Origin of the sequence: Burkholderia sp. SJZ089, assembly GCF_007828315.1 — a bacterium.
Taxonomy (GTDB): Bacteria; Pseudomonadota; Gammaproteobacteria; order Burkholderiales; family Burkholderiaceae; genus Burkholderia; species Burkholderia gladioli.
The window spans coordinates 228,402-341,072 of the sequence record NZ_VIUM01000004.1; the positions used below are offsets into that span (position 1 = coordinate 228,402).

At 68.3% G+C, this 112,671-nt stretch carries 104 protein-coding genes and 1 pseudogene (2 of these 105 running past the window's edge); 36 read left to right on the forward strand and 69 right to left on the reverse strand.

Going from position 1 to position 112,671, the window contains the following annotated elements; all coding sequences use genetic code 11:
• Positions 1-903: the 3' portion of a hypothetical protein gene (locus FB600_RS09305; protein WP_145756611.1), read on the forward strand. The gene continues 747 nt to the left of window position 1, outside the view; the window shows 903 of its 1,650 coding nt (coding positions 748-1,650); its start codon lies off the left edge, out of view; its stop codon occupies positions 901-903.
• 45 nt (positions 904-948) lie between these two features.
• On the opposite strand, the gene FB600_RS09310 is transcribed toward FB600_RS09305, so the two are convergent.
• The 33 genes from FB600_RS09310 to FB600_RS09465 all read right to left on the reverse strand — a co-directional run bounded on the left by FB600_RS09310 (position 949) and on the right by FB600_RS09465 (position 41,061).
• Complete coding sequence (locus FB600_RS09310; protein ID WP_105820974.1) at positions 949-2,556, reverse strand: ABC transporter substrate-binding protein; 1,608 nt, start codon at positions 2,554-2,556, stop codon at positions 949-951.
• A gap of 213 nt (positions 2,557-2,769) precedes the next feature.
• On the reverse strand, positions 2,770-4,362 hold the full coding sequence (locus tag FB600_RS09315; protein WP_145756613.1) for an ABC transporter substrate-binding protein: 1,593 nt from the start codon (positions 4,360-4,362) through the stop codon (positions 2,770-2,772).
• Positions 4,363-4,483: 121 nt separating this feature from the next.
• The gene (locus FB600_RS09320) at positions 4,484-9,370 is read right to left on the reverse strand and encodes a DUF4157 domain-containing protein (protein ID WP_145756615.1); all 4,887 of its coding nucleotides are present in this window, start codon (positions 9,368-9,370) and stop codon (positions 4,484-4,486) included.
• Positions 9,371-9,397: 27 nt separating this feature from the next.
• Entirely contained in the window at positions 9,398-11,953 is a 2,556-nt protein-coding gene (locus tag FB600_RS09325) for an ATP-binding protein (protein WP_145756617.1), read from the reverse strand.
• Complete coding sequence (locus FB600_RS09330) at positions 11,940-12,449, reverse strand: aspartyl/asparaginyl beta-hydroxylase domain-containing protein (protein ID WP_096750874.1); 510 nt, start codon at positions 12,447-12,449, stop codon at positions 11,940-11,942. The genes FB600_RS09325 and FB600_RS09330 overlap by 14 nt, the downstream gene beginning before the upstream one ends.
• 29 nt (positions 12,450-12,478) lie before the next feature.
• Positions 12,479-13,300: a hypothetical protein gene (locus tag FB600_RS09335; RefSeq protein ID WP_145756619.1), complete on the reverse strand. Its 822-nt coding sequence runs from the start codon at positions 13,298-13,300 to the stop codon at positions 12,479-12,481.
• A gap of 20 nt (positions 13,301-13,320) precedes the next feature.
• Positions 13,321-14,007 (reverse strand): hypothetical protein, encoded by a 687-nt coding sequence (locus FB600_RS09340; RefSeq protein ID WP_096750876.1) that lies wholly within the window; start codon positions 14,005-14,007, stop codon positions 13,321-13,323.
• A gap of 34 nt (positions 14,008-14,041) precedes the next feature.
• The gene (locus tag FB600_RS09345; protein WP_145756620.1) at positions 14,042-14,998 is read right to left on the reverse strand and encodes a hypothetical protein; all 957 of its coding nucleotides are present in this window, start codon (positions 14,996-14,998) and stop codon (positions 14,042-14,044) included.
• A 96-nt stretch (positions 14,999-15,094) separates the two neighbouring features.
• Positions 15,095-18,715 carry a hypothetical protein gene (locus FB600_RS09350; protein WP_098152063.1) on the reverse strand — a complete coding sequence of 1,207 codons (3,621 nt, stop codon included), beginning with the start codon at positions 18,713-18,715 and terminating at the stop codon, positions 15,095-15,097.
• A 10-nt stretch (positions 18,716-18,725) separates the two neighbouring features.
• A complete protein-coding gene (locus FB600_RS09355; protein WP_096750879.1) occupies positions 18,726-19,580 on the reverse strand; it encodes a hypothetical protein in 855 nt (284 codons plus the stop codon).
• A gap of 43 nt (positions 19,581-19,623) precedes the next feature.
• Entirely contained in the window at positions 19,624-20,679 is a 1,056-nt protein-coding gene (locus FB600_RS09360) for a phage tail protein (RefSeq protein ID WP_145756622.1), read from the reverse strand.
• The gene (locus FB600_RS09365) at positions 20,676-21,821 is read right to left on the reverse strand and encodes a hypothetical protein (RefSeq protein WP_096750881.1); all 1,146 of its coding nucleotides are present in this window, start codon (positions 21,819-21,821) and stop codon (positions 20,676-20,678) included. Before FB600_RS09365 ends, FB600_RS09360 begins: the two co-directional genes overlap by 4 nt.
• Positions 21,818-25,066 carry a hypothetical protein gene (locus FB600_RS09370; RefSeq protein WP_145756624.1) on the reverse strand — a complete coding sequence of 1,083 codons (3,249 nt, stop codon included), beginning with the start codon at positions 25,064-25,066 and terminating at the stop codon, positions 21,818-21,820. Before FB600_RS09370 ends, FB600_RS09365 begins: the two co-directional genes overlap by 4 nt.
• A 29-nt stretch (positions 25,067-25,095) precedes the next feature.
• Positions 25,096-25,296 carry a hypothetical protein gene (locus tag FB600_RS09375; RefSeq protein ID WP_096750883.1) on the reverse strand — a complete coding sequence of 67 codons (201 nt, stop codon included), beginning with the start codon at positions 25,294-25,296 and terminating at the stop codon, positions 25,096-25,098.
• Between the two features lie 13 nt (positions 25,297-25,309).
• Positions 25,310-25,699: a GPW/gp25 family protein gene (locus tag FB600_RS09380; protein ID WP_096750884.1), complete on the reverse strand. Its 390-nt coding sequence runs from the start codon at positions 25,697-25,699 to the stop codon at positions 25,310-25,312.
• Between the two features lies 1 nt (position 25,700).
• Positions 25,701-26,114, reverse strand: a complete 414-nt coding sequence (locus FB600_RS09385) for a PAAR domain-containing protein (RefSeq protein WP_098152069.1) — start codon at positions 26,112-26,114, stop codon at positions 25,701-25,703.
• Positions 26,115-26,127: 13 nt separating this feature from the next.
• On the reverse strand, positions 26,128-26,751 hold the full coding sequence (locus tag FB600_RS09390; RefSeq protein WP_096750886.1) for a phage baseplate assembly protein V: 624 nt from the start codon (positions 26,749-26,751) through the stop codon (positions 26,128-26,130).
• Positions 26,748-27,791: a phage late control D family protein gene (locus tag FB600_RS09395; protein WP_096750887.1), complete on the reverse strand. Its 1,044-nt coding sequence runs from the start codon at positions 27,789-27,791 to the stop codon at positions 26,748-26,750. Before FB600_RS09395 ends, FB600_RS09390 begins: the two co-directional genes overlap by 4 nt.
• A complete protein-coding gene (locus FB600_RS09400) occupies positions 27,784-28,428 on the reverse strand; it encodes a peptidoglycan-binding protein LysM (RefSeq protein WP_096750888.1) in 645 nt (214 codons plus the stop codon). Before FB600_RS09400 ends, FB600_RS09395 begins: the two co-directional genes overlap by 8 nt.
• Complete coding sequence (locus FB600_RS09405) at positions 28,428-30,335, reverse strand: hypothetical protein (protein WP_145756626.1); 1,908 nt, start codon at positions 30,333-30,335, stop codon at positions 28,428-28,430. The genes FB600_RS09400 and FB600_RS09405 overlap by 1 nt, the downstream gene beginning before the upstream one ends.
• Positions 30,336-30,340: 5 nt before the next feature.
• Positions 30,341-30,811, reverse strand: a complete 471-nt coding sequence (locus FB600_RS09410; RefSeq protein WP_096750890.1) for a phage tail protein — start codon at positions 30,809-30,811, stop codon at positions 30,341-30,343.
• Position 30,812: 1 nt separating this feature from the next.
• Positions 30,813-30,989 (reverse strand): DUF6760 family protein, encoded by a 177-nt coding sequence (locus FB600_RS37140; RefSeq protein WP_013690021.1) that lies wholly within the window; start codon positions 30,987-30,989, stop codon positions 30,813-30,815.
• Positions 30,989-31,345 carry a hypothetical protein gene (locus FB600_RS09415; RefSeq protein ID WP_096750891.1) on the reverse strand — a complete coding sequence of 119 codons (357 nt, stop codon included), beginning with the start codon at positions 31,343-31,345 and terminating at the stop codon, positions 30,989-30,991. Before FB600_RS09415 ends, FB600_RS37140 begins: the two co-directional genes overlap by 1 nt.
• Before the next feature lie 13 nt (positions 31,346-31,358).
• The gene (locus tag FB600_RS09420) at positions 31,359-31,805 is read right to left on the reverse strand and encodes a phage tail protein (protein WP_096750892.1); all 447 of its coding nucleotides are present in this window, start codon (positions 31,803-31,805) and stop codon (positions 31,359-31,361) included.
• 29 nt (positions 31,806-31,834) lie between these two features.
• Positions 31,835-33,433: a phage tail sheath C-terminal domain-containing protein gene (locus FB600_RS09425; RefSeq protein WP_098182808.1), complete on the reverse strand. Its 1,599-nt coding sequence runs from the start codon at positions 33,431-33,433 to the stop codon at positions 31,835-31,837.
• A 28-nt stretch (positions 33,434-33,461) separates the two neighbouring features.
• Positions 33,462-34,043: a hypothetical protein gene (locus FB600_RS09430; protein ID WP_096750894.1), complete on the reverse strand. Its 582-nt coding sequence runs from the start codon at positions 34,041-34,043 to the stop codon at positions 33,462-33,464.
• Positions 34,034-34,651, reverse strand: a complete 618-nt coding sequence (locus FB600_RS09435) for a DUF4255 domain-containing protein (protein ID WP_096750895.1) — start codon at positions 34,649-34,651, stop codon at positions 34,034-34,036. Before FB600_RS09435 ends, FB600_RS09430 begins: the two co-directional genes overlap by 10 nt.
• A 2-nt stretch (positions 34,652-34,653) precedes the next feature.
• Positions 34,654-35,574, reverse strand: a complete 921-nt coding sequence (locus tag FB600_RS09440) for a hypothetical protein (protein WP_096750896.1) — start codon at positions 35,572-35,574, stop codon at positions 34,654-34,656.
• 29 nt (positions 35,575-35,603) lie between these two features.
• Positions 35,604-36,224 carry a hypothetical protein gene (locus FB600_RS09445; RefSeq protein ID WP_096750897.1) on the reverse strand — a complete coding sequence of 207 codons (621 nt, stop codon included), beginning with the start codon at positions 36,222-36,224 and terminating at the stop codon, positions 35,604-35,606.
• A gap of 13 nt (positions 36,225-36,237) precedes the next feature.
• Complete coding sequence (locus tag FB600_RS09450; protein WP_098152082.1) at positions 36,238-36,612, reverse strand: hypothetical protein; 375 nt, start codon at positions 36,610-36,612, stop codon at positions 36,238-36,240.
• 126 nt (positions 36,613-36,738) lie between these two features.
• Positions 36,739-37,152, reverse strand: coding sequence for a hypothetical protein (locus FB600_RS09455; protein ID WP_096750899.1), 414 nt, complete (start codon positions 37,150-37,152; stop codon positions 36,739-36,741).
• Positions 37,153-37,638: 486 nt separating this feature from the next.
• Positions 37,639-38,547: a bestrophin family protein gene (locus FB600_RS09460; RefSeq protein WP_098152084.1), complete on the reverse strand. Its 909-nt coding sequence runs from the start codon at positions 38,545-38,547 to the stop codon at positions 37,639-37,641.
• A gap of 183 nt (positions 38,548-38,730) precedes the next feature.
• The gene (locus tag FB600_RS09465; RefSeq protein ID WP_105820902.1) at positions 38,731-41,061 is read right to left on the reverse strand and encodes an FdhF/YdeP family oxidoreductase; all 2,331 of its coding nucleotides are present in this window, start codon (positions 41,059-41,061) and stop codon (positions 38,731-38,733) included.
• A gap of 166 nt (positions 41,062-41,227) precedes the next feature.
• On the opposite strand from FB600_RS09465, the gene FB600_RS09470 reads away from it, so the two are divergent.
• Together FB600_RS09470 and FB600_RS09475 are read left to right on the forward strand one after the other, a co-directional pair.
• Positions 41,228-42,703, forward strand: a complete 1,476-nt coding sequence (locus FB600_RS09470; RefSeq protein WP_145756628.1) for a PLP-dependent aminotransferase family protein — start codon at positions 41,228-41,230, stop codon at positions 42,701-42,703.
• Positions 42,700-43,020, forward strand: a complete 321-nt coding sequence (locus tag FB600_RS09475) for an ArsR family transcriptional regulator (RefSeq protein WP_145756630.1) — start codon at positions 42,700-42,702, stop codon at positions 43,018-43,020. The genes FB600_RS09470 and FB600_RS09475 overlap by 4 nt, the downstream gene beginning before the upstream one ends.
• Positions 43,021-43,131: 111 nt before the next feature.
• Here FB600_RS09475 and FB600_RS09480 read toward each other — a convergent pair whose 3' ends face one another.
• From FB600_RS09480 to FB600_RS09495, 4 genes are all read right to left on the reverse strand, one after another.
• Positions 43,132-43,569: a VOC family protein gene (locus FB600_RS09480; RefSeq protein ID WP_145756631.1), complete on the reverse strand. Its 438-nt coding sequence runs from the start codon at positions 43,567-43,569 to the stop codon at positions 43,132-43,134.
• A 65-nt stretch (positions 43,570-43,634) separates the two neighbouring features.
• The gene (locus tag FB600_RS09485; RefSeq protein WP_145756633.1) at positions 43,635-44,276 is read right to left on the reverse strand and encodes a glutathione binding-like protein; all 642 of its coding nucleotides are present in this window, start codon (positions 44,274-44,276) and stop codon (positions 43,635-43,637) included.
• Between the two features lie 4 nt (positions 44,277-44,280).
• Positions 44,281-44,907, reverse strand: coding sequence for a glutathione S-transferase family protein (locus FB600_RS09490; protein ID WP_096752832.1), 627 nt, complete (start codon positions 44,905-44,907; stop codon positions 44,281-44,283).
• A gap of 174 nt (positions 44,908-45,081) precedes the next feature.
• On the reverse strand, positions 45,082-46,005 hold the full coding sequence (locus tag FB600_RS09495) for a LysR substrate-binding domain-containing protein (protein WP_046574446.1): 924 nt from the start codon (positions 46,003-46,005) through the stop codon (positions 45,082-45,084).
• A 166-nt stretch (positions 46,006-46,171) separates the two neighbouring features.
• On the opposite strand from FB600_RS09495, the gene FB600_RS09500 reads away from it, so the two are divergent.
• From FB600_RS09500 to FB600_RS09520, 5 genes and pseudogenes are all read left to right on the forward strand, one after another.
• Positions 46,172-46,717, forward strand: coding sequence for a sugar ABC transporter (locus tag FB600_RS09500; protein ID WP_098152090.1), 546 nt, complete (start codon positions 46,172-46,174; stop codon positions 46,715-46,717).
• Between the two features lie 21 nt (positions 46,718-46,738).
• The gene (locus tag FB600_RS09505) at positions 46,739-47,065 is read left to right on the forward strand and encodes a hypothetical protein (RefSeq protein WP_145756635.1); all 327 of its coding nucleotides are present in this window, start codon (positions 46,739-46,741) and stop codon (positions 47,063-47,065) included.
• A gap of 19 nt (positions 47,066-47,084) precedes the next feature.
• Positions 47,085-47,931: pseudogene (locus FB600_RS09510) on the forward strand (MBL fold metallo-hydrolase).
• Positions 47,932-47,983: 52 nt separating this feature from the next.
• A complete protein-coding gene (locus FB600_RS09515) occupies positions 47,984-48,547 on the forward strand; it encodes an isochorismatase family protein (RefSeq protein WP_145756637.1) in 564 nt (187 codons plus the stop codon).
• 114 nt (positions 48,548-48,661) lie between these two features.
• Positions 48,662-49,345 (forward strand): DUF4336 domain-containing protein, encoded by a 684-nt coding sequence (locus tag FB600_RS09520; RefSeq protein WP_227744010.1) that lies wholly within the window; start codon positions 48,662-48,664, stop codon positions 49,343-49,345.
• 37 nt (positions 49,346-49,382) lie between these two features.
• Here FB600_RS09520 and FB600_RS09525 read toward each other — a convergent pair whose 3' ends face one another.
• Positions 49,383-50,105 (reverse strand): nitroreductase, encoded by a 723-nt coding sequence (locus FB600_RS09525; protein ID WP_105820906.1) that lies wholly within the window; start codon positions 50,103-50,105, stop codon positions 49,383-49,385.
• 142 nt (positions 50,106-50,247) lie between these two features.
• Entirely contained in the window at positions 50,248-50,631 is a 384-nt protein-coding gene (locus FB600_RS09530) for a VOC family protein (protein WP_098182815.1), read from the reverse strand.
• Positions 50,632-50,913: 282 nt separating this feature from the next.
• Between FB600_RS09530 and FB600_RS09535 the strand changes: the two genes are divergently transcribed.
• Positions 50,914-51,744 carry a hypothetical protein gene (locus FB600_RS09535; RefSeq protein ID WP_098152102.1) on the forward strand — a complete coding sequence of 277 codons (831 nt, stop codon included), beginning with the start codon at positions 50,914-50,916 and terminating at the stop codon, positions 51,742-51,744.
• Between the two features lie 63 nt (positions 51,745-51,807).
• On the opposite strand, the gene FB600_RS09540 is transcribed toward FB600_RS09535, so the two are convergent.
• Entirely contained in the window at positions 51,808-52,776 is a 969-nt protein-coding gene (locus FB600_RS09540) for a LysR family transcriptional regulator (protein ID WP_145756641.1), read from the reverse strand.
• Between the two features lie 188 nt (positions 52,777-52,964).
• On the opposite strand from FB600_RS09540, the gene FB600_RS09545 reads away from it, so the two are divergent.
• The 7 genes from FB600_RS09545 to FB600_RS09575 all read left to right on the forward strand — a co-directional run bounded on the left by FB600_RS09545 (position 52,965) and on the right by FB600_RS09575 (position 61,789).
• A complete protein-coding gene (locus tag FB600_RS09545) occupies positions 52,965-54,086 on the forward strand; it encodes a porin (protein ID WP_145756643.1) in 1,122 nt (373 codons plus the stop codon).
• 59 nt (positions 54,087-54,145) lie between these two features.
• Positions 54,146-55,264, forward strand: a complete 1,119-nt coding sequence (locus tag FB600_RS09550) for an alpha/beta hydrolase (RefSeq protein WP_096750914.1) — start codon at positions 54,146-54,148, stop codon at positions 55,262-55,264.
• 104 nt (positions 55,265-55,368) lie between these two features.
• Complete coding sequence (locus FB600_RS09555) at positions 55,369-56,664, forward strand: MFS transporter (RefSeq protein ID WP_227742841.1); 1,296 nt, start codon at positions 55,369-55,371, stop codon at positions 56,662-56,664.
• Positions 56,661-57,674 (forward strand): alpha/beta fold hydrolase, encoded by a 1,014-nt coding sequence (locus FB600_RS09560; protein WP_145756645.1) that lies wholly within the window; start codon positions 56,661-56,663, stop codon positions 57,672-57,674. Before FB600_RS09555 ends, FB600_RS09560 begins: the two co-directional genes overlap by 4 nt.
• 107 nt (positions 57,675-57,781) lie before the next feature.
• Positions 57,782-60,019, forward strand: coding sequence for an autotransporter outer membrane beta-barrel domain-containing protein (locus FB600_RS09565; RefSeq protein ID WP_145756647.1), 2,238 nt, complete (start codon positions 57,782-57,784; stop codon positions 60,017-60,019).
• Positions 60,009-61,529, forward strand: coding sequence for an autotransporter strand-loop-strand O-heptosyltransferase (locus FB600_RS09570; RefSeq protein WP_145756649.1), 1,521 nt, complete (start codon positions 60,009-60,011; stop codon positions 61,527-61,529). The genes FB600_RS09565 and FB600_RS09570 overlap by 11 nt, the downstream gene beginning before the upstream one ends.
• A 53-nt stretch (positions 61,530-61,582) precedes the next feature.
• Positions 61,583-61,789, forward strand: a complete 207-nt coding sequence (locus FB600_RS09575) for an oxidoreductase-like domain-containing protein (RefSeq protein WP_036032167.1) — start codon at positions 61,583-61,585, stop codon at positions 61,787-61,789.
• A gap of 24 nt (positions 61,790-61,813) precedes the next feature.
• On the opposite strand, the gene mgtA is transcribed toward FB600_RS09575, so the two are convergent.
• From mgtA to FB600_RS09590, 3 genes are all read right to left on the reverse strand, one after another.
• Positions 61,814-64,618: a magnesium-translocating P-type ATPase gene (gene mgtA / locus FB600_RS09580; RefSeq protein ID WP_145756651.1), complete on the reverse strand. Its 2,805-nt coding sequence runs from the start codon at positions 64,616-64,618 to the stop codon at positions 61,814-61,816.
• A gap of 736 nt (positions 64,619-65,354) precedes the next feature.
• Entirely contained in the window at positions 65,355-66,023 is a 669-nt protein-coding gene (locus FB600_RS09585; RefSeq protein ID WP_096750920.1) for a cation transporter, read from the reverse strand.
• 311 nt (positions 66,024-66,334) lie between these two features.
• Complete coding sequence (locus tag FB600_RS09590) at positions 66,335-68,110, reverse strand: S8 family peptidase (protein ID WP_145756653.1); 1,776 nt, start codon at positions 68,108-68,110, stop codon at positions 66,335-66,337.
• Positions 68,111-68,713: 603 nt separating this feature from the next.
• Here FB600_RS09590 and hpaI point away from each other — a divergent pair.
• The gene (hpaI, locus tag FB600_RS09595; protein WP_036031495.1) at positions 68,714-69,511 is read left to right on the forward strand and encodes a 4-hydroxy-2-oxoheptanedioate aldolase; all 798 of its coding nucleotides are present in this window, start codon (positions 68,714-68,716) and stop codon (positions 69,509-69,511) included.
• Positions 69,512-69,568: 57 nt separating this feature from the next.
• Here the strand turns inward: hpaI and FB600_RS09600 are convergent, their stop codons facing one another.
• From FB600_RS09600 to FB600_RS09610, 3 genes are all read right to left on the reverse strand, one after another.
• Positions 69,569-70,690, reverse strand: coding sequence for a porin (locus tag FB600_RS09600; RefSeq protein WP_098152114.1), 1,122 nt, complete (start codon positions 70,688-70,690; stop codon positions 69,569-69,571).
• A 55-nt stretch (positions 70,691-70,745) separates the two neighbouring features.
• Positions 70,746-72,095 (reverse strand): MFS transporter, encoded by a 1,350-nt coding sequence (locus FB600_RS09605; protein WP_105820915.1) that lies wholly within the window; start codon positions 72,093-72,095, stop codon positions 70,746-70,748.
• Positions 72,096-72,182: 87 nt separating this feature from the next.
• Positions 72,183-73,163, reverse strand: a complete 981-nt coding sequence (locus FB600_RS09610) for an amidohydrolase family protein (protein WP_096750924.1) — start codon at positions 73,161-73,163, stop codon at positions 72,183-72,185.
• A gap of 160 nt (positions 73,164-73,323) precedes the next feature.
• Between FB600_RS09610 and FB600_RS09615 the strand changes: the two genes are divergently transcribed.
• From FB600_RS09615 to FB600_RS09635, 6 genes are all read left to right on the forward strand, one after another.
• Complete coding sequence (locus FB600_RS09615) at positions 73,324-74,277, forward strand: LysR family transcriptional regulator (RefSeq protein WP_096750925.1); 954 nt, start codon at positions 73,324-73,326, stop codon at positions 74,275-74,277.
• Between the two features lie 646 nt (positions 74,278-74,923).
• Positions 74,924-75,064 (forward strand): hypothetical protein, encoded by a 141-nt coding sequence (locus tag FB600_RS37145; RefSeq protein ID WP_017919173.1) that lies wholly within the window; start codon positions 74,924-74,926, stop codon positions 75,062-75,064.
• 109 nt (positions 75,065-75,173) lie between these two features.
• Entirely contained in the window at positions 75,174-75,845 is a 672-nt protein-coding gene (locus FB600_RS09620; RefSeq protein ID WP_098182823.1) for an alanyl-tRNA editing protein, read from the forward strand.
• Positions 75,846-76,380: 535 nt separating this feature from the next.
• Positions 76,381-77,373 carry a TRAP transporter substrate-binding protein gene (locus FB600_RS09625; RefSeq protein ID WP_096750927.1) on the forward strand — a complete coding sequence of 331 codons (993 nt, stop codon included), beginning with the start codon at positions 76,381-76,383 and terminating at the stop codon, positions 77,371-77,373.
• Positions 77,374-77,467: 94 nt separating this feature from the next.
• A complete protein-coding gene (locus FB600_RS09630) occupies positions 77,468-77,947 on the forward strand; it encodes a TRAP transporter small permease (RefSeq protein ID WP_013690060.1) in 480 nt (159 codons plus the stop codon).
• Between the two features lie 7 nt (positions 77,948-77,954).
• The gene (locus tag FB600_RS09635) at positions 77,955-79,307 is read left to right on the forward strand and encodes a TRAP transporter large permease (RefSeq protein WP_017919171.1); all 1,353 of its coding nucleotides are present in this window, start codon (positions 77,955-77,957) and stop codon (positions 79,305-79,307) included.
• A gap of 147 nt (positions 79,308-79,454) precedes the next feature.
• On the opposite strand, the gene FB600_RS09640 is transcribed toward FB600_RS09635, so the two are convergent.
• The 3 genes from FB600_RS09640 to FB600_RS09650 form a co-directional block, all read right to left on the reverse strand.
• Positions 79,455-79,763: a hypothetical protein gene (locus tag FB600_RS09640; RefSeq protein WP_124076781.1), complete on the reverse strand. Its 309-nt coding sequence runs from the start codon at positions 79,761-79,763 to the stop codon at positions 79,455-79,457.
• Positions 79,764-80,058: 295 nt separating this feature from the next.
• Positions 80,059-81,102: an AraC family transcriptional regulator gene (locus FB600_RS09645; RefSeq protein ID WP_145756655.1), complete on the reverse strand. Its 1,044-nt coding sequence runs from the start codon at positions 81,100-81,102 to the stop codon at positions 80,059-80,061.
• Positions 81,103-81,200: 98 nt separating this feature from the next.
• Positions 81,201-81,893, reverse strand: a complete 693-nt coding sequence (locus FB600_RS09650; protein ID WP_244123698.1) for a hypothetical protein — start codon at positions 81,891-81,893, stop codon at positions 81,201-81,203.
• Between the two features lie 112 nt (positions 81,894-82,005).
• Here FB600_RS09650 and FB600_RS09655 point away from each other — a divergent pair, with 112 nt between their 5' ends.
• Positions 82,006-82,389 (forward strand): hypothetical protein, encoded by a 384-nt coding sequence (locus FB600_RS09655; RefSeq protein ID WP_044274916.1) that lies wholly within the window; start codon positions 82,006-82,008, stop codon positions 82,387-82,389.
• Positions 82,390-82,476: 87 nt separating this feature from the next.
• On the opposite strand, the gene FB600_RS09660 is transcribed toward FB600_RS09655, so the two are convergent.
• The 6 genes from FB600_RS09660 to FB600_RS09680 all read right to left on the reverse strand — a co-directional run bounded on the left by FB600_RS09660 (position 82,477) and on the right by FB600_RS09680 (position 86,484).
• On the reverse strand, positions 82,477-82,797 hold the full coding sequence (locus FB600_RS09660; RefSeq protein ID WP_096750929.1) for an AzlD domain-containing protein: 321 nt from the start codon (positions 82,795-82,797) through the stop codon (positions 82,477-82,479).
• Positions 82,798-82,809: 12 nt separating this feature from the next.
• Positions 82,810-83,496 carry an AzlC family ABC transporter permease gene (locus tag FB600_RS09665; protein WP_244118180.1) on the reverse strand — a complete coding sequence of 229 codons (687 nt, stop codon included), beginning with the start codon at positions 83,494-83,496 and terminating at the stop codon, positions 82,810-82,812.
• Positions 83,493-83,954 carry a DUF2000 family protein gene (locus FB600_RS09670; protein WP_145756657.1) on the reverse strand — a complete coding sequence of 154 codons (462 nt, stop codon included), beginning with the start codon at positions 83,952-83,954 and terminating at the stop codon, positions 83,493-83,495. Before FB600_RS09670 ends, FB600_RS09665 begins: the two co-directional genes overlap by 4 nt.
• Positions 83,885-85,150, reverse strand: a complete 1,266-nt coding sequence (locus FB600_RS09675) for a stearoyl-CoA 9-desaturase (protein WP_127840923.1) — start codon at positions 85,148-85,150, stop codon at positions 83,885-83,887. Before FB600_RS09675 ends, FB600_RS09670 begins: the two co-directional genes overlap by 70 nt.
• Positions 85,151-85,556: 406 nt before the next feature.
• Positions 85,557-85,685, reverse strand: a complete 129-nt coding sequence (locus tag FB600_RS37695) for an HHHH-motif protein (protein WP_013690065.1) — start codon at positions 85,683-85,685, stop codon at positions 85,557-85,559.
• Positions 85,686-85,965: 280 nt separating this feature from the next.
• Complete coding sequence (locus FB600_RS09680) at positions 85,966-86,484, reverse strand: Lrp/AsnC family transcriptional regulator (RefSeq protein WP_145756660.1); 519 nt, start codon at positions 86,482-86,484, stop codon at positions 85,966-85,968.
• 192 nt (positions 86,485-86,676) lie between these two features.
• Here FB600_RS09680 and FB600_RS09685 point away from each other — a divergent pair, with 192 nt between their 5' ends.
• The 3 genes from FB600_RS09685 to FB600_RS09695 all read left to right on the forward strand — a co-directional run bounded on the left by FB600_RS09685 (position 86,677) and on the right by FB600_RS09695 (position 89,741).
• Entirely contained in the window at positions 86,677-87,693 is a 1,017-nt protein-coding gene (locus FB600_RS09685) for a 1-aminocyclopropane-1-carboxylate deaminase (protein WP_036031554.1), read from the forward strand.
• Positions 87,694-87,848: 155 nt separating this feature from the next.
• On the forward strand, positions 87,849-88,622 hold the full coding sequence (locus tag FB600_RS09690; RefSeq protein WP_017919165.1) for an SDR family NAD(P)-dependent oxidoreductase: 774 nt from the start codon (positions 87,849-87,851) through the stop codon (positions 88,620-88,622).
• Between the two features lie 54 nt (positions 88,623-88,676).
• Positions 88,677-89,741, forward strand: coding sequence for an L-idonate 5-dehydrogenase (locus FB600_RS09695; RefSeq protein ID WP_145756662.1), 1,065 nt, complete (start codon positions 88,677-88,679; stop codon positions 89,739-89,741).
• Positions 89,742-89,845: 104 nt separating this feature from the next.
• Here the strand turns inward: FB600_RS09695 and FB600_RS09700 are convergent, their stop codons facing one another.
• From FB600_RS09700 to FB600_RS09725, 6 genes are all read right to left on the reverse strand, one after another.
• Positions 89,846-90,703, reverse strand: a complete 858-nt coding sequence (locus FB600_RS09700; protein ID WP_145756664.1) for an ABC transporter permease — start codon at positions 90,701-90,703, stop codon at positions 89,846-89,848.
• Entirely contained in the window at positions 90,696-91,886 is a 1,191-nt protein-coding gene (locus FB600_RS09705) for an ABC transporter substrate-binding protein (RefSeq protein ID WP_096750934.1), read from the reverse strand. Before FB600_RS09705 ends, FB600_RS09700 begins: the two co-directional genes overlap by 8 nt.
• A 2-nt stretch (positions 91,887-91,888) precedes the next feature.
• Positions 91,889-92,677, reverse strand: a complete 789-nt coding sequence (locus tag FB600_RS09710) for an ABC transporter ATP-binding protein (protein WP_145756667.1) — start codon at positions 92,675-92,677, stop codon at positions 91,889-91,891.
• A complete protein-coding gene (locus FB600_RS09715) occupies positions 92,674-93,780 on the reverse strand; it encodes an acyl-CoA dehydrogenase family protein (protein WP_145756669.1) in 1,107 nt (368 codons plus the stop codon). Before FB600_RS09715 ends, FB600_RS09710 begins: the two co-directional genes overlap by 4 nt.
• The gene (locus FB600_RS09720; RefSeq protein ID WP_098182831.1) at positions 93,777-94,343 is read right to left on the reverse strand and encodes a carboxymuconolactone decarboxylase family protein; all 567 of its coding nucleotides are present in this window, start codon (positions 94,341-94,343) and stop codon (positions 93,777-93,779) included. The genes FB600_RS09715 and FB600_RS09720 overlap by 4 nt, the downstream gene beginning before the upstream one ends.
• A gap of 128 nt (positions 94,344-94,471) precedes the next feature.
• Positions 94,472-95,434, reverse strand: a complete 963-nt coding sequence (locus FB600_RS09725; RefSeq protein ID WP_145756671.1) for an AraC family transcriptional regulator — start codon at positions 95,432-95,434, stop codon at positions 94,472-94,474.
• Between the two features lie 247 nt (positions 95,435-95,681).
• On the opposite strand from FB600_RS09725, the gene FB600_RS09730 reads away from it, so the two are divergent.
• Positions 95,682-96,053 (forward strand): MAPEG family protein, encoded by a 372-nt coding sequence (locus FB600_RS09730; RefSeq protein ID WP_036056566.1) that lies wholly within the window; start codon positions 95,682-95,684, stop codon positions 96,051-96,053.
• Positions 96,054-96,132: 79 nt separating this feature from the next.
• Here the strand turns inward: FB600_RS09730 and FB600_RS09735 are convergent, their stop codons facing one another.
• Positions 96,133-97,050, reverse strand: a complete 918-nt coding sequence (locus tag FB600_RS09735) for a LysR family transcriptional regulator (protein WP_145756673.1) — start codon at positions 97,048-97,050, stop codon at positions 96,133-96,135.
• Between the two features lie 273 nt (positions 97,051-97,323).
• Here FB600_RS09735 and FB600_RS09740 point away from each other — a divergent pair, with 273 nt between their 5' ends.
• On the forward strand, positions 97,324-97,722 hold the full coding sequence (locus FB600_RS09740) for a hypothetical protein (RefSeq protein WP_124076774.1): 399 nt from the start codon (positions 97,324-97,326) through the stop codon (positions 97,720-97,722).
• Between the two features lie 416 nt (positions 97,723-98,138).
• Here the strand turns inward: FB600_RS09740 and ahpF are convergent, their stop codons facing one another.
• Together ahpF and ahpC are read right to left on the reverse strand one after the other, a co-directional pair.
• Complete coding sequence (gene ahpF, locus FB600_RS09745) at positions 98,139-99,725, reverse strand: alkyl hydroperoxide reductase subunit F (RefSeq protein ID WP_098152141.1); 1,587 nt, start codon at positions 99,723-99,725, stop codon at positions 98,139-98,141.
• A gap of 120 nt (positions 99,726-99,845) precedes the next feature.
• Entirely contained in the window at positions 99,846-100,409 is a 564-nt protein-coding gene (ahpC, locus tag FB600_RS09750) for an alkyl hydroperoxide reductase subunit C (protein ID WP_013690079.1), read from the reverse strand.
• Between the two features lie 584 nt (positions 100,410-100,993).
• On the opposite strand from ahpC, the gene FB600_RS09755 reads away from it, so the two are divergent.
• Together FB600_RS09755 and FB600_RS09760 are read left to right on the forward strand one after the other, a co-directional pair.
• Positions 100,994-101,878, forward strand: a complete 885-nt coding sequence (locus FB600_RS09755) for a DUF817 domain-containing protein (RefSeq protein WP_409995215.1) — start codon at positions 100,994-100,996, stop codon at positions 101,876-101,878.
• Between the two features lie 222 nt (positions 101,879-102,100).
• A complete protein-coding gene (locus FB600_RS09760) occupies positions 102,101-102,823 on the forward strand; it encodes a YecA family protein (protein ID WP_096750943.1) in 723 nt (240 codons plus the stop codon).
• Between the two features lie 110 nt (positions 102,824-102,933).
• On the opposite strand, the gene FB600_RS09765 is transcribed toward FB600_RS09760, so the two are convergent.
• From FB600_RS09765 to FB600_RS09785, 5 genes are all read right to left on the reverse strand, one after another.
• On the reverse strand, positions 102,934-103,800 hold the full coding sequence (locus tag FB600_RS09765; RefSeq protein WP_036056561.1) for an NADPH-dependent oxidoreductase: 867 nt from the start codon (positions 103,798-103,800) through the stop codon (positions 102,934-102,936).
• A gap of 118 nt (positions 103,801-103,918) precedes the next feature.
• Positions 103,919-104,182, reverse strand: a complete 264-nt coding sequence (locus FB600_RS09770) for a hypothetical protein (protein ID WP_096750944.1) — start codon at positions 104,180-104,182, stop codon at positions 103,919-103,921.
• Positions 104,179-105,597 (reverse strand): YeiH family protein, encoded by a 1,419-nt coding sequence (locus tag FB600_RS09775; RefSeq protein ID WP_145756676.1) that lies wholly within the window; start codon positions 105,595-105,597, stop codon positions 104,179-104,181. Before FB600_RS09775 ends, FB600_RS09770 begins: the two co-directional genes overlap by 4 nt.
• Positions 105,598-105,864: 267 nt before the next feature.
• Positions 105,865-106,359, reverse strand: coding sequence for a hypothetical protein (locus FB600_RS09780; protein WP_098152149.1), 495 nt, complete (start codon positions 106,357-106,359; stop codon positions 105,865-105,867).
• A gap of 110 nt (positions 106,360-106,469) precedes the next feature.
• The gene (locus FB600_RS09785; RefSeq protein ID WP_145756678.1) at positions 106,470-107,132 is read right to left on the reverse strand and encodes a nitroreductase; all 663 of its coding nucleotides are present in this window, start codon (positions 107,130-107,132) and stop codon (positions 106,470-106,472) included.
• 373 nt (positions 107,133-107,505) lie between these two features.
• On the opposite strand from FB600_RS09785, the gene FB600_RS09790 reads away from it, so the two are divergent.
• The 5 genes from FB600_RS09790 to FB600_RS09810 form a co-directional block, all read left to right on the forward strand.
• Positions 107,506-107,808: a hypothetical protein gene (locus FB600_RS09790; protein ID WP_124076772.1), complete on the forward strand. Its 303-nt coding sequence runs from the start codon at positions 107,506-107,508 to the stop codon at positions 107,806-107,808.
• Positions 107,792-109,207 (forward strand): circularly permuted type 2 ATP-grasp protein, encoded by a 1,416-nt coding sequence (locus FB600_RS09795; RefSeq protein ID WP_013690087.1) that lies wholly within the window; start codon positions 107,792-107,794, stop codon positions 109,205-109,207. Before FB600_RS09790 ends, FB600_RS09795 begins: the two co-directional genes overlap by 17 nt.
• Before the next feature lie 69 nt (positions 109,208-109,276).
• On the forward strand, positions 109,277-110,218 hold the full coding sequence (locus tag FB600_RS09800) for an alpha-E domain-containing protein (protein WP_036031595.1): 942 nt from the start codon (positions 109,277-109,279) through the stop codon (positions 110,216-110,218).
• Between the two features lie 10 nt (positions 110,219-110,228).
• The gene (locus FB600_RS09805) at positions 110,229-111,179 is read left to right on the forward strand and encodes a transglutaminase domain-containing protein (RefSeq protein ID WP_096750948.1); all 951 of its coding nucleotides are present in this window, start codon (positions 110,229-110,231) and stop codon (positions 111,177-111,179) included.
• Positions 111,180-111,476: 297 nt separating this feature from the next.
• Positions 111,477-112,671, forward strand: partial view of a DUF2126 domain-containing protein gene (locus tag FB600_RS09810; protein WP_145756679.1) — the 5' portion only. 2,291 nt of this gene lie beyond the right edge of the window; the window shows 1,195 of its 3,486 coding nt (coding positions 1-1,195); it begins with the start codon at positions 111,477-111,479; its stop codon lies beyond the right edge, outside the window.

Below are 112,671 nucleotides of genomic sequence, written 5' to 3' on the forward strand. Positions count from 1 at the left end.
GCCGGCTTTTACAAGGCGGCCAACGGCGACGTGTATTCGCTGGTGCACAACGAGTACTACGGCGGCCGGTACCCCGATGCGAATTTCCTGATCCCGTCCTCGGCCGGATGCAGCCTCGGCCAGCCGGCCGGCACGCCGATCAACGCGCTCGGCTGTACCTACGCCTCGCTGAGCATCGCCAGGATGCCGGCGGGCAGCGCCAGCTTTTCGCTGATCGGTGCAGCCCCCCAGCATGTCGCGGCTCGTCCGCAGGCAGCATATGTGCCGAACCTCGGCCGGCCGGCCGGCTATTTCACCAACACCAATATCGTGTCGGGTGGCGATGGCTACTACTACGCGCTGACCGTCGACAATCTCGCCTCGGGTGGCGATCGACGCTGCCCGATCCGAACCCAGGACATCGGCAATCCGGCCGGGTGGAAAGGTTGGGATGGCAGCGCCTACACGATCGATACACCGCACGGCGCGGATTGCGTTGATGCGAACGGGCTGGGCGGCATTTTTCCGTTCTATCTCGGTTACAGCACGACCTTCCAGGCCTATATCGTGGTCGGCGCGGCGCCGTCGAGCAGCGCCGCCAACGCGCCCGCGATGATCGCCTACGCGCTGTCGAAGGATTTCGTGCATTGGTCGCAGCCGGTCAGCTTCGGCGTGCCGATCTTCAACAGCGCGCCGGCGACGGGGTGGACGGCGAATAATTACGCATCCTTGCTGGATGTCGGCCAGATCCAGAATAGCCAGGACGACAGGGCCTCGACCGGCGCGCTGGTGGGACAGACGCCGTGGCTGGTGTTCCAGCAGCGATATGTGTGTACTCCCGGTCAGGACCCGGATTGCCCGCCGGCCGGTCGACCGCCGCGCACGCGCTATACGGCGGTGCCGCTGTCCTTCTCGATCCAATGAGATGGCGATGCGCGCCGGCGGCCGGCTGTCCCGCCGCCGCGCGCCTTACTTTTTCAACTGCCGATACGAAACCAGGTCGTTGATCGGTCCCACCGCCAGCCCGCTCACGCCCGGCGCGGTCGCCACCTGGGCCACCTTCTCGAACAGGATCACGAAGGGCGAATTCGCCAGTACCGCCTTCTGCATCGCCTGGTACTGCTGCGCGCGCCGGGTGGGCGAGGGTTCGGCCAGCGCCGCGTCGGTCTGCCTGGTTAGCTCGGGAATGTTCCAGGCATTGCGCCAGGCCAGCATCTTGAAGCTCGAGTTGTCCGAATTGTCGGGATTCCAGGCGAAACCCTGCGCGTTGCTGTGCGGGTCGATGTAGTCGGCCGACCAGTCGCCGATGTAGATGTCGTGCTGGCGCGCGCGGTACTTGGCCAGCGTCTGCTTGTTGTCGCCGGGGATCAGCGTGAGCTTGATGCCCGCCTGCGCGAAATTGGCCTGGATCGCCTGGGCGATCTCGGTGTACGGGTAGTCGTTGCGCACGTCCATCGTCACCGCGAAGCCGTTCGGCACGCCGGCCTTGGCCAGCAGCGCCTTGGCGCGCGCCACGTCGAGATGATAGGGATTGCTGTCGAGCGTGCCGAGGAAGCCGTCGGGCAGGAAGCTCTGGTGCACGCGGTAGGTGGTCTTCACCACGTTGCGCTGGATGCCCTGGTAGTCGACCAGCCATTTGAGCGCTTCCTGCACCTGCGGCCTGGCCAGCGTCGGATTCCTGGTGTTCAGGCCGAGATAGAGCAGGGTGGCCTGCGGCGAGGCCGCCACCCTGGCCTTGCCGCTCTTGACCACGGCGGCCAGGTCGTCGGGGCTCAGGTCGCGCGCCGCGTCGATGTCGCCGCTCTCCAGCATCAGCCGCTGGGTGGCCGCCTCGGGCACGTGTCGCAGCACGATGCGCTTCATCGCCAGCGGCAGGCGGTAGCCGTCGAAGCGCTGCAGCACCAGGCTGTCGCCGGCCGTCCACTTCACCAGCCGGTAGCCGCCCGAGCCGGCCTCGTGGGTCTTGAGCCAGCCGTTGCCGTAGTCGCCGTTCTGCTGCTGCGCGAGCAGCAGCGTGCGATCGACCACCGAGGCCGGCCAGGAGCCCAGCACGTTCAGCACGAAGGTCGGCGCGTACTTGCGATCGGTGCGGATCATCACGGTGTGATCGTCGAGCTTGCTCACGTTCTGCATCACGTTGGCCTTGTTCAGGCCGATGCCGGCCAGCACCGCGGCCGGGCCCTTGTCGAGCAGCACCGCGCGCTGGATCGACCAGGCCACGTCCTCGGCCGTCAGCGCATTGCCGGAATGGAAGCGCAGGCCGTCGCGCAGCCGGAACGTGAAGCCGGTGCCCTCGGCGTCGACGCTCCACGATTGCGCGATGTCGCCGTCGAACTTCGAGGGATCGGCGAGATTGACGCGCACCAGCCGGTCGTAGACGTTCGCGATGTATTCCTCCGGCACCAGCTCGTAGACCTCGGCCGGGTCGAGCGTCGAGAACTCGTCGAGCAGGGTGGCCATCACGAACATGTCCTTCGGCGTGGCGGCCTGCGCCTCGCCGGCGGGCACGGCGGCCAGCGCGAAGCAGGTCGAGGAGGCGGCGAGCAACGCGGCAAGCGAGGACATGCGGGGCTTCATACACACTCCATGGTTCGGAACCTGAGGCTGGCGGGATGACGAGCGGAACGCGGCCTGCCCGGCGACGGCACGGGCCTGCCGTATTAAAGCAGAGAGCGGGGGGCGACCGGAACCGGCCAAAATTCGACGGGAGGGGAGCGACGGGCGCGGGGCGGCGCCGGCACGGGCCGCCCGCGTGAGTGCCGGGCCCGGCGCGGCCGGGCCCGGGCACGCTTATTTCTTCAGCGTGCGATACGAGGTGAGGTCGTTGATCGGGCCGATCTCGGGGCCGGTCACGCCGGGGCGCGTGGCCACCTGCACCACCTTCTCGAACAGGATCACGAAGGGCGAATTCGTGAGCACCGACTGCTGCAACTGCTGGTACAGCTTCGCGCGCCGGGTGGCCGACGGTTCGGCCAGCGCCGCATCGGTCTGCCGCGTCAGCTCGGGAATGTTCCAGGCATTGCGCCAGGCCAGCATGCGGGTGGGCGCGTTGTCGGAGTTGTCGGGGTTCCAGGCGAAGCCGCGCGCGTTGCTGTTCGGGTCCATGTAGTCGGGCGACCACTCGCCGATGAAGATGTCGTGCTGGCGCGCGCGGTACTTGCCGATCGCCTGCTTGGCGTCGCCCGGGATCAGCTTGACGCGGATCCCGCCGGCCGCGAAGTTGGCCTGCAGGGCCTGCGCGATCTCGACGAAGGGGTAGTCGTTCGGCATGTCCATGCTCACGTCGAAGCCGTTCGGCAGGCCGGCCTTGGCCAGCAGCGCCTTGGCGCGGGCCACGTCGCGATGGTAAGGGTTGCTGTCGAGCGCGCCGAGGAAGCCGTCGGGCAGGAAGGTCTGGTGGACCTTGTAGGTGCTGGCGAGGATGTTGCGCTGGATGCCCTGGTAGTCCACCAGCCACTTCATCGCCTGCTGCACTTCCGGCTTGGCGAGGTTCGGGTTCTTGGTGTTCAGGCTCAGGTACATCAGCGCGGCCACCGGGGTGGCGCTGACCTGAATCTTGCCGGCCTTGGCCAGGCTGGCGAGGCTGTCCGGGCTCAGGTTGCGCGCCGCGTCGACATCGCCGTTCTCGAGCAGCAGCCGCTGCGCCGAGGCCTCGGGCACATGGCGCAGCACCACGCGCTTCATCGGATAGGGCGAGGGGTAGCCGTCGAAGCGCTGCAGCACGATGCTTTCGTTGGGCGACCACTTCACCAGCCGGTACGGGCCCGAGCCGGCGTCGTTGGTCTTGAGCCAGGCATTGCCGTAGTCGCCGCCGCTCGCGTGCGATTCGAGCAGCTTGCGCTCGACGATCGAGGCGGGGCCCGCGCTCAGCACGTTGAGCACGAAGCTCGGCGCGGTCTTGCGATCGGTCTGCAGGCTCACGGTGGCGCCGTCGACCGCGCGCACCTTCTGCATCACGTTGTCCTTGGTGAGGCCGAGGTCGGCCAGCACGCCGGCCGGGCCCTTGCCGAGCAGCACCGTGCGCTGGATCGACCAGGCCACGTCGTCGGCCGTCACCGGGTTGCCCGAATGGAACTTGAGGCCCGGTTTCAGCTTGAAGGTGTAGGTGGTGCCGTCGGCGCCCACGCTCCACGACTGCGCGATGCGGCCTTCGAATTTGGTCGGGTCGCGCAGGTCGACGCGCACCAGCCGCTCGTAGGTGTTGGCGACGTATTCGGACGGCACCAGCTCGTAGATCTCGGCCGGATCGAGCGTGGTGAACTCGCCGATCTGGGTGGCGATCACGAAGATGCCGGGCGGCGTCGCGGCGGCGGCCGGGGCGGCAGGCGAGAGCGCCGTCGCGAGCGCGGCGGTGATGGCGAGCGTGGACAGCAGACGCTTCATGCGGGCTCCGTCGGAGAAGGGGAAAGCGCGATTCTCTCATTGAATGGAGGTGGGGCCGGCGAAGCGGGGCCACGACGCCGCGCATGCGATCGCGCCTGCCTCGGCGCGAGGCTGGCGCCGTTCAGGATCTGTCCTCTCCCGGCTTGCCGTCGGGGTCGGGCGGCCGGCGCTTGAACGGTCGTTCGGATTCCTGCTCCGTATCGCTCGGCGCCGGCTTCCGGGCTGGCTGGCGGCTGGACGTCGGCCGCCGGCCGAGCGTCGAGTCGAAGGGCCGCTTTCGGCCGCGCCCGTCATTGTCCGATCGTGTCGTGGTGGTGGTCACCGCCGGCAAGGGCGCAGGGGCGAGCGGCGGCTGCTGTTGCGCGTCCTGTACGGCGACGGGCGGCGGCGCAAGCGGCCCGGGCGGCGGCCACGGCCCCGGGTTCGCGAGGTCGAGCAGGTTGGCGTCGGCCAGGGTAAGCGGCCCCTCGTCGACATAGGTATAGACATAACCGTATTGAATCCGCTGCACGTGATAGTAGTCGGGCGAGACGCGGCTGTCGTCGCGGTAGCTCCAGTAGCCCGCGTCGTCGCGCGTGCTGGTCGTGTAGTGGCCGACATAAGGTTGCGCGCCGACGTGGTAGACGACCGTCTGGATGCGGTAGCGGCGCCCGTTGAGCGCGAAGCGTCGCGGCATGTCGATGGGCCGGCTGTCCTTGCGGATCCGCTGCCGCGCCTGGACCCAGCGCATGAGCTGGATCGTGATCGCGCGCGGCGCCTCGTTGCCGAGGCTGATCTGGCTGTCGCCCGTCGAGGTAAACACGAGATTGCGCTGCGCGCCGCCATGGTTGACCGGCGTCACGCCGCTGATCTGCGCGATCGGCTCCCTGCTCTGATAGCGGCGCAGCGCGTCCCGCAGGCTGTCGACGCCGGTGATCTGCAGCTTGATCAGCCAGTCAGCCGTGCGCACGTCGGCGAAATTGCCGAATCCGGTGCCCAGTGCCGGCGTGAAGGGCGAGAAGCCGGCCGGGGCCACACCGTCGCGCAGCTCGAGATCCCGGCCGAGGGAGATGCGCTTGCTGTAGACCTGGGTGAGCCGGTAATTGGCACCGCCCGCATTGGCGGTGCCGAAGTGGTCGATCAGATTGCCCAGCAGTTCGGTCGGATCGCGTTGGGCGTTCAGCGCCAGCGCGCCGTCGCCGAGCAGGCCCGCTGCGTCGAGCGTGATGAGCAGGTGGCCCACGGTGGCGGAGTCGACGGGCAGTCCGTGGCGTATCGTGGCCAGCGTGGCCTCGATCTGCGCGCGCGGCTCGGCGAGCGGATCGACGGCGGGGGGCGGCAGCGCCGCGAACAGGCTCCGATACGGCGACAGCGCCAGCAGGTTCAGCGCGGCCGCGAGATAGCAGGTGTTGCCGACATTGGCGATGCCGGTCGATTGCCACGAGTCGGGCGACAGGCGCAGGAACGCGCGCGTGTGGGGATCGTCGGCCTCCTTGGCCTTCAGCGTGGCGCCGAAGCGTCGCTCGATGCGCTGCGTCACATCGCGTCGGTCGGCATCGGGCAGTGCCCGGAGCGCGGCATCGAGGTCGTGCTTGCTTTGTGCCGGCGCGAGCACCTCGTCGACATAAACAGCGAGCACGTCGTCGAGCACAATGCGCATGGCCCGCTGGCGCTCGCGCAGCGTCGCGGCGTCCCCGTCCGGCCGCTTGTCGATCGCATTCCACATCGTCTCGCGCCCCATCAGCGCCATGAACCGGTCGTATTGACCGGCGTCCTTCAGTTGCGCGGCCAGCGAGGCGGTGTTGGCGCTGTCCCTGCCGCCGTAGAAGATGCGATCCGCGCGCAGGCGGTAGGTGGCCGTCAGCCGATGGAACGCGGCTTCCTCGATCGGCTTGACCAGGGCGTTCGCGGCGCGCATGAACTCGGGCGTGCCGATCGCGCTGAGCCGGCCCATGGTGAACTTGTCGGCACTCAGCTGCTGATGCTTCGACAGGCTTTCGACGATGATGAAATTCTCGTAGCCAGCCGCGAGATCGAGCTTGGCGGCATCCGACAGCGGCGCGTTCGTCACGTCGACGATCGGCACGGTGGTGTCGTTGAGCGGGTCGGGGCCGGTGCTCGGTCCTGCCCCGCTCGCGGTCTGGTTCGCGAAGCGGCGGAACACCTCGCCGTAGGGCACGCGGTTGCGGCTTGCCTGGATCGAGGTCAGCACCGGGTTCAGGTCGGCGGCGATGATCGCGGGCGGTGCCGTGCCCTGCCGGTCCCGCTCGTCGAGCGCCTCGTCCAGGGCGGCGCTGTCGAGATAGCCCTGCGCGCCGCGATTGATCGGCCGGATGTAGAGGTTTTCCTTGTCGACCGACGAGTATTCGAAATAGCTGTACAGGTCGATCGACTCGAGCGGTTCGTCAGCGCCGATGCGTTTGTGGTCGATCGCCCAGGTGCGCGCGAGCAGGTTGGCGGTCACGATCGCCTGCATGCCGCTGTCCAGGTAGAACGTCGCGGTGTCGTGCCGCGTGGGGTCGAGCGAGAGCGAGTCACGCAGATACTGCGGATACGGGTCGTTTCGCACGGCGTCTGGCGAGTCGGGGCCATGCGCGTTGAAGGCTTCGAGCAGATAGCTGTACTCCATCAGGTTCTCGATCACCGAGGCCGCCTTCACATAGGCGGCCTCGTGGTCGGTGGATTTCCTCGCCACCGGGCGCGCGAGCAGGAACTGCGCGCGCTTGAGGTTGCGTTGCAGGCGCACCATGATCCATCGCGCGAAGGCCCGGGGGCCGTCGATCGACACCACGCCGTGCAAGCTGTCCTGTGCATAGCGGACCGCCGTCTTCAGGGCCTCGCGATAGAGCGGCACGTCGCGCCATTGCGTCGTGGATGCGGCAGGCCTGGGCCGCGTGCTCCGGGTAAGGTCCGGTTTCTGGAAGCGCGAGTCGTTCCCGTGCAGGATCTCGAGGGCCTTGACGACCAAGCCCTTGAAGACATTGGGCGGTGTCAGGCCGGGCCAGAGCCGCACCGGGCCGCCCACCGACGACACGCTCGGATACAGGAAACCGAAGCTGCCGCGATGGGTCGCGCGCGTTTGCAGGCCCAATGTCCCGGCGGCCTCGTTGAATGCCGCGATAAAGGTATTGCGCCAGACCGATTCGGCGAGCGGGTTGCCGCCGGCCCGATCGACCAGCTCCAGGATCAGGCTCGCGTGGGTGGGCGACTGGATCGGCACGGCCCGCCAGCCGCGCCGGCCGGCGCTCAGTATCTTCCCGACTTCCTTCGCGGTCTGCGCGATCAGCGTGCCGCGATCGAGGAGCAGCAGATCGTGATAGTTGAGCTCGGTGTCGGGCGCGAGTTGCGCGTCCGGGATCAAGGGCTGGAGCAATGGATCGACGGTCGCCTCGGACGGTTCCCGCCACGAGCGTCGCGACGACGGCGCACTCGCCGGCGCGAGCTGCGTGCCGATCTGCACGGTGCGATAGACGTTCTGGATCAGGCCGAGCGAGCCCGTATGGGTGCCGGCGACGCTCTGGTAGACCGAGATGCTGCTGGCGGGATCCTGACTCGATCCGACGAACTGCGTCGCCTGGATCTGCGGTTTCACGTAACCGCGTTCGACCAGCGCGTCATGCAGCGCGCGATTCGTGATCTGGGCCGTGAATTTTTCCGGCAGGTCGATGCCGTCCCGTTTCGCGTTTTTTCGTACCGCTGACTTCAGCAGGGCGGTATTGTCCCGGCGCACCGGGTCGTTGCTCGATCGGTAGTACTGACCGTGCTCGACCGAGCGGAAATCGCGGCCGAGATTGTTGACCGGCACGAAATTCGCCGTGTGGGCGAAGTAGAGCTTCAGGGCCGTGGTGACGCGCTCGGGGAAATCCTGTTCCGTCAGCAGCGTCGGAATGGCCTTCGCGAGCTTGCTGTCGGGATTCGACAATTTCGCCCACGACGGCTTGCTGAACCATGCCGCCAGGGCTTCGTCCGTCGCTTTCGCGCCTGCCACGAACGGCTCGTGGGGGCGGGGGGCATAGGTAGGCAGGTTCCTTGGCTGGCTGCGGACGTAGGCGAGGTCGTGAGCATCGAGCCCGTCGTTCCAGGTCCTGATGAAGACGTGATAGAGGGGGGCGTAGTTCGCGGCCTCGCGCACCTGCCTGACCAGGGCCGACTTGATCGACTTGTAGGTTTCCTGATTGCTGCGCAGCAGCGGAAAGGTCTCGTGGATCCAGCGTGCGTTCCTCAGCGCCAGGGCCAGGCGCGCTTCGATATTCGAGCAATTGCGCAACTGGCTCAGTGCTTCGTCCGGCATGCGCTGCACCACGCCGTGCGACGGCGAGGCTCGCCAGCGGCCGATGCGCCGCGAACTGCCTGCCGCGCTCGCCCGGGACACGCCGCCCGTGCCGCCTGCATGGCTCGCTCCGTTCGTTTCGTTCGCCTCGGTCGTCCGGCCGGCTCGCAGCGCCGCTTCGCCCATCCGGTCCGCCTCGCGTTCCAGCGCGGCGTTCTCGCTGCCGGGCAGGTCGCGCTTCCATTGCACGGTGGGCGCGACGCGGCCCTGTGCCTGCTGCGCGATGTGCCAGGTTTCGTGAGGCAGATGACGTTCCTGCCCCGGCGCGAGATGGATCTCGGCGCCAAGCGCATAGGCGAGCGCGCCGAGGCGGGCGGGTTGCGGCGAACCATAGTGGACGCGCACGGCACCGAGATCGACGCCGGCGAGGTGTTCGACGCCGCGTTTCAGATCGTCGGGCAGCCCGGTGCGGTTCGGCGGCGTAGCGGGGGCGACGGGCGTGGGCGCGCTCACGGGAGGGGGCGGTACGGCGGGCGGGGGCGAAACCGCGTGCGCCGTCGCCGAGGGCGAGCCGGGCGCGCCCTTCTCGCGGACCGCGGCCGGCCAGCCCAGCGCACTGCCGCCATAGTGATACGCGGCCATCGGCACGAGCCCGGCATCGCCGCCATCGCCGGCCGCGGGCGCCGCCATCCGCCCGGGGCTGCCGGGCTCGGCCGCCTTCACGGCCGGTTTGACGACGCTCGCGCCGAGCTTGCCCATCACATCGCCTGCGCCGGTCCGCCAGGCCTAATCATCCTCGCCCCACTCGAATTCATGCGGCACGAACACCTTCCCGAGCTTGCGATACTCGCGCTCGGTGGCCTGCAGCAGATGCCGCCAGCCCACCGCCGTGCCTTCCGCGGCGGCCAGGAAGGCCGCGCCGATCGCGATGTTGTTGATGTTGCCCCCCGACAGCGGCGCGCGCTCGGCCAGCAGGGCGAAGTCGAGATCGTCGCCGAGCGGCGCGGCCGCCGGGAACGCGTTGCGCCACAGCGCGAGCCGTTGCGCCTCGCTCGGGAACGGGTATTCGACGATGAAGCGGAAGCGTCGCAGGAAGGCCTTGTCGATGTTCTGCAACAGGTTGGTCGAGAGGATCACGATGCCCTGGTAGGTCTCGATGCGCTGCAGCAGGTAGCCGGTCTGCAGGTTGGCGTAGCGGTCGTGCGCATCGCGCGTGTCGGTGCGCTTCGCGAACAGTCCCTCGGCCTCGTCGAAGAACAGCACCACGTTCATCGCCTCGGCCTGGTCGAACAGTTGCGCGAGCTGCTTCTCGGTCTCGCCGATGTACTTGCTGACGATGCTGGCCAGGTCGATGCGGAACAGGCCCAGGTTCAGCTCGTTGGCGATGATCGAGGCGGCCATGGTCTTGCCGGTGCCCGAGGGCCCGTGGAACAGCACGCTGAGGTTGCGGCTGGCCGGGTGCTTGGCGTAGAAGCCCCAGCCCTCGACCACCTGGTGCCGGTTGCGCGCGTAGTGCAGCACCTCGAGCAGCCAGTCGCGCGTCTCGTCGGGCAACACGATGTCGTCGAAGCGGTAGCGCGTGCGTACCTCCTGCGCGACCGCCAACTGGGTGCGCTGGCTCTGCTCGCGGCAGGCGTCGAACAGCCGCTGCGTGTCGGGATCCACCGCGCGGCCGGGCGCGGAGCTTGCCGGCACGGCGAGCCGGGCCGAATCGGCCCGCGCATCGCGCGCGAGCACGGCCGGCGGCGCGCCGGTTTTCGACAGGGCGCGCAGCGGCGGCGGCGGTCTCGTGGCCGGCTTGACGGCAGCCATGCGCGACACGGGCGACACCGCCTGCAAGGCCGGCGCCGCAACCGCAGGCGGCGCGGCGCCGGGCGGCGGGTTGTCAACGCGAGGGTCCGGCCCGTCGATCAGCCGGCGGCTCGCGGCATCCTTCAGCGCCATCACGATCTGCGATTCGGTGAAGGGATACTGGTTGACGAGCTGGGCCAGCACCGCCTCGTCCACCTCGAACGCGAAGGCCGGCAGGTGACGCCGCCAGATTCGCGCGCGCAGGGCCGAGTCGGGCGCGCCGATGCGGATCAGCGCGGGAATCGCGCGATGCGCCTGATGGCCGTGCGCGAGATCGGCCAGGCGCCGCGCCGGGCCGTTCAGCACCACCAGCAGGCGCTGGCTGTCGAGCGCGAGCCGCAGCAGCTCGTCGAGCAGGTCGTCGGCGCCGTCCTGGCTGCCGGCCAGCCACTGGCAATGGCTCAGCACCAGCACCCGGTTGCAGAGCAGCGCGTCGCGGCACAGCCGCTTCATCTGCGTCGCGAGCGCCGCGCGGCTGCGCTGCCGCTCGGCATGCGCGCGGGCGACCGCCCGACCGTCGAGCAGCGCGCCGTGCATGCCGAGCCGCGCGATGGTGGCCGCCGCGACCTGCGGCAGGCGTTCGAGGTCGGCGCCCTGCAGATGCAGCAGGTAGCTGCCCGGCTCGGCGTCGGCATCGACCACCGCCGCGAAGCGCGCGAGCTGCCGCAAGGGCTCGGCGTCGATCAGCAAGGCGTCGAGCGGCGGCTCGCCGGCCAGGCTCGCGAGCGGTTCGTCGAGCCGCAGTTGCGGCGCCGCGCGCGCCAGCAGGTAGGCGGCGATCGGCGCGCTCAGCCGGTAGCCGCCCGCGAGCGAGCCGAGGCGCGTGCCCGGCGCCAGCTCGACCAGCTCCCATTCGCCCAGCGCGGCGTCACGGCCCAGCCGCTGCAGCAGGCTCTCGGGCGGCATCGAGGCGTCGCCGGCGAGCAGCACGGCGCTGCCCAGAGGCACCTGCGGCACCTGCGGCACCTGCGGCACCTGCGGGCCTTCGTGCGCGAGCGTGCCGCCGCCGGCAGCGGCGCCATCCCCGGGGCCCGCCAGCGCATGCAGGATCGCCTCGTACCGGCGATCGAGCTCGGGCAGCAGCGCGCAGAGCAGCAGCGCCTCGTCGCGCGCGTCGAGGTGGAACAGCATGCACAGATGCATCCACGGCAGGAAGATCCAGGCATGCACGCTGGCGGCCGCGCGCGCCGCGTGGCGCTGCCGGCGCTGCGCGATCGCCGCGTCGAGTTCGGCCAGCTGCCTTGCCAACTGGCCGGACGAGGGCGCCGCGTGACGGGCCCGCCGCGCCAGTTCGTCGAGCCGGTCGGGGGCCGTCCCCTCGGCATCGGCCGCGTCGGGCGCCGGCGCCGGCGCCGCGGCACCCTCGCGCGATGCCGTCTCGTCGAGCTGGCGGCGCAGCAGCGCGCGCTCGATCAGGCTGTCGCCGAGCTCGCGCAGGGCATCGAGCAGCGCGACGTTGTCGGCATAGGGGGCTGCCTCAGCGAGCTGCATGGCGTTCGCTCCCGGCGGGCCGGAGGAAGTCGGCCAGCAGCACGATGCGCGGCGCGTCGCTGCGGTTCCAGGCGGCGTGCTCGACGGTATCGTCGAACACGAAGGCCCGGCCGGGCGTCCAGCGCCGCGTCTCGCCGCCCACCCGCAGCGCGCAGTCGCCCTCGGCGCGCAGGGCCAGGTGCAGCCGCAGCACCGCGCCGCTGTAGCCGACGTGCGGGGCGATCTCGGTGCCCGGCGCGAGCCGCGAGAAGCCGGCGTGGCGCAGCCCCGGCACCGCGCCGAGCAGGGCCGCGGTGCCGGGGCAGAACACGCAGTTCTCGAGGATCGGCCGTCCTTCCAGGTGCAGCCCGTAGACGTCCCAGCCGCGGTTGTAGAGCGCGCGCTCGGGCCAGGCGTCGAATTCGTCGGGCAGCAGCGCGTCGCATTCGTCGCGCACGACCTGCCAATCGCGTTCGAGGGCCGCGAGGAACGGAAATGCCGTCGAGGGCTGGAACATGGCTGCCTCCACTGGGTTCGAGGGATGCGTCACCAGAACAGGCGCCAGGCGCCGTCGAGCCAGGCGCCGTGACCCTGCAGCGTGATCCGGTATTGGCCCGGCCGCACCGGGAAGCCGCGCGCCTGGTGATAGCGCGTGCCCGAATGCAGGAACAGCGTGCCGGGCCGATAGGCCAGCTCGCGCGTCGGGCCGCGGCGCAGGCGCGCCTGCTGCGCCGCGCGATCGTCGAGGCGGGTCGCCTCGTGGCCGAAGTCCCACAGGCGCATGCCGGCGCCGCCGTCGGGCAGCGCCAGCGGCAGCGTGAACGAGAGCGTGGCGAGCGGCGTCGCGTCGCCGGCCTGGCGCGCCTGCGCGTCGAGGCCGAGCGCGAGATGTGCGGTGTCGACATGGATCGGATTGCCGGGGAAGGCCTCGCCGTCGCGTTGCCGGAACCAGTCGCCGTGCAGCACGTCGTGCTCCTCGCGCGCGGCGAAGGCCGGATCGGCGCCGAAGATGTGGAAGCCGGGCAGCGCGGTGGCGGGCTGCGTGTCGGCCAGCCAGGCCACCGGCCGGCCGAGCCGCTCGCGCAGCGCGGCCGCCAGGGCCGCGTAGAGCGGGCCGAACTCGGCCAGCAGGAACGGGTTGTAGCGCGCGGCCAGCCGCGCGTAGGGCCGCGCCGGGTTGGCGGTGATGTCGTAGTAGTTGGTGGCGCCCAGCGTGTGGAAGGGCAGGCGCGCGTGCCGCGCGATCCAGAACCCTTCCACGTCGAGCAGGCGCTCGACCAGTTCGGCGGCGGCGGCCTCGTCGAGCAGCGGGTGCTCGAACTCGGCATCGTCTGCCCTTGCCGGGCCCGGGTGGTTCGGATCGCTCATCGCCGCCTCCTCGTGATGCGCTACCAGTACAGGACGAAGCGCCCGTCGTCGCGCCGGATCCCGTGCCCCTGCAGCGTGATGCGCTCGACCGTGCCGTTGCACGCGAGCACCGCCTGGTGGGTCACGAGCCCGTCGTGGACGATCAGCATGCCGTCGCGATACGGGAAGAATTCGGGCTGCCCGGCTTCGTCGGCCCATTGGTTCAGGCCGCTGCCGGGCGGCGTCGACAGCGACAGCGTGAAGCTGACGAGGTCGCCCGCCGCCGGCCGCGACGCCGGATAGACGTCCTGGAACTGCAGGTCGCGGTGCACCTTGGCCACCGGCTCGCCGAACACCGGGTTCGGCAGGTAGATGTGGAAACCGGGCAGGGCGGCGTCCTCGGCCAGCATGGTCGGCGCGGCGAGGCTTTCGGCCAGCGCGGCGGCCACGCTATCGAGCAGCGGCTGGAACTGCCCGGCCAGCAGCGCGTTGCTGGCGCGGCGCGCGAGCGCGTCGCGATAGAGGCCGGTGCCGCTGCCCGGGCTGTCGAGGTAGGCCGCCAGGCCGAGCGTGTAGAACGGCACCAGCGGGTGGCGCTGGCGCCAGTGGCGGCGCGCCAGCATCACCCGCATCACCCAGTCCTCGCAGGCGGGCGCGTCGAGCAGCGCGAGATGGCGCGGCGCGAGCGACGAATCGAGGGACGGGGCGAGGGCGGGGCTACCGTTCATGGCTGCGGTTTCCTTGCGGTTCAGGCGCGCCTGATCAGGGCTGGCCCTGCGAGCCGTCGCCGACGATGCGCGTCAGCGCGCGGGTCAGCAGGCGCCGTTCGCTGTGGCTCAGCGTCTGGCCGAGCGCGGCCTGCAGGTTGTCGAGGAACAGGTCGACGTTGCGCTTGATCAGCACCAGATCGTGACGATTGGCTTCGTTGTCGTTGATCCGCACCAGCGCGCGCACGCCGTCGGCGAACAGGGCCCGCTGCTCGCTCGTGTAGCCGCGGCCGGTCAGTTCGGCGAACGCGGCGATCACGGCGTGCAGATCGGCGTCCGCCACGCGATTATCGGCAGCTTCGCCCGGCGGCGTGGCCGAACACACGATCCGGCGTAGCGCGGATGCGAACTGACGGCGCTCGATCTCGCCGCTGGCCGGGTTGACGGTGTCGCCCAGCACCTGGATCAGGTCGTCGACGCGGCCGTCGATGGCGCGCTGGGTGGAGGCCAGCATCGAGGCGCGCAGCACGCCCGAGTGCAGGTCGGCGCGCAGCCGCGCGAGCGCGTCGGCCATCGCGCTGGCCGAGCCCGCGCCGCCCGCGCCGCCGCCCGCGCCGCCGTGCTCGATCGGGATCCAGTAGAACTCGACCTGCGGCGCCTGCACCATGTCCGGCAGGGCGGTCAGCCGGACCGTCCAGGTCTCGCCGGCGCGCACCGGCAGCGTGAACGAGCCGGGCACCGGCACGTAGACGTTCTGCGGCCCCTTTTTCGATTGCTGGGCCGGCAGGTGGTAGGCGAGGCCGGTCGCGTAGGCGAAGCTGGTGATCGCGCCGCCGGCGGTGGTGACGCCCTCGAAGGTGCCGAAGTAATTGGTGCCGGCGGCCGGCTGGCCGACCGTGGCCATCACGAAGCCGTCGGTCTCGGCGATCTGGCTGAACTCGCCTTGCGGGTCGAGGTTGCCCTGGTTGTAGGCGCTGCGTGTTCCAAACGTGGTGGCTGCGGGAGTCGACATCGTAATCTCCGGGTTGGCTGGCTCGAATGGCCCGGCGCATCGCCTCGGCGGGCGCCGTCAAGGGTCGGAAAGCGCGCGGCGCGCGGCCACCCGCGCTCACACACGATCGGCGCCCGACCCGTCGCCGACCAGGCGCACCAGCGCACGCGTGAGCATGCGCAGTTGTCCGTTGTCGAATTGCGTGTTCAGGACCTTCTGCACGTTCTCCAGGAACAGGCCGATGTTCTGGCGGATCAGTTGCAGGTCGCCGCGGTTGCCGGCGGTGTCGTTGATCCGCACCAGCGCGGCCACGCCGTCGGCCAGCAGGTTGCGCTCGCCGCCCGTGAAGCTGCGCGCCAGGGCCTGCTCGAAGGCATCGATCAGGGTGCCGACATGCTCCTGGAAGGCGTCGGAGGTGGAGTGCACGGGCGCCGTGTCGGGCGCGCAGACGATCTTCGCGAGCTCGTCGGTGAAGCGCTGCCGCGCCTGCGCGTCGGGGCTCATGCGGGTGGCGTCGCCGAACACCTGTGTGAGGTCGCCCATGCGCTGCGCCACATCCCGACGTGAGGTGGCGACCATGCCGGGCAGCCCGCCGCCGCGCATGCGCTGAAGCAGCTTTTCGACCTGCGCGCCGAGGCTGTTTCCCGACAGGGCGGCCGTGTCGGCGGACGGCGGCTGGCCCGGTGCGTTCATGGCGGCGTGCCCGGCCTGCGCGCCGCCCGTGCCGAGCGGAATCCAGTAGAACTCGACCTGCGGCCTGGTGCCGTCGTCGGGGGTGGAGCTGAGCTCCACCTGCCATTTCTCCTGCTGCCTGACCGGCATCGTGAACGAGCCGGGCACCGGCAGATACATCTTGTCCTTGCCCGGTGTCTCGAAGGTCTGGGCAAACGCCATCGCATAGGTGAAGCTGGTCTGCGTGGGGCCCTCGTAGGTCGAACCGGTCAACACGCCGAGGAATTCCGGCCCGCCAGGGTTCGGCTGGCCGACGGTTGCCATCACGTAGCCGTCGGTGGCGGCGGTTTCCCAGTAGATGCGGTACTTGTCGTCGCCCTGCATGCTGGCCCAGGTGTAGACCTTGCGCGCACCGAGCATCTGAACGCTGCCGTTGGCGGCAAAGCTCACGCCCCCGGCGCTGAGCGCATCGCCGTCGAGTCGCGCGGCCTTGACCGTGGCCAGGCTCGTGATGTCGCCGCTGGCCGTCACGCTGTCGGCCGCCAGCGCGGTGACGGTGACGGCCGACCCGCCGACCGTCAGGGTCGGTTTGGCGCCGGACGGCGCGGCTTCCCCCGCGTGGAACAGGACGCGCTTGTCGGCGCCCAGCACCTCGGCGCTGACCGTCGCGGTCAGTGTCTTCACCGTCAGGTCGTCCGCGTCGATGCTGCCGGTGGTGAAGTTCACGTCGCCGTCCACTTGCAGCGCATAACGGCTCTGCACCTGGCCGAGCGGCACGTTGATCGCCACCGTGTTGTGCTGGTCGGCGCTGTTGGCGTCGCTGATCTCGTTGGTCACCACCAGCATGGCGGGCGGCTTGGTGCCGTCCGGGTTCGGGTCCACGCCGAAGTGCGCGAGCAGCGAGGGCGTGATCTGGTAGACCGAGGTGATCGCGAACAACTGCGCGTCGGGCTGGATCGGGGTGCCGTCGGGCAGGATCATGGTCAGCTGCGTGTCGGAGTCCACCGACTTCACGCGCATCTTCTCGGGCAGGGCGCTGGTGCTGTCGATGCGGATCGTCGCGTCGGCCGGCAGCTTGGTGAAGTCGGTGCCGGTGCCCGTTACCGTGGTGCCGCTGCTGCTGATGGTGCCCGGCGACGGGTCCTCGGCATCGCCGAGGTAGTACTTGCTGTCTTTCAGGTCGAGGGCGAACGCCGTGTCGATGCTCAGTTCGGTTGCCGTGTCGACCTTCTTCACGCTGCGCGTCTGCGCCACCGAGGTGCTCGGCTGGAAGCTGTCGATCACCAGCCTGCCGCCCACCTGGCACTTGCTCGTGAAGCTGGTGCCGGCGCCCCTGACGGTGCGCCCCTCGCTGCTGATGGTGCCGGCCGCCGATTGCGGCGCGCTGCCGTCGGCCGCGCCGTATCGATAGGCCGAGTTGGTGAGGATCACCGGGAACTGCTGCTGCAGCACCAGCTCGGTGTCGCTGACGATCTCGCTGATCACGCCCTTGAGCTGCACGATCGAGCCGATCGAGATCAGGTCGCCCACCGACACCTGCTGCGTGAAGGTGCTCTGGTAGCCCTGGATCACGCTGTTGCTCAGCGAGGTGATGTTGCCGTTGCCGACCACCGACTGCCCGCCGCCCACCGACAGCGAGCCGGCCGGCGTGCTGTTGCGGATCCCGACATTGCCCTCGTTGTAGTAGAGGTTGCTGGTGGGCGTGCCGATGGTCTCGCGGGTCCAGTAGCTCAAGGTCTGCAGCCCCTCGAGCTGCGAGCCGTTGCCGACGAAGCTCTGCGCCTGCACCACGCCCTGCGCGACCAGCGACTGGGTGGCGATCGAGGCGGCCGAGATCTGGCCGCCGACGTCGAGCGCGCAGCTCGGATCGCGATCGTTCAGGCCGATGCCGACCTGGCCGCCCGGCACGATGCTCAGCGCATGGCGCCCGGGCGTGCCGTCGCCGGACTTGAGCGAGGCCTGCGGGCCTAGGCCGACCGAGCCGTCGATGCCCACTTCCAGCAGGCTGGCATTCGCGTCGAGGCCGAAGCGCGCCAGCAGCGCGCGCTGGTAGGTGTAGCCGATCGAGGCGAGCGGCGGGTCGAAGGCCAGGTCGACCGTCACCATCTGCTTGTCGGGCTCGGCCTTGACGATGGTGCGCTGCTGGGCCAGGCCGAAGCGCATCGAGCCGTCGGGCAGCAGGGTGACGGGCGGGGCCGAGCGCAGCACGTCGCCGGGCTGGAAGAACGGCGAGACCGGCGCCGAGAACGACACCAGCTGGCCGTCCGAGCTGATCGCGCCGGGCCCGTCGAAGGCGAGCGGCAGGATCTCGAGGTTGGCATGGGGCTGGCTGGTGCCGATGCCGAGGTTGTCGAGCGTGTTGAGCACGCCGTCGAACTGGGTGCGCGAGGCCGCGATCTCGAGCGTGACCTGCTGCGCGGCGGCGTCGAGCCTGGCGAGCAGGCGCGGGTAGATGGTCGCGTCGTTCGGGTCGAGCGCGGCGGGCTGCGAGCTCGACACCGGATTGCCGCTGAGCCCGGCGCCCTCGGCGATCAGGGTCAGGCCGCCGAGCGTGGAGCTGACGTAGCGGCGCGCGGCGGTGCTGGCGCGGTAGTTGATCGCGTTGATGGTGCCCAGGCTCGAGAAGCTGACCACCGCCAGCACGATGTTGAGCCCCGGCTCCTTGAGGTTGAGCACCGGCTGGATCAGCGGCTGCGAGACGATGCGCTTGTAGCCCGCCACGCCGGACGGCTGCACCGTGTAGTCGGCATAGGCCTCGGCATAGCTGATGGTCAGGTAGTAGCTGGCGCCGGGCTGGATGTCGGTGAAGCGCACCACCTGCTGCGCGCCGAGGATGATCTGCCGGCCCAGGCTGTCGATCGCCATGCCGGGCAGCACGTCCACCTGGTCGTGCACCTGGGCGGAATCCCAGTGCACCTCCAGCCCCGAGGCGATGCCGTAGGTGTAGAGGCTGCTGTTGTTGATGCTCTGCACCGCCATGTGGTACTGCTGCTCGCAGATGAAATCGTCGGTCAGCAGCGCTTCGCCGGCGAAGTAGTTGGGACGCTCGATGGGGGGCGTGCTCATCGCGGCTCCCTCAGCCCGCGCGGGCCGGCGCGGCCGGCAGCGCGAACCAGGCGATCTGCACGCTCGGCGTGGTGTTGCTGCGCGTGAGGATGGCGGTGAGCGTCATCTGGAACGACGAGGTGCCGATCGCGGTGACGTTGACGGCATAGGGCACCTCGCCCAGCACGTTGGTGTTCACGGCGGTGGGCGGCACGCTGAAGGCCTGCGAGCCGTCGGGCAGGTAGTTGACGCTCACCGCCACCTTGTCGCCCGGCGCGGACAGCGTGCGCGTGTCGACCGTCTGCGCGCCGTGGCGCAGGCCGTCCAGGTTGGGCGGCGGCGTCACGGCGAGCATCGCGCCCTGCTGGTTGGTCCCCAGCGTGACGGGCAGCCGGCTGCTCACGCCGCTGCGCGCGTCCGCGATCTTGTCGATGGTGGTGGTGCCGGCCACCAGCGTGACCTCGGCGAGCTTGATGGCGTTGTCGGGCGCGTTGGTGCTGCTGGCGTTCTTCAGCACGGCCGCCTCGTTGGCGTAGTCGGGATTGTTCTTGTCGATCGCGGTGGACGCGTCGGGATAGCAGAGGTAGACGGCGTAGCTGTCGCCGAAGTCCCGGGTGGCGGCCAGCACGTTGCCGGTGTCGCCGGGGAACACCAGGAAGTTGCCGTTCGCGTCGAAGCCCGCGCCCGGATCCACCTTGACGGTATTGCCCTGCTGCGTCGGCAGCAGCCCGGACAGCACGCCGGGGGTGTAGAGGTAGCGGTTCTGCAGCCGGATCCAGTTCGAGAAATAGTTCTGCTCGATCGCCATGCTGGAGGCGGTCAGGAACATGCCGTCGGTGTAGTTCAGGCAGGTGGCGACGTCCGAGGGGATCTTGTCGGTGCTCATGAAAGGGGTCTCGTGTGATGGGGGCCCGGGCGCGGCCGGATCGTCATGGATGGGCCTTGTCGCCGCCGCTGCCGAGCAGCGTGTTGACGCCGAGCGTCGCGCAGCTTGCCGCCTGGTTCCTCGCGGGCGGCTTGTCGAGCAGGTGCAGGGTCGGCACGATGCCGATCCGGAAGCGCGTCGCGGCGGGCCGGATCCGCTCCAGCAACTGGCCGAGCTGCCGCACCAGTTGCTGGATCTGCGCCACGTTGCCGGCGGTCAGCAGGAAATCGGGCTGCGCGTAGTTCGGCAGCGTGATCAGCACGTCGAACACCCAGGGCGCGTAGCCCGACACCACCGGCCAGGGCGGGCTGTCGTTCTCCCGCAGGACGAACACGTCGCGGCTGGCGGGGTCGTCCTCCACGGTGATGCAGGCGGCCGGCGCGCCGAGCGCGGGCGCCGGGTTCGAGATGCCGACCGTGATGTTGCCGGGCGGCGTCTTGTGGGTTTCGCTCGGATCGGGCGGGGTCTCGCCGTCGACCGAGCCCAGCGAGACGCCGACGATCTGCATCGGCAGGTCGAGCAGCAGGTTGACCAGCAGCGAGAGGCCCTGCGGGGTGCCGCGCATGCGGTACAGCGCGAGGCTCTGCGCGATCACGTTGCGCTTCTTGTCGAGGCTCCAGTTGCCGTCGGGGATCAGGTCGACCCAGCCGCCCAGCCAGTCCAGGAAGCCGCCGAGCCAGGCCTCGATGGCGGCCTCGGGCGGCGGCCGGCTGCCCTGGCCGGCGAACTTCAGGGCCGGGTCGGGCGGCGTGGGCACGCCGATATAGCGGTCCAGGTCGGCGAGGATCTGCTGTTCCTGGGCGGTCGTCGCGCCCGAGATCGGCGGCATGAACTGCGTGTCCGACGGCGGGAACAGGAAGGACAGGCGCGGGTAGAACAGGTTGCCGATCACCTGCGCCGCCAGCAGCTCCTGGATGCCGCGCCGGCCGTCGAGCGCGCCGTCGTCGATGCCGGTCAGCAGCTTCTCGAAGATCTTCAGGTAGTCGCCGACGAAGGGCGCCGCGGCGTCCTGGTAGATCGCCGGCAGGTAGCGCAGGTAGGCCGAGGGCAGGCTGCTCATCCGTTCGCTCCGGTGGCGGTGATGTCGAGGCAGCGCAACTGCGGCAGCCCCGCGTAGCGCTGCGCCGAGCGGCCCGGCGGCAGCGCGGCCAGCAGCGTGTTGGCGCCGAGCTGGGCCATCTCGCCGAGCACGATGGTCGGCAGGTAGGTGTAGACGAAGCTGTCGATGGCTTCCACGCCCGGCACGCCGAGCACCAGGTGGCGCAGGTCGTCGGCGGTGGGCGCCTGGCCGTAGCGCCAGCCGCCCGCCGGGCCGCCGGTGGGCAGCAGGTAGTCGTAGAGCAGCGAGACCAGCGCGTCGAGGATCGGCGAGAGCTTCGCGCCCGCCACGCAGCGGATCGCGAGCGTCAGGTCGATCGAGGTGAATTGCGCGGCCTGCACCAGCAGCGTGCTGCCGGCCAGCACGCGCGGGGCGAGGTAGCCGTTGACGTTGTAGAGCAGGGTGCTGGTCTGGTCCTGCCGGTCCTGCTGGTTTTGCGGCGCGAGCAGCAGCAGGCGGCGCGCGATGCTGGTGGAGCCCGGGTATTCGCCCGTGTTCGGCCAGGGCGGGTACTGGTAGCCGAGCGGCGCGTTGCCGAGCAGGTAGAGCTGGATCGCCTGGTCGTGCGTGAGCGCGTAGGCGGCCACCAGCAGCAGCATCGGCGCCAGCGGCGGATTGGCCTTGGCGCGCTGCGCGTTCTGCGCGGCGATCACCGGGTTGGCCTGCATCGCGAGCGTGCGCGTGTCGTCCAGCGTCAGCGCCATGTAGGGCTGCTGGCGGTAGAGCAGCACCTCGCGCTGCAAGGCCGCGCGCGAGGTGGGCTGACCCGTCTCCAGGCGCGCGAGCGCGGCGCGCAGCGCGAGGAAGTCGGCGTCGTGCTGCTTGTCGGCCAGCGCGGCATAGGGCGGATCGCTCGGCGTGGGCGAGCCCGAGTACAGGCCGAGCACCCAGCGCAGGAAGTTCTCGTCGGTGACGAGCGGGATCCGGTCGGCCTGGTAGAGCAGCGATTCGCCGATCCAGGTCAGCAATTGCAGCAGGGTGATGCCCGGGTCGCTGTCGTTGTAGTCGGTCCACTGGTCGGTGTATTGCGGGATCCGCCGCACCAGCTCGGTGAGCAACTGCGCGTAGGTCTGCGTGTCGAGTTGCGGCAGCTCGAAGCTCATCGCGCGGCTCCGCTGCCGCCCGTGGCGGCGGTGACCCGCACCGTCATGGCGCCGGCGATCGGCAACTGGTCGGGGGCGAGCGCCACGTCGCCGTTGGCGCGGCCGTTCAGGCTCAGCGCCTGCACCGCCGTCACGCCCGGCAACTGGCGCAGGAAGCGGTTCACCACCATGGCCCGCACCGGCTCGCCGAAGGCCCAGCCCTGCCCGGCCGGGCCGCCGAACACCGGCTGCAGGAAGGCCGCGAGCTGCGCGGCGAGCGTCAGCTGCAGCGCGTTGCGCTGGTCGGGCGCGCAGTTCGCGGTAACCTGCGCGAGCACCGCGACCGCCACGAAGGACGGCGCGACGAAATCGATGCGCGGCGCGAGCGTGGCCAGCACCTGCGCGCGCACCGCGGCGGCGACCGTCTCGATGGTCTGCGGCGTGGTGTAGGGCATCGGGTCGAGCGAGCGGGCCAGCAGCGGGATGCGGATCCGCTGCTCCGGCGTCTCGATCGCGCGCGAGCGCGCGACCTGCTGGCTGGCCTGCGCGGCCAGCGCGGCCAGGTCGTCGAGGTCGACCGCGTAGCCGTCGGCCTTGACCAGGGCCGGGCCGCTCGCCGCGATGTCGTCGGCGCCGTCGCCGTCCACGCCGCCGCGCGCGGCCGACGGATTGGACACCGCGTCGATGCCGCTGATGCCGGGGCGCAGCAGGCTCAGGGTATTGACGCCGACGTTGCCGTGCAGGCCCTGGGTGGTGTCGTAGCGGGCGGCCACCACGTTGTTGTAGCCGGCCGGCGGGATCATGCCGTTGTAGCCGTCGCCGAAGCTCACCAGCCCGTTCCGGCAGTCGAGCGTGTAGACGCGGTCGCTCGGCCCGCACAGCGCGAAGTTGTCGACCTGGGTCCAGATCCGGCCGATCGTGTCCGGGCTGGCGTCGCCGGCCGCGCTGGTGCCGCCGCCGCGCGTGCCGCCGGCGCGTTCGCCGTAGCCGCGCGCGCCGGCCGCGCCCGAGGCGTCGCTGCCCGGTGTGGCGGCGGTGCCCGCCGAGCCGGCCGCGGCCGTGCCGCCGAGGCTGTCCGACAGCGAGCCCGCGCCGGACATGTCGTCGATGCCGCGCGGCTCGTCCACGCGCAGTTGCAGCTCGGGCAGCACCGGCGGATAGGCGATCTGGAAGCGCTGGCCGGGCTGCTGGTTGCTGGAGCCGAGCACCTCCTCGACGATGGTGGTGACGTTGCCGGCCATCACCGCGTTCGGATAGAGGCCGAGCACGCGGATGGTCCGCTCGACGTGGGCGTTCTCGACGCGGAACCAGAAGGCCAGTTGCGAATAGAGCGGGCTGGCCGGCATGTCCGCCGGCACCTGGATCGCGACGATGCCCGAGCGGCTCAGGCCGTAGGTGCCGTCGTCCACCGGCAGCGGCTGCCAGGCCGCGCCGTCGAAGTACTGCCAGTCGAGCGGCCGGCCCGGCTCGGCGCGCTCGCCCTCGATCGACAGGTAGAGCTGCAGCCGGCGCCCGACGCTGTCGGTCTCGAAGCCGGCGGGCTCGAAGGCGAAGTAGAAGCCGCTCAGCTCGGCGTCGACCGGCACGTAGGGCGCGGCCAGGAAGCGGCTGGCCGCGAAGGCGTTGTAGGTCCAGAAGCGCGAGGGCGCGGCCGAGTAGGTATAGCCGAGCTGGAGGCTGCGGATGAAGGGCGGCGCGAACTGCGCCTCACTGAACTGGTAGGAGAAGTTCACGCCCTCCACGTCGTTGAGCCAGGCGATCAGCGCGGCCTTCTGCTCGGGCGGCAGGATGCTGTCGGGCACCTGGTCGATGGTGCTGGAAATGCTCGAGGTGCTGAAGCCGCCGGGCGCGCCGTAGCCGCCCGCGGCGATCACCGCGCGGATCCACAGCCCCTCGCTGCCGGTCACGGTGACCGGCTTCATCGCCGGGCAGAGGAAGGCGATCGAGGTCGGCCGCCCGCTGGTATTGCCCTGCAGGTTGCTGGTGGTGTCGACCCACTGGTACAGGTTGCGTTGCGCGGCGGTGGCGTTGAAGGGACGCCAGGCGCTGCCGTCCCAGAACTGCCAGACGATCTGCACCGGGTAGGTCTGCGCGACCGGCGCGAGATCGAAATCGAGGCTCACGCGCGCGCCGGTGCGCGCGAATACCGCGTCGCTGCGCACGTAGAAGGCGTCGTTGGCCTGCGGGGTCTCGCCGAACGGGTAGGCGCCGTTGGCGATGTCGAGCGCGACCACGTTGCAGGCGGCCTGCTGAGGCTGGATCTGGCCGCCCTCGAGCGTGCACTGGCAGCCGTCAATGATCGGCAACTGCCCGGCCAGCGTCGACAGGATCGGCATGCCCGGCGCCGGGCAGGTCAGCAGCCAGTTCTCGGTGGAGGGGTCGGCCAGCGCCGCGCACGGATCGGAAAACCCCGCGCCGGGGTCCTCGCGCGCATAGAGCGATTCCACCAGCGTCTCGATCGAGACGGCCGGCGCGAGCGGCTGGCCGGGCAGGGTGATGTCGAGCCGGCGCGCGTCGTCCGAGCCGGCCAGCACCACCGCCAGCGGGCTCAGCGCGGCGTCGAACCATTGCCCGAAGTAGTCGGGATGGAGACGCTCGCCGACCAGCGTGATGGTGATCCGCTGCGGCGTCGGATCGGGCTTGAACAGATTGGCGTCGCCGATCATGAACCAGTGGCCGAGCGGCGTCGCGATGATGTCCTGGTCGTCGGGCCCGAGGAACAGCGCCGCGCCCGGCGGATCGTCGGCGCCGGCCAGCGCGGTCTCGAAGGCCGGCATCGCGTCCAGGTAGCTGTCCTGCGAGGGCATGATGGTCATCGCCGCCGTCAGCCGGGCCGGCACCGCGGTGAAGTCCTGCTCGGTCTGGAAGCGGATCTGTTGCGCGTCGGGCGGGATCACTGCGGTCTGCGCCGGCACCAGGCGCGCGCCCTGGCCGGGCTTGAGCGTGAAGGCCAGCGGCGCGCGCGCCGGCTGCGGCGGGCGCGGCGAGAGGCCGAGGAACTGGAAGAACGACTGGCGGCGCTGGTAGGGGATCCGGTTCTCGATCAGCGCGGTATAGCCGCCCAGTTGCGCGAACAGGTTCAGCAGCACCAGGCCCGGGTCCTGGTTGACGGCGGCGGCGGTCGCCGCGGGATCGAGCCAACTGCCGGGGTCCTGCAGCGGCGGCGGCCAGTTGCCGCTCCACTGTTGGGTGTAGACGGTCGCCAGCGTCAGCGCCTGCCGATAGAAATCGTCGGGGCTGCGAAAGTCGAGGATCGGCTCGGCCATCGTGGCGGGCTCCGGGGGCGCGCGTCGGCTCAGGCCTGCCCGTCGCCGGGGGCCGCCTGCTGGCGCAGCTCGTCGCGCAGCTCGGTGAGCGCCTGGATCGCGCCGCCGATGCGCAGCAGGGTCTGCTGCAGTTCGCGCTGCTTGGTCTCGAGCGCGCGCAGTTGCTGCTCGCCGGCGCGGCGGTTGTCCTCGAGTTCCTGGATACGGGCGGTGAGCATGGCTTCGTTCATGGTGCGGGTCGGCTTACTTGAGATAGAAGGGGTACACGAGGTTCTGCGGCTGGTTGCGCTCGCGGATCAGGTAGTCCACCGAGATGCGCAGGCATTGCGGCGTGTCGGGCGCGATCGTCACCTGCACCGCCAGCGTCTGGATGCGCGGCTCCCAGCGGTTGAGCGCCTGGGTCACGTAGAGCTGGGCCAGGCTCACGGCGGTGGCGTTGCCGGCCGCGAACACCAGCTCGTTGATGCGGCAGCCGAACTCGGGCAGCATCACGCGCTCGCCCGGCGCGGTGCGCAGGATGATCAGGATTGCCTGGCGGATGTCGTCGGCGCCGGCCGCGAGCATCACGGCGCCGCCGTGCACGGCCACGGGGAAGGCCCAGCCCTGGCCGAGGAAGTCGCTTGGCGTGCTCATCTCAGCCGATCATCACGTTGGACAGCCCCAGTACCTGGAGCGTCGGCGGCGGCGCCTGCGGGCCGCCGGGCGGGATGTCGTGGCAGGTCTCGCAGAAGTCGCCCATGCGCGCGGCGCCCCGGCCGTTGATGCGCACCGTCATGCTGCCCAGCACCACCCGGCCGAGGTTGGTGGGCGGCACCTGGAAGGTGCCCGAGCTCGGGATGTGGGGCGGCAGGTTCTGCCCCATCGAGCCGACCGTGGCGGCCGGGCGGCCGTTGATGCGCACGTTCAGGCTGGTATTCATCGAGATCTTGCCGTTGAACGGAAACGGCTGCGGGGTCGGCACCGGGCCGCCCGGGCTCGGCACCAGCACCACGTGGATGTCGGCGGCGTTGACGATGCTGTCGCCCATCTTGGCTGCGGCTTGTCCCATCGCGGCGCTCCGTCTAGTTCAGGTCGATCATGGTGGCCGACAGCTTCAGGTTCTGGCCGCCCTGCACATCCAGCGTGGCCTGGCCCAGCGTGGCCTTGACGCTGCCGGCGGTGTTGCGCAGCGTCACCTGCGCGCCGGTGATGGTCAGCTTGCCCTTGGCGGTGATCGACAGGTCGCCCTCGCTGGCGAGTTCGATCGCGTTGGTCGCGCTGTCGATCCGGATGCGGTTCTGCCTGGCATCGACGATGGTCACGCCGCCGCCGTTGGGCGAATCGTCGAGCGTGATGGTCTTGCCGCCCTTGGTGCGGATCACGCGCAGGTCCTGCTGCTGGTCGACGGGCACCGGCGGTTTCTGCGCGCCGTTCCAGAGGAAGCCGATCACGTAGGGCTTACTGGCGTCGCCGTCGGCGAAGGCGATCAGCGCGGCGTCGCCGGGCTGCGGCAGGAAGAACGCGCCGCTGTTCGGGCCGGCGAAGAAGCTGGCGATCTGCGCCCAGTCCGATTCGATCTCCGCGCCCTTCAGCAGGAAGCTCAGTTTCACGCGGCCGTAGCCTTCGGGGTCGCGCGTGTCGGCCACCTTGCCGAGCGTGACGCCGAGCGCCAGCGATTCGGGCGACAGGCTGGGCGAAGGACTCATATTCCGGTTCTCCTCAGGGTGAATTCGGTCTGGTAGCCGTCCTCGACATCGTAGGTATGGGTGCTCGAGGTGACGTAGTAGATGCCGTTGAAGCGCTGGCTCAGGCCGGTCAGCCGCACGTTGATGCCGGCCACCAGGCTGGCGTCGCCCAGCACGCTGGTGCGCCCCTCGATGAAGCCGGCCAGGTTGCGCTGGTATTGCGCGGCCGCCACCGCCTGCAGCGCCTCGGGCGAGTTGATGTTGGGGCGCTCGTAGCGCACCGCGGAATCGGGGAAGCCGTCGGCGGCCTGGTAGCCGGTCTCGGTGCCGCCCATCCGGTCCTTCGCGGTGCCGCTCGCGGCGGTGGCCGAGAGCGGCTGGTTCGAGACGATGTCGTAGCTGCTGACGGTCACCTGCTTGCCCAGCGTCGGCAGGCGCAGCGCGAGCTCGAGGTCGTCGACGTCGGCCGGGAAGTTCAGCGTGCGCACCGGGCTGCCGCCCTCGGCCGACGGCCGGAACACCAGGGTGGTGTCGTCCATCAGCAGCTCGTGGTTGATCTGCGCGCAGCGGCTCATCAGGAAGTCGTAGTCGCTCTGGTTGTTCTGCAGCACGTAGTCGTTGACGATGCCGGCGCGGCCCTGGGCGCGGATCGTCAGGCCCGCGGCGCTGGCCACCTGGGCGGCGATGTCGTTGTCGCTGGCCTGCTGGTAGGTGCGCGTGCGGGTGCCGAAGCGCAGCCGGTACATGCGGTCGAAGCCGCGGATGGTGGCGCTCGAATACTGGCTGAAGTGCGGCTCGATGGCGGTGATCTCGCCGTTGACGAGCTGGGTCGGCTGGTCGATGCCGAGCCAGATCGAGATCGCGTCGCCGGGGGCGAAGGCGTCGAGGTTGACGTCCTGCCAGGCGCCGGTGGGCGAGACGATGTTGAGCGTGAAGCTGAACATGGTCGGCAGGTTGATCTCGTGCTGCACGCTCACGCTGCTGATCGCCGCGGCCACCGCGCCCGACAGCGCCTGGCGGTTCTTCAGGATCCGGAAGCCGCCGGTCTGGACGTCAGACATGGGCCGCCCCGTTGAAGGATTCGCCATGCACGTCGATGATCACCAGGGTGCGGCCGATGTCCTGGCGGGTCGGGAAGTTCAGCGGATCGTCGATGCCGTTGGTCTCGGCGATCAGGCGCCACTGGCCCGGGTCGCCGAGCGTGCGCTGGGCGATCAGGTAGAGCCGGTCGTTCTCGCTCACCTGCCAGAGCCGCCGGCAGTTGAAATAACCTTGCGCGCGCAGGTCCTCGTCGGGCGTGAGCACCGATTTGAGCGTGACGCTCAGTTCGGCACGCACCGGCACGCCGGAGGACAGGAACATCGTGAACTTCTGGTCGAGCTTGCTGATCATGCCGACGAACAGCGGGCCGGCCCAGGTGAACACCACCACCGGCGGCTCGCGGCGCTGGGCGGTGCCGATGGTCGGCTGGGTCAGGGCGGCGATGCGGTTGGTCAGGCTGCGCACGTCGGTCTGCTTCTCGTAGGTGTCGAAGAACAGCGAGACCGTCAGGTCGTCGTCGTCCACGCGCTGGAACTGCACGTTCGAGCCCTGGCCCTGCAGTTGCACGGTCTTGTTCAGCGACAGCTCGGTGGGGTTGTACATGACCGGGATCTCCTCGCCGGTCTTCTGCACCACGATCTTGGCCATCTCCAGCATCAGCGGGCTCCCAGGCGATAGCGTTCGGCGCTGGCGCGGCCGGCCAGCGCGGCCTCCACGCCGCGCACCAGCGAGCGCATCAGCGCGGGCGAGCGCAGCGTGTCGGCGACGGTCGCGCGGATCTGCTCCAGGTGTTCGCGGCGATGCAGGATCTCGCGCACCACCTGGGTCTGCACGGTCCGCTCGATATGGCGGATCTCGCGCTCGACCTCGGCCGCGCTGCGCCCCGGGGCGCGGCGGTAGGCGTGGGCGATGGCGCGGGATCGGGCTTGGTTGTCGCCGTAGCGGTACAGGGCGGGCTCGGCGGCGGCAAGGCGTGGTGCGAGAGGCGCGGCCGAGGCCAGGACAGGCGCGGCGGCGATGCTCGCGGCGCGAGGCCCGGCTGGCGGCGAAGCGATGATCCGCGTGGACGCGGATGGCGAGGCGATGGCCCGGGAGACGGGCGCGGGCGAGGTGACGGCCAGCGACGCGGCGGCCCGGGCGAGCGCGGCGGCCGGGGGCAGCGCCTTGCCTTCGCGCGTCAGGATGCGCACGCGGCGGGGCGCGGGGGCGGTGTGCGCGGAGGAGGTCGGGCGACGCGCGGCCGTGCCGCTGCGCGATTCGACGTGCCTGGCGAGCCGTGTCGATGCGGGCAGCGTCGAAGGCTCGGGCGTCGCGATCGATGCGGCGGCTGTCGGCGCGGCCGACGCGGGACCGCCGTGCGCGAGCAGCGACAGGCGGGCGGCCATGAAGACCCGGTCCGGGTGCGGCGCGAATCCGGCGGCGCGTTCCGACGCGCTCGAAACCACGGCGAGCTGGACCAGGCGATGCATGGCGACCTGCCGCGTCGCGCGCGAAGCCGCCGTGCCGGGCAGGCGCGCCGCACGAACCGGGGCGAGGGCGGGTGCCGGTGCGATTCGCTGCGTCAAGGCCGCGAGGATGTCGGTTTGCCGTGCCCGATCGATCGGCGCTTCGCGGTCGATGGAGCGTGCCGGCGCGCGCAGCGTCATCACCGTGGCGGGGAGGGGCGACGACACATGAATCGATGCGCCGGCACGCTGCTTGTCGTTGCTGCCGCGAGCTTGGCCGATCATGCGCAGGGACGGCGCCGTGTCGGCGGTTCGCGGGCTCGGTTCGGCGGCTCGCGAGGGGTCGGCGATGCGCATGGCCGGCATGTGCGAAGCCGGAACCAGCCGTGCCGGCGCTCGCCGCTCGCGACCATCGTGGTTCGCCTGCGCGGCGGCGGACGCGGGCCGTGCATGATCGCGCCGGGCCGCCGCTGTCGATGTGGGTACCTCGCTGCGCGCCGTCGAGCGCATCACGAGACGCAAGCCGCCGGGCGTGTCTCCAGCGCGGGCCGGCCCGCTTTCCGCCGGGATCGAGCGTGCCGCCCGATAGACGATCTCGCGCGCGAGGGTGGCGACCACGAAACGCGTCGCCGGCAGGTGCATGCCGGCCGGCGCGGACAGCCGCGCTTTCAATCGGCGATCCACCGCGGCGTCGATCACCTGCGCCCGTGCCGCGGCGACTTCACGCGCGACCGACCTCCACCCGATCTCGCGCGCCTTGGCGCGGCCGAGCGCCAAGGCGCGAGCAATCTCTCCACGAGCGCCGCGTTCACCACGCTCACCACGCTCACCACGCTCACCACGCTCACCACGCTCACCACCGGCGCGCGCCAGCACCTGCCGGAACAGGCGCTGCACCAGCGTCACCTGCCGCAGATGCAGCGCGAAGGCCTGGCTCAGCGCGATCGACACGCTGCCCGCGGCCGAGCGCAGCAGCACCATGGGCGCGGCCGGCTGCGCGGCGCCGTGCAGCCGCGCGCCGACCCGGGCGATCCGCGCGCCGCGCGCGGCAAGATGCCGAGCCCGCCGCGCCGCCGGCGCCCCGGCGGCCGCGCCGGCCCGCATCGCGGCCAGCCGCATGCGCCTCATGCGCCGCCCCCGCGCTTGCTGATTCCCTCGTGCGCGAGCGTGAAGCTCTGGGTGGCGACCAGCGTCTGCCCGGCGTCGATCTGCGGCCCCTGCCACTCGATCGGCCAGGCGTTCAGGAAATTCCAGGCGATGGTGGTATTGCCGAGGTTGTCGAGCAGGTAGATGGTGCCGTTCTTGCGCACCACCTGGCCCGACGAGGCCGCCATGAACCAGTTCCACAGCGGATCGACCGAGCTCACGCCGCCCTTGAACACCAGGTCGCTGCCGATCACCTGGCCGGGCAGCTTGTATTCCACGTCGTTGACGCCGCCCTGGCGGATCGTCTTGACCTCGTTGCGGATCTGCAGCCCGTCCACCGAGCTGAAGCCGCCCACCAGGATCCCGCCCATCTCGATGCAGAAGTTGTACGCCATGAACGGATTGGCGCTGGCGGCCGGCTGCCGCGCGGGGCTCGATCCCAAAGCCATCTCATATCCCCAGTCGAAGACTCTTCTCGCGCTCGTCGCTGTTCATGGTGTCGTTGATGCGGCTGATCCGTTCGCACCAGCGGCGGCGCTCCGCGTGCTCCATCGCCAGGATGTCCCTGTACGACCAGTGGAAGTGATACGCGATGAACGCGATCTCCTCGTAGATCTGGTCGGGCACTACAGGGAGGCGAGTTTTCCCGCGCTGTCCATCCCCGGCATCGCCACCACGTTGTCCTCGGCCTGCACCTGGTTGATGCGGTTGTAGAGATCCTGCAGATAGGCGAAATCGGCCGAGAACAGGTCCTCGACCACCTTGGTGCTGACCATGTCGAGGCTGCCCAGGCGCACGATCACGCGCGACAGCACGATGATCGCCAGGTAGGCCGGATTGGCCTGCACGCGATGGTCCTTGAGCGGCAGGATCTCGTCGCCGGCGGTGGCCAGCCGCATCACGCCGTTGCGGTGCAGGTTGCCGTCCCCGTCGCGATAGCCGATCGGGAGCGTGAATTCGATTTCGGTGCTGATGACATTCATGGCAAGGCTCCGGTCAGGAAACGCGGGTCATGTACTGGATGGTCAGCTCGAAGGTCTCGACCATGATCTCGGTGCTGCTGGCATTGAAGCCGGTGCTCTCGTACTTGCTCGGCCAGGCGTTGATCACGTTCCAGCGCGCGCGGGCGGTGCCGGCCGAGTCCAGCAGGATCAGCGAGACGTTCTTCTGCACCGTGTCGCCGGTCGAGCCCTGCGCGACCGCCAGCTGGTGCCAGTTGTAGAGATCGAGCGTGTCGGTGAGGCCCTTCTTGAGCGTGAGCTTGCCGTAGGTGGTCAGGCCCGAGAACGAGCGCTTGTAGGTCGGGTCGGTGCCCTCGCGATACTCGGTGGTCTCGATCGTGCTGTCGGGGATCGTCGCTTCGGAAAACGAAGCGATCTGGATGCCGGAGATTTCCACCTGGAAGCGAAATCCGCGGTACGGATTGGTCAGTTGTGTCGCCATCGTGCGGCTCCGTGGTCAGGGCTGGGGCATCAGGATCCGGAATCCGGGCCGGCGGTCTTCTGCGCGATCCGGATGATCACGAATTCGGCCGGGTAGACCGGCGCGAGGCCGATGTCGATGTACATCTGGCCGAGCGCGCGCGTCTCGGGCGGATTGTTCGAGGCGTCGCAGACCACGAAGAAGGCTTCCGAGGCCTTGGCGCCGAACAGCCCGCCGGCCTGCCAGAGGGTGGTCAGGAAGGCGTCGATGTCGCGCGTGACGGCCGACCAGGTGGTCTGGTCGTTCGGCTCGAACACCACCCACTGCAGGCTCTGCTTGAGGCTCTGCTCGACATAGATGAACAGGCGCCGCACGCTGACGTAGGTCCATTCGCTGCCGGCCGCGGCCAGCGTGCGCGCGCCGTAGATCACGTTGCCGTAGCCGATCAGGTTGCGGATCGCGTTGATGCCGTCGGGATTCAGCACGTCCTGGTCGGCGTCGGTGAGGGGCAGGTCGGTCATCACCACCGTCTTCAGCGCGCCGTCGTTGACGCCGGCCGGCGACTTCCACACCCCGACGCTGGAATCGGTGTTGGCGTAGCGGCCCAGCGCCGGGCCCGAGGGCGGGATCGGTACCGAGGCGCCCGATACCGGGTTGGCGATCCACACCCAGGGGTAGTAGATCGCGCCGTAGGTCGAGTTGAGCGCGGCCGTCTTGGTGCTGCCGGAGCGGAACGCGACCATGTTCTGCACGTCCAGCCCGTAGGGCGGGTCGGTCACGTAGAACAGGCTGGCCTGCTGCTCGCAGTAGTTGAGCCCGAGATTGATGGTGGTGACCTGCTGGGTGAGGCTGGGCGTGCCGCTCTGGTCGCTCATGTTGACGGTGTCGGGCATCGCCAGCAGGCTGATGTCCTGCACCGTCTGCAGCGGCGCGAAGCTCGAGGAGAAGTCCCAGGTCGGCGCGGCGCCGGCCGTGAAGGGCGTGGCGGCCTTGCTGTTGCCGGGGCGCCCGGTGCCGGTGATGGTCGCGCGCGCGAAGATCGAGTTGGCGTTGATGGCGGCGGCCAGCGCGGTGCTGGCGGTCTCGGCGGTATAGCCGTTGTAGGTTTCCAGCACGTAGTAGGACTTGCCGTTGAGCGGCTGCGGCGTGAGCTTGTTCTGCAGCACGTAGGCGCCCAGCGTCGCCGAGGCGGAGGTCGCGGTGATGCCCGGCAGCACGGCCGGATCGATCACGATGCTGAGGTTGAAGACCGGCGAGACCGCCGTGTCGGGGCCGTTGGCATTGCTGATCACGAAGCCAAGCACATTGTTCGGCCAGGTGCCGGGCGTCACCGCGGTCAGCTTCAGGGTGCCGGCGCTGGCGGTGGCCTGCTTGCCGGTGCCGGCCGTGTCGGGCACGCGGCTCACGTAGCAGAGCGCGCCGCCCAGCGCGAAGAACTGGTACACCGCCCACGACACCATGCCGTTCCAGACCATGTTGCCGAACACGCGCTGGTAGGCGTTCCAGCTGGTGATCAGGGTCGGGGTGTTGATCGGCCCGGTCTCGGTCACGCCGATGAAGGCCGGCGTGGAGGTGGAGGCGCCCTGGATGGTGCGCGCGCTGGGCACCTCCTGGATATAGATGCCCGGATGATAGTAGTTGGTGGCCAAGATCGTGTCTCTCTGCGGTAAGGGTCAATCACGCCTGGCGCATGGCGATGTCCAGGTACTGCATGGCGCCGGGATCCAGTTTCAGCTCGGCTTGCGCGCTGGCGTAGCCGGCCTTGCTGAAATTCAGCACGACGGCGGTGCCGGGTGCCAGCCGGCCGCGCGGCGCGAGCGCGTAGCGGCCGTCGTAGCGGCCCAGGCCGGCGGTCCGGGTGGCGGCCTGGCGCGCCTCGCCGCGCGCGCTTGCGTAGCGCGCCTCGACCTGCACCCCGGCCAGCGGCTGGCGGGTGGCGGCCGCCAGCACCTGGCCGCGAACCAGGGTGGTGCCGGGCGGGAACGGGTAGAGCGGGCCCGGCTCCAGCACGCAGGAGACGATCGCCTCGGCCAGCGGCAGCGCGAGCGGCACCTCGAAGGCCACCTGCTGCGCGAAGAACGGCGGCGCGGCCGCGACCAGCCGGTAGGCGCCGTGCGGCAGGCCGCCGAAGGCGTAGAAGCCGTCGCGCTTGTCGAGCGGCCGGCAGGGCTGGCCGTTGAGCGTGAAGGCCGGGCGCAGGCCCTCGAGCGGCGCCAGGCTGAAACCGTCGATCACCTGCACCACCGCGCTCAGTTCCATGGCGGCTCCCCGGCTGCCAGCTCGCCGTTCACCACGAAGTCGGATTGCAGCGTCAGCGCCGAGGGGATCCGCACCGGCGTGAGCGTGTACATCTTGGTCAGCTTGTAGGTCTTGTTCGGGAACACCGCCCAGATATTGCGCAACTGCTCGCTCGAGTCGTGTTCCGGCACGATGTCGATCGGATCGTTGCCGGTGGCGCGCAGCAGCGGCTGCAGCAGGGCGCCGCTCAACTGCCCGACGTCGTGGAACAACTGGATCAGCCGGTCGATCAGCACCAGCTCGATCTCGGCCGACTTGCCGTAAGGCACGATCAGGTAGGTCAGGTCGACCACCAGCGGCGCCGGCGTGACGGTCAGCGCGGCCGGTTGCGGGCTCGCGCCGGGGCGCCGCGTCAGCGAGGGCGGCAGGTTGCGCAGCGCCGCATTGATCTCGGTCTGGTACAGGTAGAGCGACAGGCGCGTCTCGTCGGGCGCGTCGATCTCGCCGGGCGAGTCGAACACGATCGCCGATTCGGCCGCGAGCTCGGGCACCCGCGCGCGGATCAGCCGGCGCAGCGATTCGCTGACCGCCCTCAGGACCTGGCCGCTGTCGATCGACGTCGGCGCCATGGTCACAGCGTGAACACGGTGTCGGTCTGGCTGACCACCTGCGGCTGGCGGTTGTGCACCTGGGCGAGCACGGTGATCGAACTGTCCGAGGTGGTGCGCAGGTAGACGTGGTTCAGGTCGTCGGGCGTCCAGGTGATGAAGGCGTTCAGGTAGAACTCCAGCGCGGTGCCGGCACCGCCGCCGTCCTTGCCCGCGGCCGTCACGAAGGACAGCGCGTGGTTGCCGAACGACAGCGACTGCAGCGGCAACTGGCCGTTCTGGCTCGCGAACAGCACGCCGCCGGCCTCGCTGAAGTCGGGGCCGAGCGACCAGCTGACCTTGCCCAGGCCCTTCTTGGTGCTCACCAGCACGTCGATCCGGTTGCCGGGCAGGGCGCCGCGCACGGTCAGGCAGATCGGCCGGTAGCAGCCGCCGTAGCCCGACAGCGTGGCGCTGACGCGGCCGTTGTGCCATTGCATCGGCGCCTGCGCGCCGAAGCTGGCCTGGATCACCGCTTCCTCGTTGAGCGTGCAGTAACCCTGCAGGTAGTCGACTTCCGGGTGGACCGCCAGGAACAGGGTCAGCGTGAAGCGCGCCAGGCCGCCGGCGATGTCGCCGGTGCGCAGCGTCAGCATCGCGTCGTTGAACTCGATGCCGCTCAGGCAGGGCTCGCCGCTCGCGCTCGATACCGCCAGGTTGTAGGAGAAGCCGATGCTGTCGCCGGCGCGGTCGCCCAGCGACCAGGCCACGCCCGCCGTGGTGAAGTGGATGCCGAGGTTGCTGTTCGGCGCGACGTCGAGGAATTCGAGCTGCACCGGCATCAGCCGCCAGTTCTCGTCCGGGCCGGCGGGCGGCCGCGCGGCGCCGCCGGGCGCGTCGTCGGGGTGGCCGCTGCTGGCCGGCAGCTCGGCGGTGGTCGGGGCGGCGGTCGTGTCGGGCGTCATGGCGGAAGATCCGGGCGGGTCGATGGACGTCAATCGAGGGCGAGGGCGAACGAACTGATGCCGATCAGGGTGCTGCGGTCGTCGCGGGCCTGCAGCGTCACGCTCGCGCCGGGCGGCAGGATCACGCGCCCGAGCACGGCCTCCTGCTCGGTGCGCAGGTACAGCGAGACGCGGATCTCGCGCACGTCCTGGCTGGTCTGCAGCATGATCTCGCGCGCGTTGACCAGGAACTGGCTCAGGTACATCACCGGGTCGCTGACGCAGGACAGCGACAGGCCGACCTGCTGGCGGCCGGCACCGTCGCTCCAGATCGCCTGCTGGTCGGCGCGCAGGCTCAGGAAGGCATTGCTGTTGGCGCGCAGGTTCGCGAAGCTCAGCGTGACCGGCTTGAAGACGGCGACGTCGCGATAGATCCGCGCGTTCAGCGCATGCGACGGATTCGCGACGCGATGCCCCTCGACGGTGCGCCGCGCGCGCGGCGGCAGCGAATCGCGCTCGCTGGCGATCGCCGCGCGCAGCGCCTCGGGGCTGGGCGCGCGTGACGGGGCCGCCGCGGCTTCCGGCGCGGCGGCGCGGGCTGCTTCGACGGGCAAAGCGCTGGCCTTGCCGCCGGCGGTATCCCGGCCGGCGGTTTTGTCTTTCCTGTCCATGAGGCAGGTTCCGTCAGTTGGGTAGCGGGATCGTGAAGTTGCCCGGTTGGATGCTGCCCGCATTCGCGTAGCCGACGAATTGATAATGGACGCTCGCCGACGCATTGCCGAGCAATTTCATGGTGCCGGCAATCGCGCTGCCGCTGGTCGAGAAAGAGACATTGACCGAAACGGTATTGCCGCCGGTCGCGCCATGGGATTGCACCGCGATTTTCGATTGCTGGACGATCAGGTATTCGAGCGGAGGGAGCGAATCCGTCGAGGAGGAAAGCTGGACCGCTTCATTGCCGGTAAGGGTAATCGCGCTGGGCGAATTGAAACCCAGTTGCGCGGACAATGGGTCCTGCGAGGAATCGGTCCGGAACGTAAATGAAATCGTATAGTTCATTTTCAAGGTCTCCGCATATATTGCCCGTGCCGGGATGCCATTGGCCGATGAAAACGAATGGCCGCCCCCGAATATCCCCGACCGGTTCCGGCAGGCCGGAACCGGTATCGCGCCGCGCGGGCCGGCTCAGCCGTTGATCCGGAAATCCGAATAGGTGGAGTTGACGACCTGGGAGACCTGTTCGTTGATCGATACCTTAACCACGATGCCCGAATCGGACGAGGACTTCAGCGTGAGGTCCTTGGTGCCCTGCAGATAGGCGGCGAACAGCTTGAGGTTGAAGCCGATCTGGCCGCCCGAGCCCGCGCCGGAGGTCTCGACGCGGATCTCCGAGGCGGTGATGCGAAAGCCCGTGAGCGGCAGCTCCTCGCCCGAGGTCATGTCGATGCTGATGCCCGGCGAGCCGCTGAAGTCGGCACCGGTGCTCCACGCCACGTCGTGGTCCGAGGTGTCCATGTCGATGATGATGGTCTGGGAAGGCTGCGCGTTGGTGATGGAGAAAGTCACGTTCGCGTAGTTCGGCGTATCGGTCGTGCTCATGGTCTTCAACCCTCTCTATATATTCGACCCAGCTGGTCTATGGCCCTCGGTATCCATTTCTCCACGCGTGTCGCGAAGCAGATCGAATCGCCGTTGCCGCCCCGGAATAGCGTTAGTTTGATTACTGAAAAACGAGGGTGTGTCGTGGTGCAGCTAGACAATAGCGGTTAACAAACACCGATGCAAATTGTTTTTGATTCGGGTTTTTGCTTAAAAAAGTTTGATGTTTTCGGGGATTTGACGGGATCTTTAATATAACTGCCTATCCAATTTTTTCGAAGAAAGTGACAGGTTGAAATTTATTCTGGCTGTAAGCGGATTGACGCGAATTGCGATTAGGAAGGGTTTATTTCGAATTGAAAGCTTGATATCAAAATGAAGTGGGAAAAGGCGTGGGCATGCGCGGCGCGCGCCGGTCGGCGGCACCGCGATTCATTCGTACTGCAGAGTGTCGTGGCCGGCAGGCCCGCATCCGCGGGCCGGTGCCTAGGATGCGTGGTAGCGCGAGTCGGTGGGAATCTCGTCGGGCAGCGGCTCGCCGGCGATCTCGAGCAGCGAGCGCTCGATCTGGCGCGTCAGCGTGTCGAGCGCGAGATGATGCGGGCCGGTGCCGAAGGGCTCGGCGATATGCCCGGCGATGGTGTCGAGCGCGATCAGCGTGTATGAGACGAACACCGACACGAAGGGCGTGGCGAAGCCGATCGAATCGACCAGCCCGAACGGCAGCATCACGCAGTACGAATAGATGGTCCGGTGCAGCAGCACGTGATAGGGGAAGGGGATCGGCGTGGAGGCGATGCGCTCGCAGCCGGCCAGCTTCGCGCCCAGCTCGTCGAGCTGCGCGTCGAGCATCCACAGCTGCGTGTCGCCGAGCTTGCCGGCGCGCTGGCGCTCGGCAAGCTGCCGGCGCAGCGCGTGCAGGATCGCCACCGGCTTGAAATGGGCCGCCTCGATGCGCGCGAGGCAGTCCGCGTCGAGATAGCGCGCGAGATCCTCGGCCGGATCGGTATGGCGCAACTGGTGCTTCATCGCGTAGACGAAGGCGATGGTGGTGCGCGTGAAGGCGGCGCCGTCGTCGGTGCCGCCGTAGGAGAGCGCCTGTGAGACCAGCGCGCGCGTCGAGGTCAGCACGCCGCCCCACAGCTTGCGCGCTTCCCAGTAGCGGTCGTAGCTGACGTTGTTGCGGAACGCGGCGAAGATCGCCAGCGCCAGGCCGGCCAGCGTGAACGGGGTGGGATTGAGCGGCACCTTGGTGCCGAGGATGCGGCCGTCGGTGAGCAGGGCCAGCAGGCTGATCACGGTCATCACCGCGAGCTGCGGCAGGATCGATTGCAGCACCGAGCCATTCCAGACGAACAGCATCCGGAACCAGTGTTCGCGTGGGCGAATGATCATGACGGCAACTCCGGTGCGACGGGTGAGGCAGGCAACACGACCAGAAACGGGACCTCGCGCCGACGAATCGCGGTGGGGGGGGCGTGGGGTTCCCGGGTTCGGGACCGGCGAAGCGGGACCGACTAAGCGCGGGCGGCGTCGCCTCGGCCGTTAGGCCGGCGCGACGACGCCCGCGCTCGTGCCTCAGGCCGCCGCGCGCGTGGCGGCCGTCACCGAGCGATGCATCAGCACCGGGATCGACTTCGAGGTGGGCGTGTTCGCGATGTCGGCCGTGCTGTCGAGCGGCACCAGCGGATTGGTTTCCGGGTAGTAGGCACCCAGGCAGCCGCGCGGGATGTCGTATTCGACCAGCAGGAAACCGTCGGCGCGCCGTTCGATGCCGTCGTGCCAGACCGTTTCCAGGTCCACCCAATCGCCGGCCTCGAAGCCCAGCATCGCCAGATCGTCCTTGTTGGCGAACACCACGCGGCGCTGGCCGAACACGCCGCGATAGCGGTCGTCGAGCGCGTAGATGGTGGTGTTGTACTGGTCGTGCGAGCGCGTGGTCATCAGCGTCAGCAGCTTCTCGCCGTGCAGGGCGCGGGCGCGCTGGATCGGGGTGTCGGTCGGCATCGGGTGCGCCACGAAGTTCGCCTTCCTGTTCGGCGTGATCCAGTCGCGCTCGCGCGAGGCCACGCGCAGGTGGAAGCCGCGCGGCTGCGCGATGCGCTCGTTGTAGTTCTCGAAGCCCGGCAGCACCGCCTCGATCGCGTCGCGCACGCGCGCGTAATCGTCGATGTAGGCTTGCCAGTCGACGCTGTCGTGCGGGCCGAACAGGGCCATCGCCATGCGCGCGACGATCGCCGTTTCCGACAGCAGGTTCGGCGAGGCCGGCTTGTTCATGCCGTAGGAGACATGCACCATGCTCATCGAGTCCTCCACCGTCACGCCTTGCGAGACGCCGTTCTGCAGGTCGATCTCGGTGCGGCCGAGGGTGGGCAGGATCAGCGCGTCGCGGCCGTGGATCAGGTGGCTGCGGTTCAGCTTGGTGGTGATGTGGACCGTCAGCGCGCAACGGCGCAGGCCGTCCCAGGTGCGCGGCGTGTCGGGCGTGGCCATCGCGAAGTTGCCGCCCAGGCCGATGAACACGTTCAGCTTGTCCTCCAGCATCGCCTCGATGGTTTCCACCACGTCGTAGCCGTGATGGCGCGGCGGCTCGAAATCGTAGACCTGGCCGAGCCGGTCGAGGAAGTCCATGGTCGGCTTTTCCTCGATGCCGACCGTGCGGTTGCCCTGCACGTTCGAATGGCCGCGCACGGGGCAGAGGCCCGCGCCCTCGCGGCCGATATTGCCGCGCATCAGCATCAGGTTCGACAGCATGTGGATGGTCTGCACCGAATGCTTGTGCTGGGTGATGCCCATGCCCCAGGTCGCGATCACGCGTTCGCTGTTCGCATACAGTTCGGCCAGCGAATCGATCTGCTCGTAGGACACGCCGCTCTCGGCGGTCAGCGCGGCCCAGCTCTCGGCGCGCAGGTCGTCGGCGAAGGCCTCGAAGCCGGCGGTGTGCTCGTCGATGAAGGCGGTGTCGAGCACGCGCGGCCGGCCGGCCAGCACGGCCGCGTCGTCGAACTCCAGCACGCGCTTGGCGAGGCCCTTGAGCAGGGCGAAATCGCCGCCGATCACCGGCTGCACGAAGCGCGAGGAGATCTTCGTGCTGCCCATGGTGAGCATCTCGATCGGGCTTTGCGGATCGGAGAAGCGTTCCAGGCCGCGTTCCTTGAGCGGGTTGATCGAGACGATGGTGGCGCCGCGCCTGGCCGCCTCGCGCAGCTCGCCGAGCATGCGCGGGTGGTTGGTGGCCGGGTTCTGGCCGAAGATCATCAGCAGGTCGGCGTGCTCGAAATCCTCCAGCGTGACGGTGCCCTTGCCAACCCCGACGGTGGCCGGCAGCCCGCGGCTGGTGGCCTCGTGGCACATGTTCGAGCAGTCGGGGAAGTTGTTGGTGCCGAAGCGGCGCACCAGCAACTGGTAGAGGAAGGCGGCTTCGTTGCTGGCGCGGCCCGAGGTGTAGAAGGCGGCGCGGTTCGGATCGTCGAGCGCCTTCAGGTGGCGCGCGATCAGGGCGAAGGCCGCGTCCCAGGCGATCGGCAGGTAGCGGTCGCTGGCCGCGTCGTAGACCATCGGGTCGGTCAGGCGGCCGTGCTGCTCGAGTTCGTAGTCGGATTGCTCGAGCAGGGCCGTGACGGTGTGCGCGGCGAAGAAGTCCGGGCCCACGCGCTTCGAGGTGGCCTCGGCGGCTACCGCCTTCACGCCGTTCTCGCAGAATTCGAAGGTCGAGGCATGCTGGCGATCCGGCCAGGCGCAGCCGGGACAGTCGAAGCCGTCGGGCTGGTTCTGGCGGAACAGGGTGCGGTAGTTGCCGCCCGCCACGCGTTCCTTGATCAGGTTGATCGCCACCTGCTTGACCGCGCCCCAACCGGCGGCCGCATGGTGGTAGGGCTCGATGCGCGGGACGGGGGCTTTCTTCTTCATGGCTGCTCGGGTGTCGGAAGCCGCTTCCAGCGGCGATGGAAGCAGATTAGACGCAGTGCAACATAAGATGGGTGCACACCTGATCCATCGCAAAAAGAGTACAGTTCCGTTTTCTGGATAACAGATGGCGAGCACTGTGCTTGCGTTTGCTCACAAAAGGGGCGGCATGAAGCGTTACGAGAAGCTGGCCGACGAGATCGACGAGATGATCCGGCGCGGCGTCTACCTGCCGGGCGAGCGGATTCCCTCGGTGCGCCAGGCGAGCCGCCAGCACGACCTGAGCATCACCACCGTGGTGCGGGCCTACCTGGTGCTGGAGAGCCGCGGCGCGATCGAGAGCCGGCCGCAATCGGGCTACTTCGTGCGGGAGCGCGAGCAGGCCGCCGACCGGCCGGCGCTGCATGCCAGCACGCCGATCGCGGTGTCCTCGACGGTCGACGTGAGCCGGCTGGTGCTCTCCACGCTGCGCTCGATCGCGCGTGACGACGCGGTGCCGCTCGGCTCGCCGTATCCGGACCCGGCGCTGTTCCCCTCGCAGCGGATCGCGCGCCACATGCACGGCATCGCGCGGCGGCGCACGCGCTGGGGCGTGATGGACGACCTGCCGCCCGGCAACCCGGAGCTGATCCGGCAGATCGCGCGGCGCTACGGCGAGCGCGGGATCGCCGTCGATCCGAACGAGATCGTGGTGACGATCGGCGCGACCGAGGCGATCAACCTGTGCCTGCAGGCGGTGGCGCGGCCCGGCGACACCATCGCGGTGGAATCGCCCACCTTCTACGCGATGCTGCACGCGATCGAGCGGCTGGGCATGCGCGCCATCGAGGTGGCCACCCATCCCGTCGACGGCATCGATCTCGATGCGCTGGCGCGCATCCTCGAGCGCGAGAAGATCGCCGCCTGCATGGTGATGCCGAACTTCCAGAACCCGCTCGGCTTTCGCATGAGCGACGAGCGCAAGGCGGCGCTGGTCGAGCTGCTGGCGCGCCACGACGTGCCGGCCATCGAGAACGACGTCTACCACGAGCTGTATTACGGCGAGGCCCGGCCCAGCGCGCTGAAGTCCTTCGACCGGCGCGGGCTGGTGCTGCATTGCGCATCGTTCTCGAAGAGCCTGTCGCCGGCCTACCGGATCGGCTGGGCGATGCCGGGGCGCTACCGCGACCAGGTCGAGAAGCTCAAGTTCCTGAATACGCTGGCCACGCCCGCGCTCGACCAGTTGGGGATCGCCGAGTACCTGCGCCACGACGGCTACGACCATCATCTGCGCCGGATCCGCAAGACCTTCGCGCAGCAGGCCAACCTGATGGGCGCGATGGTGCGGCGCTTCTTCCCCGACGGCACGCGCGTCTCGCAGCCGGCGGGCGGTTACGTGCTGTGGGTGGAACTGCCGCCGGGCTGCGACGCGATCGCGCTATACCAGCTCGCGCTGGCCGAGCGCATCACCATCGGGCCGGGGCATATGTTCTCGACCACCGGCAACTATCGCCACTGCATCCGGCTCAACTACAGTTATCCGTGGTCGGCGCAGATCGAGGAAGCGGTGCGCACGCTGGGCCGGCTGGTGGCGGCGGCGATGCCGGCGGGCGGCGACACCAGGGCAGGCAAACGACGCGGACAGGATCAGGAGGAGACACGATGACGATCGATGCGGGACATGACGAGGCGCGCGGCGGCGAGCCGCCGGAAGACGAGGGCGAGGACGGGCTCGATCCGGTGATCGTCGCGGTGCTGGGCTGCCTGCGCGACGCGCTGAGCGAGACGCCCGGGCGCGCCTGGTCGCTGGCCAAGCTCAGCAAGCGCTCGCAGGTGCCGATGAGCACGCTGCGGCGCACGCTCACCGAGCTCGACGCGGCAGGGATCACGAAGACCGAGCTCAACGAGGAGGGGATCGGTCATGCGGTGCTGACCGAGGAAGGAATCGGCTTGAGCGAGGCGCTGTTCGGCGGGCAGGGCTAGGCGCGGACCTTGGCGGCGGCGGGGCGGCCCTTGCGGTCGCCCCGCGCCGCGTCGCGTCGCATTGCGCTGGTGAGGCTCGCCCGGCTTCGATGGGCTCGGCCGCCCGCGCTGCTAGCCGAGCTCTTCGGCGAGGCCGACGAGTATGCCTTCGGGGCCCCGGATATAGCAGAGCCGATACACGTCCTGGTAGCGAACCACCTCGCCCACCAGTTGCGCGCCGAGCTTGCCGAGGCGGGCCAGCGTATCGTCGATATCTTCCACGGTGAACATCACGCGCAGGTAACCGAGCGCGTTGACCGGCGCTGCGCGGTGGTCCGCCGCGACGGGCGGCGCGAGGAAGCGGGACAGTTCGAGCCGGCCATGGCCATCCGGCGTGCGCATCATGGCGATCTCGACGCGCATGCCGGGCAAGCCGGTAACGCCATCCGCCCAATCTCCCGCGATCGGGGCGCGCCCTTCGAGGTCGAGGCCGAGCTCGGTGAAGAAGCCGATCGCGGCATCCAGGTCTTCCACCACGATGCCGACGTTGTCCATGCGCTTGACTGTCATGACGCCTCCTTGCTGTCGATCCGGCTCGCGGCCGCGGCCGGCAGGTTTCGCGCAGCCCGCCGCGCTCAGCTTGCGTCGAGCGCGACCTCGAAGCCCCGTTTCACCGCGGGGCGCTCGAACAGCGCCTCGTACCATCGCCGCACGTTCGGGTAGTCGGCCAGGTCGACCTTGTGCCGCTCGTGCCGCCAGGCCCAGCCGAGGATGGCGAAGTCCGCGATCGACAGCGCGCCGGCCACGTATTCGTGCCCGGCCAGCCGGGCGTCGAGCACCGCGTAGAGCCGGCGCGTTTCGTCCGAGAAGCGCTTCAGGCCGTAGCGGCGGTCGTCTTCCGAGGCGAGCGCGATGAAGTGATGGACCTGCCCGGGCATCGGGCCGAATCCGCCCATCTGCCACATCAGCCATTCCATCACCGGCACCCGGTCGCGCAGGCTGGCCGGCAGGAACTTGCCGATTTTCTCCGCCAGGTAGAGCAGGATCGCGCCGGACTCGAACACGCTGATGGGGCGACCGTCCGGGCCCTGCGGATCGACGATGGCGGGAATCTTGTTGTTCGGGCTGATCGCCAGGAATTCGGGCGCGAATTGCTCGCGGTTCGCGATATTCACGGGGCGAACCACGTAGGGCACGGCCATTTCTTCCAACGCGACGCTGATCTTGCGGCCATTCGGCGTGTTCCAGGCATACAGCGCGATCGGTTCGGGGGTCATGGGTTCAGCTCAGGTCGTGGTCGATATGTTTGGTGAAACCGGCGCGCGTCGCGAGCGACGCGTACCAGCGCTCGAGGTTCGGCATCGGGGGCCGTTGCACACCCGGCAAGCCGAACCATCGCTTGGCGAACGCGCCGAGCACGATATCCGCGATCGTGAACGACTCGCCCTCGACGAAGTCGCGCCCGTCCAGTTGCGCGTCGAGCAGCTTCCACACCGTCGCCGCCTTGACGATATCGGCGGCGAGCTTGTCCTCGTCGCGCTCGCTGGCAGGCGTGCGGACGATCGCCCAGAACACGGGCCGCTCGGCCGGCTGCAGGGTCGACAGCGACCAGTCGAGCCAGCGGTCGATGCCGGCGCGCTCGCGCGGCGTGGAGGGATAAAGCAGGCTGGACGCGCCGTATTGCATCGCCAGGTAGCGCAGGATCGAGTTCGACTCCCACAGCACGAGATCGCCGTCGACCAGCGTCGGGATCTTGCCGGTCGGGTTCATCGCCAGATAGTCGGCCTCGGTGTTGCGCCCGAACTGCAGGCCGGCATCGATGCGTTGGTAGGGCAGCGCCAGCTCGTCGCAAATCCACAGCAGTTTCTGGACGTTGACGGAATTGGCACGTCCCCAGATGGTGATCATGTTGGTGTCCCCAGGTTTTGTGCTGCCGATCGACGGCGCGGGGCCGGCATCGTGCAGGTTCGCCATCCGCTGGGCGCGGGATGGTGCGCGTATTCTCCGGCTTTCCTGGCGGCGGTGGCAACCGGTTCGGTGAGCCGCCGATGATGGCTCCCTGGACGAGCGGCGCCTGGCGCATCAGGCTGCGAAATCCAGGCCCGAGTGCGCTCGGGCCGCCGGTTCTCGTGCGGCCTCGATTATCCATTCCGCGAACGCCCGCACCGGCCCCGCGCTCAATTCGATCGGCTCCGGAAGCACCAGGCAGAAGTTCTTGCTGACCGCCTTGCCGTCGGGCCAGGGCGCAATCAGGCGCCCTTGCTCGAGTTCGGCCTCGACATAAAGACGCGGCACCAGGGCAACCCCCAAGCCGGCAAGCGCCGCCTCGATCAGCATGGCATGCAGGTCGTAGCGCGCGCCGATCGCCGAATTGCCCAGCGCGATGCCGGATTCCTGCGCATAGATCTGCCAGGCGTGCGGATTTTGCCGCCGGTGCAGACGCGGCAGGGCATCCAGCGACCGGTCCGCGCCGGCGCGAGCGAGCAGCGCCGGACTGCAGACCGGCACCAGCACCTCCTCCAGCAGCGCATGGAGGTGCATGCCCGTCCATGCGGGATGCTCGAAGTGGATGGCGGCATCGAAACCGCTGCCCGCCAGCAGGAAGGGGTCCATGCGCTCGGCGATATGCACCGTGACGCCTGGATGCCGATCCTGGAAATGCTTGAGCCGGGGGATCAGCCAGCGGGTGGCGAAGGTCGGGATGGCGGCGATATCGATGCTGGCGCCTTCGACGGGCTGTCCCATCAGATACAGGCTGTCGCGTTCCAGCCGATCCAGCGTTTCGCGAACCTGCGCCGCGTATCTCAGGCCGTTGGGCGCGAGCCGCACCCGGTTGCCGACGCGCTCGAACAGCGCGACGCCCAGAAATGCCTCCAATCGGCCGATCTGCCGACTCACGGCGCCCTCGGTACGCGCCAGTTCCTCGGCCGCGCGGGCGAAGCTGCCGTGGCGGGCCGCGGCCTCGAAGGCCAGCAGCGCGGAGTTGCTGGGGATCCTGCGTCGCATGGAAAGCTCTCCCGGCGGAATGTGATCGATAGCAGATTGAGCAAATATCACTGAAGCGTGACTTTAACTCGTTATTCACGGCAAAGATGCCGGCTTAGCATGACATCACTGCACTGAAGCCGCCACGTCGGCGCCAGGGTGCGCATCCGTCACGAAGGACGAGCCGATGATCTATACCGTCGAATGCAGCTTTGCCGATCCAGGCAGCGAAGCCGAATGGAACGACTTCTACAGTCTTGAAAAACTTCCCGCGCTCATCTCGGTCAGCGGTTTTCATACCTCGCAGCGCTTCAGGTCGATCAGCGCGGGCTGTCCCGTCTACCTGGCCATCCATACGATCGAGGGCCCCGAGGTGCTGGGCGGGGAGGAATATCGGCGCAAGGGCGGCGGCAATTTCGCCAGATGGCAGCAGCACATCACTGATTGGCATCGCAATCTGCACGGCGATACCGGTCCGGCGCCGGCCGTCGATGCCGACGAAGTCCTGCTGCTTTGCGCAAGCGGTCCCACGCCGCTGATCCGATTGGGCGTCGTGCCCTCGGCCATGCATGCCGTGGCGCTGGATCGGGTTCCCGAGCGCCGCTGGCTCGCGGTATTGCCGCGGCACGCGGCTGCGCTGGCGGCCGGCCTTCCGGAGGGCGTTCACGCCTATGTGCCGATCACGGAACAGCTCCGGCGCGTTCCCGGCTTGCGGGCCGAAATGAACGAATAGACCCTGACGAGGAGCCTCGCGATGCCGAATTTGAGCTTCCATATCCAGGCCGAGACGATGCCGCCGGCCGCGTGCCTCGCCGCGCTTTCCCTCGACTGCATCGAACTCTGCACGAAGGTGCTCGAAGCCGAACTGCGGAACGTTCATATCGTCTATCTGGCGGTTCGGCTCGGGCACGGGCATCCCGTATTCGCCGAGCTCCGGTATCGCCACGAGCCGTTTCGCCCGCGCGCGGTCATGAACCGGTTCCTGGACGAACTGGAGGGCGCCATCGTCCGCCATACCGGACTACTCGCGCGTATTCGCTGCTTTGCCTATGTCGCGTCGGATATCTATGCCCGGAACTAGCCTTGGCAGGAGAAGCCTGATGAGCACACCCATTCTTCCGAGCCGGCAGGCCGGCGATTTCACGATCACCGCGATCAGCGATGGTTATCTCACCGCCAGCCTCGGCCTGCTCTCGAATATCGATGCGGCGCAGGCCGCCACGATGCAGGGCCAGGCCGGACAGCAAGACCTCGATGCCGTGCATATCAACTGCTACCTGATACGCACGGCGGGCCGCACGATTCTGGTCGATGCCGGGGCCGGCGGCATCCGGCAGTGGGGCGGGCGCCTGCGGTCCAATCTGTTGCTGGCCGGCATCGATCCGTCCTCGATCGACACCATCCTGCTCACGCATGCCCATCCCGACCATGTGGGCGGCCTCGTGAATCCCACCGGGCAAGCGAGCATTTCCCAATGCGGAACTGGTGGTGCATCGGCGCGAACTCGAATTCTGGCGGGACGACGGCAAGCTGAGCCTCGCCAGCGAGCGGGCGCGTTCCAACTTCCTGATTGCGCGCCAAGCCTTCACGGCCTACCAGGACCGGCTCCGGGCTTTCGACTCGGCAAACGTGCTGCCCGGGATTCGCGCGATGCCCCTGCCGGGACATACTGACGGGCACACCGGCTATCTTCTCGAATCCCATGACGGCGGCGTGCTGGTCTGGGGAGACATCGTTCATTTCCCTCATGTCCAGATCGAACGGCCGGACGTGTCGATTGCATTCGACCAGGACCCATGCATGGCGGCGAATACGCGGTCACGGCTGCTGGACATGGTCAGCTCGGAACGACTCCTGATCGCCGGCATGCACCTGGGGGAAGCCGGTTTCGCGCGAATCGAGCGCTCCGGCGGCACGTATCGCCTGCTCGACGATGCCGAGGCATGACGCGGCCCTGAACCGGCTACTATGGCTTTCCCCTCGCCAACCCCCTCCGCCCATGACCACCCTCGCCAATCGTCCCAATCTCGCGCTCGTCGTCATCGATCTGCAAAACGGCGTGGTCGCCCAGGCGCATCGGCGCGAGGAGGTGCTCGTCGTCGTCGACGGCTTGATCCGGCAGGCGCGCGCTGCCGGCATCCCGGTGGTCTGGGTCCGTCACGCCGATGCCGATCTGGAGGCCGGCAGCGAGGCCTGGCGGATCGTCCCCGAGCTGGCGCCGGCTCCCGGGGAGGCGATTGTCGAGAAAGGCTATCGCGACGCCTTCGAGGACACCGAGCTCGAACCGGTGCTGTCGCGGCTGGGCGTCGGCAGGCTGATGGTGGTGGGGGCGCAGACCGACATGTGCATCCGCTCGACCCTGCATGGCGCGCTGGTCCGCGGTTACGACGCGATGCTGGTGGGCGACGCGCACACCACGGAAGACCTCGCGCAGTGGGGCGCGCCGCCTCCGGACGCGGTGATCCGGCATACCAATCTCTACTGGGCCAATCAGAAGGCGCCGGGCCGCGCGGGCGGCGTGATCGAGAGCCGCGACGTCGATTTCGCGCGCGAGCGCGGCTGACGCCCCCTGAATGCGGTCGAAGGCGACGCGACACGGCCCGTCACCCCGAATCCGGCGGCTTCATCGACACGACTGCCCGGCGCGCTCGCTGGTGCCGAATCTCCCCCGATCATCATGCTCAAACCGATAACCGACGATATCTGGCATCTCCAGCATGCCTTCGTGGCGGCCGGCCTGCCCATCTCCTCGCGCATGACGGTGGTGCGCCTCCGCGATTCATCCCTGTGGCTGCATTCTCCGGTGCCGATGTCGGCGCAGGTGCGGGCTCAACTCGACACGCTCGGGACGGTGCGCTACATCGTGGCGCCCAACAAGGCGCATCACCTGTTCGCGGGTGCCTGCCTGGAGGCGTTTCCCGAGGCGATGCTGTTCGGCGCGCCGGGCCTGGCCGCCAAGCGCCCGGACCTGCGTGGCCTGCGTGAATTGACGCGCGAGGTGGAGCCGGCCTGGGCGGCCGATTTCGATCAGGTCTTCTTCGAGGGCATTCCGTTCGGCAACGAAACGGTCTGGTTCCACAAGGCCTCACGCACGCTGATCGTGACCGACCTGTGCCAGTGGTGGCGCGGCGAGCTGAGGTTCGCGGCCAGTGCCTTCGCCTCGATGACGGGTGTGCGCAAGCGCCTGGCCGTGCCGCGAACGGTTCGCATGGTGGTCAAGGATCGCCGGGCGGCGCGCGCGAGCGCGGATCGGATCCTCGCCTTGCCGTTCACGCGCGTGATCATGGCGCACGATGCGATCGTCGACGAGGACGCGCATCGCGCGCTCGAACAGGCGTTCGAGGCGTTTTCCGCGCGCTAGGGCCGCGAGAGCCGGTTATTCCAGGGTGGTGCCCTGTCTATTCGCCGACCCAGTTGACCGCGTCCTCGAGCGGCGCGCGCGTGGTGCGATACGCGTTGGCCGGATGCGTTTCGTCGGCGTAGCCGAAGGAGATGGCGCACACCATTCGCCGTTCCTCGCCCTGGCCCAGTTCCTGGCGGACCCGCTTCGCATACGAGGACAGCGCGGCCTGGGGAATGCTGGCCACGCCGCAGGCCTGCGCGGCCAGGATGAAATTGCTCACGTAGCAGCCGCAATCCACCGCGCCATAGACGCCGAGCGCCTCGTCGGTGGTGATCACGGCGACATGCGGGGCGCCGAACAATCGAAAATTCTCCAGCGTCTGCCGAAGATAGGCGGGCTTGTCGCCGCGCTCGATGCCCAGCGCGCCGTAGAGCTGGAATCCGCTCTCCCGGCGGCGATCCAGGTAGACGCCGCGGTATTCGCGCGGGAACACGAAGTCGGGTTCCGGCGGCGCGCCGCTCGACGCGTGCTCGTACAACACGCGCTTGAGCCGCTCGGTTCCCGCGCCGGTCGTGATCGTGACCTGCCACGACTGGCTGTTGCACCAGGAAGCGGTGCGCTGCGCCGCGGCGAGGATGGTCTCGATGATCGCGCGGGGAACCGGCTCCGGCCGGAATGCGCGACAGCTATGACGCTCGTCGAGCAGTCGACGCACGACTTCGAGCGCGTGAGGGGCGGCGGCGTGAGGCGGCAGGGCTTCCGGTTCGGAGGCGGGCATGGAGGTTCCCGGGAGAGTTGGCGTCGCATCGATTCTCGACGATCCCGATCGGCATGTCGAACGGCCGCCGCCGTGGCCATCGAATCGCCTTCATCGGTTGGCAAATGGCTGTCGATGCGATCGGGCTCCCGGGCGTCACCGCTCAGTTGGCCTGCCGTGCCGGCCGTGAAAACACGTTCACGAGATTGCCGTCGGGGTCGCGCAGCAGCAGGGAGCGGTTGCCCCAGGGCATCACGGTGGCCGGCATCACGAGCTCCGCCTGCGCCGCCCTCATGCGGGCGAACACGGCGTCGACGTCGTCCACCTCGAACTCCAGGATCGCCGACCGATTCGACGCCGCGACGGCGGCGCCGGCATTGAAGCGCTCGATCAACTGCTCGGCCGAGAGCGCCAGCGTGGCGCCCCCGAACCGTATCTCGGCGAATCCGTCGGCGAGGCGGGTGGCCTCGAGGCCGGAAAGCTGCTGGTAGAACGCGATCAGGCCTTCGAGATTCCGGGTTGCGACACGAATCGATGCGAACTTCATTGCGAGCTCCTGACGGGAAAGGGCGCCCAGTCTAGTCGGCCGCGCTGTCAGATCCTGACAGCAGGGAACGCCGATGCCGGACGGCTCGATTATTTTCAATATTTAATATTGAAATGAACGGGCTGCACCAGTTCGCAAGAATGTTGAATATGATTGAATATCTGCGCCTCGCATTGAATCGAAAACTTAATGTCTTATCTTTCCATGGCCGCACGTTGATATTGCCGATGGTTGGCGATGTCGAATGCAGAGGCGGCAATATTAAATTACCGGAGAGAAACCATGAGCAACGATTCCCATGTTCAACCGCCGAGCGGCGGGTATATCACGGATCACACCGTCGACGGCCGGCAGCGCAAGGGCGTGAAATTCATCGCGGGCTCATTCGCCTGCTACGAGCATTACGATATCGTGGTGGAAGGCAATACGTACCAGAATCCCGAGCGGATCGACAAGGAGCGCATCGTCCTGGTGCCCGCCGACGTGGATGTCACCTACAACAGCCGGATCGGCGTGTACGGCGCCAACGGGACCGAAGCGAGCCAGACGCTGTTCCTGGGAGGGGAAGTGGTACGTCCGTTTGGCGGGCGCGTCGACAATGCCGAGTCGCTGACGCGGGTGATTTTCGAGGGCGGCAACATCGGGCGTTACGCCAATTATTCAGCCGAGGTTTCGGGCAAGGAATATGGCGGCATCAAAATCATCCCCGAAAGCAATGCCGTCGAGCTTCCCTTGAAGGTGGACGAGAACGTGCAGGTGATCGTGTATGGCCACAACGATGCCGACAAGAAAATAACGGTATTCGATGGCCTGGCGGAGGCGCTGCCGGTTCACGGTTTTGTCGTTTTCCATGGATCCACTTCGACCTGCGTGATGTTCCAGAAAGGGGACATGACCAAGTACTCGGCGGGATACAAGCTCAGCTACGAGGACGGAAAATCGACCACCAAGTTTATCGGGCTGGAGCCGATTCACATTCGTTTCGAATCGGTCGGCAAGAATATCCGCACCGAAGTCAAGCTGCACTCCCTGAAGCCCGATGGCAGCGAGGACCGTCTGCTGTTCCAGGGCCGATATAACGACGACGAGCATTTCCGGGCCGAACATTCCTGAGCCCTGCAGGTGCCGGCCACGCCGCCGAACCGCGGCGCGTGGCCGGCCCGGGCCGGCGTGAATTCAGGCCTCCCGCGAGTCGGCGCCGCGTTTGCCGCGCCGATCCGCGTCGTCGTCCGCCATCGCCTTCTGCCGCAACACGAACTCGACGAAGCGCGCCGCCGCCGGATCGCCCATCTCGGCCGGATGCGCGAGATGCAGCGGCGCGGAAAAACCGGCGTCGTCGGCCAGCGGGCAGAACACCGCGCTGCGATGGTCGTAGCGGCGCATCGAGGCCGGCACCAGCGTCACGCCCAGCCCGGCCGCCACCATGTGGATGCCGGTCAGCATGCGCGGCACCTCGCGCGCGACGTGCGGCACGAAACCCTGGCGCCGGCAGGCGGCGAGAAAATCCGCATACATTCCCGGCGCGCCGGGCCGCCGAACCAGGATGAATTCCTCGTGCTCCAGCGCCTTCAGCGAGATCATCGGCGGCGGGTCGCCTTCGGCCATCGCCGTCAGCAGCCGGTGCCCGACCGGCAGCACCGCCACCATCGGCTCGTCGAGCAGCGGCTCGAAGGCGATGCCGGGCAGGGTGTCCACCGGCTTGCGCAGGAAGGCCACCTGCAGTTGCCCGTTGGCGAGCCGCTCGGTCAGCTCGGCCGCGTTCAGCTCGGCCAGCGTGATCTCGATGCCGGGGTGCGCGGCGCGAAAGCCGCGGATCGCGTCGGTCGTCATCGGGTGGAAACCGGCCGAGCTGGTCAGGCCCACCGCGATGGTGCCCAGCTCGCCGCGCGCGATCCGTCGCGCGTGTGCCACACCTTGCTGCAGGGTTTCCAGCACCAGCTCCGCGTTTTGCGCGAAGGCCCGCCCGGCCGGCGTCAGCTCCACGCCGCGCGGCTGCCGCACGAACAGGTCGAAACCGATCTCCTCCTCGAGCAGGCGAATCTGCTGCGACAGCGGCGGCTGCTGCATGGCGAGCCGCTCGGCGGCGCGGGTGAACTGGCCTTCCTCGGCAACGGCGAGGAAGTACCGCAGGTGACGCAATTCCATGCAGGGGGCTCCGGCGGGGCGATCGACCCATATTCTACATATATGGGACTACAAGGAAATCGATATTTTACATCTGGTTCGGGACTCCCTAGGATTGCGCCTGACACGTCGAACCCATATACGGCGGGGCTTTCCGGGCGACCGGGGGCAGCCGCCACGACGGCACAACAACGTCCAGGAGACCCGTTATGAAGAAGCACCACGCCGCAGCGGCCATGCTGCTTGTCGGATGCGCGTCCGCTTACGCGCAGCAGGACGAAGTCGACGAGGCCTTGCAGCTCGCGACGGGCGGCGGTGGAGGCGGCGGCAGCTCGGTCACGCTGTATGGCGTGATCGACGCGAACGTCGAATACCTGAGCCACGCGGCCAAGGGCGGCAGCGGCTCGCTGGTGCAGATGAATTCAGGCGGGATCCACAATTCGCGCTTCGGCGTGCGCGGCACGGAAGACCTCGGCGGCGGCAATGCCGCGTGGTTCGTGCTCGAATCCGGCTTCAACACCAACGACGGCACCCAGGCCACGGCCGGCACGCTGTTCAATCGCACCTCGGCGGTCGGCCTGTCGAACCGCACTTTCGGCTCGCTGTCGTTCGGCCTGCAGTACACCCCGATTTACGACATCCTGCTGCGCTACGACCCGATGTCGTTCTCGCAGCAGTACACCTGGTTCCCGACCACCGGCTCGTCGAACAACTTCTCGTTTCGCGCGCGCAACAGCAACATGGTCAAGTACGTCGGCCGTTTCGCGGGCGTTACTGCGATCGCAGGCTACAGCTTCGGCGGCGATGCAGCCTCGTTCCAGAGCAGCGCGGCCTACGGCGGCGGCCTCGACTACGACGGCGGCACCTTCGGCGCCGCGGTTGCCTACGATTACCGCAACGGCGCGGTCAATACCAGCGGCAACTTCACCAAGTCGCGCAACCTGAGCCTGTCGTTTCGCCAGGACATCGGCCGCGGCCAGCTGATGGCCGGCTACGAGCACTTCCTGACCAACCCGGCCAGCACCAAGACGGCCTCGTCGGCGCAGGCACTGTGGTTCGCGGGCGTACGCTACCCGGTGATGCGCAACCTGAAGGTGACGGCCGCCTATTACTACGACCAGGACAAGACGCCGGGCAACTCGAATACGTGGATGGGGGTGCTGAGCACGCAATACGCGCTGTCCAAGCGCACCTCGCTGTACGCGACGGTGGCCTATGCGCAGGCCACGCGCGGCAACAACGGCACGTACACGCCGGTCGGCACCACCGACGCCACGGCCTTCGGTCCGAACCAGACCGGCGTCACGCTCGGCATGTTCCACCGGTTTTGATGAATCATGATGTCGGGCCCGGGCCGCGCGCCGCGCGGCAGTCCCCAGGAGTCGTATTGATGCAAGTCCAAGCGATCACCCCTCGTGCCCTGCGAGTCGCCAGCGCCGCCGCCTTCGCGGCGCTGGCGCTCGCCGCTGCGCCGGGTGCCCGGGCCGCCGAGGCCTCGGGCGCCGCCGCGCCGCATGTCTACAACGCGCATCTGCGCCCCGTGTCGGTGATCTCCGGCACGCGGCTGCGCATCGGCACGCCGGCCGGCGCCGCCGAGTTCCCGCTCTACCTGTCGCGCGACTGGAACCAGCCGTCGCCCGAGGTGACGCGCGCGGTGATCGTGATCCACGGCAAGCTGCGCAATGCCGATCGCTATTTCGAGAGCGCGGAGAAGGGGCGCGACGCGGCCGCGGAGAAGGGCGCCGACGTCGCCGGCACGCTGCTGATCGCGCCGCAGTTCCTGGCCACGCTCGACCTGGCCGGCCGCACCGACCAGCCCGCCGACCTGCTGCGCTGGGACGCGAACGGCTGGATGGCCGGCGACGACGCGCTCGGGCCGGCGGCGGTGAGCTCCTACACGGTGCTCGACACGATCGTCGAGCGCCTGGCCGATCGCAAGCGTTTCCCGAACCTGAAGACTGTGGTGTTCGCCGGCCATTCGGGCGGCGGCCAGGTGGTGCAGCGCTACGCGGTGGCCGCGCGCGAGACCGGCGCGCTGGCACGCGAGGGCATCGCCCTGCGCTACGTGGTGTCGAGCCCGTCCTCCTATGCCTATTTCGATGGCGAGCGCCCCGGCGCCGACGGCAAGCCGGCCGCGTTCGACGCGGCCGCCTGCCCCGGCTACGACGACTGGAAGTACGGCATGGCGCATCGTCCGCCGTACCTCGCCGATCGCACGCCGGCCCAGCTCGAGGCCGCGTACGCCGCGCGCCGCGTGACCTACCTGGTGGGCGGCAAGGACGACGATCCGCAGCAGAAGGCGCTCGACCAGAGCTGCCCGGCCGAGGCCCAGGGCCCGCAGCGCGTGGCACGTGCCGAAGCCTATTTCCACTACCTGCAGGGCCGCCATCCGCAGGGGCTGAACCAGAGCCTGCACATCGTGCCGGGCGTCGGCCACAACGGTGCGCGCATGCTGAGCTCCGCCTGCGCGCTGGCGACCATGTACGACACGCCGGGGTGTGGATCATGAGCCGCATGAACCAGGTTTCCCAATCCGCCGCCGAGTCGCTCGGCCAGGACCACGCGCAGCCCGAAGCGAGCACGGCGCAGCCGGCCGCGCGCCTGTCGCCGTCGATGGTGCGCCGCGCGATCTTCGCCTCGGTGCTCGGCAACGGCCTCGAATGGTTCGACTTCCTGATCTACGGCTACTTCTCGAAGATCATCGCCCAGGTGTTCTTCCCGGCCGGCAATGCGCTGGTCTCGCTGCTGCTGACGCTGGCCACCTTCGCGATCGGCTTCTTCGTGCGGCCGATCGGCGGGATCCTGCTCGGCATCTACGCCGACCGCGTCGGCCGCAGTCGCGCGATGTCGCTGCTGATCATCTCGATGGCGCTCAGCACGCTGCTGATGGGCCTCACGCCCGGCTACGCGCAGATCGGCTATGCCGCGCCCGCGCTGGTGATCCTCGCGCGCGTGCTGCAGGGGCTGTCGGTGGGCGGCCAGTTCGCCACCGCCTCGGCGATGCTGGTGGAATACGCGCCGCCGGGCCGCAAGATGTTCTACGGCAGCTTCAACATGACGGCGCAGTCGTTCGCGCTGCTGCTGTCCTCGGGCACCGGCTACCTGCTCACCACCCAGCTCTCGCATGAGTCGCTGGTGGCCTGGGGCTGGCGCCTGCCGTTCCTGTGCGGCGCGCTGGCCGGCCCGCTGGGCTTCTACATCCGCCACAAGGTGGCCGAGTCGCCGGAATTCCAGCAGTTGCGCAAGGAGAACGCCGGCGCGCGTCCCAAGGTGCCGCTGCGCGATTTCTTCCGCGACAACGGCCGCGCCGCGCTCTGCGCGATGGGCGTGATCGCGGTGGGCGCGGCCACCAACTACGTCTGGCATTCCTATATCGCCGTCTATGTCGAGCGCCAGCTGCACCTGCCGCTGGAGGTCGCGCTGCGCGGCGCGTTCTTCTCGGGCGTGCTGAACCTGTTCCTGTTCCCGTTGTCGGGGCGCCTGGCCGATCGTTACGGGCCGTACAAGCTGTTCTACCCGATCACGATCCTGTGGATGCTGTGCGCCTATCCGCTGTTCGCCTACGTGGTGTCGGAGCCCTCGGCCTCGCGCCTGTTCACCGCGCAGATCATCTCGACGGTGTTCCTGGCGGCGATGTCGGGCGCCCACCCGGGCATGCTCGCCACGCTGTTCCCGGTGCGCAGCCGCTCCTCGGGCGTGGCGCTGTCGTACAACATCGCCGTCACGCTGTTCGGCGGCCTGGCGCCGTTCACGATCACCTGGCTGACCTCGCTCTCGGGCAGCAGCCTGACCCCCGCGTTCTATCTGATCTTTGCCGGCTTCGTGTCGCTGGCGCTGGTCGGGCTGTCCCGCCGCGGACATCCCGAGCTCGGCGCCGATACGCCGGCCACCACGAGGACCCCCGCTTGAGCACCGTGCCTGAACATGCGCATGACGAACGCGCGCCGAACGAACGGCCCGTCGACGTCGTCGCCCCGCAACACCTGACCGTCACCGCGCCGGCAGGCACCGGCGTGGTTCCGCTGTTCGCCACCGGCGAGTGGAACGCGTCGCAGCCCGGCGTCGACACCGCGGTGATCCTGCTGCATGGCCGGCTGCGCAACGCCGACGCCTACTTCAAGTTCGCCCAGCGCGCGCGCGCCGCCGCCGGCCGCAATTCCAACGACACCGTGCTGCTGGTGCCGCAGTTCCTGGCCCAGGCCGACGTCGAGGCGCATCGCCTGCCGGCCGAGACGCTGTGCTGGGACTGGACCGGCTGGATGGGCGGCGGCGAGGCGCTGGCGCCGGCGCCGGTCAGCTCGTTCGACGTGCTCGACGCGCTGCTGGCCGCGCTGGCCGATGCCGCCGCGTTTCCCTCGCTGCGCACCGTGGTGGTGGCGGGGCACTCGGGCGGCGGCCAGGTCGCGCAGCGTTATGCCGTGCTGGCGCGCGGCGAGGCGGCGCTCACGCGGCGCGGCATCGCCTTGCGCTACGTGATCGCGAATCCCTCGTCCTACGTCTATTTCGATACGCGGCGCCCCGATGCCGGCGGCGGTTTCCCGCCCTTCGACGCAGCCGCCTGCGCCGGCTTCAACGACTGGAAATACGGACTCGACGCGCTGCCGGCCTATGCCAGCGAACAGCCGGCCGCGCGCGAGCCCGGCGCCTTCGAGCATGCCTACCTGAAGCGCGACGTGATCACGCTGCTCGGCGAGCGCGATTGCGATCCGCAGCATCCGGCGCTGGACCGTTCCTGCGCGGCGATGGCGCAAGGCGCCAACCGGCTCGAACGCGGGCTGGCCTATGCGCGCTACATCGCCTCGCGCGGCGCGGCCTCGTGCACCCACGAGACGCACACGATCCCCGGCGCCGGCCACGATGCCGATGCCGTGTTCGGCTCGCCGGCCGGGATTGCCGCGCTGTTCGGCAAATCCGCCTGAGGCGTGCGCCGGACGAGCGACGCCGTCGCGGGACGGCGACGGAAAGCAGACTAAAAGCAGCAGGCCGGACGGCGTCCGGGAACCATCGACAATAATCAGGAGACCGTATGAACATGCCTCACCCGAATGCCCCGGCCGACCGGCTCGCCATGCCCGGCGCGACGGTCAAGCGCCGCGTGCCGGCGGCGCTGGTCGCGCTGGCGCTGCCGGCGATCGCGCCGGCGGCGCACGCGCAGGCCTGCAACAACCAGGCCCTGCCGGGCGGCGCGGCCTGCGTCTCGACCATCTCGGCCGGCCAGACCGTGAGCGGCACCACCATCAACAACGGCGGCCAGCAGAGCGTGCGCGGCACCGCCGCGTCCACCACGGTGTCCTCGGGCGGCACCCAGACCGTCTCCTCGGGCGGTGCGGCCAATGGCACGCTGCTCTCGGGCGGCCGCCAGATCATTTCGCGCGGCGGCCTGGCCAGCGGCACCGTGATCGGCAACGACGGCCTGCAGACGGTGTTCTCGGCCGGCTCGACGATCAATACCGTGGTGTCCTCGGGCGGCACGCAGTACGTGTCGGCGGGCGGCTCGGCGTCCGGCACGCTGGTGGTGTCGGGCGGCAGCTTCGGCGTGTCGCGCGGCGGCCTGGCCGATGCCTCGGTGGTCGGCTCGGGCGGGCTGATGCGCGTCTACTCGGGCGGCTCGGCCACCAACAGCCTGGTGGCGGGCGGCAAGCAATACGTATCGGGCGGCGGCGCGACCACGGGCACGGTGGTCAGCGCCGGTTCGCAGGTGGTGTTCACCGGCGGCGCGACCACTGCCACGGTGGTCAACGGCGGCATCCAGCTGGTGTCGAGCGGGGGCCTGGCGAGCGGCACCCAGGTCAACGCGGGCGGCAACCAGACCGTGCTGCTCGGCGGCTCGGCCGCGCGTAGCACCGTGGCGGCGGGCGGCAACCTGACGGTCGACGTCGGCGGCACCACCGCGGCCGGCCCGGTGGCCGCGCAGACGCTGGGCGGCGTCACGCTGGCCGGCACCCTCACGGTGGAGGAGAACGCGGCCGACCTGCTGACCGGCAAGGCCGCGCTGACGATCGACAGCCTCGCCATGCAGGGCGGCTCGGTGCAGCTCGCCGCGCCCAAGGGCGGCGGCTTCAAGACGCTGAGCGTCAACCAGCTCTCGGGCAGCGGCCAGTTCGTGCTGAGCACCAACGTGGGCGCGGGGCAATCCGACAAGCTGGTGGTCGCGCAGGGCACCGGCGCCTATACGCTGTCGGTGCACGATTCGAGCACGGTGCCGGCCGCCACGAACGCGCGGGTCGAGCTGGTGCAGGCGAGCGGCACCGGCGCCACCTTCTCGCTGGCGGGCGCGAGCGGCATCGACGTGGGCGCCTACAAGTTCGCGCTGCAGGACGACAACGGCAACTACTTCCTCGCCAATACCGGCCAGACCAGCGACGTGGCCTCGGTGGCGCAGGCGGCCGCCGCGACCGCGCCGATGCTGTGGATCCAGCAGCTCGAGACGGCCTTCTCCTATCTCGGCGACCTGCGCGCCGACGGCGGCCAGGGCGGCGGCCAGCTCTGGGTACGCGCCTACGACCAGCGCCTCAGGACCAGCCCCGGCGGCACCTCGACCGAGCTGACGCTGTACGGCGCGCAGATCGGCCGCGACTGGGCCGTCGCCACCACCGCCGGCACGCTGCACGTGGGTGCCACCGGCGGCTACGCGCAGGCCAACGAAACCTTCGACGGGCTGGGCAACGGCAGCGCGCGCCCCTGGAACATCGGCGCCTACGCCGGCTTCGTCACGCCCTCGGGGCTGTTCGCCGACACGGTGGTGCGCTACCTCGGCTTCAAGCAGTCGCTGGGCGTCACCACGGCCGGCAACCAGGCCTCGGGCGACTACGCGCAATCGGGCTACTCGCTGTCGCTCGATGCCGGCAAGCGCTGGCAGTTCGGCGGGCGCTGGTGGGCCGAGCCGCGCGTCGAGCTGACCTATCAGCACGACGGCGCCGTGAACTACCAGACCTCGCTCGGCACGCCGGTGATGCTGGCCTCGAAGTCGCTGGTGCTGGGCGGCGCGGGCGCGCGCTTGGGCACCTCGTTCGCGGTGGGCGACCTGAAGCTCGATCCCTACGTGGGCGTCGAGGCGATGCACATCTTCAATTCGGGCCTGTCCGACACGATCGGCGGCAGCGCGCTCGGCGTGGCCTTGCCGAAGACCTGGGTCAGCGCCGATCTCGGCGTGGGTGCCTCGCTGACGCGCCACGTGCGTGCCTGGGGCGCCTTCGGCTACGGCAAGGGCCACGACTATTCGCAGCCCTGGGCCGTGACGCTGGGGATCAGCTATGTCGACTGACGCGCTGGAAGTGCGCCGCCGCACGGCGTCGATCATCGAGGCGGCGATGTCGGCCGTCTCGGCCTCGGCCGCCGGCGCGCTGCCGCGCGCGGTGGCCGCCGGTTCCGTGAGCAGCCTGCCGGCCGGCGCTCGGGATCTGCCGGCAGTCCCGACCCAGGCGGCGCGCGCGACGCCCGCCGTGATCGGCGATCCGCGCATGCCGGTGGTGGCCGTGCCGGTCGGCCCAGCGGCGGCGTCGGTCGAGGCGCGCGGCCCGGCCGGCACCGCCGATGCGCCGCCCGAGCCGGTATTCGAGGGCGGCCCGGCGGCGATCGTCGATCCGGGCGCGCCGGTGCTAGAAGGGCCGCACGGGATCCGCTACGACTTCAACTACGGCTGCCGCGTGCAGGTGCCGGCGGGGCCGTGGCGGGTGCGCCTGCTCGACCTGGACGCCGACGTGGTGCTGTTCGACGAGCTGGTGGACGACGGGGTGGTCAGCAGCACGAAGAAATATTTCGTGCGTTTTCGCATCGAGGTGCTGCGCGACGAGGAACTGGTGTTCGAGCATGACTACGACGCTTGCGGCCAGCGCGTCTACATGCGCCTGCCGGTGGGCACGCTCGGCGACATCCTGGCCTGGTTCCCCTACGTCGACGAATTCCGCCGCGTGCACGACTGCCGCGTGTCGGTCTCGATGGGCCAGGCGCTCTGGTCGCTGTTCGAGGACGCCTATCCGGAGCTCGACTACGTGCGTCCCGACGAGGAAGCGAAGGCGCTGGCCGGCGCCTATGCGAGCTACTACCTCGGCATCTTCTTCCCCTGCGACGACCGCACCCACCAGCCGACCGACTTCCGCGTCAGCGGCCTGCAGAAGACCATTCCCTACCTGCTCGGGCTGATGGCTGTCGAGCGCCGGCCGCGCATCGCCGTGCGCGATACCACGCGCCTGATCGCCGAGCCCTACGTGGTGATCGCCGCGCAGTCCTCCTCGCAGTGCAAGTACTGGAACCACCCGACCGGCTGGTACGAGCTCGTGAAGTTCCTGAAGGCGAGCGGCTACCGCGTGCTCTGCATCGACAAGCAGCCGGCGCACGGCGAGAAGCTGATGTGGAACCTGATCCCCTACGGCAGCGAGGATTTCACCGGCGACCTGCCGCTGCAGCAGCGCGCCAGCCTGCTGCTGCATGCCGATTTCTTCATCGGGCTGTCGAGCGGGCTGTCGTGGCTGGCCTGGGCGCTGGGCAAGCCGGTGGTGATGATCAGCGGCTTCACGCATCCGCTCAACGAGTTCGAGACGCCGTGGCGCGTGATCAACTATCACGTCTGCAATAGCTGCTGGAACGATACCTCGGTGGAGTTCGACCATCGCGACTTCGCCTGGTGTCCGCGCCATGCCGGCACGGATCGCCAGTTCGAGTGCTCGCGCCTGATCACGCCGGGGCAGGTGATCCGCACCGTCAGGAGCCTGATGACGAATCTCGATCTCGATCGGCGCCGGGTGGTGGCACCGCGGGACGCGGCGGCGAAGTAGGGCGATCGGCCTATACTGGCGGCTCGTTACGATTCCCAGCCAGCCCAGCCGCCGTGTCGAAGTCGCCCATCCCCCCGTCCAGTTCCGCCACCGAGCCCGCCGACGATCCGCGCCCCGAGGCGCCCGTGCCGCCCGAGCTCGAGGACTGCTGCCAATCCGGCTGCTCGCCCTGCGTGTTCGATCTGTACGACACCGCGCTCGAGGCGTACAAGGCCGCGCTCGCGGCATGGCGCGAACGCCATCCGCAAGCGCAGCCCTGAAGCGGGCCGCCGGGCGCGTCGCGCTCAGAACCACTCGCGATAGCGCCGCACGTAGATCGTCTTGACGGTCTGCGCCAGCACGATATACCCGAGCATGGTGGCCGCGAGCCACAGCCAGTAGCTGCCCGGCAGCCGCACGAAGCCCAGCGCGTTCGCGAACGGCGAGAACGGCAGCCAGCAGCCCAGCGCGATCGCGGTGACGGTCGAGAGCAGCACCGGCAGCGCGGCCGTGCTCTGCAGGAACGGGATCCTGCGGGTGCGCAGCAGGTGCACCACCAGCGTCTGCGAGACCAGGCTCTCGATGAACCAGCCCGAGTTCATCACCACCTGGCCGGCGGCGCCGCCTTGCGCGTGATACAGCGCGCCCGCGCCGAACACGAACCACATCAGCAGGTAGGTGCTGACGTCGAACACCGACGAGGTGGGCCCGATCCACAGCATGAAGCGGCCGATGTTGCCGGCTTCCCACTTGCGCGGCTTCTTCAGGAACTCCGGGTCCATGCGGTCCCAGGGCAGCAGCAGTTGCGAGGTGTCGTAGATCAGGTTCAGCACCAGCAGCTGGGTGGCCAGCATCGGCTCCCAGGGCAGGAAGGCGCTCGCGATCAGCACCGAGAACACGTTGCCGAAGTTCGAGCTGGCCGTCATGTTCAGATACTTGAGGATATTGCCGAAGGTCTCGCGGCCCTTCACGACGCCGGCCTCCAGCACCATCAGGCTCTTCTCGAGCAGGATGATGTCGGCGGTTTCCTTGGCGATGTCGGCGCCGCTGTCCACCGAGATGCCCACGTCGGCGTCGCGCAGCGCGGGGGCATCGTTGATGCCGTCGCCGAGGAAGCCGACCGTGTGGCCGTTGGCCTGCAGCGTGGTGACGATGCGCGACTTCTGCATCGGCGTGAGCTTGGCGAACACGGTGGTGCGCTCCACCGCCTCGGCCAGCGCCGCGTCGTCGAGCGCGTCGATCTGCGCGCCCAGCAGCGGCACGCCGGTCGCCAGCCCGACCTGGCGGCAGACCTTCAGCGTGACGGTGGGATGGTCGCCGGTGAGCACCTTCACGGCCACGCCGTTCTCGCGCAGCGCGGCCAGCGCCGGCGCGGCCGAATCCTTGGGCGGATCGAGGAAGGTCAGGAAGCCGCGTACCACCAGGTCGTGCTCGTCGCTGCCGCGGTATTGCTCGCGCGCCTCGGCCGCGGCGATCGTGCGGGTGGCGATCAGCAGCACGCGAAAGCCGTCCTCGCTGTAGGCATTGGCCTGCGCGACCAGGCGCTCGCGGGTGGCGGCGTCGAGCGCTTGCGGCAGGCCGTGCTCGTCCTGGAAGCGCGTCGACACCGCCAGCATCTCGTCGACCGCGCCCTTGCAGATCAGCAGGTGCGCGCCATGCGCGTCGCCCACCACCACCGACAGCCGGCGCCGCACGAAATCGAAGGGCAGCTCGTCGATCTTGCGATAGCCGAAGGGCTTGGCGCGATCGCCGAGCGCATCGGCGCGCGTCACGATCGCGATGTCGATCAGGTTCTTCTGGCCGCTCTGGTGCACGCTGTTGAGCCAGGCCAGGCGCAGCACCTCGTCGTCGCGCTGGCCGCGCAGGTCGAGGTGGTGCTCCAGCAGGATGTCGTCCTGGGTGAGCGTGCCGGTCTTGTCGGTGCAGAGCACGTCCATCGCGCCGAAGTTCTGCACCGCGTTCAGGCGCTTGACCACCACCTTGCGGCGCGCCATCGCGATCGCGCCGCGCGCGAGGTTGGTGCTGACGATCATCGGCAGCATCTCGGGCGTGAGGCCCACCGCCACCGCCAGCGCGAAGGTCATCGCGCCGAGCCAGTCGCCCTTGGTCAGGCCGTTGATCACGAACACCACCGGCACCATCACCAGCATGAAGCGGATCAGCAGCGCGCTGACGCTGGCCACGCCGCGGTCGAAGCTGGTTTCCACGCGGCGGCGGCCCGTCACGTTCTTCGCCAGCGCGCCGAACACGGTGCGCTCGCCGGTGGCGATCACCAGCGCGGTGGCGGTGCCGCTCACCACGTTGGTACCCATGAAGCAGACGTTGGCGAGGTCGAGGGGGGAGCCGGCATCCGTGCTGCCTGCGTTGCCCGTATCGACAGCATCGCCGGCCGTCTCGGCTGCCGCTGCCGGTGCCTCGGCCGACTTGCCGGCCACCGCGCCGAGCGTGTCGTATTTCTCCACCGGCAGCGCCTCGCCGGTCAGCGCGGCCTGGCTGATGAAGAGGTCGCGCGAGGCGAGCAGGCGCACGTCGGCCGGCACCATGTCGCCGGCCGACAACTGCACGATGTCGCCGGGCACCACCTCGCGGATCGGGATCTCGCGCAGCATCGGCTCGGTGCTCGCGGCGGGCCGGCGCCGGACCATGGTGGTGGTGCGCACCAGCGCCTTGAGACGATCGGCGGCGCGCAGCGAGCGGAATTCCTGCACGAAGCGCAGCACCGCGCTGATGGTGACCATGCTCAGCAGGATCGTCATGCCGACATAGTCGCGATCCTCGGGCGCGGCGAACCAGACGTCGGTGCAGAAGCTGACCGCGGCCAGCACCAGCAGCACGTAGACGAAGGGATTGTGGAACGCATGCAGCAACTGGCGCAGCCAGTGCGGCGGGCGATCGTGCGCGATCTCGTTGGCGCCGTGCTGGGCGAGGCGGTCCTCGGCCTGCGAGAAGGTCAGGCCGCGCGCGCCGGTGTGCAGGCGGGCGAGCACGTCCTCGAGCGAACGGCTCGCCTCGGCGACGATCGGCGCGGTGGCCGGGGAAGCGGCGCGCTCTCGCGCGCCGGGCTGGACGAAACCGCGCTGGCGGTTGCGGCGAAGGAATCTGAGTGTCATCTAACGCTCCTGGTGCCGCGCATGACGGCGCGCGGCGAGCGTCGGGCGCGGCGATCAGCGCGCGCAGGCTCCCCGCCGCGTCGCGTCCTGCGCGTTCGGCTGCTTGGATCGGAATTCGGGGTGGCCCGCCGGCGCGACGGCCGGCGCCATCGCGAGGAGGATCGGCATCGACGCGCCGGCGGGCCGTAATGGACCACCGGGGCTACTGTCGCTATCCATCTGGACTCCTGTCGATTGGGGCAGGGCGCGTGCCCTGCCATGGGCGGGATCGAGGTTCACGCCGCCGAAGGGCGGCTTGCCATGTGCGTGTCGGCGGGCTGCGGCGCGCGCCGCTGACCGGCGCCTCGCGACACGCGCCAGCGGCATGCCATGGCGGTGGCGAGGACGAGCAGCTGCGTGCCGGGCCGAAGGCTCGGCGGCATCATGCGCGATCTGGAAAAAGCGGGGAAATCAGGCCGGCTTGGCCCGAGGAACGCCGCATCCCGAGGCCCGGGATACGGCGGGAGACGAACTCCGTGGGTATGCCTCAGGCGATGGGGAAGCCGGTCGAGGACCGACTATGACTACTCGCATCAGGGTTCACGGAAACGCTCCGGTCGTGAGAACGGGGCGATGGTAATCGGCCCGCTTACGCAGCGTCAAGCCTTGGCAGGCAATTTGTCGTGAATCGGGGAAGGCCGGCGGTCGATCGCGGAACGCGGCGAGGCAATGCGAGCGGGAGGCGAGTCTTGTCCGATCAACGCGGCGGCGCGGCGCGGCTGCCCCAGCCCGCGTGGGCCGCGCGCATCTGGTAACCACGCCGGGCGAAGCCGTAGCCGGTGAGCAGGATCATCACGCCGATCAGGGTGGCGGCCAGTTCGTCCAGGCGCGACAGGCCGGCCCGCGCGCCGGCCAGGGCCAGCGTGGCCAGCAGCAGGGTCAGCGCGTCGGCGCGCAGGTGGCAGGCGCTGGCCTCGATCAGCGCGGCGCCGCCGATCGCCCGGGCGCGCTTGAGCATCCATTGCGAAAGGCCGCCCTTGCCGGCGAGCGCGACGGCCAGCACCGCGAAGGACAGCGCGTCGGGCGAGACGTCGACGGGGGCGTCGAGGCTGGTGGCGGCGTGCCAGATCATCTGGGCGCCGGTGGCGAGCAGCAGCGCGCCCAGGCCGAACAGCGCGACCGGCTCGTAGGTCGGCCGCTGCTCGGGCGGCAGCTTCGCGTCGAGACGGCAGGCCAGCAGCAGCAAGGCGTCGGCCAGCAGGTCGATCGCCGCGTGGATCGTGTCGGCCAGGATCCCCGACGAGTGCGCGGCGTAGGCGGCGCCGGCCTGCGCGATCATCAGCACCAGGTTGACGACGAGGCTCGTCGTCAACACGCGGCTGGTGATGGCATGGACGGACTGGGACGCGCGCGCTGAACTCGGCATAAGGGCGTGGGCTTGGGTGTGCTTGCTGGTCTAGGCCGGACTCTATCGGCGCCAGATGGCAGACCGATGACATCGGGGGGATTGCGGCGGGGCGACGAGGGATGCGGGGATGCGGGAATCCACCGAGGCCGCGAGGCGGTCGGTGTCACAGGCGTGTCATGAAGCGGCTCGACGCGTTGCAGGGCGAGAGCCGGAAAAAGCAACGCCCGCGCCACGCAGTAGCGTGACGCGGGCATCGCGGGATCGGCATCGAACCGCGATGCCGTGACAGGGATCGTTGCCGCTTGGTCGACTCAGCTGGTGCGCTTGCCTCAGTTGGTTGCGGACGCAACTGCTGCGCCGGCTTCCATCAGGCCCGCGCCCGGCGCCATCGCCGTGCACGAGGAGGCGGTGGTGGCCGCGATCTGCGACGCACGCGCGGTGGCCGCGAGCTTCTGCGAGATCTGCGCGGGCGTCAGGTTCGGGTTGCGCGTGAGCATCAGCGAGACCACGCCGGCTACCTGCGGCGCGGCCAGGCTGGTGCCGCTGTTGAGCTGGTAGGTGTCGCTGCCCGGCGAGGTCGTGCCGGTGTTGCTGGTCGACAGGATGTTCGAGCCCGGGGCGCTCAGCGTGATCTCGCTGCTGAAGTTGCTGTACCAGGCGCGCTTGCCGGTGTTGTCGGTGGCGCCCACGGCCACCACGCCGGTGCAGTTGGCGGGACGGTCCTGCGCGTTGGCCAGGCCGTCGTTGCCGGCCGCCACCACCACCGTCACACCGCGCGCGATCACGTCGTTGATTGCCGACTGGAAGGTGCTGCCGCAGGGGCCGTTGCCGCCCAGGCTCAGGTTGATGACCTTGGCCGGCGTGGCATTGTCGGGCACGCCCGGCACCGAGATGCCGGCGGCCCAGCGCATCGCGTCGGCGATGTCGCTGGTGGTGCCGCCGCACTTGCCGAGCGCGCGCACCGGCTGGATCTTGCCGAACCAGTTGGCGCCGGCGATGCCGGTGCCGTTGTTGGCGGTCGCGCCGATCAGGCCGGCCACCTGCGTGCCGTGCCAGCTGCTGTTGCTGGGCGCGCTCGCGCAGTTGTAGAACGGGCTGCTGCTGTCGCTCAGCTCGGCCTGGGTGACCCAGTCGCCCGGGTCGGTGGCGTCGGCGCTGCGGCCGTGGCCGTTGTTGCCGGTGTTGACGTCGCTGATGAAGTCGTAACCGGCCACCAGGTTGCCGGCGATGTCGGCGTGCGGGCGGTAGCCGGTATCGATCACCGCCGTGACGAGGTTCGAGGCGCCGGTGGTGAGCGCCCAGGCAGCCGGCATGTCCACGCCGATCGCCGTATTGAAGTCGTTCCACTGCTGCGAGTACATCGGATCGGACGGCGTGACGGGCGCCAGGTCGCTGGCGAACAGGCGTCGATCCGGTTCCGCGTAGGCCACGTCGCTGTCGGCGGCGAAGCTCTGCGCCAGCGTGGCCGCGTCCGTGGCCGCCACGCGCTTGCCCAGCGAAACCACCGCCGAGCCGTCCGACATGGTGCGTTCGAGCTGGACGTTGTCGAAGCTCGGCAGCGAGCTGCCGTTGCCCGACGATGCGGCCATGATGCGGGCCTGCGAGCGCTGGCTGTTCCATTGCGTCAGCACGCGGCCGATCAGGTTGCTGATGCGGGTGCTGTCCGGCACGGCGGCGGCCATCACGCGGGCACCGTTGGCGCTGCTGGCGGAGGTGGCCGGCGCGAGCTTGACGATCAGGTGGTCGACCGGCGCGTCGAACGGGCTCAGCTCGCTCGGCGAGCTGCTGGTGGGCGTGCCCGTCGAGTTGCCGGAGGAGGTGCTGGTCGAGGTGTTGGTCGCGGCGGCATTGCCTTGCGAGGCCGCCAGCGTGGTGGTGCACATCTGCGAGGTGCTGCCGGAAGCGCCGGTGCCCGAGCTGGACGAGCTGGTGGTGCCGCTGCTGGTGCTGGCCGCGGCGCCCGCCGCCGGGCTGGGCGAATCACCGCCGCCACCACCGCCGCAGCCGGCAATCACGGACGCGATCAGCGTCATCGACACGACGGAGGCCAGGGTACGGATCTGGCCCGGGCGAAGCTGGGCAGGGTGGAAACGCTCGATCTTCATGGAATCACTCGTTCTTTTATCTCGCAACCGCAATCCCGCGGTCAGGGCGGCTGGTTTCCGACGAGACGGCACGACACCCCGGTCGCGCCTGCCGCCATCGCCTTGATGGAAACCAGTCCGTATCTCCTCGCGCCGCGCTGACGCCAGCGACGCGAGCTACTGATTCGGGTAACGGCGGCGTTTAACATTTCTTAATGGTTGAAGTTCGAATCTTGTTCGGCGAAACGGCGCGCTATTCCAGGGCCGGAACGCAATCCGGGAAATGCATGAAAGGATTGGCCTCGATCTTTTGAAAAGGACTGCAAAGACCCCGCTACTCAAGGGATTCGAGGCCATGGAGAAAAACCGGGAAAACCGGAAAAGATTTATGAAAGTCGCTGGGGATTGGCTCGGGGGCTGCTAATCGTCAGAACAATGGATGGACGCAAAGCCGGAAAGCGGAGCGGTTTGGAGGAGGGTCGGCAGACGCCTGTGCCGGGCCGCGTCGGGCACGGTTCGCGGCGCATTCGCGCGACCGATGCGATCATGGCGGGGGCGCGGCGATGCCGGGCAGGGCGCCGCGATGCTTCCGATCGAACCACGCACGACGAGGAACCTTCACCGATGAACGCCAGTTCCCCTTATGGATTGAACCGCTTCAAGGCCGCGCTCGCGGCGCGACGCCGGCAGGTCGGCTTCTGGGTATCGATGGCCGAGCCCTACCTGGCCGAGATCACCGCCACGGCCGGTTTCGACTGGCTGCTGATCGACGGCGAGCACGCGCCGAACGACGTGCGCAGCATCGTGGCGCAACTGCAGGCCGTGGCGCCGTATCGGGCCGAGGCGGTGGTGCGGCCGGTGGAGGGCAGTACCGCGCTGATCAAGCAGTTGCTGGACGCGGGCGCGCGCACGCTGCTGGTGCCGATGGTCGAAACCGCCGAGCAGGCACGCGAACTGGTGGCCGCGGTGCGCTACCCGCCGCGCGGCGTGCGCGGGGTGGGCAGCGCGGTGGCGCGCGCCTCGCGCTGGAACCAGCGCGCCGACTATCTCGACCTGGCCGACGAGGAAGTCTGCCTGCTGGTGCAGGCCGAAAGCGCGACCGCGCTGCGCAACCTCGACGAGATCTGCGCGGTGGACGGCGTGGATGGCGTGTTCATCGGCCCGGCCGACCTGGCCGCCTCGATGGGGCACCGCGGCAACGCGCGGCACGCCGACGTGCAGTTCGCGATCGACGACGCGATCGCGCGCATCATCCGCGCCGGCAAGGCGGCCGGCACGCTGACCGACGACGCGGCGCTGGCGCGCCACTATCTCTCGCTGGGCTGCCTGTTCGTGGCGGTTGGAGTGGACGTGCTGCTTTACGCGAACGCGGTGCGCGCGGTGGCGAATGCCTTCGAGGTGGGGCCCGGCGCCGAGCATTGAGGCGGGGCGGCGGCGCCGTGCCGGGCGGCTTCCGGCCCGGCACGACGCCCGCCCGCTTCAGAACAGGTGATGGATGCCGGTGACGAAGGCCAACTGGCGCGGCGTGCCCGAGGCGCCGACCGAGAAGATCGATGCGCGCGCATCGGTCGTGCCGGTGGCCTGCTGAGCGACCGCCTGCAGATAGACCTGGGTCGACTTCGACAGCGAGTAGACGTCGCCCAGCGTGGCCGTCAGGTAGTGCCGGCCGATGAAGCCGGTGGCCGCGATGCCGCCGACGATCGCATTGGCCGGCGTGCTGAGCCAGGTCGCGCCGGTTTCCCAGGTGCGGTAGCTGTCGGCGAACGAACCCGAGACGATCCGCACGTGGGTGAACACCGCGTGCAGCCGCAGGCGGCCGAAGTCGTAGCGCGCGCCCACGCCGGTGTTCTCGATCTTGTCGGCCACGTAGGACAGCGCCGGCTTGCCCTGGAAGCTGCTCAGGCCGAGCCCCGCCGTGGTATCGCCGAGCATGGGCCCGAGCGCGCGATCGTGCTCGTCGACGTAGGCCGCCGCGATTGCCAGCGGCCCGTTGGTATAGCTGGCGGCGCCGCCGGCGATGCGTCCGTTGGAGAAATCGCCCGCCACGCCGCCGAGCCCGTAGAGCAGGCCGAAGGACAGCCCGTTCCAGACCGCCGAGCGGTACTTGATCAGGTTCGCTTCCTGCGCCGAGGTGGTTTCCACCAGCCCGTCCAGGTTGCCCGGATGCGCGGCCAGCAGGTTGTTGCCCTGGAAGTTGTTGCCGAGCGGCGCGACCCAGTCGTAGTTGAACGAGCTCTGCTCGCCGAGCGTGAGCGTGCCGTAGTGGGTGGACGAAAGGCCGACATAGGCCTGGCGGCTGAACAGCGTGTTGGCGCGCGCCAGGGCGCCGTTGTTGGTGAAGAAGCCGTTCTCGAGGCGGAATACCGCGCTCCAGCCGCCGCCGAGCGCCTCGGTGCCGGTCAGGCCGAATCGATCCGGCTGCGCGACGCCCTGCAGCATGGCGACCTGCGAATGCCCGTCGCGGTTGTTGACGTAGGCAACGCCGGCGTCGAGGCTGCCGTACAGCGTCACGCTGCTCTGCGCGAAAGCCGCCGTGCAGGCCGACGATATCAGTAGTGCGAAGGGAACGGCCGCGCGCGGGCGGCCGATGAACGGAACCATCGGCGTCTCCTGGATTGTTATGGAAGGCGCGGCGGCGGGCTGCCGCCGCGTGCCGTCATTCGACGGCTTCGGCGATGCGCGGCGCGCGCAGGTAGTGCAGGCCCATCACGCCGATCGCGGCGGCGGCGCAGGCGATCGGCACGATCAGCAGCATGAACACGCTCGCCAGCCCGATCGCGCTGGCGATCAGCAGCGCGCCGATGAAGGAGCCGGCGATCGCGCCGAGCCGCCCGACGCCGAGCGCCCAGCTCACCCCGGTGACGCGGCTGCCGGTGGGATAGAAGCCGGCGGCCAGCGCGTTCGCGCCGGTCTGCGAGCCCGCCACCGCGAAGCCGACCCCGAAGATGCCCAGCGAGAGCGACAGCAGCTCCTGGTAGCGCCAGGCCACCAGCAGCACGCAGAGGATGCCGGCGCCGTAGGCGCCCGCCAGCACCGCGTAGGGGTTGCGGCGGTCCATGGCGCGGCCGATCAGGACCGAGCCCACCGTGCCGCCGAGCTGGAACATCGCCGTGACGACGGCGGCCTGGGCCAGGTCGAAGCCGGCATCGCGGAACAGGCTCGGCAGCCAGTTGGTGACCAGGTAGACCACCAGCAGGTTCATCCAGAACACGCACCAGAGCGCCAGCGTGCCGAACTTCAGCGCCGGCGCGAACAACTGCGCCACCGGCGAGCGGCCGGCCAGCCCCGCGGGTTCGTCCACCACGAAGCGGTGCCCGGCGTCGGGCGCCTCGCGCGAGATGCGCCGCAGCAGCGCGGCGATGGTGTCGGCCGGCGCCTGGCGATGGATCAGGAAGCGGATCGATTCGGGCAGCGCGACCAGCATCAGCAGCCCGAGCGCGAGCGGCAGCACGCCGCCGATCAGGAACATCGCGTGCCAGCCGTGGCGCGGGATCACGTGCGCGGCGACGAAGCCCGCCGCGGCCGAGCCGAAGGTGAAGCCGCAGAACATGGTGGTGACCACCAGCGCGCGGCGGCTGCGCGGGCTGTACTCGGAGGTCATGGTGATCGCGTTGGGCATCGCCGCGCCCAGGCCGACGCCGGTCAGCAGCCGGCACAGCGTCAGCAGCGTGATGTTCGGCGCGATCGCCGAGAGCAGGCTGAACAGGCCGAAGCCGAGCACCGAGCCGGTCAGCAGCCGCTTGCGGCCGATCCGGTCGCCGAGCGGGCCGGCGAAGAACGCGCCGATCGCCAGGCCCGCCAGCCCCGAGGCGACCAGCAGGGTGACGGCGGTGGTGGAGGGATGCCAGTCGCCGCGCAGCGCGGGGACCACGAAGCCGATCAGGGCGGTGTCGAGGCCGTCGAGCGCGACGACGGCGAAGCACAGCGTGGCGATCGCGAACTGGAAGCGGGAAAACCGCTGCGCGTCGAGCCAGCGCTGCACGTCGAAAACGTGAGCGGGTTGCACGGGGATGTCTCCTGGTCTGTCTTGTCGTTGTGTTGCGCGCGCGGCCCGGCGCCTGCCGGTGCCGCGCGCGTTGTCGCCCGGCGCGGTTCAGTCGAGGCGGAACAGGCGCCGCGCGTTGTCGCGACCGATCTTCTGGCGATCGTTGTCGTTGATTTCCGCGCGATCGAACCACTGCGCCGCTTCCTCCATGGTCTCGAACGGGTAGTCGGAGGAGAACAGCACGCGGTCGCTGCCGATCTCGTCCATCGCGTTGCGCATCGCGATGGTGCGGAAGTTGCCGCTGGTGGTGAGGTTGAAATTCTCGCGGAAGTAGTCGATGAAGGGCCGCCTGGCCTTCACGCCCAGCGGGTTCTTGCCGTTCGCCGAGGCCCAGTGCGAGGTGCGCCAGATGTTGTTCTGCACCAGCTCGCCGAGGTGGCCGAGGATGATCTGCAGCTTCGGATGCGCATCGAACAGGCCGCTGCCGATCAGGCGCAGCGCATGCACGCCGGTTTCGGGCGAGAAGGCCCAGGCCGGGCCCATCAGCCAGGGATGGCCCTCGATCGAGCGCTGCTGGCTCGGCAGCGGATTGCGCGGATGCAGGTAGAAGGGCACGCCGAGCCGCTCGACCTCGGCCCAGAACGGCCAGTATTGCGGCAGGTCGTAGTAGGTCGAGTCGTCCTCGCTACCGACCTGCGAGAAGCCGTTGACCAGCGCGCCCTGGAAGCCCAGTTCGCCGACCGCGCGCTCGAGCTCGCGCGCGGCCGCCTCCGGGTCCTGCAGCGGCAGCGCGGCGAAGGCGCCGAAGCGCGCGGGGCGGCGCGCCACCTGTTCGGCGAGCAGGTCGTTGGCGCGGCGCGCCACGTCGATCGCGCGCTGGCGATCGGTGATCGCCTGCACGGCCGGCGCGTTCAGCGAGAGGATCGCGTAGCCGATCCCGCAGGCGTCCATGCGCTCGATGCGCTCCTCCTGGAAGTCGAGCAACTGGCGGCGGCGCACCTGCCAGAGGTCGTGGGTGAAGAAGCGTTCGGAATCGCCGATCGTGTCCGGCGACGCGAAGTGTTCCTCGAGAGCAATCTTGTTGTCCATGTGAGATCCGGGAGGGTTGAGGGTAAACCACGGGGCCGCGCCGCTGGGGCGTCCGGGCCGGGTCGATACCAGCTTAGGGATCGCAGGGGGCTCTGTTAAATTGATCGTCTGAATGCCGGCATTCAGCGCATCAATGACCCTCGCCCTCCCCGCCACGCCAATGACGCACGACACCGCGCTGCGCAATATCGATCTCAATCTGCTGCTCGTGTTCGACGTGCTGTATCGCACGCGCAGCACCACGCGCGCGGCGCAGGCGCTGCACCTGACCCAGCCTTCGGTGAGCAACGCGCTCAAGCGGCTGCGCACGCTGTTCGACGACGTGCTGTTCGTGAAGACGGCCGAGGGTATGCAGCCGACGGCGCGCGCCGACCAGATCGCGGCGCTGGTGGATCCGGGGCTGGCTTCGCTGCGGCTGGCGATGCAGGCCGGCAAGCCGTTCGAGCCCGAGGCGGCGGATCGCACCTTCCATCTCTACGTCAGCGACCTGGGGCAGGCGATCTTCATGCCGCGGCTGGTGGCGCACCTGCGCGAGGTGGCGCCGGGGCTGAGGATCGTGACCAGCGATCCTTCGCTGGACGATGCGCAGCAGATGATGAAGCTCGGGCAGATCGACCTGGCGATCGGGATGTTCCAGGGGCTGCACGACGACTTTCACCAGCAGCGGCTGTTTCACGAGAGCTACGTGGCGCTGGTCCGGCATGATCATCCGGCGATCGGGGCGCGGCTCTCGGCGGAGCGCTTCTTCGCGGCGGAGCATGTGGTGTACACGCCGACGGCGGGGAGCCATGCGCGCTTCGAGGCGGCGCTCGACGCGCTCTCGGGACCGGGTGGCAGGGCGAGGCGGGTGGCGCTGCGGCTCGCGCATTCGTTCGGGATCGAGCGGATCGTGGCGTCGAGCGATTTGGTGGCCTGCGTGCCGAGCAGGCTGGCGCGGGTGCTGACCCGGCCGGACGTGCGCGCGCTGGCGCTGCCGTTCGATATCGCGCCGACCGATATCGCGCAGTTCTGGCATGAACGGTTTCATCGCGACGAGGGGCATCGATGGTTGCGGACGCTCGTTTATCGGCTGTTTCATGACGCGAGCCCGAGTGCGCTGGACGGGGCGGCTTGAGGGGCGGCTTGAGGGGCGGCTTGAGGGGCGGCTTGAGGGGCGGCTTGAGGGGGCAGGCTTACGGTTCTTTCGGGCCGAGCCCGGCGCGACAAGGCCGCGGCGGCTTGAGGGGGGCGTTCGCGGGCGTTGGCCTGTTACGGCTGTAACGTGACGCAAGCGCCGCCCGGCTTGGGATGCGCAGGTTTCGCCAGGGCCGGTTGTACATCGCGAAAGATCCGGTAAGACACGGAAATTGCATCCGCGCCCGCAAATTCATACAGTGACGTGCACTCTTTCCCCAAAGAGTGTTATCGAAACGCGGTTGGCCTCGACTCCGGATACCCGGGTCGAGGCGTTTTTTTATCGTCGAGACTTGGACCGATCAGCGATCCTGCCATCGACTTGAACCACCGCATCAAGTGATCGAAAGTGCATAGGCAGCAAGGCCGCATCGAAGTGAGCAAGCTCGCTGGCCCGGCACCGTATTTCCCGCGGCAAAACGAGCCCGCAATCCACCCACTCGAATCGAGCTCATGGCAGACACGCGCGCCATTGAGACGAAACACTCCCTCGTCTTGCCATCGGATCCCCCCACCAAACCATGCGAAGATGCCCCTTCGCCTAACCCGCACCACGCCCGCCGACCGGGCGCCAGCACGGAGACTCGATGAACGAATGGTGGACCGGCGCAGCGGCCGCGGCCTGGCGGACCGGCTTGTGGGATTTGCTCGAGCGCCTCTGGGAATTCCTGGTGCTGGTGTTCCACTTCCTGCTCTGGCTGCTGCGTTTCCTGGGCGGCGGGGGGTGAACGGCCGCGATCCGGAAAGCAAGATTTCAGCAGGAATATACAAGACCACGCGTTTTGGCCCGGCTAATCTCACGGCTCCTTATCCAGCCTCCCCGCCGCCGCGCCAGCCATGCCCACCCGTAAACGCTTCTGGGACGACCCCTACCTGACCCACCTCGATACCACCGTGCTCGCCGTCGACGGCCAGCGCGTCCACGTCAGGGAAACCATCTTCTTCGCGTTCTCGGGAGGGCAGGAGAGCGACGCCGGCACGCTCGGCGGCTACCCCGTGCTGCATGCCGACAAGGAAGGGCTCGACCTGGTCTACACGCTGCCGCCCGATCACCAGCTCCGCGCCGGCGACGGCGTGGCGATCTGGATCGACGGCGCGCGCCGGCTCGGCCTGATGCGCCACCACTTCGCGGCGGAAATGATCCTGCAACTGGTCTACCGGGCGCGCCCGGGCATCGAGCGGATTGGCGCGCACATCGCGGCAGACAAGGCCCGCATCGATTTCGCCAGCGACACCAGCCTGAGCCCGCTGCTGCCGGAACTGGAACAGGAAGCGGCCAGCCTGGTGGCCCGTGCCTTGCCGATCCACACCGCCTTCAGCGACATCGGCGCCGAGCGTCGCTACTGGCGGGTCGAAGGCTTCGCCTCGATGCCGTGCGGCGGCACGCATCCGCGCACCACGGCCGAAGTCGGCGCGCTCACGCTCAAGCGCCGTAACACGGGCAAGGGCAAGGAGCGCATCGAGATCGTGCTGGCACCCCTTGTCGGCAGTGGTTTGAATCGAATTTGAAATCGAATCGACGGCTTCCGGTAAGCCGGCAATCGGACGTCATGAGTCATTGATGGGACGTCATTCATCCGCATCGGGCGCCGCCAAGGCGCCCGATTTCGTTTCAGGGGCGGAAACGAAACGAGGTTAACCCGGAATGATCAGTTGTCTAATGACATATCCCGAAGCGTCCCAACACGCAAAAGAATTTGTCTTCGAGGCTCGGCGGCGGTTGTGTCTCGGCCATCGAAAAATATCGCAAATAACTGAAATATAAGAAAAATAGCTTTTTGTGATGGACCTGCGGCATCAACCCTCTGCGGGTATGCACCAAGTGTACAAGCGTGGTTCCGCCCCGATAGACTCGCTCCCTAGTTGTACGACGTGAGACAGCGGGTGGGCTGCCTGACGGTGGTCAGACGACAACGATGCAAGATGCCGGCCGAGCCGGTCCGCGGGGTGAGCTCCGGACCGATCTTGCCGGGCCCGAGGCGGTGCCGCCCGGGCGGGCAGGCCGGCACATCCAACACGCGATATACCCAGAGGAGACTTGACCATGAAAACGATCTTCACGCGCAAGCGCGTCACCGTAGCGATCGTGGCGGCACTCGCCGCCGTCACGACGCTGTCGGCCGAGGCCCGCGTCTTCCGCTCCGCCGATGTCCACAGCGACAACTTCCCGACGAACATGGCTGTCAAGTTCATGAGCGACGAGATCAAGAAGGCGACGGACGGCAAGGATTCGATCAAGGTTTACGGCAACAGCGCGCTCGGTTCGGAAAACGAGACGGTCGACCAGGTGCGCCTGGGCGCGATCGACATGGTTCGCGCCAACGGCGCCGCCTTCAACGAGATCGTGCCGGAATCGATGATCCCGTCGTTTCCGTTCCTGTTCCGCGACATCGAGCACTTCCGCAACGTGATGTACGGCCCGGAAGGCCAGAAGATCCTCGACGCGTTCAAGGCCAAGGGCATGATCGCGCTGACCTTCTATGAAAGCGGCGCGCGCTCGATCTACGCCAAGCGCCCGGTCAAGTCGCCGGCCGACATGAAGGGCCTCAAGGTGCGCGTGCAACCTTCGGACCTGATGGTCGACGAGATCAAGGCGATGGGCGGCACGCCCACGCCGATGCCGTTCTCCGAGGTCTACACGGGCCTGAAGACGGGCCTGGTGGATGCCGCCGAGAACAACCTGCCGTCCTACGACGAAACCAAGCACTACGAAGTGGCCAACGTGTTCTCGGAAACGCAGCACGCGATGACGCCGGAAGTGCTGGTGTTCTCCAAGAAGGTGTGGGACACGCTGAGCCCGCAGGAGCAGGCCATCATCAAGAAGGCGGCCGCCGATTCGGTGCCGTACTACGTGCAGCTCTGGACGGCGCGTGAGGCCGATGCGCGCAAGGCCGTGCTCAAGGGCGGCGCGACCATCGTGCCGGCCGCGCAGATCGACCGTGCCGCGTTCGTGAAGGCGATGCAGCCGCTCTGGACCAAGTACGAGAAGACCCCGCAGATGAAGCAGATCGTCGACGAGATCCAGGCGATCAAGTAATACGCGGCGCGCGGCCCTGGAAGGGGCCGCGCCAGCGCCCCGGCGGCCGCGCGAGGTTTCGCCGGCCGCCTTTTCTGTCCGATGAGGTTCGAAAATGAGGTTCATCAAGCACTCGAACGACGTGCTGTTCATGGCGCTGGCCGTCATCGCGTCGGCGAGTCTCGTCGTGCTGACGGCGCTCGTGTTCTACGCGGTCGTGATGCGCTATGTGTTCAACAACGCCCCTGATTTCGTCGAGCCGATCGCGCTGCTGCTGGTGATCGTGATCGCGATGTTCGGCGCCGCGATGAAGGTGCGCGACGGCGGCCATATCGGCCTCGACTCGTTCGTGCGCCGGCTCTCGCCCAAGGGCCAGTCGATCATCCACGGGTTCCAGCATCTCTGCCTGATGGCGTTCGCGGTGGCGCTGATCCTCGGCTGCCTGGAGATGGCCGAAACCACCTTCGAGGACCGGATTCCGATCATCGGCCTGCCCGAATCGGTGCGCTACCTGATCCCGCTGCCGGCCGGTATCGCCATCATCCTGTTCTCGCTCGAGCACCTGCTTGCGCTGTGCAAGCGCAACCGAACCTGATCCACACATGGAACTCGCAATCCTCTCCATCAGCTTCCTGCTGCTGCTTTTCCTCGGGGTGCCCGTCTCGTTCGCGCTCGGGCTAGCGTGCGTGGCCACCTACCTGGCCGAGGGCCTGCCGATCGCCACCTCGATGCAGTCGGTGATCTCCGGGATGAACGCGTTCTCGTTCCTGGCGGTGCCGTTCTTCATCTTCTCCGGCGAGCTGATGCTGCATGGCGGCATCGCGGACCGCATCCTGAAGTTCGCGCAGGCGATCGTCGGCCACTTCCGCGGCGGCCTGGGCATGGCCAACGTGGTGGCGTGCACGCTGTTCGGCGGCGTGTCCGGCTCGCCCACCGCCGATACCTCGGCGATGGGCGGCGTGGTGATCCCGCTGATGAAGCGCGAAGGCTACAGCGCCGCCTACGCGGTCAACGTGACCACCCACGCCTCGCTGGCCGGCGCGCTGATGCCGACCTCGACCAACATGATCATCTACGCGTTCGCCGCGCAGGGGATCACGGGCATGCTCAACGGTCATCCGGTGAGCGGCGTGTCGATCGGCGACCTGCTGTTCTCGGGCCTGCTGCCGGTGCTGTGGGTGATGGGCTTCGTGCTGATCGCCGCCTACTGGCAGGCGCGCCGCTACGGCTTCCCGCGCCGCGAGGACGGCAGCACGGCGCTGCTGAAGTTTCCGGGCTGGTACGCGGTGGCACGCTCCTTCGTGGGCGCATTGCCGGGCCTCGGCGTGATCGCGATCATCCTGGTGTGCGTGGCCAAGGGCATCGCCACCGCCACCGAGGCGGCCGCGATCGCGGTGGTCTACTCGCTGGTGCTGACCATCTTCGTGTATCGCACGCTGACCATGAAGAAGCTGTGGCGCGCGCTGTCGCACGCGGCTCGCACCACCGGCGTGGTGCTGCTGCTGATCGCCGTGTCCAACATGCTGCGCTTCCAGATGTCCTACCTGGAGATCCCGGACGCGATCGAGCACCTGCTGCTGCAGTCGAACGCCCAGCCCTGGTTGATGCTGCTGTACATCAACATCCTCCAGGTGTTCCTCGGCACCTTCGTGGACATGGCGGCGCACATCCTGATCACCACGCCGCTGTTCCTGCCGATCGCGATGGCCTGCGGCGTCGGCCCGGTGCAGTTCGGGATCATGCTGCTGCTGAACTGCTCGCTCGGCCTGGTGCATCCGCCGATCGGCTCGGTGCAGTTCGTCGGCTGCGCGATCGGCGAGGTGTCGATCGGCGAGACCACCAAGACCGCCTGGCCGTATTACCTGGCGATCTTCAGCGCGATCAATATCGTCACGTACTGGCCGTTCTTCTCGACCTGGCTGCCGAGCGTGATCAGCGGACATCCGGTGTTCTGATCCGATCCGGCTGCAATGGATGGACCGACGGCGGGCGCGGAGCAATCCGCGTCCGCCGTCTTGTTTTCGGGCGGGCATGAAAAAGGCCGCATTGCTGCGGCCTGTCTTGCATGGCGGCGGGCTCCGTTCAAACCCGCGTCGCGATCGTCAATTCCACCAGCCTTGCCCGGAAAGTCCGCAGGCCAGTTCTTCGATGCCGCTGCGCCACCACCACGAATCGGAGCAGGAGTTGACGAGCGCGGTCTGGAATCGCGCCGGTTCGGAAACCGCCGGGCTCGGCGGTGCCGTGAAGGCGACGGCGCCTTGCAGGGGCGTGGCGCCCGCCGGCACGAGGGCCGCGGCCGCGTGAGCCGGCGAGAGGGACGCATTCACCGAAGCCATCGCCAGCGGGGCGGACAGCAGCGACACGGCGGCCAGCACCGCGGCCACATGATTTGCACAAGGAACATGACGCATATTCTTCTCCGGAAGTAATAGACGACCACTTGTCGATTTTGGAATCTCAATCCCCCATTGAGATGCAGTTGATAATGTGTTGTGCGTAACAAAGAAGCGGTCTCTCGCGCATCCGGATCGCGTTCATTCGATATTTGATTTTGGGTCCTGCAGGGCGCCGGCACGTGCATGATACGAACGGCGACCGTCCTTTCACGCGGAAAAAATCCTCTCGGACGTAAAAATGGTAGCAGCTACGCCGCGGGGATTTTTGCCCCAGCGTCTCCAAAGCTTGACGCTGCGTTTCGACGAAGGATCAGGAATCCAGGCGATCGAGCATGTCGCGCAGCGATGCCGCGGAATGTTTCGCGAGTGACGAAGCGGGCAGGCGAGCCTCGCGCGAGGCGGCGCGTTCGCGAGCCTCGCTGGGCGAGCAGCCGAAAGCATTTCGGAAGCTTCGGCTGAAGTGGGATTCGCTCTTGAAGCCGTACTGGAATGCCAGCGTCGACAGGCGCTGCCGGCTCGATCCGGCTTCCTCGAGAAGCTTGCGGATCTTCACCAGGCGGCGATGCCGGATATAGGCGGCAACGCCTGTCTCGTGCGAAAACAGCCGATACAGATGCGCGCGCGAGATGCCGATGTCGCGGCAGATCCGCGATGGCGTGAGATCCGCCGACTTCAGATGCGCATCGATATAGGCACGCACCCGCAACATCACGGCCTGGTCGATTTCCACCTCGGCTTCGCCGAGCGTGCGTGCCGTCGGTGTCAGCGCGGCCGAGACCAGCGCCAGGGTCGCGCGTTCGACGTTGGGCATGTCGGCGGGCGCGAGATGCGGCAATTGACGTTGCAGCGCGAACAGGTGATCACCCAGCAAGGCGCTCAAGGGCCCCTGCAGGACGGCGCCGTGCAGGTTGGCGGATCGGATGGGCGCGGGCAGCAAGTCCCGCGCGATCGTCAGGATCAGCGTGTCGCCCGCGACGATTTCCGAATCGAGCTCGTAGGCCAGATCCAGCACGTAGAGATTCGACGCCTCGGCGTGAATCGGCGTGCGCGCCGCGTATCCCGACAGGGAGTGGGTGATGCCTAGGCAGAGGTAGAAGTGATCGAGGCCGTCGCGACGGATCATGGCCGGCGATCGCTTGACGCCGTAATGCACCGGCTCGTGCTGGCCGATCCACTTGCCGCATCCCATCAACAGCGAGCCGACATAACCGGTGCTCAGATCGTAGTTGAAACGATGGGCCAGCGATCGTTCGATCTCGACATCGAAGATCGCGTTGACTTCGTCTCGCCAGACCTCGAATCGTTGCTCTGCCGAGTAGGCATCGGTGCGGAAGTGATAGAAAAAGGGATTCAATCTTGATTCTCCTTTTACCGGCTCGACTGCGAGGTATCCGTGCGGTGATATTGCCTCGTTTCACTCCATGCCGAATCGTGTCGCGCGTGCTGACGCTGTTATCGTGCGGCCGGCTCCGAATCCGCCGCCTTCAAGCGATCTCTTCTCACCCAGCCCTTGATCGGTCCATTTTTTCTCGCGCTCAGGTAAACGACGGAGGTAAAGCCCCGATACGTTCGATCGGCCTGGACGGATTCGCCGCTCAGGATGAACACGCCGGGCGTCCTGCATGCATCGTCGGGCGCCGAGTGGAACGGTAGTCGCCCGTTTCCGACCACGATCATCCTGCTTAGGGTTGGCGGCAGACGAGTCGAGGCCTGCGAGGCTTGCTCGTCGAGAGCGTCACAGCGTTGCGTCATGCTGGGCGTCTCACGAAGACAATCCGAAACGAATTTCCGGTACTTTGCCTGATCCACCGCGAGCAGGTCCGGGTGATCGGGATCGCGCGTCATATCGAGTGCCTTCATCGCCCTGGTATCCAGGTTGACCCAGCCGATCGTCACCTGGTCGTCGGGATTGTCCGCGCCCTTGGCGGACAGGGACAGTCTCACACTGTAGACGCCGTCGGATTCATCGGCGATACCCACCTGGATATCCTGCTTCTTCATCGAACTGCGCTCGAGCGGGGGCAGGATCAAGGCGCTCAGCTCGCCGCTGCAGACTTCGGGCGAGGCATGGGCGAATGCAGCGCCCGAGGCAAGCATCGCGGCGCAGAGAACAGCGTGCTTCATCGCAATCCGGTGGTTCGGCATGGTGGCTAATGTCGTCGGTGGAATGGCTGCGGATGATGCAGGATATCAAGCTCGTCGCCAACCCAGGATGCGAGTCGTGAGATGATGCGCCAAGACTACGATGGGATGGAACATGGCAACGACTTTCGATGAAGCAACCGCGGCGGCGATCGCCGCGTTTGCCCAACTGGATTTCCACACCGCGGCGCAGGCGATGCGCGCCGAAGCCGACTACGATCACGAGCGCGACCTGTGGATCACGCGCTATATCGACGAACAGGGCGGCGGCGAGGACGACGACGAATACGATGCCCTGCACGAGGAAGCCCAGACCACGCCGGAGTTCATGCAGTTCATCGATGCCGCGCGCAAGGAAATCCTCGAGTACTTCGGCGTGACCGACGAACAACTGGACTGGGTGATCCTGCTGCGCGAAGACGACAGCGACGCGCTGTGGGCGGAGGTCAACCGGCAACGCAACGCGCTGGGAACCGGCGAGGTGCGGGGGGATCTTTGAGCGCTGGATGTCCGGCTCGGGTAAAGGCGGACATCCAGTCTTGGGTGCCGACACGAGCGCCGGCGGTATCCCATGTACGCCGGCAGGTCAAAAAATGCGGGTGATGGCGGATAGTGTCGCAATTCCGGCTACCACGCTCAAAAGTGCATTCCTCCACTTCAGATAGCTGGCGGCAACGACGCAGAGTGCTCCGATTTTCTGAGTCAGCAGGAACCAAGCCGGCGAGGCGTTTCCACTGATCGAATGGGAGATGAGTACGACCATGACGCAGAGCGGCAAGTCGCGGTTGAGCCGGAGCACCCAGGGGGAGCGGAGCCGTGATTTGCTCAAGACCAGCGGGGCTGCGCGCAGCATGATGGTGATTCCGCTCATGACAGCGATGGAAAGCCATTGATTCAACATTTGCATGGTGTGCGATGCTCAAAAGGGCTTTTCCACGGTGTTTTTCTGGACGGCTCCGATCGATAGCAGTGCACCCAAGCCAAGAGCGAGTGCCGAGATCAATGCGTAATCGGGGAACGCCATTCTGGCGACGCAATAGGCTACAGGCCCCAAGGCGATCGGTAGCCAATTGCGCCGGGACAGGTATTGTTCGATGGCGAGGATGGTGAACAAGGCCGGAAGCGCGAAATCGAGGTTCGGAATCCAGTGCGCGATGCGCGAGCCCAGGATCGCGCCCAGCGCTGTTCCGGCGATCCAGTAGACATGGTTGACGAGGCTGATTTTCAGCATCAGGGCTGATTTGGCTTTGTCGGGGGTTGTCGCCAATACCGAATAGTTTTCGTCAGTCAATGCCGCGATGACATAGGTCTTTGGCAGCATTTTCCTTGGCAGGTGGTCGATGAGCGGTATGGCATAGAGAATATGGCGAAGATTGACAAGCAGGGTCGTCAGCGCCACGGCAGCAATCCCGGATGCGCCAGCCAACATCGGAACTGCGGCAAACTGCAGTGCCCCCGCGAAGACGAAGACGCTCATGCCGATGCTTATCGTTTGTGACAAGCCGGCCTGCACCGCGAGCACGCCAAATGCGAATCCCGTAGGCAGATAACCCATGCCGACCGGCAGCGTCAGCCGAAACACATCCCTCCAGGCGGCATCCTTCACGATGCGCTCTCAGTGGAAGACATGGCGTCCGACATCTTGTACACGGAGAATGCCTTGATCAATGATCGAATCGAGGCTTCGTCGCCGAAAAGGCCGACGCAGACGATTCGGGCCACACCCCGCACGGCATGGAGCGTTGCCGCGCGTTGTTCATCTGCGGTGCGGCCCAGCATGGTGTCGATGAATACGTTATGCGCGATCCCGGCCTGCTTCAGGCCGAGAACGAGTTTTTCCAGGTGAGGTGATTTTTTTGCGCGCAGCACGACCACGGGATATTCGCTGATCCGGCTCTCGACCTCGAAGCCGGGGCTCGGATAGTCCAACAGATTCCAGTCGCCGGCATTTCGCGCCCCGATCAGGCCAATGGCGACATGGCCCATTGCATTCATCAGGACAGGGGCCGTGAATTCGGTGTTGAGGACGAGGATGGTTTTACGGGAATTGTTTTCGTAGGCCATTGTTCACTCACTTCGATTGTTTCGTTACCCATGGATTGCTCGGTGGGCAGTTCGTATCGGCAACTGATGCTTTCCAGCCAGCCGAACTGATGCGCGAGCATGTGTGGCATACCCCACAGTTCGCGACGAGAGAATCCTGGTTTGTCGCCGTCGGCGATGGCGATTTCACGAAGATGGAGGCTGCGATGCCAATCTCGGGCATCTTGGCCAGCCATATGCGCAAGGTGATGCCAGTCGTGAGCGGGGAGATCCGATACGAGGCAGGCAAGGCGCGTGGGCAAGTGCAGGAAGCTCATCTTCACGCTCCATAGGAAAACCTGTCCGGTGAACGTCAAGGATGGAATGAAACCCTGGCGCCTGATGGGGAATTTTTCTCCGCAGAATCGCCCCCAGCAGCGTTCCTTGTATTGCTCCCGGTTTTCGACCGGACCCGCTGATACATTCCAGGCGTGTTCGGTGAGGAACTGGAGCAAGGCACTGATGTGGTAGAGCGGGAATAGCGGAATGATGATCGCGACGGTGAATGCTTTCCATCCCGCTGCATTGAATAGAACCGCGTATCCACATGCCACCATGACAGAAAAGACAATGGCCGAGGGTTTTGCCGTGATGAAGGTCGATTTGAGTCGATTCCTGGCAAACAGGAAATGGAATGTAGGACTGAAGATTATCACCCAGAGATTCGTCCAGAGTTCCCGCTTCGTTCGGCCAGGGATGAAACCGAGAAGGGCGAGGAAGGCCGCATCGGCATCTTTCCTGGTCGTGAAGAACGTGGAGTTGTGATGCTCGAGATGTTCTTTTCGATATTCGTCTCGATTCTGGATAAACAGGAGCGCGGGGGCGAGATGCGAGTAGACCAGGTTGATCGCGGCGCGGTTGAAGAGTCGATTATGAATGGCATGATGCAGGTGAGTAACCTGAATTTTTCTTAGCAAGCCGACGAGAAGAATCCAGAGTGCGTTGATTCCACACCATGCCGGCAGGGAATCTTGCCTTGAGAGAGACAGGAGAGCCAGTTCGGCCAAGCCCGCCAGGAGCAATGTCCCGATCACATCCAGCCATCGTGGTAGATGAAATTGCGATTCCTTCGCGGTCAATGGTTTCCCGGTGAGCCAGGTGAGCAAGGGCTGAATCAGTCGCGGCAATCCGGCCATGGACTCTCTCGTTTTCGTTTCAAATCGATTCCAGTTCTTCATGCTTGATTGATATTGAAGAGATGGCCCGCTAGCCATGAGTGATTGCGCTACACGCTAGCATGGCGAGCGGGTGCCTGAGTACACCCTGCGACAATAAATGCTTTTTCTTATGGGTATCTTTTCGGCTCGACAACGTGATTCTGAATTTTGAGCGCTGTCTGTTAAATGCCGACGTCGTACTTGTCAATATGACAAGTATCTTCTCGATGCGGAATGGATAGGGGAGTTAAATCGAGGATAAGCGAGTGCGGTCTGCTTGCGGCCAGGACTGGGCAAGGTTGCGCGGTAATTCTCGCGGAAAATCGAATGGCAAGCTGTATTGCCGAGTGAATCAGGAGGAGCGGGAAGGGGGATGACGATCTTGCCGGGCCAGCGCATCCGCGCCGGCCCGCCGAATCCGCGAGACTTAGTGGACCCAGTGGCAGCTGCGGTGATGATGATGGTCGAAATGGCAGACCTTGTGCGGGCGGGCTTCCGCGTTCGTCACGAGGAGGGCGAGCGTCACGGCCAGGGCCGAAGCGAGCAGAGTTTTCATGGGTGTGTCCTGAGCGGAGTGGTGTGGTTTTGATGACCGGAAACCCGCCTTGCCGGCCAGGCTCGAGGCCTTTTCGACGCGGCGTTTCGGGTTCGTCGTGGAGCGCTCACGATCATACGAACAGGCTCTATTTCAGGTGCAACGGTTTGTAACCGCGCATTTAATTCAGCATTCAAATGGCTTGCAATCGCGTCCGCCGGCATCCATCGCGAACCGCGTAACGTCGGCCGAAGGCAAGCCCCTTGCAGGTTTGCGCGGGCACGCAAGGACGGTTCCCGGCTCACACGGGAAATTGCGTGGTCGAGAGGATTTCCTTGAGCACGACGAAGGTGCGGATCTGGCGCACGCCGGGCAGGTAGAGCAACTGCTCCGCGTGCAGCCGGTTGAAGGTCTCGCTGTCGCGCGTGCGCACCAGCATGACGGCGTCGAATTCGCCGGTCACCACGTGGCATTCCATGCAGCCCGATACCTTCTGCGCCGCCTTCTCGAATGCCGCGAACGACTCCGGCGTCGAGCGGTCGAGCACCACGCCGATCATCACCAGCATGCCGGCATTGAGCGCCTTCGGTTCGAGCAACGCGACGATGCCGCGGATCAGCCCCGCTTCCTTGAGCTTCTCCACGCGCCGCAGGCAGGCGGGCGGGCTCAGGTTCACGCGCTCGGCCAGCGCCACGTTCGAGATCGAGGCATCGCGTTGCAGCGCGCGCAGGATCGCGCGATCGACGCGATCGAGTTCGGCGCCGGCAGCCACGGCGGTGGCGGCCCTGGCGATCGGTGATGTTTTTTTTGTTGCACACATGGCGTTGATTTCCTAATGAAATTCGGCTTGATTATCTAATGACTTCAGAAAAAAAGGAAATGGGCGACAATTTCACAACCCTGATTCGTTCGATCGCTTCTACGATATTTGCGTCGCTTCGATGACAGGCACGGAGGCCGGCACCGTCCACGTCGCGAGCACGCATCCATCCCATCAAGCCAGGAGCGAGGCATGAACCTTCAGAAATTCCCGCGTTACCCCCTGACCTTCGGCCCGACGCCGATCCAGCCGCTCAAGCGCCTGAGCGCCCATCTCGGCGGCAAGGTCGAACTGTTCGCCAAGCGCGAGGATTGCAACAGCGGCCTGGCCTTCGGCGGCAACAAGACCCGCAAGCTCGAATACCTGATTCCCGACGTGATCGCGCAGGGCGCCGATACGCTGGTCTCGATCGGCGGCGTGCAGTCGAACCAGACGCGCCAGGTGGCGGCGGTGGCCGCGCACCTCGGCATGAAGTGCGTGCTGGTGCAGGAGAACTGGGTCAACTACTCGGACGCGGTATATGACCGGGTCGGCAATATCCAGATGTCGCGCATGATGGGCGCGGACGTGCGGCTGGTGCCGGACGGCTTCGATATCGGCATCCGCAGGAGCTGGGAGGAGGCGATGGCCGACGTGCGCGCCAAGGGCGGCAAGCCCTATCCGATCCCGGCCGGCTGCTCCGAGCACCCGCTGGGCGGCCTGGGCTTCGTCGGCTTCGCCGAGGAAGTGCGCGCGCAGGAAGCCGAGATGGGCATCCGCTTCGACTACATCGTGGTCTGTTCGGTCACGGGCAGCACGCAGGCCGGCATGGTGGTGGGCTTCGCCGCCGACGGCCGCGCCGATCGCGTGATCGGCATCGACGCCTCGGCCAAGCCGGCGCAGACGCGCGAACAGATCCTGCGCATCGCGCGCGGCACCGCCGATCGCGTCGAGCTGGGCCGCGATATCACCGAAGCCGACGTGGTGCTCGACGAACGCTTCGGCGGCCCCGAATACGGCCTGCCCAGCGAGGGCACGCTGGAGGCGATCCGGCTGTCGGCCAGGTTCGAGGGCATGCTGACCGATCCCGTCTACGAGGGCAAGTCGATGCACGGCATGATCGAGAAGGTGCGGCTCGGCGAGTTCCCGGCCGGCTCCAAGGTGCTCTATGCGCACCTGGGCGGCGTGCCGGCGCTGAGCGCCTACAGCTACCTGTTCCGCGAGGGTTGAACCGGCGGCGGCGCCTCCCGCGCCGCTTGATCACGATCCGTGATCACACGATCAGCAAAGAGCATTGGCGGCGTCCGCCAGCCTGCGGTTTACTGAGCGCCCGCCGCAGCGCGTCGATTCCCGGCCGCGCGCGGCGAGCACTTTCGGAGACAGGCATGGCAGACGTCAACAGCCTGTTCCGGCTCGACGGGCGCCGCGCGCTCGTGACCGGGTCGGGACGCGGCATCGGACTCGCGCTCGCGCGCGGACTCGCGCAGGCAGGCGCCAGCATCGTGATCAACGATCGCAATCCGGACAAGGCGGCCACGCTCGCGGCCGGCTTCCGCGAGCAGGGCTTCGAGGCCTCGCACGCGGTGTTCGACGTGGCCGACTCGGAGCAGGCCACGGCCGCCATCGACGCCTTCGAGGCGGGCATCGGCGCGATCGACATCCTCGTCAACAATGCCGGCATCCAGCGCCGCGCGCCGCTCGACCAGTTCGAGGACGCCGACTGGCACGCGCTGATGCGCGTCAACCTGGACGGCGCCTTCATCGTCTCGCGCGCGGTCTCGCGCCACATGATCAAGCGCGGCCGCGGCAAGATCGTCAATATCTGTTCCGTGCAGAGCGAGCTGGCGCGGCCCTCGATCGCCCCCTATGCTGCCTCCAAGGGCGCGCTGCGCATGCTCACCAAGGGTATGTGCGCCGACTGGGCCCGCTACGGCATCCAGGCCAACGGCCTCGCGCCCGGCTATTTCGAAACCGAGCTGAACCAGGCACTGGTCAACGATCCGGCCTTCAACGACTGGATCTGCAAGCGCACGCCGGCGGGCCGCTGGGGGCGCGTCGAGGAGCTGTGCGGCGCGGCCGTGTTCCTCGCCTCGTCGGCGGCCGACTTCATCAACGGCCAGACGCTGTTCGTCGACGGCGGCCTCACCAGCACGGTCTGAGCCGGCGGCCCGGTACAAGAACACATCCCGAATCCAGGAGCAGGAGGAAACACCATGAGACTGCGTTGCATGTGTCTCGTCATTTACGCACCGAACGATCTGCGCTACGAGGAGGGCGAGGTCGAGGCGCCGGGCGCGGGCCAGGTGCGCGTGCAGGTTGCGATGGGCGGCATCTGCGGCTCGGACCTGCATTATTTCCGTCATGGCGGCTTCGGCGCGATCCGGCTGCAGCAGCCGATGGTGCTCGGTCATGAAGTGGCCGGCACGGTGGTCGAGGTGGGCGAGGGCGTGACGGCGGTGAGCGTCGGCGATCGCGTCGCCGTCAATCCGAGCCGGCCTTGCGGCAAGTGCAAGTACTGCCTCGAAGGCCTGCCGAACCAGTGTCTCGACATGCGCTTCTACGGCAGCGCGATGCGCATGCCGCATATCCAGGGTGCGTTTCGCGGCGCGCTGGTGTGCGAGGCCGTGCAGTGCGTGAAGGTGGCCGACCATGTGCCCTTCTCGCTGGCCGCGATGGCCGAGCCGTTCGCGGTCGGCCTGCACGCGGTGTCGCGCGCGGGCCCGCTGATCGGGCGGCGCGTGCTGGTGTCGGGCTGCGGGCCGATCGGCGCGCTGGCCGTGGCCGCCGCCAAGGCGCATGGCGCGCGCGAGGTGGTGGCCACCGACGTGGTGGACGAGCCGCTGGCGGTGGCGAAGGCGCTGGGCGCCGACAAGGTCGTCAACGTCGCCGCCGATCCGGAATGGGCCCGGGCCTACGCGGCCGACAAGGGCAGCTTCGACGTGATGCTCGAATGCTCGGGCAACGAGCGCGCGCTGCGCGACGGGCTCGAGGTGCTGCGTCCGCGCGGCGTGGTGGTGCAACTCGGCCTGGGCGGCGACGTGGCGATTCCGCAGAACGTGGTGGTGGCCAAGGAACTGACGATCTGCGGCTCGTTCCGTTTCCACTCGGAATTCGCGCTGGCGGTGCAGTTGATCAACGAAGGCCGGGTCGATCTCGCGCCGGCCATCACGCGCGTGTTCCCGGCACGCGAGGCCAACGAGGCCTTCGCGCTGGCCGGCGATCGTCGGCGCGCGATGAAGGTGCTGATCGACTTCGAGGAAGCCGTCGCCGAAGCCTGAACGACGGGATGGGCGGCTTCGCATGAGGCGCCCGTGAAAGTTCCGCATGGCGGCCGTCCAGCACGCCGTGCGGAACCTGAGAAAACCGCCGGGCAGCGGCCCGCTTATCGACCTTCCTCCGCCGAGCCGCCGCCATTGAGCCGCGCGGCCAGCGAACGCGCCGCCATGTCGAGCGCGAAACCGAGCACGCCGATCACCAGGATCACGGCCGCCAGCTCCGAGTAGGCGAGCCGGTCGCGCGTGTCGAGGATCAGGTAGCCGAGCCCGGAGCTCACGCCGATCATCTCGGCGGGCACCAGCACGATCCACAGAATCCCGATCGCGAGCCGAACGCCGGTCAGCACATGGGCGGCGATGCCGGGCACGTAGATGTGCCACAGCATTTCGGCGCGGGTCGCGGCCAGGCTGCGGCCCAGCTCGATCCAGCGCCGGTCGAGCTGGGCGACGCCGGCCGACGTGCTTAGGATCAGCGGCCAGACGGCGGCGAAGGCCAGCAGGAAGATCACGGCGCGGTCGCCCACCCCGAGCGACATCACCGCGACCGGCATCCAGGACAGCGGCGAGATCATGCGCAGGAACTGCAGCGTCGGCGACAGCGCGTGTTCCAGCCAGCGCAGCCGGCCGATCGCGAAACCGGCAGGTACGCCCACCAGCAGCGCGCAGCCCAGGCCCGCCGCGATGCGACGCAGGCTGGTGGCGACGTGCGTGAGCAACTGGTCCTCGCGGATCAGCGCCGGCAGCACCTGCCAGGCGCGCAGCGGCGAGAACTGCGCGACCATCGCGTTGTTGCCCGCGAGCAGGGCCACCGCCAGCCACCAGATGCCGAGCGCGGCGAGCAGGCCGGCCGCGCCGAGCAGCGCGCCGCGCAGGCGCGAGGCGGCGCCGGAGCGTGGCGCGACGGCGCCGCCCTGCGCCGCCGGCAAGGCGCCTTCCTCGCGCCTGGCGGGCAGCACGCTAGACAAGAATCGTCTCCTTGCGCGCATAACCGGCCGGCAGGCCGAACGCGGCCATGCCGCCGGCGGCCTCGATGCTCTTCTTCACGAATCGATCGTCCACCAGATCGCGCGCCGCGAAGGCGGGATCGAGCTGGGCCAGGAAGCCGTTCGCGCCTTCGGTCTGCGTGGTCTTCAGGCGGCGCACCAGTTCCTCCGTGTAGCTCGGGAACGGATAGGGCTGGAAGTCGATGCGCTTCTCGTGCCAGTCGGCGTGCTGGATCGCGCGATCGCCGAGGTAACGGCCCGCGTCGCCGGGCGGCGGCGCGAGCACCCGCCCGAGCAGGGCCGAGGCATGCGGCGTGTAGTGGTTGACGCCTTCCCTGGACAGCAGCTTCGCCGCGTCCTGCGGATGCGCGCGGGTCCAGAGCTGGGCCTTGACGATCGCGTCCACCACCTTCTGCGACCAGCCCGCGCGCTGCGTGAGGTCCTGCTCGTGCATGAAGATCGTGCAGCAGGCGTGATTGCGCCAGACGTCGCCCGTGAAGCGAAGGACCTTGCCGATGCCGAGCTGCTCGGCCGCCGCGTTGAACGGCTCGGCCACCGTGAAGCCGGCGATCTGCCTGGCGGCCAGCGCGGGCGGCATGTCGGACGGCGCCATCACGATCAGCGCAACTTCCCTGGGGCCCGGCGCGGCACCTTTCTTCAGCACCGGCTGCAGGCCCTGCGCGCGCAGCATGTCCTGCAGGATCACGTTGTGGATCGAATACCAGAACGGCACCGCCACGGTCTTGCCGCCCAGGTCGGCCAGCGAGTTCACGTCGGGCGCGACCGTGATCGCCGAGCCGTTCACGTGGTTCCAGGCCACCACCTTGGCCGGCGCGCGGCTGCCGTAGCGCGCCCACAGCGTCATCGGCGAGAGCAGATGGACCACGTTGACCTGCCCGGACAGGAAGGCCTCCACCAACTGGGCCCAGCTGCGCAGCAAGGTCGGCTTCTCGGCATGCACGCCGGCCGCCTCGAAATAGCCGTTCGCATGCGCCACCAGCAGGGGCGTGGCATCGGCGATCGGCAGGTAGCCGATCCGCACCGGCGCGTCGGGCTCGGCGGCCGCGCGCGCGGACAGCGAGTGCAGCAGCGGCGCGGCGCCGGCCACGGAGAACAGCGTGGCGAGCTTGAGCCACTCGCGGCGGGACATCGGGGTATCGCACATCGTCAGGCGTCCATCGTATAGGCGGGCGTGGCGGCTGCCGGCTGCATCGTCGCGTGCAGCGCCGCCAGGATCGGGATGCGCAGCGCGCCGAGCGCCGGCAGTTGCGCGTCGCGCGGCGCGGGCACGTCCACCGGCCAGTCGCCGGCCAGGCGCCCGCCGTTGCCGAGCAGCAGCACGCGGTCGGCCACGCGCAGCGCCTCGTCGATGTCGTGCGTGACGAGCAGGGCGGTCGCGCCGGTGCGGCGCGCCACCTCGACGAACAGGTCCTGCATGCCGGCGCGGGTGACCTCGTCGAGCGCGCCGAAGGGCTCGTCGAGCAGCAGCACGCGCGGCTCGCGCGCGAGGCTGCGAGCCAACGCGGCGCGTTGCGCCATGCCGCCCGAGAGTTGGGCCGGGCGCCAGTGGCGCGCGTGTTCGAGGCCGACCGCGCGTAGCGCGGCCGTCACGCGGGCTTCGCGCGCGGCGCGCGTCAGCCGCGGTTGATGCTTGAAATCGAGGCCGAAGGCGACATTGCGCTCGACGTCGAGCCAGGGCAGCAGGGCAGGGTGCTGGAAGGCGAGCGCGATGTCGGCGCGCGGGCCCTTGACGGCCTCGCCGTCGAGTTCGATGCGCCCGGCGCTGGGCGCGGTGAGGCCGGCGATCGTGCGTAGCAGCGAGGACTTGCCGCAGCCGCTGGGCCCCAGCAGCGCGACGCTCTCGCCGGGCTCGACGCGCAGGCTGAGCGCCTGCAGCACCGCGCGATTCGGATAGCGCAGCGCGAGGCCGTCGATCGTGAGACGGGCGCCGCTCATGCCGCGTCGGCCTGGCGATGCCGGGCGAGCTGGGTCTTCAACTGCACCAGGCTCGGCGTGACGATCGGCACGAAGGAGGCTTCGCGCACGCGTCGCGCGGTGCCGTTCGCGCCATCGGCGCCGCGCAGGTAGCCGCGGCCGCCGACGGCCTGCACCTCGAGTGCGACGGCGGCCTCGACGGTCTCGACCAGCGCGATGCGCAGCTCGAACAGCGTGGCCGGGCGGGCCAGGAAGCTGCCGTCGAGCACGCCGTTCAGCAACTGGTCGCGCTGCCGGGAAAGTTGCGCGCGCACCGTTTCGATCTCGCTGGCGATGGCGCCGCGCGAGGCATGACCGGCTTCGCCGGCGGCGGCCAGCGCGCGGCGCGCGAGCCCCAGCGACATCCCGCATTGCAGGCCGAGGAAGGCGGGGCGCACGCGCGCGAGAAACGCCGGCGCGTCGGCCGCGATGCGCCACGAGGCGTCGAGCACCGTGCCCTGGACGCCGAGCGCGGCGGTATTGCTGCCGCGCATCGCCACCAGGTCGAGATCCTCGCTGCGTTGCAGGCCGGGCGCGTCGTGCGGCAGCGCGAAGATCGACGGCGCGCTGCCGTCGTCGTGCTCGAACGCGGCGGCGGCGAGAAAACCCTCGCGGCGCAGGTTGGTGATCCAGGGCAGGCTGCCGTCGAGCCGGTAAGCGCCCGATGCATCGCGCGAGGCGCGCATCTGCAGCGACTCGATCGACGACAGGTACTTCATCGCGTTCGAGAGCCCGGTGGCGCCGGCCGTCTCGCCGCCGAGCAGGGACGGCAGCCAGCGCTCGCGCAGCGCCTCGCCGTCGGCATGCAACAGGTATTCGATGAAGGTGCGATGTCCCCACAGCACGAAGGCGGCCGTCAGCGAATGCGTGGCGACCTGCGCGAGCGCGTCGATGGCTTCGGCGATATCGCCGCCCGCGCCGCCCGAGGAGGTTGGCACGCCGATCGCGGCCACCCCGGCGCGCGCGAGCCGCGGCAGCACCTGGGCGGCAAGCGTCGCTTCGGTATCGAGCGACTCGGCGTGCTGGTCGAGCCAATCGCCGAGCTCGGCCTCGGTCGAGAGGGGGCGGGGCGTGCTTGCGTTCATGCGGCCCGCGCCTTCGGTTCCCAGCGATAGGCTTCGAGTTGCGGGTTCAACTCGTTGCGCGCGAAATTGTTCGCGAAGTTGCAGAGCGTGGCGAGGCTCACGCCGAGGATGACTTCCAGCGCGTTCGCGTCGTCGAAGCCCGCCGTGTGGAAGGCGGCCAGCGCGTCGTCGGCCACCGCGCCGCGCGTGGCGATCACGGCGCGCGTGAAGTCGGCCACCGCGGCGAGGCGCGTGTCGGCGATGGTCGATTGATCGCGGATCGCGTCGACCACCTCGCCCGGCAATTGCGCCTTCTTCAGCGCGACGGCCGTGTGGCCGGCCACGCAGAAGCCGCAGCCATGGATCGCGGCGGCGGTGATCTGCACGGTCTCGCGCTCGGCCAGTGACAGGCCGCTGCGGCCGTTGATGCCGGCCACGGTCAGGTAGGTTTCGAGAGCGGCCGGCGCGTTCGCCAGCGAGGCCACCAGGTTCGGCAAATAGCCGTTGGCGGCCAGCGCCTTCTCGAGAAACGGGCGGCTCGCTTCGGGAGCGGTGTCGACGGTGTGCAGCGGCAGGCGGGCCATGGTGTCCTCTGGAAAGGCGGAATCGTTCGGAGCAGCCATTGTGGCGGCGCGGCAGGGCGGCGGACAATGCGCGGCCGTCTGCGCTTCCTGCGGATTCGTCTCGCTGCCGGGACGAAGCTGCGTGGCCGTCAGTGAACCGGCGCGTAGACCGAGGCGTCCTGCATCCGCTCGCGGCGGCAGGCGCCGGGCTGCATGCCGGTCACGCGCTTGAAGGCCTGCGCGAAGGCCGATTCGGAGCGATAGCCGACCTGCTCGGCGGCATCCCAGGTCGACGCGCCGTGGCGCAGCAGCTCGGCGGCCACCTTCATGCGCAGCAGCGCGAGGAATTGCGCGGGCGGCTGGCCGCAGGCATCGGCGAATTGCTTGCAGAAACGCGCGCGCGACATGTGGCAGAACTCGGCCATCGAGGTGGTGGTCCAGGCCTGGCCGGGCTCGGCGATGATCGCGTTGACCAGCGGCGCGAATTCGGCGCGGCGCATCACGGCCCACAGGCCCGGCGCGAAATCGTCGGCGCTGGCGACGGTGCGCAGCGCATAGAAGAACAGCACGTCGGTGAGCCGGTCGACCAGCGGCGAGGGCGCTTCGGGCGTGCGCCGCGCCTCCTCGCGGATCAGGTCGAACACCACGCGCGCGCCGGCCAGCCGCGCATCGTCGTGGCGCGCGATGAGGTGGTCGGGCAGCAGGCCATGCAGCGCGTCGCCCAGGTCGGAGCGGAACTCGAAGAAGCCGCAGGCCAGGCCCACGCTGCCCGCCGAGGCGTCCGCCTCGAGCGCCGTCATCGCGCCCTGGCGCATGCCGAATTGCGGATCGTCGGGCGCGGTGGCCTCGGGCGACAGGCAGTGCGCCACGTCGTGCAGCAGGAATACCGCGTCGCCGGCAAGCAGGCGCGTGCTGCGCGGCGCGCGCGCGGCCGTCGCGCGCAGATGCAGCCAGCATTCGCCCTGCAGCACCAGATGGAAGCTCGCGCGCTGGTGTCCCGCCGTCGATGCCCGATAGGCGCCGCAATACCGGCCGGCATGAAACAGGGTGCTGCGCAGTTCCAGGCCGGACAGCAGCCAGTCGGCGGCGCGTTCAACGGGAGACGTCGACATGATCGGTGCAACGGCGAAGCGCGAACAAAAAGGGAAACCAGCTTAGCGCCTGGCTTCGGCCGCACCAAGGAAGCTTTGGCGCGATGCTTATGCGCCTTGCTGATAAGCCGGCGGGCCGGGCCTCGACGCGCCGATCGTGCGGCGCGGCAGAGGAAGCCGTCTAGATTTCCTGTGCCTGCGCCGCGTGCCGCGATGCTAAGCTTCGCCGGATCTTGTCATTGGCCAATGTAAATAATGGAGACTGGAGATGATCCGTTCGCAACTCTGCCTGTTGATCGTCGCGCTGCTGCCCTTCGTCTGGACCGTCTGCGCGAAGGGCCGCAAGGGTTATGACAATCGCGCGCCGCGTGCCTATCTGGCCAAGCTCGAAGGCTGGCGCGGGCGCGCCTTCGCCGCGCACCAGAATGCCTTCGAGGCGCTGGTGCTGTTCACGGCGGCGCTGGCGGTGGCCTGGCACAACGGCGCGAACGCCGTGCGGGTCGACCAGCTCGCCACGGCCTTCGTGGTGCTGCGCGTGTTGCACGGGCTGGTTTATGTGGCGAACTGGGCGGCCTTGCGTTCGCTGGTGTGGTTCGCGGGGATGATCTGCGTCGTCTGGCTGTTTTTGGTCGCGCCTTGAGCCTGGGGTGTGCTCAGGCCGCTGCCGGATTGGAGCGGATTCCGACTGTTGCCGTCAAGCGCCGACGAGCCGTTTGCGCTCAGGCCGTCTCCCGATCCGCGCCGCTCGCCACCCAGTCGCGCACGGCCTGCACGAACAGACGCAGCGGCGCGGGCGGATGCCGGTTCGCCGGGTAGTAGAGCGCAAGCCCCGGCAGCGACACGCTCCAGTCGCGCAGCAGCGCCACCAGCCGGCCGCTGGCGAGATGCTCGCTTACCAGGCTTTCCGGCGCCCAGGCCACGCCGATTCCGGCCAGCGCCGCCTCGATCATCGAATTCAGGTTGCCCAGCGTCATCGGTCCTTCCACGTCGAGGCTGCTGGTCTTGCCGTTCGACTGGAAATCCCAGCGGAACATCGCGCCGCTCTCGAAACGGTAGCGGATGCAACGATGCTGCATCAGGTCGGCCGGCCGCGTGGGTGCCGGGTGGCGCGCCAGGTAGTCGGGCGAGGCGAGTGCGATGAAGCGCATGTCGGGCCCGAAGCGCACCGCGATCATGTCGCGCGGCACGTCGTCGAACACGCGAATGCCGGCATCGAAGCCTTCGGCGACGATGTCGATCAGGCGCGTCTCGGTCACGAACTCGACGTGGATGTCGGGGTAGCGCTGCAGGAACTCGGGCAGCACATCGCGGATCAGGATCCGCGTCGAGGTTTCCGAGGCATTGATCCGCACCGAGCCGGTCGGGCGGTTCTGCGCGGTGGCCACTTCGTCCACCGCGTTCTCCAGGTCGCTGAGGGCCGGCCCGACCCGGCGCAGCAGATGCTCGCCGGCCTCGGTCAGCGCCACCGAGCGCGTGGTGCGATTGAACAGGCGCACGCCCAGGCGCGCCTCCAGGCTGCGCATCGAATGGCTGAGCGCCGACGGCGAGACCGCGAGCGAGCGCGCGGCGGCGCGGAAACTGCGCTGCTCGGCGATCGCGACGAAGGCCGTCAATTCGGAAAGACCGGCACGCAACATTGTTGAACTTGGCTCATCGGGTTAGGGAGAACTGCGCGGTATTGTGCGCGTAGCGTAGCACCGGCGATGTGGGGCGTGTTGGACGGGAAGGGTGCGCCGTGTCGGCGATGCGGCACAGGGCGTTCTGGCCGATGAGGGCTGCCAACCGGCCCCGCTGGTCACCGGCGCGTGTTCATGGCGTAGCTGAAGAACGAGCGTCGGGATTCAGGACGAATCGGGGGAGGGCGCTGAGGTGCAATCGTTGGTAAACCCGGCCCTTGTGTAAGGACAAGGATGTGGGATCAGTCGATCACGATCCAGGCTGTCTGTTTTAGTGCGGCTCTTTATGACGGCAACACGCTTCCGGTGCCAACGATTGAGGGCTTTGCGAATTTGATGTCGGATGGGAGGTTCGCTGTGCGTGATTCCTATCAGTTCGCCCGCAGGCATGCTCGCGAGATCGACGAGATCGTGCGCGCTCGTCATTTCACCTCGCCCGCTTATGTCGACGATGGCGACACCTCGTTTGACCTGACGATCCTGATTCAGCCGGCTGGCCAGCCGACGCGGCTGGATATGGCCGCGATCGCTCTCGAGTTCGAGGCACGCTGGGGCAAACGTGTTCAGTGGGTGACGCCGGACGTGCTCGGCCAGGAGAACCGCCATCTGGTGCGGGAACTGAAGGCCGTCTGATGGTGGTTGCAAAGTCGAGGCGAGAGCTTTGCGCGTTCATTGCCGATTCGATCCATATGATCGCGCATGGCACATCCAGGGCTACGATTACAATCAGCCTTCGGATTGTGTGGGAGACGGTCGTTCGGGGCTTGAATCCTCTCGCAAACCATATCGATAAGCTGGACGCCAGCACCAGATAGCACAAAAGGCCCCGTCCATCGCTGGCGGGGCCTTCATGACATGTCCTGACCGAGCTCGCAGCATGTATCAACAAGGGCCGTGACTCGTGCGCCACGGCCCCGTCAAACACCGATGCCCGCTTGCGCGGGTCGGGAAAAAACACCCTCGCCGCATGGGGGGCATGACGGGCGAGGGTCAAGGGTAGAACCGTTGAATCGATACTGCGTGGAGCCGGGCAGGCCCGGCTTCGACACTCAGGCGGTGACGGCCTCGCCAGCGGCAACCGGTACTTCCACGTCCTGGCGGATCAGGTAGTCGAAGGCCGACAACGAAGCCTTCGCGCCTTCGCCGACCGCGATCACGATCTGCTTGTAGGGCACCGTGGTCACGTCGCCGGCCGCGAACACGCCGGGAATCGACGTCGCGCCGCGTGCATCCACCACGATCTCGCCGTGCTTCGACAGCTCGATCGTGCCCTTCAGCCATTCCGTGTTCGGCACCAGGCCGATCTGCACGAACACGCCTTCGAGGTCGATGCGCTTGGTTTCGCCCGTTTCACGTTCGAGGTAGACCAGGCTGCCCAGCTTCTGCCCGTCGCCGAGCAGTTCGGTGGTTTGCGCGCTGGTGATCACCGTCACGTTCTTCAGGCTGCGCAGCTTGCGTTGCAGCACTTCGTCGGCGCGCAGCGTCTGGCCGAATTCGATCAGCGTGACTTCGCGCACGATGCCGGCCAGGTCGATCGCGGCCTCGACACCCGAGTTGCCGCCGCCCACCACGGCCACGCGCTTGCCCTTGAACAGCGGGCCGTCGCAATGCGGGCAGTAGGCCACGCCCTTGTTGCGGTATTCGCGTTCACCCGGCACGTTCAGCTCGCGCCAGCGTGCGCCGGTCGACAGCACGATGGTCTTGCCCTTTAGCACCGCGCCGTTTTCCAGGTGGATCTCGTTGACCTTGCCCGGGATCAGGGCCGTGGCGCGCTGCACGTCCATCACGTCCACGTCGTATTGCTTGACGTGCTGTTCGAGCGCGACCGCGAACTTCGGTCCTTCGGTTTCCTGCACGGAGATGAAGTTCTCGATGGCCATGGTGTCCAGCACCTGGCCGCCGAAGCGCTCGGCCACCACCCCGGTGCGAATGCCCTTGCGTGCCGCGTAGATCGCGGCCGCCGCGCCGGCCGGGCCACCGCCCACCACCAGCACGTCGAACACGTCCTTGTTGGCGAGTGCCTTGGCGGCACGGGCGCTGGCGCCCGTGTCGATCTTCGCGAGGATTTCCTTCACGCTGCTGCGGCCCTGGCCGAAGCTCTCGCCGTTCAGGAACATGGTCGGCACCGCCATGATCTGGCGTGCCTCGACTTCGTTCTGGAACAGCGCGCCGTCGATCGCCACGTGGCGGATGCGCGGGTTGAGCAGCGCCATCACGTTCAGCGCCTGGACCACTTCCGGGCAGTTCTGGCAGGACAGCGAGAAATACGTCTCGAAGGAAAAATCGCCGTCGAGATTGCGAATCTGTTCGATGGTGTCCTCGTCGAGCTTGAGCGGGTGGCCACCGACCTGCAGCAGCGCCAGCACGAGCGAGGTGAATTCATGGCCCATCGGGATGCCGGCAAAGCGGATCCCGGTGGCCTTGCCCGGTTCGCCGATGCTGAACGAGGGCTTGCGCTCGGCGTCGTCGCGGCGTTCGATCACGCTCACGCGCGGCGACAGCTCGCCGATCTCCTTCAGCAGCGCGATCAGCTCCTGCGACTTCGCGCCGTCGTCGAGCGAGGCGACGAGTTCGATCGGGCGGGTGAGCTTGTCGAGGTACGACTTCAGCTGGTTCTTGAGATTGGCGTCGAGCATGATGATTCGGATTCCGTAGTGTTTTTGGCACCTCGCCGGAGGCGAGGAGACGTGCGGCGGGGAAGCCGCACGATCATCGAGCGCCTGATGGCGCCCGTGTACCGCTGATGCCCGCGAAACTTAGATCTTGCCGACCAGGTCCAGCGACGGGGTCAGCGTTTCAGCGCCCGGCGTCCACTTGGCGGGGCAGACTTCACCCGGGTGCGACGCGACGTATTGGGCAGCCTGCACCTTGCGCAGCAGCTCGCCTGCGTCACGGCCGATGCCGTTGTCGTGGATTTCGGCGATCTTGATTTCGCCTTCCGGGTTGATCACGAAGGTGCCGCGCAGTGCCAGGCCTTCTTCTTCGATCAGCACGTCGAAAGCGCGTGCCAGCGTTGCCGTCGGATCGCCGACCAGCGGGTACTGGATCTTGGCGATGGTTTCCGAGGTGTCGTGCCATGCCTTGTGCGTGAAGTGCGTATCGGTCGACACGCCGTAGATTTCCACGCCCAGCTTCTGGAATTCTGCGTAGCGATCTGCCAGGTCGCCCAGTTCGGTCGGGCACACGAACGTGAAGTCGGCCGGGTAGAACACGATGACCGACCACTTGCCCTTCAGCGATTCTTCGCTGACGGGAACGAAATCGCCGTTGTGATATGCGGTTGCCTTGAACGGTTTGATCTGGCTGTTGATGATCGGCATTTGCGGTGTCCTTTGAGTGAAAAGGTGATCGGGATGATCAAGAAGCGACAGTATGACGATTGCCGCCGAGCTTGGGAAATTGCTTGTTTCAATGAGACGGATCGGGATTTTCTATGTGTCCCGATTTCAGGACGGCGCACTGCGCGGGCCGGGCTGGAAAGCCGGGCGCCGTGGCGGGTGAAGCTGCGATGGGCTGGGGCTGGAAACCTTGCCGCGCGGGCTTTCGGGCAATTCCGCGTGGCCTTGGCGAGCTGACCCCGGGAGCAACAGCGAGCGCGACGCAGTACCGCGTCGAAATGACACGAATGGCGGAATTTTCGCCGATTCGCGCGGGCTCGTCCAGTCCCGTTTTCGGGCAGGACGGCGCGCATCCTGCACTGTTTGACGCGCTTGTGACGGCCCGCGTCAATATCCCGACGATTGCGTCCATACACTGCGCCCATCCTTCTACAAAACGAAATGAAACGGGGCGCGGCGATGATGGAAAAACGTGGTTGGGGCGATGGCTTGTCATCGGCATGTCGTCGCGACGTGAGCGCGCATCGCGCATGCCTGGCGCCGCTCGATGACGGCCAATCCCCCCCTTGCTCGCGATCCGCTCGCGCGCCGACGCGGTGATCGAGGCGCTGGCCGCGCACGGCACCAGGTTGGTGCCGCTGCGGGGCCGTCCCGCCGAGGCCCTCCATGCCTTGCTCGTGTTCGGCTTCCGGCAGGCCTGGGTCTGTCTGTTCGGCAGCTTGATGGTTGGATTGCTGATCGCCACGCATTTCGTCTATCCGTCTCATGCGGCTTTGTCGCACTACGACCTGCTGACGCTCGCGGCCGTCGCGATCCAGATCGCGCTCGTCGCGCTGCGCCTCGAAACCTGGGACGAGCTCAAGGTGATCCTGCTGTTCCACGTCGCGGGCACGGCGATGGAGGTGTTCAAGACGGCGGTCGGCTCCTGGCTCTATCCCGAGGCCGCCGTGCTGCGGATCGGCGGGGTGCCGCTGTTCACGGGATTCATGTACGCCTCGGTCGGCAGCTACCTGGCGCGCGCGATCCGCGAATTCGACCTGCGTTTCACCGGGCATCCGTCGCCGGCGGTCACAGCCGCGCTGTCGGCGGCCCTCTACGCGAATTTATTCACGCATCACTACTGGATCGACCTGCGTTACGTGCTGATCGCCCTGGTCGCCGTCGCGTTCCGGCGCTGCCAGGTGCATTACCGCGTCAGCACGCGCTATCACCGCATGCCGATGCTGCTCGGTCTCCTGCTGATCGCGCTATTCATCTGGCTGGCCGAGAACCTCGGCACCTTCAGCCATGCCTGGCTCTATCCGGCCCAGCGAGACGGCTGGACGATGGTCTCGCCGAGCAAGCTCGGCTCGTGGTTCATGCTGAGCAACATGAGTTATGTGATCGTCACGCTGGTGAGTCCGCCGCGGACGTGGCAGGGGCAGGCCGAGGCGAAGCGGGAGCAAAGCTAGCTTGGCCGCCGCGCGACGGGAGACGAGATGCTTGCGAAACACGGCCGCATCGCTTTCGCCACCACCAGCCGGCAATCGTCTCGCCTCCCCTTCACGCAATCGTCGCGGCGCGCGCCCCGAGCGGCGGTAGAATGCCGGTTTTCCATTTTCCGCCGCATGGCGCGCGCAGCCGGATCGACCCCGATCCAGCCGCGTCGCCCGCCCGCGGCGCGGTGCCCCGCAATGACCCATACCGACGACAAGACCCTCGACGAGCTCGACCAGTTCCTGATGTCCGACATCATGTCGGAAAACACCATGACGATCGAAATGCTCGACGGCTACCTGACCGCGATCGCGATCGGCCCGGCCACCATCGCGCCGACCGAATGGCTGGCCGATGTCTGGGGCCCGAGCGAGGACGACGCGCCCGATTTCGAGAGCTACGAGCAGGCCGAGCACGTCTTCAACCTGATGATGCGTCACTACAATGCGATCCTGCAGACCTTCGACAAGGATCCCTCGTCGATCGCGCCGCTGTTCAGCGTCAACGAGGTGGGCGAGGACGACGACGCGCACGAGTACATCGACGCCGAAGCCTGGGCCAACGGCTTCTTCCAGGGCATGGGCCTGCGCTGGGACGACTGGCAGCCGCTGCTCGAGCATCCCGAGGCCGACGCATGGCTGCGCCCGCTGCGCCTGCTCGGCGGCGACGAGCTGTCCGACGAGGAACGCGAGCTGGTGGCCGTGCCGGCCGAGCGCGAGAAGCTGTCGGAGCAGGTGCCGCCCTCGGTGCTGAAGATCCACGAGTTCTGGCTGCCGCATCGCGCGCCGACGCAGGCGCGCCTGCTCGCGCAGACCATCCAGCGCGACACGCCGAAGGTCGGCCGCAACGATCCCTGCCCGTGCGGCAGCGGCAAGAAGCACAAGAAGTGCTGCGGCACCGACGACGGGCAGCCGGATTGAGCGTCGCGCGCGACGCTCGAGACGCCGGAGAGCGTTTGCGTCGAGCCCGTCCCTGATCGCTTCCGGTATCGTCGGTATCTTCGTCGACGATACCGCTAACCTCGATCGCCTTACTTCAACCCGAATCCCAACTCCGCCAGCGCGCTCGCCAGCCGATCGCGCCCGGACAGCGCTTCCGCCCCGCGCACGCGGCGCGACGCCTGCCCGGTCCATCCCGATTCCGGCATCTGCTGCATCTGCTGGAACGCGCTCATCGACGCGTTGTAGTCGGCCAGCGCCTCGGCCGTCTCGGCCTGGTAACGTTCCTCGTGCAGCACCAGCGGGGCCGGCAGGCGCGGCTTCACGTCGGTGACGACGTCCGGATCGGGATAGCCGATGGTCAGCCCGAACACCGCGAACGCTTCCTTGGGCAGCCCCAGTTCCTGCGCGACCGCCTCGGGCTGGTTGCGCATCCCGCCGATATAGCAGCAGCCCAGCCCCAGCGATTCGAGCGCGACCACCGTGTTCTGCGCGGCGAAGGCCGCGTCGGCCACGCCGACCAGGAACGCTTCCAGGAACTCGAGGCCGTCGCCGGGCATCTGCTCGACGTCGGACACGCGGCGCAGGCGCGACAGGTCGGCGATGAACACCAGCAGCAGCGGCGCCTTGGCGACGTGGCGCTGGTTGCCGGCGAAGCTGGCCAGGCGAGCGCGGCGCTCGGCGTCGCGCACGGCCACCACGCTCCAGGCCTGCAGGTTCGACGAGGTCGGCGCCGATTGCGCGGCGGCGGCGATGGTTTCGAGGATGTCGTCGGGCAGCGCGCGATCGGCGTAGGCGCGCACCGAGCGGTGGCGCAGCAGGGTCGCGATGACCTCGTTGACGGCCGCGTCGTGCGCGCCCTGCGCCGGGCTCCAGGCGGCGCCGTAGCGCTCGCGCAGCAGGGCGTGGCGGGAGGCGGTGGCCTGGGTCTCGTCGAGGGCCGTGGCGATATCGTTCATGACCGGGTGCATCTCCAGTACGTCGGTGAAAAAGCCGCCATGGTATGCGAGATGGCCGAGCTTTGCCGAGGCGCGCCGCGTGGGCGCCGCGCCTCGACAGCTTGGCGTCAGCGGGCCGTCAGCTCGCGTCGTGCTCCGCCTCGCGCTCGACGAAGCCGCCGCAGCGGTCGCCCGGCGAGACCAGCCGGTCGAGCTTCAGGCACAGCCGGCTGCGCCCGACGCTGGCGCCGTAGCCCGAGCCGAACGAGGCCAGCCCGCCGATGCGCGCCTCCAGCAGCGCGCGGTCGTCGGCCCAGTGCGCGCAGCGCGCGCAGTCGGCGCGCGCCGCGCCTGCCGGCGCCGGGGCGCCCTTGAGGCGGCCGATCAAGGCGGCGACGCTCATTGGCCCAGCGTCGCCCAGTAAGGCGCGAACACATGCACCGACAACAGGTAGCCGATCACGATATTGACGGCGACGCCGGCCGTGAAGGCGATCAGCGGCCGGCTGCCGGCCGCCGACAGCGCGCCGAAGCGCGTGGTCAGCCCGATGCTGAGGAAGCAGAAGGTGAAGGCCCAGGTGCGCAGCGCCGTGATCGGCGCGACGAAGGCCGGCGTGACGACGCTGCGGTAGTCGGCCAGCGAGTAGTGCGAGGCGACCCAGGTAACCAGCGCCGAAGCCAGCACGAAGCCGATCACGAACTTGGGAAAGCGCGTCCAGATCTCGCCGGCGCGGGCCCGCGTGCTGACTTCCGCGCCGCCGTCCTCGCGATCCCAGCGGGTGGTCGCGACGATCGCCAGCACGAAGGCCCAGATGCCGATCCAGATGTCGCGGCCGACCACCTTCATCAGCACGAAGGCCTGCAGCGAGGCATCCGGCGCGCCGGCCACCGCGCCCGGCGCGTGCCGGGCGAAATCGCCATAGGCCTGGGCGGCGGCGATGCCGGCCGCGTCGGCGAATTCGGAGGTGCCGATCCAGGCGCCGGCGATGCCGGTCGGCAGCCCGAGCGCACGCGAGATGCCGGGCAGGGCGAACACCATCACGATCGCCCAGACCACCACCAGGGTGATGGCCACCGAGGCCTGCTCGCGCCTGGCGCGCACCGCGCCGGCGATCGCGATCGCGGCCGACACGCCGCATACCGCGCCGCCCACCCCGAGCACGGCGGCGAAGCGCCGGTCGAGCTTGAGCGCGCGCGCCACCGCGTAGATCACGAAGAAGGTGGCCAGCGAGACGATGGTGGCCTGGCCGACCGCCACCGGGCCGGCCCAGGCGATCAGCGTGAGCGGCAGCGTGGCGCCCAGCAGCACGATCCCCACCTTGATGTAGAACTCGACGCGCAGCGCCGGCGCGAGCCAGGCCGGCACCGTGAACAGATTGGAGACGAGCAGCCCGAGCAGCAGCGCGATCAACGGGGGTTCGAGGTTGTAGGTGCTGGCCTGGGCCCAGGCGCCGATCGCGAAGATCACGCCCGAGGCCAGGAACAGCACCAGGAAGCCGGGCAGCAAGCGCGCCAGCGGCAGCTTCAGCGCGGCGATCGCGATCGAGAACACCAGCGCGAAGGCGACGAACAGGGCGACATAAGCTCCCGCGTGCCTGCCGAGGTCGGCGGCCAGTTGCGCGAGGCTGGACCACCTGGCCGGCGCGACCGCCAGGCCCTTGATGCTGCCGCCGGTGGCGAACAGCAACCAGGCCGCCAGGATCGCGAACAGGCCGATTCCGACTGCCCACCAGTCCTCCGTGCCGAACGGCCTGCCGCCGGTAGTGCCCGCCGCGCGCGCGCCGTCCTGGCTGCCGCGCGTGATCGATGTGTCGCTCATCGCATTCCCCTGATCGATTGGTCTGCCCCGCGTCGCCGGAACGCGCGCGAGGGCGCGCCCGATGCGGGGCCGCGCGTCCCTGGGCCGGTCGGCCGGCGGGTACGCCCAACGATCGAGTATGGAAGCCCGCGCGAACGCGCGGAAATGACTTATTCGACTTTGCTTATGGCTTGGCCCATGACACAGGCAGGCACGGCGCGAGGCTGAAAGCGAAGAGAAAGGCGCTCGCGCGGCGGCGATCGTCATCGCCGCCGGCGGGGCATCGATTCAATGCATGTAGGTGACGTTGCGCTCGCGGGCGCGGATCTCGAGCCCGGCGTCGAGCAGCGAGATCGAGAACCAGCGCGTGAGCTTGAGCACGCCGCTGACCGAGAACGCCGGCAGCCAGTCGTTCAGCACCCGCATCGCGGCCTCGCCGCGCGTCGACTGCAGGTGCGCGATGGCCTGCAGCAGCGAGGCTTCGTCATAGGCGAGGTCCTGCGCGCAGCGGCAGCGCATGTCGAGCGGGCGCGAGGCCGAGCAGGCCAGCGTGTTCATCATCAGGTCGAAGTGGTCGAGGCCGTCGGCATGCAGGCCGGCCTCGAGCAGCACGTCGCGCCAGGTGTGGGCGGCGCGCGCGCCGGCATTGGCATTCGAGCCGCAGCCGGGATGCAGCCAGGTTCGGACCGCGCTCAGCACGACGCGTTCGGCGGTATCGGTTTCGCCCGCGAGCGGGTCGTCGAACAGCGATGGGCGGCCCGCGGCAAGTCGGGTATCACTCATGGCACCTCCAGAAGCTTCCAGGGGTTCGGGGTAGGCGGCATCGGGCACGGCCCGCCGCCGCTGGGCGCCGCGTCTCGGGACGCGGCGCAGGTCGGGGACGGCGGCGCGCCTCAGCGCTCGCCGCCTTGCGCGGCGGCGCGCGGTGCCGGCCGCCATTCGCGCACGAAGGCCTCGCGCGAGGGGCGCGAGGCCGGCGCGGCGCGCTCGGCGGGCGTGCCCACGTAGATGAAGCCGAGCAACTGCTCGTTCGGCGCGAAGCCCAGCGCGTCGTGCAGCGCCGGCTCGCGCGAATCGATGCCGGTGGCCCAGAAGCCGCCGTAGCCGAGCTGGTGGATCGCGTTGAGCAGGTTCATCGCGGCCGCGCCCACCGCCAGCAACTGCTCGACCTCGGGCACCTTGCGATGCGGCACGCGCGCCGCGCCGAGCGCGATCAGCACCGGCGCGGCCTGGGCCTTGGCGGCGCGATGCGCGTTCGAGCCGGGCGCGGCGCCGGGCTCGCGCGCATCGGCCAGGCGCACCAGCACCTCGCCGAGCGCGCGGCGCGCCTCGCCGCGGATCAGCACGAAGCGCCATGGGCGCAGGTTGCCGTGATCGGGCGCGCGCAGGGCGGCGTCCAGGATCGCGTCGAGTTCGGCGTCGCTCGGGCCCGGCTCGGTGAGCGGCCAGCGCGATTGACGCGACAGCAGGCCCGCCAGGCGATCGGCGGGGGCGGGGGCGGTGGAGGCTGGGGCGAGGCCGGCTTGCGGCGCGGCCGGGGAGAGCAGGGCAGTCATCTCGGACACATCCGTTCGGTGAATGGACGAATCATCGAACAAATCGAGATTAAATGCAAATAATTCTCATTTGCGATTGGTGGATCGTCATGCTGCGGGGCGGCAAAACATGGCGGGAAATGGGAGTGCCGGGCCGCTGCCTGCGCTGCCGAGGCGGGTGCCCGCGGCGGCGCGGCGGGCCACTTGATACTGTTTGACAAATGCCCGAAGCGACGCATGCGGCCCGATCACCTTTCTCCGGTTCGCAAATCCTGCGTCGGCGCCTCGCATCGTTTCCGATGCGCCGGGCAATCCGCACCTTCGGCACGGCTCCGCACACGCTTGCCTGCGCTTTCTTCGTGCCGCGATCAATCCCCTCGTGCGCCGATAGGCAATGCAGCAAAACCGGCGCATGATCGATTCCGGCTTCGATGCACAGCGCCGGCGCATGTCGGCCGGCTCGATGCGCGGCAGAGGATGCGTCGCGGGGTGCCTGCCTCGTCTCGGCGCATCGCCGGCGCGCGAGTCGGCCGGGTCGGCACCGGCATGGTGCGTTATGTCATCAAACGGTGCCATATCCACGGAAGAATCAGGCTGGCGGAAGGCACGGGACTTGCAATATCAGGTCCACGCCGGTCCGGCACCCGATGCCGAACACAAGAAGATGGAGAGAATCCTGAATGAAGCCATTCGATGAAATGCTGTTATCCGGCGACGCGGTACGCGCACCTTACGAGCGCCTCAAGCAATGGCTCGACAAGCAGGACCCTGCGAGCCTGGCGCAGAAGGCCCACGACGCCGAGGGCGTGTTCCGGCGCACCGGCATCACCTTCGCCGTCTACGGCGATGCCGAGGCCGCCGAGCGGTTGATTCCGTTCGACATCGTGCCGCGCATCATTTCCGGCCAGGAGTGGACGCGCCTGTCGCAAGGCATCGAGCAGCGCGTGATGGCGCTCAATGCCTTCCTCGACGACATCTACCACCGCCAGGAGATCGTGCGCGCGGGCATCGTGCCCAAGCACCTGATCGCGCACAACGAGGCCTTCCTGCCCGAGATGATCGGCTTCCGGCCGCCCGGGAACGTCTACACCCACATCATCGGCGTCGACATCGTGCGCACCGCCGAGAACCAGTTCTACGTGCTCGAGGACAACGCGCGCACGCCGTCGGGCGTGTCGTACATGCTCGAGAACCGCGAAACCATGATGCAGCTGTTCCCCGAGCTGTTCCAGCGCGTCAAGGTGCGGCCGGTCGAGACCTACCCGCAGCTGCTGCGCCAGTCGCTGGCCGCGGTCTGCCCGCCGGGCGGCAATGCCGACAACCCGACCGTGGCGGTGCTCACGCCGGGCATCCACAACTCGGCCTACTACGAGCACGCCTTCCTGGCCGACCAGATGGGCGTGCACCTGGTGGAGGGCAGCGACCTGCAGGTGATCGACGGCCGGGTGGCGATGCGCACCACGGAAGGCTTCCGGCCGATCGACGTGCTCTACCGGCGCCTGGACGACGCCTTCCTCGATCCGCTCACGTTCCGCCCCGATTCGGTGCTCGGCGTGGCCGGCATCATGGACGTCTACCGCGCCGGCAACATCACGATCGCCAACGCGCCCGGCACCGGCATCGCCGATGACAAGGCGATCTATTCCTACATGCCCGAGATCGTCGAGTTCTACACCGGCCGCAAGGCGCTGCTGGAGAACGTGCCGACCTGGCGCTGCGGCGAGGCCGACAGCCTGCAGTACGTGCTCGACCACCTGGAGGAACTGGTCGTCAAGGAAGTGCACGGCTCGGGCGGCTACGGGATGTTGGTCGGCCCGGCCTCGACGCGCGCCGAACGCGAGGCCTTCTCCGCCAAGCTGCGTGCGCGGCCCTCGAACTACATCGCGCAACCCACGCTCGCGCTGTCGACCACGCCGATCCTGACCGAGGCGGGCCTCGCGCCGCGCCACGTCGACCTGCGCCCATTCGTGCTGGTCTCGGACCGGATCCGCATCACGCCGGGCGGCCTGACGCGCGTGGCGCTCAAGGAAGGCTCGCTGGTGGTCAATTCGAGCCAGGGCGGCGGAACCAAGGACACCTGGGTGCTGGCCGACTGAGGCCCGCGCTACCGGCACGCGCCGCGCCTCGCGCCGCGCGACAGAGAAACAAGGATCGGAGAACAGGACATGCTTCTTGGACGCACTGCAAGCGGTCTTTACTGGATGTATCGCTATATCGAGCGCGCGGAGAACACCGCGCGCATCGTCGACGCGGGCCTGCGCATGGCGCTCACGCGCACCGCGGACGCGCCGGCGGAATGGTCCTCGGTGCTGGTCAGCTCGGGCGCCGACGAGGGCTTCCGCCAGAAGTACGAGGAATACACGGTCGACAACGTCGCCGACTACCTGCTGCGCGACCGCGACAACCCCTCCAGCGTGCTGTCCTGCATCGAGTACGCGCGCTCGAACGCGCGCATGGTGCGCATCGCGCTGACGCGCGAGCTGTGGGAGACCGTCAACGACGCCTGGCAATCGGTGAAGCGGGTGCTGGCGCAGCCGGTCAGCTCCAGCCAGTTGCCGGCCATCCTCGACCACATCAAGCGCGAGACCGCGCTGATGCTGGGCAGCTTCTACGGCACCATGCTGCGCAACGAGATCTTCGATTTCGCCGAGCTGGGCGCCTTCATCGAGCGCGCCGACAACACCGCGCGGATCCTCGACGTGAAGTACCACCTGCTGCTGCCCTCGGTCTCGCACGTCGGCACCATGATCGACAACTACCAATGGGAGTCGATCCTGCGCTCGGTGGCCGCGCACCGCTCGTATCGCTGGGTCTACGACGTGCAGTACAAGCCGATCAACATCGCCGACTACCTGATCCTCAACGGGCGCATGCCGCGCTCGTTGCGCTATTGCTACGGACGCGTGATGTCGAGCCTGAACCGGCTCGGGAAAGATTACGGCGTCACGCACGAATGTCACGAAACCGCCGCCAAAATCCTGCAGATGCTGTCCGACAATTCGGTCGAGCGGCTCTTCAAGAGCGGGCTGCACGAATTCCTGACCGATTTCATCGGGCGCAACAACAGCCTCGGCGCGGAAATCGCCCAGGCTTACAACTTCGACTGAGAGATCCGCCATGCGACTCGCCATCCGACATATTTCGCGCTTCCAGTTCGACGAGCACGCGAGCCATGCCCTGCAGCGCCTGCGCCTGCGCCCGCCCAGCGGGCCCGGCCAGACCGTGCGCGCCTGGCAGGTGACGATCGACGGCGTCGAGCCCACCGTCGGTTATGCCGACGGCCTGGGCAACCGCATCGACCTGGTGCGCCACGACCGCGGCGACAAGGCCGAGGTGGTGGTGGTGGCCGCCGGCGTGGTCGAGACCCAGGACCGGGCCGGCATCGTCGGCAGCGCGGACGATTACGCCGCGCCCTGGATCTTCGAGCGTGCCACCGAGCAGACCCAGGCCGGCGAGCGCGTGCGCGAGCTGGCCGAGGCGCTGCCGCTCGAGCACCGCAGCCTCGACGCGCTGCACTGGCTGATGACCGAGGTGCATGCGCGGATCCGCTACGCGCCCGAGCTGACCGACTCGGATGCCGATGCGGAAGCCGCGCTGGAAGCGGGCCAGGGCACCAGCCGCGACCACGCGCAGGCCTTCATCGCCGCGGCGCGCTCGCTGAAGATCCCGGCGCGCTACGTGAGCGGCTACCTGCTGACCGACGGCGCGCTGCAGCGCATCGCCGAAACCATGCAGGCCTCGGGCGGCGCGCAGCAGTCGCAGCGCATGCAGATGGACGCCGACGGCACGCTCCACGCGGTGCAGGGCGCGGCCGAGGTCGAGCCGGTCGCGCGCCTGCAGCAGAGCGCGGTGGCCACCTTCCCGCAATCGGGCCACGCCTGGGCCGAGGCCTACGTGGAAGGGCTCGGCTGGGTCGGCTTCGATCCGTTCATGAACCGCTGCCCGGACGAGCGCTACGTGCGCGTCGCCACCGGCCTGGACTGCCGCGATGCGCGGGCCGTGACGGGGATCGGCGCGCGCGCGGTGGGCGTCGAGATCAGCGTGATCCAGTCGCCCGAGCTGGTCTGAGCGCGGCGAGTTGGCGTGGCCTGGCGCGGCTGCCGGAACCGGCGCGCGGGCTTTCCGCGCGGCCGCTGTCGCCTCGATCGCCGGCTGCGCCCGTCGCGAGCGTGGCAGCCGCGCGCTTCGTCCTCGGGCGGGGCATGTGGCGCCGCGAGCGCCGCGTGGTTGCCGGATCCCCGGCCCGAAGCGCGGCACCTGACCGAACCCCCGCGCGCAACACCGCGAACCACCCTCGAAGCAGCACCGAAACCCTGAACCGTAGCGCCTGTCGTCCCGACCTGACCCGAACCGACCGACCCTGACATGTCCATCCACGTCGCGCTTCACCACACCACCCGCTACCGCTACGACCGGCTGGTCGGGCTCGGCCCGCAGATCGTGCGGCTGCGTCCGGCTCCGCATTGCCGCACGCCGATCCTGTCGTACTCGATGAAGGTCGAGCCCGCGCAGCATTTCGTGAACTGGCAGCAGGACCCGTTCGCGAACTACCTCGGGCGCCTCGTGTTTCCCGAGCGCACGCGCGGCTTCGAAATCACCATCGACCTGGTGGCCGAGATGTCGGTCTACAACCCGTTCGACTTCTTCCTGGAGGAGGCGGCGGAGACCTTTCCGTTCAGCTACGACGCCGCGCTGCGCGACGAGCTCGCGCCCTACCTGGTCTGCGACGCGGCCACCGGCGCCTCGCCGCTGTTCCGCGACTACCTGGCCGGCATCGATCGCGCGCCGCAGGGCACCATCGACTTCCTGGTGGCGCTGAACCAGCAGCTGCAGAAGGACATCCGCTACCTGGTGCGCCTGGAGCCCGGCGTGCAGACGCCCGAGGAAACGCTGAAGCTGGCCTCGGGCTCGTGCCGCGACAGCGGCTGGCTGCTGGTGCAGCTGTGCCGCCACCTGGGCCTGGCCGCGCGTTTCGTGTCGGGCTACCTGATCCAGTTGACACCCGACGTGAAATCGCTCGACGGCCCCAGCGGCACCGAGGTCGACTTCACCGACCTGCATGCCTGGTGCGAGGTCTACCTGCCCGGCGCCGGCTGGATCGGCTTCGATCCGACCTCGGGCCTGCTGGCCGGCGAAGGCCACATCCCGCTCGCCTGCACGCCGCAGCCGACCAGCGCCGCGCCGGTCGAGGGGCTGATCGACGAATGCGAGGTGGAGTTCGAGCACGAGATGGTCGTCACGCGCATCTACGAATCGCCGCGCGTGACCAAGCCTTATACCGAATCGCAATGGGGCGACGTGCTGGAGCTGGGCGCGGCGGTCGACGCGCAACTGGCGGCCGGCGACGTGCGGCTGACCCAGGGCGGCGAGCCCACCTTCGTCTCGATCGACGATCGCGACGGCGCCGAATGGAATACCGACGCGCTCGGGCCCACCAAGCGCGGCTACGCCACCTCGCTGATCCAGAAGCTGCGCGCCGAATACGGCGAGGGCGGCTTCCTGCATTTCGGCCAGGGCAAGTGGTACCCGGGCGAGCAGTTGCCGCGCTGGGCGTTGTCGG

What these genes read in the sequence shown, in the direction of transcription:
- FB600_RS09310 (WP_105820974.1), bottom strand. Translation starts at nt 2,556, where the DNA reads ATGAAGCCCCGCATGTCCTCGCTTGCCGCGTTGCTCGCCGCCTCCTCG.
- FB600_RS09315 (WP_145756613.1), bottom strand. Translation starts at nt 4,362, where the DNA reads ATGAAGCGTCTGCTGTCCACGCTCGCCATCACCGCCGCGCTCGCGACG.
- FB600_RS09320 (WP_145756615.1), bottom strand. Translation starts at nt 9,370, where the DNA reads ATGGGCAAGCTCGGCGCGAGCGTCGTCAAACCGGCCGTGAAGGCGGCC.
- FB600_RS09325 (WP_145756617.1), bottom strand. Translation starts at nt 11,953, where the DNA reads ATGCAGCTCGCTGAGGCAGCCCCCTATGCCGACAACGTCGCGCTGCTC.
- FB600_RS09330 (WP_096750874.1), bottom strand. Translation starts at nt 12,449, where the DNA reads ATGTTCCAGCCCTCGACGGCATTTCCGTTCCTCGCGGCCCTCGAACGC.
- FB600_RS09335 (WP_145756619.1), bottom strand. Translation starts at nt 13,300, where the DNA reads ATGAGCGATCCGAACCACCCGGGCCCGGCAAGGGCAGACGATGCCGAG.
- FB600_RS09340 (WP_096750876.1), bottom strand. Translation starts at nt 14,007, where the DNA reads ATGAACGGTAGCCCCGCCCTCGCCCCGTCCCTCGATTCGTCGCTCGCG.
- FB600_RS09345 (WP_145756620.1), bottom strand. Translation starts at nt 14,998, where the DNA reads ATGTCGACTCCCGCAGCCACCACGTTTGGAACACGCAGCGCCTACAAC.
- FB600_RS09350 (WP_098152063.1), bottom strand. Translation starts at nt 18,715, where the DNA reads ATGAGCACGCCCCCCATCGAGCGTCCCAACTACTTCGCCGGCGAAGCG.
- FB600_RS09355 (WP_096750879.1), bottom strand. Translation starts at nt 19,580, where the DNA reads ATGAGCACCGACAAGATCCCCTCGGACGTCGCCACCTGCCTGAACTAC.
- FB600_RS09360 (WP_145756622.1), bottom strand. Translation starts at nt 20,679, where the DNA reads ATGAGCAGCCTGCCCTCGGCCTACCTGCGCTACCTGCCGGCGATCTAC.
- FB600_RS09365 (WP_096750881.1), bottom strand. Translation starts at nt 21,821, where the DNA reads ATGAGCTTCGAGCTGCCGCAACTCGACACGCAGACCTACGCGCAGTTG.
- FB600_RS09370 (WP_145756624.1), bottom strand. Translation starts at nt 25,066, where the DNA reads ATGGCCGAGCCGATCCTCGACTTTCGCAGCCCCGACGATTTCTATCGG.
- FB600_RS09375 (WP_096750883.1), bottom strand. Translation starts at nt 25,296, where the DNA reads ATGAACGAAGCCATGCTCACCGCCCGTATCCAGGAACTCGAGGACAAC.
- FB600_RS09380 (WP_096750884.1), bottom strand. Translation starts at nt 25,699, where the DNA reads ATGAGCACGCCAAGCGACTTCCTCGGCCAGGGCTGGGCCTTCCCCGTG.
- FB600_RS09385 (WP_098152069.1), bottom strand. Translation starts at nt 26,114, where the DNA reads ATGGGACAAGCCGCAGCCAAGATGGGCGACAGCATCGTCAACGCCGCC.
- FB600_RS09390 (WP_096750886.1), bottom strand. Translation starts at nt 26,751, where the DNA reads ATGAGTCCTTCGCCCAGCCTGTCGCCCGAATCGCTGGCGCTCGGCGTC.
- FB600_RS09395 (WP_096750887.1), bottom strand. Translation starts at nt 27,791, where the DNA reads ATGTCTGACGTCCAGACCGGCGGCTTCCGGATCCTGAAGAACCGCCAG.
- FB600_RS09400 (WP_096750888.1), bottom strand. Translation starts at nt 28,428, where the DNA reads ATGCTGGAGATGGCCAAGATCGTGGTGCAGAAGACCGGCGAGGAGATC.
- FB600_RS09405 (WP_145756626.1), bottom strand. Translation starts at nt 30,335, where the DNA reads ATGCGGCTGGCCGCGATGCGGGCCGGCGCGGCCGCCGGGGCGCCGGCG.
- FB600_RS09410 (WP_096750890.1), bottom strand. Translation starts at nt 30,811, where the DNA reads ATGGCTTTGGGATCGAGCCCCGCGCGGCAGCCGGCCGCCAGCGCCAAT.
- FB600_RS09415 (WP_096750891.1), bottom strand. Translation starts at nt 31,345, where the DNA reads ATGAATGTCATCAGCACCGAAATCGAATTCACGCTCCCGATCGGCTAT.
- FB600_RS09420 (WP_096750892.1), bottom strand. Translation starts at nt 31,805, where the DNA reads ATGGCGACACAACTGACCAATCCGTACCGCGGATTTCGCTTCCAGGTG.
- FB600_RS09430 (WP_096750894.1), bottom strand. Translation starts at nt 34,043, where the DNA reads ATGGAACTGAGCGCGGTGGTGCAGGTGATCGACGGTTTCAGCCTGGCG.
- FB600_RS09435 (WP_096750895.1), bottom strand. Translation starts at nt 34,651, where the DNA reads ATGGCGCCGACGTCGATCGACAGCGGCCAGGTCCTGAGGGCGGTCAGC.
- FB600_RS09440 (WP_096750896.1), bottom strand. Translation starts at nt 35,574, where the DNA reads ATGACGCCCGACACGACCGCCGCCCCGACCACCGCCGAGCTGCCGGCC.
- FB600_RS09445 (WP_096750897.1), bottom strand. Translation starts at nt 36,224, where the DNA reads ATGGACAGGAAAGACAAAACCGCCGGCCGGGATACCGCCGGCGGCAAG.
- FB600_RS09450 (WP_098152082.1), bottom strand. Translation starts at nt 36,612, where the DNA reads ATGAACTATACGATTTCATTTACGTTCCGGACCGATTCCTCGCAGGAC.
- FB600_RS09455 (WP_096750899.1), bottom strand. Translation starts at nt 37,152, where the DNA reads ATGAGCACGACCGATACGCCGAACTACGCGAACGTGACTTTCTCCATC.
- FB600_RS09460 (WP_098152084.1), bottom strand. Translation starts at nt 38,547, where the DNA reads ATGATCATTCGCCCACGCGAACACTGGTTCCGGATGCTGTTCGTCTGG.
- FB600_RS09465 (WP_105820902.1), bottom strand. Translation starts at nt 41,061, where the DNA reads ATGAAGAAGAAAGCCCCCGTCCCGCGCATCGAGCCCTACCACCATGCG.
- FB600_RS09470 (WP_145756628.1), top strand. Translation starts at nt 41,228, where the DNA reads ATGAAGCGTTACGAGAAGCTGGCCGACGAGATCGACGAGATGATCCGG.
- FB600_RS09475 (WP_145756630.1), top strand. Translation starts at nt 42,700, where the DNA reads ATGACGATCGATGCGGGACATGACGAGGCGCGCGGCGGCGAGCCGCCG.
- FB600_RS09480 (WP_145756631.1), bottom strand. Translation starts at nt 43,569, where the DNA reads ATGACAGTCAAGCGCATGGACAACGTCGGCATCGTGGTGGAAGACCTG.
- FB600_RS09485 (WP_145756633.1), bottom strand. Translation starts at nt 44,276, where the DNA reads ATGACCCCCGAACCGATCGCGCTGTATGCCTGGAACACGCCGAATGGC.
- FB600_RS09490 (WP_096752832.1), bottom strand. Translation starts at nt 44,907, where the DNA reads ATGATCACCATCTGGGGACGTGCCAATTCCGTCAACGTCCAGAAACTG.
- FB600_RS09495 (WP_046574446.1), bottom strand. Translation starts at nt 46,005, where the DNA reads ATGCGACGCAGGATCCCCAGCAACTCCGCGCTGCTGGCCTTCGAGGCC.
- FB600_RS09500 (WP_098152090.1), top strand. Translation starts at nt 46,172, where the DNA reads ATGATCTATACCGTCGAATGCAGCTTTGCCGATCCAGGCAGCGAAGCC.
- FB600_RS09505 (WP_145756635.1), top strand. Translation starts at nt 46,739, where the DNA reads ATGCCGAATTTGAGCTTCCATATCCAGGCCGAGACGATGCCGCCGGCC.
- FB600_RS09515 (WP_145756637.1), top strand. Translation starts at nt 47,984, where the DNA reads ATGACCACCCTCGCCAATCGTCCCAATCTCGCGCTCGTCGTCATCGAT.
- FB600_RS09520 (WP_227744010.1), top strand. Translation starts at nt 48,662, where the DNA reads ATGCTCAAACCGATAACCGACGATATCTGGCATCTCCAGCATGCCTTC.
- FB600_RS09525 (WP_105820906.1), bottom strand. Translation starts at nt 50,105, where the DNA reads ATGCCCGCCTCCGAACCGGAAGCCCTGCCGCCTCACGCCGCCGCCCCT.
- FB600_RS09530 (WP_098182815.1), bottom strand. Translation starts at nt 50,631, where the DNA reads ATGAAGTTCGCATCGATTCGTGTCGCAACCCGGAATCTCGAAGGCCTG.
- FB600_RS09535 (WP_098152102.1), top strand. Translation starts at nt 50,914, where the DNA reads ATGAGCAACGATTCCCATGTTCAACCGCCGAGCGGCGGGTATATCACG.
- FB600_RS09540 (WP_145756641.1), bottom strand. Translation starts at nt 52,776, where the DNA reads ATGGAATTGCGTCACCTGCGGTACTTCCTCGCCGTTGCCGAGGAAGGC.
- FB600_RS09545 (WP_145756643.1), top strand. Translation starts at nt 52,965, where the DNA reads ATGAAGAAGCACCACGCCGCAGCGGCCATGCTGCTTGTCGGATGCGCG.
- FB600_RS09550 (WP_096750914.1), top strand. Translation starts at nt 54,146, where the DNA reads ATGCAAGTCCAAGCGATCACCCCTCGTGCCCTGCGAGTCGCCAGCGCC.
- FB600_RS09555 (WP_227742841.1), top strand. Translation starts at nt 55,369, where the DNA reads ATGGTGCGCCGCGCGATCTTCGCCTCGGTGCTCGGCAACGGCCTCGAA.
- FB600_RS09565 (WP_145756647.1), top strand. Translation starts at nt 57,782, where the DNA reads ATGAACATGCCTCACCCGAATGCCCCGGCCGACCGGCTCGCCATGCCC.
- FB600_RS09570 (WP_145756649.1), top strand. Translation starts at nt 60,009, where the DNA reads ATGTCGACTGACGCGCTGGAAGTGCGCCGCCGCACGGCGTCGATCATC.
- mgtA (WP_145756651.1), bottom strand. Translation starts at nt 64,618, where the DNA reads ATGACACTCAGATTCCTTCGCCGCAACCGCCAGCGCGGTTTCGTCCAG.
- FB600_RS09585 (WP_096750920.1), bottom strand. Translation starts at nt 66,023, where the DNA reads ATGCCGAGTTCAGCGCGCGCGTCCCAGTCCGTCCATGCCATCACCAGC.
- FB600_RS09590 (WP_145756653.1), bottom strand. Translation starts at nt 68,110, where the DNA reads ATGAAGATCGAGCGTTTCCACCCTGCCCAGCTTCGCCCGGGCCAGATC.
- hpaI (WP_036031495.1), top strand. Translation starts at nt 68,714, where the DNA reads ATGAACGCCAGTTCCCCTTATGGATTGAACCGCTTCAAGGCCGCGCTC.
- FB600_RS09600 (WP_098152114.1), bottom strand. Translation starts at nt 70,690, where the DNA reads ATGGTTCCGTTCATCGGCCGCCCGCGCGCGGCCGTTCCCTTCGCACTA.
- FB600_RS09610 (WP_096750924.1), bottom strand. Translation starts at nt 73,163, where the DNA reads ATGGACAACAAGATTGCTCTCGAGGAACACTTCGCGTCGCCGGACACG.
- FB600_RS09615 (WP_096750925.1), top strand. Translation starts at nt 73,324, where the DNA reads ATGACGCACGACACCGCGCTGCGCAATATCGATCTCAATCTGCTGCTC.
- FB600_RS37145 (WP_017919173.1), top strand. Translation starts at nt 74,924, where the DNA reads ATGAACGAATGGTGGACCGGCGCAGCGGCCGCGGCCTGGCGGACCGGC.
- FB600_RS09620 (WP_098182823.1), top strand. Translation starts at nt 75,174, where the DNA reads ATGCCCACCCGTAAACGCTTCTGGGACGACCCCTACCTGACCCACCTC.
- FB600_RS09625 (WP_096750927.1), top strand. Translation starts at nt 76,381, where the DNA reads ATGAAAACGATCTTCACGCGCAAGCGCGTCACCGTAGCGATCGTGGCG.
- FB600_RS09630 (WP_013690060.1), top strand. Translation starts at nt 77,468, where the DNA reads ATGAGGTTCATCAAGCACTCGAACGACGTGCTGTTCATGGCGCTGGCC.
- FB600_RS09635 (WP_017919171.1), top strand. Translation starts at nt 77,955, where the DNA reads ATGGAACTCGCAATCCTCTCCATCAGCTTCCTGCTGCTGCTTTTCCTC.
- FB600_RS09640 (WP_124076781.1), bottom strand. Translation starts at nt 79,763, where the DNA reads ATGCGTCATGTTCCTTGTGCAAATCATGTGGCCGCGGTGCTGGCCGCC.
- FB600_RS09650 (WP_244123698.1), bottom strand. Translation starts at nt 81,893, where the DNA reads ATGCCGAACCACCGGATTGCGATGAAGCACGCTGTTCTCTGCGCCGCG.
- FB600_RS09655 (WP_044274916.1), top strand. Translation starts at nt 82,006, where the DNA reads ATGGCAACGACTTTCGATGAAGCAACCGCGGCGGCGATCGCCGCGTTT.
- FB600_RS09660 (WP_096750929.1), bottom strand. Translation starts at nt 82,797, where the DNA reads ATGCAAATGTTGAATCAATGGCTTTCCATCGCTGTCATGAGCGGAATC.
- FB600_RS09670 (WP_145756657.1), bottom strand. Translation starts at nt 83,954, where the DNA reads ATGGCCTACGAAAACAATTCCCGTAAAACCATCCTCGTCCTCAACACC.
- FB600_RS09675 (WP_127840923.1), bottom strand. Translation starts at nt 85,150, where the DNA reads ATGAAGAACTGGAATCGATTTGAAACGAAAACGAGAGAGTCCATGGCC.
- FB600_RS37695 (WP_013690065.1), bottom strand. Translation starts at nt 85,685, where the DNA reads ATGAAAACTCTGCTCGCTTCGGCCCTGGCCGTGACGCTCGCCCTCCTC.
- FB600_RS09680 (WP_145756660.1), bottom strand. Translation starts at nt 86,484, where the DNA reads ATGTGTGCAACAAAAAAAACATCACCGATCGCCAGGGCCGCCACCGCC.
- FB600_RS09685 (WP_036031554.1), top strand. Translation starts at nt 86,677, where the DNA reads ATGAACCTTCAGAAATTCCCGCGTTACCCCCTGACCTTCGGCCCGACG.
- FB600_RS09690 (WP_017919165.1), top strand. Translation starts at nt 87,849, where the DNA reads ATGGCAGACGTCAACAGCCTGTTCCGGCTCGACGGGCGCCGCGCGCTC.
- FB600_RS09695 (WP_145756662.1), top strand. Translation starts at nt 88,677, where the DNA reads ATGAGACTGCGTTGCATGTGTCTCGTCATTTACGCACCGAACGATCTG.
- FB600_RS09705 (WP_096750934.1), bottom strand. Translation starts at nt 91,886, where the DNA reads ATGTGCGATACCCCGATGTCCCGCCGCGAGTGGCTCAAGCTCGCCACG.
- FB600_RS09710 (WP_145756667.1), bottom strand. Translation starts at nt 92,677, where the DNA reads ATGAGCGGCGCCCGTCTCACGATCGACGGCCTCGCGCTGCGCTATCCG.
- FB600_RS09715 (WP_145756669.1), bottom strand. Translation starts at nt 93,780, where the DNA reads ATGAACGCAAGCACGCCCCGCCCCCTCTCGACCGAGGCCGAGCTCGGC.
- FB600_RS09720 (WP_098182831.1), bottom strand. Translation starts at nt 94,343, where the DNA reads ATGGCCCGCCTGCCGCTGCACACCGTCGACACCGCTCCCGAAGCGAGC.
- FB600_RS09725 (WP_145756671.1), bottom strand. Translation starts at nt 95,434, where the DNA reads ATGTCGACGTCTCCCGTTGAACGCGCCGCCGACTGGCTGCTGTCCGGC.
- FB600_RS09730 (WP_036056566.1), top strand. Translation starts at nt 95,682, where the DNA reads ATGATCCGTTCGCAACTCTGCCTGTTGATCGTCGCGCTGCTGCCCTTC.
- FB600_RS09735 (WP_145756673.1), bottom strand. Translation starts at nt 97,050, where the DNA reads ATGTTGCGTGCCGGTCTTTCCGAATTGACGGCCTTCGTCGCGATCGCC.
- FB600_RS09740 (WP_124076774.1), top strand. Translation starts at nt 97,324, where the DNA reads ATGTGGGATCAGTCGATCACGATCCAGGCTGTCTGTTTTAGTGCGGCT.
- ahpF (WP_098152141.1), bottom strand. Translation starts at nt 99,725, where the DNA reads ATGCTCGACGCCAATCTCAAGAACCAGCTGAAGTCGTACCTCGACAAG.
- ahpC (WP_013690079.1), bottom strand. Translation starts at nt 100,409, where the DNA reads ATGCCGATCATCAACAGCCAGATCAAACCGTTCAAGGCAACCGCATAT.
- FB600_RS09760 (WP_096750943.1), top strand. Translation starts at nt 102,101, where the DNA reads ATGACCCATACCGACGACAAGACCCTCGACGAGCTCGACCAGTTCCTG.
- FB600_RS09765 (WP_036056561.1), bottom strand. Translation starts at nt 103,800, where the DNA reads ATGAACGATATCGCCACGGCCCTCGACGAGACCCAGGCCACCGCCTCC.
- FB600_RS09770 (WP_096750944.1), bottom strand. Translation starts at nt 104,182, where the DNA reads ATGAGCGTCGCCGCCTTGATCGGCCGCCTCAAGGGCGCCCCGGCGCCG.
- FB600_RS09775 (WP_145756676.1), bottom strand. Translation starts at nt 105,597, where the DNA reads ATGAGCGACACATCGATCACGCGCGGCAGCCAGGACGGCGCGCGCGCG.
- FB600_RS09780 (WP_098152149.1), bottom strand. Translation starts at nt 106,359, where the DNA reads ATGAGTGATACCCGACTTGCCGCGGGCCGCCCATCGCTGTTCGACGAC.
- FB600_RS09785 (WP_145756678.1), bottom strand. Translation starts at nt 107,132, where the DNA reads ATGACTGCCCTGCTCTCCCCGGCCGCGCCGCAAGCCGGCCTCGCCCCA.
- FB600_RS09790 (WP_124076772.1), top strand. Translation starts at nt 107,506, where the DNA reads ATGCAGCAAAACCGGCGCATGATCGATTCCGGCTTCGATGCACAGCGC.
- FB600_RS09795 (WP_013690087.1), top strand. Translation starts at nt 107,792, where the DNA reads ATGAAGCCATTCGATGAAATGCTGTTATCCGGCGACGCGGTACGCGCA.
- FB600_RS09800 (WP_036031595.1), top strand. Translation starts at nt 109,277, where the DNA reads ATGCTTCTTGGACGCACTGCAAGCGGTCTTTACTGGATGTATCGCTAT.
- FB600_RS09805 (WP_096750948.1), top strand. Translation starts at nt 110,229, where the DNA reads ATGCGACTCGCCATCCGACATATTTCGCGCTTCCAGTTCGACGAGCAC.